Annotated in this window: 106 protein-coding genes, 1 tRNA gene, 2 pseudogenes and 1 riboswitch (2 of these 110 running past the window's edge); of the genes and pseudogenes, 51 read left to right on the top strand and 58 right to left on the bottom strand. The window is 56.6% G+C overall.

Annotated features, from left to right (window positions below):
• Positions 1-13, bottom strand: partial view of a molybdopterin-synthase adenylyltransferase MoeB gene (gene moeB, locus BLU64_RS09260; RefSeq protein WP_026743318.1) — the 5' portion only. The gene continues 758 nt to the left of window position 1, outside the view; 13 of the gene's 771 nt are visible here — the first part of the coding sequence; it begins with the start codon at positions 11-13; its stop codon lies beyond the left edge, outside the window.
• Positions 13-1242: a molybdopterin molybdotransferase MoeA gene (gene moeA, locus BLU64_RS09255; protein ID WP_074728456.1), complete on the bottom strand. Its 1230-nt coding sequence runs from the start codon at positions 1240-1242 to the stop codon at positions 13-15. The genes moeB and moeA overlap by 1 nt, the downstream gene beginning before the upstream one ends.
• 326 nt (positions 1243-1568) lie before the next feature.
• Here moeA and BLU64_RS09250 point away from each other — a divergent pair, with 326 nt between their 5' ends.
• From BLU64_RS09250 to gsiD, 4 genes are all read left to right on the top strand, one after another.
• Positions 1569-3467, top strand: a complete 1899-nt coding sequence (locus tag BLU64_RS09250) for a dipeptide ABC transporter ATP-binding protein (RefSeq protein ID WP_074728488.1) — start codon at positions 1569-1571, stop codon at positions 3465-3467.
• Positions 3468-3493: 26 nt separating this feature from the next.
• Positions 3494-5035 carry a glutathione ABC transporter substrate-binding protein GsiB gene (gene gsiB / locus BLU64_RS09245; RefSeq protein ID WP_074728454.1) on the top strand — a complete coding sequence of 514 codons (1542 nt, stop codon included), beginning with the start codon at positions 3494-3496 and terminating at the stop codon, positions 5033-5035.
• 87 nt (positions 5036-5122) lie between these two features.
• On the top strand, positions 5123-6043 hold the full coding sequence (gene gsiC / locus BLU64_RS09240) for a glutathione ABC transporter permease GsiC (protein ID WP_026743322.1): 921 nt from the start codon (positions 5123-5125) through the stop codon (positions 6041-6043).
• 8 nt (positions 6044-6051) lie between these two features.
• On the top strand, positions 6052-6957 hold the full coding sequence (gene gsiD / locus BLU64_RS09235) for a glutathione ABC transporter permease GsiD (protein WP_026743323.1): 906 nt from the start codon (positions 6052-6054) through the stop codon (positions 6955-6957).
• A gap of 119 nt (positions 6958-7076) precedes the next feature.
• Here the strand turns inward: gsiD and BLU64_RS09230 are convergent, their stop codons facing one another.
• The 5 genes from BLU64_RS09230 to bioA all read right to left on the bottom strand — a co-directional run bounded on the left by BLU64_RS09230 (position 7077) and on the right by bioA (position 12546).
• Positions 7077-8774 (bottom strand): NAD-dependent malic enzyme, encoded by a 1698-nt coding sequence (locus tag BLU64_RS09230; RefSeq protein ID WP_026743324.1) that lies wholly within the window; start codon positions 8772-8774, stop codon positions 7077-7079.
• Positions 8775-8960: 186 nt separating this feature from the next.
• Positions 8961-9848 (bottom strand): cytidine deaminase, encoded by an 888-nt coding sequence (gene cdd, locus BLU64_RS09225; protein WP_026743325.1) that lies wholly within the window; start codon positions 9846-9848, stop codon positions 8961-8963.
• Between the two features lie 177 nt (positions 9849-10025).
• The gene (locus BLU64_RS09220; protein ID WP_026743326.1) at positions 10026-10721 is read right to left on the bottom strand and encodes a CidB/LrgB family autolysis modulator; all 696 of its coding nucleotides are present in this window, start codon (positions 10719-10721) and stop codon (positions 10026-10028) included.
• Positions 10715-11134 carry a CidA/LrgA family protein gene (locus tag BLU64_RS09215; RefSeq protein ID WP_026743327.1) on the bottom strand — a complete coding sequence of 140 codons (420 nt, stop codon included), beginning with the start codon at positions 11132-11134 and terminating at the stop codon, positions 10715-10717. The genes BLU64_RS09220 and BLU64_RS09215 overlap by 7 nt, the downstream gene beginning before the upstream one ends.
• A gap of 110 nt (positions 11135-11244) precedes the next feature.
• Positions 11245-12546, bottom strand: a complete 1302-nt coding sequence (gene bioA / locus BLU64_RS09210) for an adenosylmethionine--8-amino-7-oxononanoate transaminase (RefSeq protein WP_074728452.1) — start codon at positions 12544-12546, stop codon at positions 11245-11247.
• Between the two features lie 89 nt (positions 12547-12635).
• On the opposite strand from bioA, the gene bioB reads away from it, so the two are divergent.
• The 5 genes from bioB (at position 12636) to uvrB (ending at position 18912) form a co-directional block, all read left to right on the top strand.
• Positions 12636-13673 (top strand): biotin synthase BioB, encoded by a 1038-nt coding sequence (gene bioB, locus BLU64_RS09205; RefSeq protein WP_026743329.1) that lies wholly within the window; start codon positions 12636-12638, stop codon positions 13671-13673.
• Complete coding sequence (bioF, locus tag BLU64_RS09200; protein WP_026743330.1) at positions 13674-14822, top strand: 8-amino-7-oxononanoate synthase; 1149 nt, start codon at positions 13674-13676, stop codon at positions 14820-14822.
• Positions 14809-15573: a malonyl-ACP O-methyltransferase BioC gene (gene bioC, locus BLU64_RS09195; RefSeq protein WP_026743331.1), complete on the top strand. Its 765-nt coding sequence runs from the start codon at positions 14809-14811 to the stop codon at positions 15571-15573. Before bioF ends, bioC begins: the two co-directional genes overlap by 14 nt.
• Positions 15566-16249, top strand: a complete 684-nt coding sequence (gene bioD, locus BLU64_RS09190; protein WP_026743332.1) for a dethiobiotin synthase — start codon at positions 15566-15568, stop codon at positions 16247-16249. The genes bioC and bioD overlap by 8 nt, the downstream gene beginning before the upstream one ends.
• A gap of 650 nt (positions 16250-16899) precedes the next feature.
• Positions 16900-18912, top strand: coding sequence for an excinuclease ABC subunit UvrB (gene uvrB / locus BLU64_RS09185; protein ID WP_074728450.1), 2013 nt, complete (start codon positions 16900-16902; stop codon positions 18910-18912).
• A gap of 218 nt (positions 18913-19130) precedes the next feature.
• Here uvrB and BLU64_RS09180 read toward each other — a convergent pair whose 3' ends face one another.
• The 9 genes from BLU64_RS09180 to BLU64_RS09140 all read right to left on the bottom strand — a co-directional run bounded on the left by BLU64_RS09180 (position 19131) and on the right by BLU64_RS09140 (position 27443).
• Positions 19131-20633 (bottom strand): class I adenylate-forming enzyme family protein, encoded by a 1503-nt coding sequence (locus BLU64_RS09180; protein ID WP_026743334.1) that lies wholly within the window; start codon positions 20631-20633, stop codon positions 19131-19133.
• Entirely contained in the window at positions 20630-21421 is a 792-nt protein-coding gene (locus BLU64_RS09175) for a VOC family protein (RefSeq protein WP_074728448.1), read from the bottom strand. Before BLU64_RS09175 ends, BLU64_RS09180 begins: the two co-directional genes overlap by 4 nt.
• A gap of 7 nt (positions 21422-21428) precedes the next feature.
• Entirely contained in the window at positions 21429-21848 is a 420-nt protein-coding gene (locus tag BLU64_RS09170) for a PaaI family thioesterase (RefSeq protein WP_026743336.1), read from the bottom strand.
• A 35-nt stretch (positions 21849-21883) separates the two neighbouring features.
• Positions 21884-22900 carry a quinone oxidoreductase family protein gene (locus tag BLU64_RS09165; protein ID WP_074728446.1) on the bottom strand — a complete coding sequence of 339 codons (1017 nt, stop codon included), beginning with the start codon at positions 22898-22900 and terminating at the stop codon, positions 21884-21886.
• Between the two features lie 20 nt (positions 22901-22920).
• Entirely contained in the window at positions 22921-23913 is a 993-nt protein-coding gene (locus BLU64_RS09160; protein ID WP_026743338.1) for an ABC transporter substrate-binding protein, read from the bottom strand.
• 4 nt (positions 23914-23917) lie between these two features.
• Positions 23918-24691 carry an ABC transporter permease gene (locus BLU64_RS09155; RefSeq protein ID WP_074728444.1) on the bottom strand — a complete coding sequence of 258 codons (774 nt, stop codon included), beginning with the start codon at positions 24689-24691 and terminating at the stop codon, positions 23918-23920.
• Between the two features lies 1 nt (position 24692).
• Positions 24693-25454, bottom strand: a complete 762-nt coding sequence (locus BLU64_RS09150; protein WP_026743340.1) for an ABC transporter ATP-binding protein — start codon at positions 25452-25454, stop codon at positions 24693-24695.
• A complete protein-coding gene (locus BLU64_RS09145) occupies positions 25454-26170 on the bottom strand; it encodes a GntR family transcriptional regulator (protein ID WP_074728442.1) in 717 nt (238 codons plus the stop codon). Before BLU64_RS09145 ends, BLU64_RS09150 begins: the two co-directional genes overlap by 1 nt.
• A 340-nt stretch (positions 26171-26510) precedes the next feature.
• A complete protein-coding gene (locus tag BLU64_RS09140; protein ID WP_026743342.1) occupies positions 26511-27443 on the bottom strand; it encodes a gluconeogenesis factor YvcK family protein in 933 nt (310 codons plus the stop codon).
• A gap of 324 nt (positions 27444-27767) precedes the next feature.
• Positions 27768-27910, top strand: a riboswitch (molybdenum cofactor riboswitch).
• On the opposite strand from BLU64_RS09140, the gene moaA reads away from it, so the two are divergent.
• The 6 genes from moaA (at position 27898) to BLU64_RS09110 (ending at position 31451) form a co-directional block, all read left to right on the top strand.
• Positions 27898-28887, top strand: a complete 990-nt coding sequence (gene moaA / locus BLU64_RS09135) for a GTP 3',8-cyclase MoaA (RefSeq protein WP_026743343.1) — start codon at positions 27898-27900, stop codon at positions 28885-28887. (Overlaps the previous riboswitch by 13 nt.)
• Before the next feature lie 32 nt (positions 28888-28919).
• The gene (gene moaB / locus BLU64_RS09130) at positions 28920-29432 is read left to right on the top strand and encodes a molybdenum cofactor biosynthesis protein B (RefSeq protein ID WP_026743344.1); all 513 of its coding nucleotides are present in this window, start codon (positions 28920-28922) and stop codon (positions 29430-29432) included.
• 8 nt (positions 29433-29440) lie between these two features.
• Positions 29441-29923, top strand: coding sequence for a cyclic pyranopterin monophosphate synthase MoaC (gene moaC, locus BLU64_RS09125; RefSeq protein ID WP_074728440.1), 483 nt, complete (start codon positions 29441-29443; stop codon positions 29921-29923).
• Positions 29920-30165, top strand: coding sequence for a molybdopterin synthase sulfur carrier subunit (moaD, locus tag BLU64_RS09120; RefSeq protein WP_026743346.1), 246 nt, complete (start codon positions 29920-29922; stop codon positions 30163-30165). The genes moaC and moaD overlap by 4 nt, the downstream gene beginning before the upstream one ends.
• Positions 30166-30167: 2 nt before the next feature.
• Positions 30168-30626, top strand: a complete 459-nt coding sequence (moaE, locus tag BLU64_RS09115; RefSeq protein WP_026743347.1) for a molybdopterin synthase catalytic subunit MoaE — start codon at positions 30168-30170, stop codon at positions 30624-30626.
• Between the two features lie 114 nt (positions 30627-30740).
• Positions 30741-31451 (top strand): Bax inhibitor-1/YccA family protein, encoded by a 711-nt coding sequence (locus tag BLU64_RS09110; protein ID WP_026743348.1) that lies wholly within the window; start codon positions 30741-30743, stop codon positions 31449-31451.
• A gap of 82 nt (positions 31452-31533) precedes the next feature.
• Here BLU64_RS09110 and BLU64_RS09105 read toward each other — a convergent pair whose 3' ends face one another.
• Positions 31534-32517 (bottom strand): lysylphosphatidylglycerol synthase domain-containing protein, encoded by a 984-nt coding sequence (locus BLU64_RS09105; protein ID WP_026743349.1) that lies wholly within the window; start codon positions 32515-32517, stop codon positions 31534-31536.
• A complete protein-coding gene (gene clsB, locus BLU64_RS09100; RefSeq protein WP_026743350.1) occupies positions 32514-33761 on the bottom strand; it encodes a cardiolipin synthase ClsB in 1248 nt (415 codons plus the stop codon). Before clsB ends, BLU64_RS09105 begins: the two co-directional genes overlap by 4 nt.
• 487 nt (positions 33762-34248) lie before the next feature.
• Between clsB and rhlE the strand changes: the two genes are divergently transcribed.
• Positions 34249-35607: an ATP-dependent RNA helicase RhlE gene (gene rhlE, locus BLU64_RS09095; RefSeq protein ID WP_026743351.1), complete on the top strand. Its 1359-nt coding sequence runs from the start codon at positions 34249-34251 to the stop codon at positions 35605-35607.
• A 49-nt stretch (positions 35608-35656) separates the two neighbouring features.
• Here the strand turns inward: rhlE and BLU64_RS09090 are convergent.
• Positions 35657-36014: pseudogene (locus BLU64_RS09090) on the bottom strand (EamA family transporter); the annotation flags it as partial.
• Here BLU64_RS09090 and BLU64_RS17625 point away from each other — a divergent pair.
• The 3 genes and pseudogenes from BLU64_RS17625 to cyaB all read left to right on the top strand — a co-directional run.
• Positions 36013-36182: pseudogene (locus BLU64_RS17625) on the top strand (helix-turn-helix domain-containing protein); the annotation flags it as partial. The pseudogenes BLU64_RS09090 and BLU64_RS17625 sit on opposite strands and share 2 nt — an antisense overlap.
• Before the next feature lie 150 nt (positions 36183-36332).
• Complete coding sequence (gene dusC / locus BLU64_RS09085) at positions 36333-37268, top strand: tRNA dihydrouridine(16) synthase DusC (protein ID WP_026743353.1); 936 nt, start codon at positions 36333-36335, stop codon at positions 37266-37268.
• A 385-nt stretch (positions 37269-37653) separates the two neighbouring features.
• Complete coding sequence (cyaB, locus tag BLU64_RS09080; RefSeq protein WP_026743354.1) at positions 37654-38193, top strand: class IV adenylate cyclase; 540 nt, start codon at positions 37654-37656, stop codon at positions 38191-38193.
• 99 nt (positions 38194-38292) lie between these two features.
• Here the strand turns inward: cyaB and BLU64_RS09075 are convergent, their stop codons facing one another.
• Positions 38293-38970, bottom strand: coding sequence for an epoxyqueuosine reductase QueH (locus tag BLU64_RS09075; RefSeq protein ID WP_026743355.1), 678 nt, complete (start codon positions 38968-38970; stop codon positions 38293-38295).
• Between the two features lie 331 nt (positions 38971-39301).
• Here BLU64_RS09075 and pbpG point away from each other — a divergent pair, with 331 nt between their 5' ends.
• Positions 39302-40267, top strand: a complete 966-nt coding sequence (gene pbpG / locus BLU64_RS09070) for a D-alanyl-D-alanine endopeptidase (RefSeq protein ID WP_026743356.1) — start codon at positions 39302-39304, stop codon at positions 40265-40267.
• A 26-nt stretch (positions 40268-40293) separates the two neighbouring features.
• Here the strand turns inward: pbpG and BLU64_RS09065 are convergent, their stop codons facing one another.
• The gene (locus BLU64_RS09065; protein ID WP_026743357.1) at positions 40294-40980 is read right to left on the bottom strand and encodes a glutathione S-transferase family protein; all 687 of its coding nucleotides are present in this window, start codon (positions 40978-40980) and stop codon (positions 40294-40296) included.
• 110 nt (positions 40981-41090) lie between these two features.
• Positions 41091-41867 (bottom strand): DeoR/GlpR family DNA-binding transcription regulator, encoded by a 777-nt coding sequence (locus BLU64_RS09060; protein WP_074728438.1) that lies wholly within the window; start codon positions 41865-41867, stop codon positions 41091-41093.
• Positions 41868-42421: 554 nt separating this feature from the next.
• Here BLU64_RS09060 and BLU64_RS09055 point away from each other — a divergent pair.
• Entirely contained in the window at positions 42422-43762 is a 1341-nt protein-coding gene (locus BLU64_RS09055; protein WP_074728436.1) for an aspartate aminotransferase family protein, read from the top strand.
• Between the two features lie 323 nt (positions 43763-44085).
• The gene (gene bglX, locus BLU64_RS09050) at positions 44086-46392 is read left to right on the top strand and encodes a beta-glucosidase BglX (RefSeq protein ID WP_074728434.1); all 2307 of its coding nucleotides are present in this window, start codon (positions 44086-44088) and stop codon (positions 46390-46392) included.
• A gap of 117 nt (positions 46393-46509) precedes the next feature.
• Here bglX and BLU64_RS17620 read toward each other — a convergent pair whose 3' ends face one another.
• The 3 genes from BLU64_RS17620 to BLU64_RS09045 all read right to left on the bottom strand — a co-directional run bounded on the left by BLU64_RS17620 (position 46510) and on the right by BLU64_RS09045 (position 47413).
• Positions 46510-46617, bottom strand: coding sequence for a membrane protein (locus tag BLU64_RS17620; protein WP_026743361.1), 108 nt, complete (start codon positions 46615-46617; stop codon positions 46510-46512).
• 130 nt (positions 46618-46747) lie between these two features.
• Entirely contained in the window at positions 46748-46897 is a 150-nt protein-coding gene (locus BLU64_RS17425) for a hypothetical protein (RefSeq protein WP_157755383.1), read from the bottom strand.
• Between the two features lie 126 nt (positions 46898-47023).
• Positions 47024-47413, bottom strand: a complete 390-nt coding sequence (locus tag BLU64_RS09045) for an AraC family ligand binding domain-containing protein (RefSeq protein WP_071999791.1) — start codon at positions 47411-47413, stop codon at positions 47024-47026.
• Positions 47414-47557: 144 nt separating this feature from the next.
• Between BLU64_RS09045 and dinG the strand changes: the two genes are divergently transcribed.
• From dinG to BLU64_RS09025, 4 genes are all read left to right on the top strand, one after another.
• Positions 47558-49663: an ATP-dependent DNA helicase DinG gene (gene dinG, locus BLU64_RS09040; RefSeq protein ID WP_074728433.1), complete on the top strand. Its 2106-nt coding sequence runs from the start codon at positions 47558-47560 to the stop codon at positions 49661-49663.
• Positions 49664-49791: 128 nt separating this feature from the next.
• Positions 49792-50763 carry a DNA-binding protein YbiB gene (gene ybiB / locus BLU64_RS09035; RefSeq protein WP_074728431.1) on the top strand — a complete coding sequence of 324 codons (972 nt, stop codon included), beginning with the start codon at positions 49792-49794 and terminating at the stop codon, positions 50761-50763.
• Positions 50764-50934: 171 nt separating this feature from the next.
• The gene (locus BLU64_RS09030; protein WP_074728429.1) at positions 50935-52800 is read left to right on the top strand and encodes a M3 family metallopeptidase; all 1866 of its coding nucleotides are present in this window, start codon (positions 50935-50937) and stop codon (positions 52798-52800) included.
• Positions 52801-53067: 267 nt separating this feature from the next.
• Positions 53068-54342 carry an acid phosphatase gene (locus BLU64_RS09025; protein WP_026743366.1) on the top strand — a complete coding sequence of 425 codons (1275 nt, stop codon included), beginning with the start codon at positions 53068-53070 and terminating at the stop codon, positions 54340-54342.
• Positions 54343-54428: 86 nt separating this feature from the next.
• Here BLU64_RS09025 and glnQ read toward each other — a convergent pair whose 3' ends face one another.
• The 4 genes from glnQ to dps form a co-directional block, all read right to left on the bottom strand.
• A complete protein-coding gene (glnQ, locus tag BLU64_RS09020) occupies positions 54429-55151 on the bottom strand; it encodes a glutamine ABC transporter ATP-binding protein GlnQ (protein ID WP_026740541.1) in 723 nt (240 codons plus the stop codon).
• On the bottom strand, positions 55148-55807 hold the full coding sequence (gene glnP / locus BLU64_RS09015) for a glutamine ABC transporter permease GlnP (protein ID WP_026740540.1): 660 nt from the start codon (positions 55805-55807) through the stop codon (positions 55148-55150). The genes glnQ and glnP overlap by 4 nt, the downstream gene beginning before the upstream one ends.
• Positions 55808-55833: 26 nt before the next feature.
• Complete coding sequence (gene glnH, locus BLU64_RS09010; protein WP_074728428.1) at positions 55834-56577, bottom strand: glutamine ABC transporter substrate-binding protein GlnH; 744 nt, start codon at positions 56575-56577, stop codon at positions 55834-55836.
• A gap of 351 nt (positions 56578-56928) precedes the next feature.
• Positions 56929-57432, bottom strand: a complete 504-nt coding sequence (gene dps, locus BLU64_RS09005; protein ID WP_026743368.1) for a DNA starvation/stationary phase protection protein Dps — start codon at positions 57430-57432, stop codon at positions 56929-56931.
• A 1087-nt stretch (positions 57433-58519) separates the two neighbouring features.
• Here dps and ompX point away from each other — a divergent pair.
• The 4 genes from ompX to cspE all read left to right on the top strand — a co-directional run bounded on the left by ompX (position 58520) and on the right by cspE (position 61133).
• On the top strand, positions 58520-59035 hold the full coding sequence (gene ompX / locus BLU64_RS09000) for an outer membrane protein OmpX (RefSeq protein WP_026743369.1): 516 nt from the start codon (positions 58520-58522) through the stop codon (positions 59033-59035).
• 282 nt (positions 59036-59317) lie between these two features.
• Positions 59318-59848 carry a rhodanese family protein gene (locus tag BLU64_RS08995; protein WP_026743370.1) on the top strand — a complete coding sequence of 177 codons (531 nt, stop codon included), beginning with the start codon at positions 59318-59320 and terminating at the stop codon, positions 59846-59848.
• Between the two features lie 124 nt (positions 59849-59972).
• Entirely contained in the window at positions 59973-60314 is a 342-nt protein-coding gene (locus BLU64_RS08990) for a GlpM family protein (RefSeq protein WP_026743371.1), read from the top strand.
• 606 nt (positions 60315-60920) lie between these two features.
• On the top strand, positions 60921-61133 hold the full coding sequence (cspE, locus tag BLU64_RS08985; RefSeq protein WP_026740534.1) for a transcription antiterminator/RNA stability regulator CspE: 213 nt from the start codon (positions 60921-60923) through the stop codon (positions 61131-61133).
• 239 nt (positions 61134-61372) lie between these two features.
• Here cspE and yniD read toward each other — a convergent pair whose 3' ends face one another.
• The 3 genes from yniD to BLU64_RS08975 all read right to left on the bottom strand — a co-directional run bounded on the left by yniD (position 61373) and on the right by BLU64_RS08975 (position 63557).
• On the bottom strand, positions 61373-61477 hold the full coding sequence (gene yniD / locus BLU64_RS17785) for a small membrane protein YniD (RefSeq protein ID WP_099049267.1): 105 nt from the start codon (positions 61475-61477) through the stop codon (positions 61373-61375).
• Between the two features lie 636 nt (positions 61478-62113).
• Positions 62114-62653, bottom strand: coding sequence for a DUF2058 domain-containing protein (locus tag BLU64_RS08980; RefSeq protein ID WP_026743372.1), 540 nt, complete (start codon positions 62651-62653; stop codon positions 62114-62116).
• A gap of 421 nt (positions 62654-63074) precedes the next feature.
• Positions 63075-63557, bottom strand: coding sequence for a cold-shock protein (locus BLU64_RS08975; protein ID WP_026743373.1), 483 nt, complete (start codon positions 63555-63557; stop codon positions 63075-63077).
• 549 nt (positions 63558-64106) lie between these two features.
• Between BLU64_RS08975 and BLU64_RS08965 the strand changes: the two genes are divergently transcribed.
• Positions 64107-64457, top strand: a complete 351-nt coding sequence (locus BLU64_RS08965; protein WP_026743375.1) for a hypothetical protein — start codon at positions 64107-64109, stop codon at positions 64455-64457.
• A gap of 236 nt (positions 64458-64693) precedes the next feature.
• Here BLU64_RS08965 and BLU64_RS17875 read toward each other — a convergent pair whose 3' ends face one another.
• Entirely contained in the window at positions 64694-64873 is a 180-nt protein-coding gene (locus BLU64_RS17875) for an ankyrin repeat domain-containing protein (protein WP_410409544.1), read from the bottom strand.
• Positions 64874-65438: 565 nt separating this feature from the next.
• Between BLU64_RS17875 and BLU64_RS08955 the strand changes: the two genes are divergently transcribed.
• Together BLU64_RS08955 and BLU64_RS17420 are read left to right on the top strand one after the other, a co-directional pair.
• Positions 65439-66245: a class I SAM-dependent methyltransferase gene (locus tag BLU64_RS08955; RefSeq protein ID WP_074728426.1), complete on the top strand. Its 807-nt coding sequence runs from the start codon at positions 65439-65441 to the stop codon at positions 66243-66245.
• Between the two features lie 798 nt (positions 66246-67043).
• Complete coding sequence (locus BLU64_RS17420; RefSeq protein WP_175527805.1) at positions 67044-67244, top strand: hypothetical protein; 201 nt, start codon at positions 67044-67046, stop codon at positions 67242-67244.
• On the opposite strand, the gene BLU64_RS17415 is transcribed toward BLU64_RS17420, so the two are convergent.
• The 4 genes from BLU64_RS17415 to BLU64_RS08930 form a co-directional block, all read right to left on the bottom strand.
• The gene (locus BLU64_RS17415) at positions 67245-67397 is read right to left on the bottom strand and encodes an integrase arm-type DNA-binding domain-containing protein (RefSeq protein WP_394296484.1); all 153 of its coding nucleotides are present in this window, start codon (positions 67395-67397) and stop codon (positions 67245-67247) included.
• 258 nt (positions 67398-67655) lie between these two features.
• A tRNA-Pro gene (locus BLU64_RS08940) sits at positions 67656-67732 on the bottom strand.
• Positions 67733-67810: 78 nt separating this feature from the next.
• Positions 67811-69565, bottom strand: a complete 1755-nt coding sequence (gene yejM, locus BLU64_RS08935; RefSeq protein WP_026743378.1) for an LPS biosynthesis-modulating metalloenzyme YejM — start codon at positions 69563-69565, stop codon at positions 67811-67813.
• Positions 69566-69578: 13 nt separating this feature from the next.
• The gene (locus tag BLU64_RS08930) at positions 69579-69806 is read right to left on the bottom strand and encodes a YejL family protein (RefSeq protein WP_026740527.1); all 228 of its coding nucleotides are present in this window, start codon (positions 69804-69806) and stop codon (positions 69579-69581) included.
• 177 nt (positions 69807-69983) lie between these two features.
• Here BLU64_RS08930 and yejK point away from each other — a divergent pair, with 177 nt between their 5' ends.
• From yejK to BLU64_RS08910, 4 genes are all read left to right on the top strand, one after another.
• Positions 69984-70994, top strand: coding sequence for a nucleoid-associated protein YejK (gene yejK / locus BLU64_RS08925; RefSeq protein ID WP_074728422.1), 1011 nt, complete (start codon positions 69984-69986; stop codon positions 70992-70994).
• Between the two features lie 191 nt (positions 70995-71185).
• Positions 71186-72886 carry a sensor histidine kinase gene (locus BLU64_RS08920; protein ID WP_074728486.1) on the top strand — a complete coding sequence of 567 codons (1701 nt, stop codon included), beginning with the start codon at positions 71186-71188 and terminating at the stop codon, positions 72884-72886.
• Positions 72887-72909: 23 nt separating this feature from the next.
• Positions 72910-73644 carry a LytR/AlgR family response regulator transcription factor gene (locus BLU64_RS08915; protein ID WP_026743381.1) on the top strand — a complete coding sequence of 245 codons (735 nt, stop codon included), beginning with the start codon at positions 72910-72912 and terminating at the stop codon, positions 73642-73644.
• Positions 73645-73780: 136 nt separating this feature from the next.
• Entirely contained in the window at positions 73781-75001 is a 1221-nt protein-coding gene (locus BLU64_RS08910; RefSeq protein WP_026740523.1) for an L-lactate MFS transporter, read from the top strand.
• Positions 75002-75296: 295 nt separating this feature from the next.
• On the opposite strand, the gene rplY is transcribed toward BLU64_RS08910, so the two are convergent.
• The 3 genes from rplY to BLU64_RS17410 form a co-directional block, all read right to left on the bottom strand.
• On the bottom strand, positions 75297-75587 hold the full coding sequence (rplY, locus tag BLU64_RS08905; protein ID WP_026743383.1) for a 50S ribosomal protein L25: 291 nt from the start codon (positions 75585-75587) through the stop codon (positions 75297-75299).
• 138 nt (positions 75588-75725) lie between these two features.
• A complete protein-coding gene (gene radD / locus BLU64_RS08900; protein ID WP_074728484.1) occupies positions 75726-77486 on the bottom strand; it encodes a DNA repair helicase RadD in 1761 nt (586 codons plus the stop codon).
• 2 nt (positions 77487-77488) lie between these two features.
• The gene (locus tag BLU64_RS17410) at positions 77489-77665 is read right to left on the bottom strand and encodes a hypothetical protein (protein WP_157755384.1); all 177 of its coding nucleotides are present in this window, start codon (positions 77663-77665) and stop codon (positions 77489-77491) included.
• Between the two features lie 240 nt (positions 77666-77905).
• Between BLU64_RS17410 and rsuA the strand changes: the two genes are divergently transcribed.
• The 3 genes from rsuA to BLU64_RS08885 all read left to right on the top strand — a co-directional run bounded on the left by rsuA (position 77906) and on the right by BLU64_RS08885 (position 80611).
• Positions 77906-78604 carry a 16S rRNA pseudouridine(516) synthase RsuA gene (gene rsuA, locus BLU64_RS08895; RefSeq protein WP_026743385.1) on the top strand — a complete coding sequence of 233 codons (699 nt, stop codon included), beginning with the start codon at positions 77906-77908 and terminating at the stop codon, positions 78602-78604.
• Between the two features lie 148 nt (positions 78605-78752).
• Positions 78753-79943, top strand: coding sequence for a Bcr/CflA family multidrug efflux MFS transporter (locus BLU64_RS08890; RefSeq protein WP_026743386.1), 1191 nt, complete (start codon positions 78753-78755; stop codon positions 79941-79943).
• Positions 79944-80266: 323 nt separating this feature from the next.
• A complete protein-coding gene (locus BLU64_RS08885) occupies positions 80267-80611 on the top strand; it encodes a YejG family protein (protein ID WP_026743387.1) in 345 nt (114 codons plus the stop codon).
• Positions 80612-80626: 15 nt separating this feature from the next.
• Here the strand turns inward: BLU64_RS08885 and yejF are convergent, their stop codons facing one another.
• From yejF to yeiP, 8 genes are all read right to left on the bottom strand, one after another.
• On the bottom strand, positions 80627-82219 hold the full coding sequence (yejF, locus tag BLU64_RS08880; RefSeq protein WP_026743388.1) for a microcin C ABC transporter ATP-binding protein YejF: 1593 nt from the start codon (positions 82217-82219) through the stop codon (positions 80627-80629).
• Between the two features lies 1 nt (position 82220).
• Positions 82221-83246, bottom strand: coding sequence for an ABC transporter permease (locus BLU64_RS08875; RefSeq protein ID WP_026743389.1), 1026 nt, complete (start codon positions 83244-83246; stop codon positions 82221-82223).
• Positions 83243-84322 carry a microcin C ABC transporter permease YejB gene (locus BLU64_RS08870; protein ID WP_026743390.1) on the bottom strand — a complete coding sequence of 360 codons (1080 nt, stop codon included), beginning with the start codon at positions 84320-84322 and terminating at the stop codon, positions 83243-83245. Before BLU64_RS08870 ends, BLU64_RS08875 begins: the two co-directional genes overlap by 4 nt.
• 9 nt (positions 84323-84331) lie before the next feature.
• Positions 84332-86140 (bottom strand): extracellular solute-binding protein, encoded by a 1809-nt coding sequence (locus tag BLU64_RS08865; protein ID WP_074728420.1) that lies wholly within the window; start codon positions 86138-86140, stop codon positions 84332-84334.
• A 223-nt stretch (positions 86141-86363) separates the two neighbouring features.
• On the bottom strand, positions 86364-86942 hold the full coding sequence (gene mepS, locus BLU64_RS08860; protein ID WP_026743392.1) for a bifunctional murein DD-endopeptidase/murein LD-carboxypeptidase: 579 nt from the start codon (positions 86940-86942) through the stop codon (positions 86364-86366).
• A 407-nt stretch (positions 86943-87349) separates the two neighbouring features.
• Positions 87350-88054 carry a phosphatase PAP2 family protein gene (locus BLU64_RS08855; protein WP_026743393.1) on the bottom strand — a complete coding sequence of 235 codons (705 nt, stop codon included), beginning with the start codon at positions 88052-88054 and terminating at the stop codon, positions 87350-87352.
• 33 nt (positions 88055-88087) lie between these two features.
• Positions 88088-89077, bottom strand: a complete 990-nt coding sequence (locus tag BLU64_RS08850; RefSeq protein WP_074728419.1) for a CobW family GTP-binding protein — start codon at positions 89075-89077, stop codon at positions 88088-88090.
• A gap of 67 nt (positions 89078-89144) precedes the next feature.
• Positions 89145-89717 (bottom strand): elongation factor P-like protein YeiP, encoded by a 573-nt coding sequence (gene yeiP, locus BLU64_RS08845; protein WP_026743395.1) that lies wholly within the window; start codon positions 89715-89717, stop codon positions 89145-89147.
• Between the two features lie 188 nt (positions 89718-89905).
• On the opposite strand from yeiP, the gene BLU64_RS08840 reads away from it, so the two are divergent.
• A complete protein-coding gene (locus BLU64_RS08840) occupies positions 89906-90160 on the top strand; it encodes a YkgJ family cysteine cluster protein (protein ID WP_071999792.1) in 255 nt (84 codons plus the stop codon).
• Between the two features lie 14 nt (positions 90161-90174).
• On the opposite strand, the gene BLU64_RS08835 is transcribed toward BLU64_RS08840, so the two are convergent.
• Positions 90175-91356: a sugar efflux transporter gene (locus tag BLU64_RS08835; RefSeq protein WP_026743396.1), complete on the bottom strand. Its 1182-nt coding sequence runs from the start codon at positions 91354-91356 to the stop codon at positions 90175-90177.
• A gap of 325 nt (positions 91357-91681) precedes the next feature.
• Here BLU64_RS08835 and fruB point away from each other — a divergent pair, with 325 nt between their 5' ends.
• Genes fruB through fruA form a run of 3 tightly spaced genes read left to right on the top strand, consistent with a single transcriptional unit; the run spans position 91682 to position 95476 of the window.
• Entirely contained in the window at positions 91682-92812 is a 1131-nt protein-coding gene (gene fruB, locus BLU64_RS08830; RefSeq protein ID WP_026743397.1) for a fused PTS fructose transporter subunit IIA/HPr protein, read from the top strand.
• Positions 92809-93747 (top strand): 1-phosphofructokinase, encoded by a 939-nt coding sequence (fruK, locus tag BLU64_RS08825; protein WP_026743398.1) that lies wholly within the window; start codon positions 92809-92811, stop codon positions 93745-93747. The genes fruB and fruK overlap by 4 nt, the downstream gene beginning before the upstream one ends.
• A 16-nt stretch (positions 93748-93763) precedes the next feature.
• Positions 93764-95476, top strand: coding sequence for a PTS fructose transporter subunit IIBC (gene fruA / locus BLU64_RS08820; protein WP_051625557.1), 1713 nt, complete (start codon positions 93764-93766; stop codon positions 95474-95476).
• A 158-nt stretch (positions 95477-95634) separates the two neighbouring features.
• Here fruA and nfo read toward each other — a convergent pair whose 3' ends face one another.
• A complete protein-coding gene (nfo, locus tag BLU64_RS08815; RefSeq protein ID WP_074728417.1) occupies positions 95635-96486 on the bottom strand; it encodes a deoxyribonuclease IV in 852 nt (283 codons plus the stop codon).
• A gap of 113 nt (positions 96487-96599) precedes the next feature.
• Positions 96600-97679, bottom strand: a complete 1080-nt coding sequence (locus BLU64_RS08810) for a YeiH family protein (RefSeq protein ID WP_051625558.1) — start codon at positions 97677-97679, stop codon at positions 96600-96602.
• Between the two features lie 112 nt (positions 97680-97791).
• On the opposite strand from BLU64_RS08810, the gene yieE reads away from it, so the two are divergent.
• Positions 97792-98676: a DNA-binding transcriptional regulator YeiE gene (yieE, locus tag BLU64_RS08805; protein WP_026743401.1), complete on the top strand. Its 885-nt coding sequence runs from the start codon at positions 97792-97794 to the stop codon at positions 98674-98676.
• Positions 98677-98856: 180 nt separating this feature from the next.
• On the top strand, positions 98857-100329 hold the full coding sequence (locus tag BLU64_RS08800; protein ID WP_026743402.1) for an amino acid permease: 1473 nt from the start codon (positions 98857-98859) through the stop codon (positions 100327-100329).
• 203 nt (positions 100330-100532) lie between these two features.
• On the opposite strand, the gene BLU64_RS08795 is transcribed toward BLU64_RS08800, so the two are convergent.
• From BLU64_RS08795 to BLU64_RS08785, 3 genes are all read right to left on the bottom strand, one after another.
• Positions 100533-101723, bottom strand: coding sequence for a sugar transporter (locus BLU64_RS08795; RefSeq protein ID WP_074728415.1), 1191 nt, complete (start codon positions 101721-101723; stop codon positions 100533-100535).
• A gap of 201 nt (positions 101724-101924) precedes the next feature.
• Complete coding sequence (locus BLU64_RS08790; protein WP_235195113.1) at positions 101925-102845, bottom strand: ABC transporter permease; 921 nt, start codon at positions 102843-102845, stop codon at positions 101925-101927.
• A gap of 71 nt (positions 102846-102916) precedes the next feature.
• Positions 102917-104428 (bottom strand): sugar ABC transporter ATP-binding protein, encoded by a 1512-nt coding sequence (locus BLU64_RS08785; RefSeq protein ID WP_026743405.1) that lies wholly within the window; start codon positions 104426-104428, stop codon positions 102917-102919.
• A 266-nt stretch (positions 104429-104694) separates the two neighbouring features.
• Here BLU64_RS08785 and BLU64_RS08780 point away from each other — a divergent pair, with 266 nt between their 5' ends.
• Positions 104695-105783 (top strand): oxidoreductase, encoded by a 1089-nt coding sequence (locus tag BLU64_RS08780; RefSeq protein ID WP_026743406.1) that lies wholly within the window; start codon positions 104695-104697, stop codon positions 105781-105783.
• Positions 105784-105820: 37 nt separating this feature from the next.
• Here the strand turns inward: BLU64_RS08780 and BLU64_RS08775 are convergent, their stop codons facing one another.
• The 4 genes from BLU64_RS08775 to BLU64_RS08760 form a co-directional block, all read right to left on the bottom strand.
• Positions 105821-106033, bottom strand: a complete 213-nt coding sequence (locus BLU64_RS08775; protein ID WP_026743407.1) for a KTSC domain-containing protein — start codon at positions 106031-106033, stop codon at positions 105821-105823.
• A 203-nt stretch (positions 106034-106236) separates the two neighbouring features.
• Entirely contained in the window at positions 106237-107079 is an 843-nt protein-coding gene (gene fghA, locus BLU64_RS08770; RefSeq protein WP_026743408.1) for an S-formylglutathione hydrolase, read from the bottom strand.
• Positions 107080-107096: 17 nt separating this feature from the next.
• A complete protein-coding gene (locus BLU64_RS08765) occupies positions 107097-108218 on the bottom strand; it encodes an S-(hydroxymethyl)glutathione dehydrogenase/class III alcohol dehydrogenase (RefSeq protein WP_026743409.1) in 1122 nt (373 codons plus the stop codon).
• 90 nt (positions 108219-108308) lie between these two features.
• A complete protein-coding gene (locus tag BLU64_RS08760) occupies positions 108309-109172 on the bottom strand; it encodes a LysR family transcriptional regulator (RefSeq protein ID WP_026743410.1) in 864 nt (287 codons plus the stop codon).
• Positions 109173-109387: 215 nt separating this feature from the next.
• Between BLU64_RS08760 and BLU64_RS08755 the strand changes: the two genes are divergently transcribed.
• The 4 genes from BLU64_RS08755 to BLU64_RS08740 form a co-directional block, all read left to right on the top strand.
• Positions 109388-110506, top strand: coding sequence for an alkene reductase (locus BLU64_RS08755; RefSeq protein WP_026743411.1), 1119 nt, complete (start codon positions 109388-109390; stop codon positions 110504-110506).
• Between the two features lie 63 nt (positions 110507-110569).
• On the top strand, positions 110570-110908 hold the full coding sequence (locus BLU64_RS08750; protein ID WP_026743412.1) for an ArsR/SmtB family transcription factor: 339 nt from the start codon (positions 110570-110572) through the stop codon (positions 110906-110908).
• A 675-nt stretch (positions 110909-111583) separates the two neighbouring features.
• A complete protein-coding gene (locus tag BLU64_RS08745; RefSeq protein ID WP_074728413.1) occupies positions 111584-113272 on the top strand; it encodes a methyl-accepting chemotaxis protein in 1689 nt (562 codons plus the stop codon).
• Positions 113273-113697: 425 nt separating this feature from the next.
• Positions 113698-115343, top strand: partial view of a methyl-accepting chemotaxis protein gene (locus BLU64_RS08740; protein WP_074728412.1) — the 5' portion only. The gene runs 22 nt beyond the window's last position; 1646 of the gene's 1668 nt are visible here — the first part of the coding sequence; the start codon lies at positions 113698-113700; its stop codon lies off the right edge, out of view.

Below are 115343 nucleotides of genomic sequence, written 5' to 3'. Positions count from 1 at the left end.
TCAGCGTCGCCATTACACGTCTCCCAACAGGCGGCTGAACGGCTCGATCTCCACCCACTCGCCGGCGGCGACAGGGCCGCGCTCGGCGTCGAGCACGATAAAGCAGTTGCCCTGACTAAACGAGCTGAACACATGCGATCCCTGATGACCGGTGCTGCGCACCTCAATATCGCCGTCCGCGTTACGCGAGAAGATGCCGCGCTGGAAATCGAGGCGTCCCGGCGTTTTTTTCAGCGGAGTCGCGGTTTTGACCCGCATACGGGCCGGCAATCGCCACTGCGAATAGCCGGACAGCTTCGCCAGTAGCGGTTGCACCAGTTGATAAAACGTCACGGCGGCGGAAACGGGATTCCCCGGCAGACCGCAAAACCAGGCGTGGGGGAGCTTGCCGAAGGCAAAGGGTTTACCCGGCTTGATCGCCAGCTTCCAGAAATGGATGTCGCCCAGCTCATCGAGCATCGACTTGGTGTAGTCAGCCTCCCCGACGGAGACGCCGCCGCTGCTGACGACGACGTCCGCGCAGGCATCGGCGTCGGTAAAAGCCTGACGCAGCGCCGCCGGATCGTCCGGGATAATGCCGAGGTCGACCACGTCATAACCCAACTGTTCCAGCATCAATCGCACCGCGAAGCGGTTGGTATCGTAAATCTGCCCCGGCTGCAACGGCTGCCCCACGGGCTGTAGCTCGTCGCCGGTCGAAAACACGGCGACGCGCAGTCGGCGATAGGCGTTCACTTCCGCGATGCCGAGGGAAGCCAGCAGCGGCAGTTCGGCCGTGCCGAGCCGCGTACCTGCGCTCAGAACCGGCTCATTTTCACGAATGTCTTCCCCAGCGCGGCGAATATTTTGCCCCGGCGCTATCGGATGCATAAATCGTACGCCAGTGTCGGACACCTCCGTGTGTTCCTGCATCACGACGGCGGTGGCGCCCGAGGGAAGGGGGGCGCCGGTCATAATCCGAATACAGCTGCCTGCGGGCCAGTCGCCCTCAAACGGCGCGCCCGCGAAGGCTTTTCCCGCCAATGGCAGCGGGTAGCGGAAGTCTTCATCGCCGCGCACGGCGTAGCCGTCCATGGCTGAGTTGTCGAAATGGGGCACGTTGATCGGGGAGGTCAGCGGCGTTGCCGCGATGCGACCGTCGGCCTGATAAATCGATACCGTCTCGGTATCCGCGATCGGCGTCATGTGCGCCAGCATGCGCTGTAGCGCCTGGTCGAGGGAAATAAGGCCGGATGTGTTCATGAATACTCCACAAAGGGTTGCGCCGCAGGCTGGAGCGCAGGCGAAAACAGGGTTCCTATGCCATCATTATGTCAGAGAACGCCTGAGGGGAGAACGCAGTGGATGAGTGCGCGCTACGCCGCAGGTTGAAAATGTGAATGAGAGGGCTTCTTTGGCCTTATAGCGCGTAATTATGTGTAGTAACTTTTTGTTATAAAAGATCTTTTTATCATCCAGCCGATTGATTTGTGCTTTACATTGACGCCAGCGCTAAATATAGTCGAAAACCGATGAGGATCCCGTAACGACAGCGGCGGGAAGCGAGTTTTATGGGAGATTCAGCGTACATGACACTGTCGTCTCAGATAGATCGATCACCTACCTCCGAGGCAGGTAGCGCAGGGACGCTGCCCCCACAGCGCGTACTCGACGTTCACGGGTTGGGCGTGAATTTTATGCATCATCAAAGCCGGATAGATGCGGTTCGAGACTTATCTTTCACCGTCGATCGCGGCGAGACGCTGGCGATCGTCGGTGAGTCCGGCTCCGGCAAGTCGGTCACTTCACTGGCGCTGATGCGCCTGATTGAGCAGGCGGGCGGCGCGTTCTCCGGCGGCGAACTGCTGTTCCGCCGTCGCGACGGCCAGGTCGTCGACCTTCGTCAAATCCCCCAGTCCCAGATGCGGCATATTCGCGGCGCGGATATGGCGATGATTTTTCAGGAACCCATGACGTCCCTGAACCCGGTCTTTCCCGTCGGCGAACAAATCGCCGAGTCGGTGCGTCTGCATCAGGGGCTGGACACAGCCAGCGCCCGACGCGAGGCGCTGCACATGCTGGATCGGGTGCGGATCCCGGAAGCCGCCAACGTTCTGAAGCGCTATCCGCATCAGCTCTCCGGCGGCATGCGCCAGCGCGTGATGATTGCGATGGCGCTCTCTTGCCGGCCGAAGCTATTGATTGCGGATGAGCCGACGACGGCGCTGGATGTGACCATTCAGGCGCAAATTCTCGCGTTGATTCGTTCGCTGCAACGCGAGATGGAGATGGGGGTGATCTTCATCACTCACGATATGGGCGTGGTGGCCGAAATGGCGGACCGCGTGCTGGTCATGCATCGCGGCGTCTGCGTCGAATCCGGCGCTGTCGCTCCTCTGTTCTCCGCGCCGCAGGAGTCTTACACGCAGGCCTTGCTGGCCGCCGTTCCGCGCCTGGGGGCCATGAACGGACATCCTTTCCCACTGCCTTTCGAGTTGCCGGGGCACTCGCAGGAAGTTGCCCCGGTTCCGCAGGACACCATACCTGCCGGCGCGCCACCAGTTCTGCAAGTTGAGAATCTGGTGACGCGATTCCCCCTTCGTTCAGGGATCTTGAACCGCATCACCCGTCAGGTTCATGCCGTGGAACATGTCAGCTTCGAGCTTTATCCGGGCGAAACGCTGGCATTGGTCGGCGAGTCCGGTTGCGGTAAATCCACCACCGGCCGCTCGCTGCTGCGGTTGGTCGACAGTCAGGATGGCGTGATTACCTTTAACGGACGACGTATCAACCAGCTGAAAGGGGCCGCGTTGCAGCATCTGCGCCGAGATATTCAGTTTATCTTTCAGGACCCTTATGCCTCGCTGGACCCGCGCCAGACGGTGGGGTACTCCATCATGGAGCCGCTGTTGGTGCATCAGGTCGCCAGTCGGGGGGAGGCGGAACAGCGCGTTGCCGCGCTGCTGGAGCGAGTGGGTCTGCTGCCGGAGCATGCGCAGCGCTATCCCCACGAGTTTTCCGGCGGTCAGCGGCAGCGTATTTGCATCGCACGGGCGCTGGCGCTCAATCCTAAGGTGGTAATCGCGGACGAGTGCGTTTCGGCGTTGGATGTTTCCATACAGGCACAGATCGTCAATTTGATGATGGATATTCAGCGCGAATTCGGCACCGCATTTTTGTTTATTTCCCACGACATGGCGGTGGTAGAACGCATCAGCCATCGTGTGGCGGTGATGTATATGGGGCAAATTGTCGAGATTGGCACGCGTCAGGATGTTTTCGAAAACCCTCAGCACCCCTATACGCGCAAGCTGATGGCGGCGGTGCCTAGCCCCGATCCTGCCCGACGTCGTCAGGAATCGACGCTACAGATTGATGAAATACCCAGCCCGATCCGGGCATTGGGCGATGAGCCCGCGACGACTCCGCTGGTACAGGTGGGAGAGCGACACTTCGTCGCCCGCCACCGTATCGCCGGCGCCTACTGATAGGGAATACAAGGAGAATGCACAACATGAAAACAGTTAAGACGCATCGCTGGCTGTTGGCGGCGGGCATCGCGGCTTCAATGACCGCCGCGCCGGTATGGGCGGCGAAGGATGCGGTCATCGCCGTCGCCTCCAACTTCACGACGCTCGATCCTTACGACGCTAACGATACGCTGTCCCAGACGGTGGCCAAGTCGTTCTATCAGGGGCTGTTCGGTTTCGATAAGGAGATGAAGCTCACCCACGTTCTGGCGGAGAGCTATCAGGCCAGCCCCGACGGCACCGTATATACCATCAAACTGCGGCCGGGGGTGAAATTCCATGACGGTAGCGACTTCAACGCCGAAGCGGTGAAGGTCAACTTCGATCGCGCCAGCAATCCGGACAACCACCTTAAGCGTTACAACCTGTTCAAGAGTATCGCCAGCACTGAAGTGGTCGACCCGCTGACGGTGAAAATCACGCTGAAAACGCCGTTCTCCGCGTTCGTCAACAATCTGGCGCATCCCGCGGCGGTCATCATCTCGCCCGCGGCGCTGAAGCAGTATGGCAAAGAGATTGGCTTCCACCCGGTCGGAACGGGGCCATATCGCTTTGTGACCTGGAATCAGACCGACTTTGTGAAGGTGGAAAAATTCGCCGGATACTGGCAGTCCGGTCTACCGAAGTTGGACAGCATCACGTGGCGTCCCATCGTTGATAACAATACGCGCGCGGCGCTGTTGCAGACCGGCGAGGCGCAGTTCGCCTATCCGATCCCCTTCGAGCAGGCCAAGCTGCTGGAAAAGGACAAGGCTATCTCGCTGGTGGCGTCGCCGTCGATCCTGCATCGCTACATCAGCTTCAACGTGACGCAAAAGCCGTTCGACAATCCTAAAGTTCGTCAGGCGATCAACTACGCCATCAACAAGGACGCGTTAATCAAGGTCGCGTTTTCGGGCTATGCGGTGCCTTCCGAGGGGCCGCTGCCCGCCGGCATCGACTATGCGGTGCAGTATAAGCCGTGGCCGTACGATCCGGCCAAGGCGCGCGAGCTGCTCAAAGAAGCCGGTTACCCCAACGGTTTCACCACCACGTTGTGGTCGTCGCATAACCACAGCACGGCGCAAAAAGTCTTACAGTTCACCCAGCAGCAGCTGGCGCAGGTGGGCATCAAGGTGCAGGTAACGGCGATGGACGCCGGACAGCGCGCCGCGGAAGTGGAAGGCAAAGGCGTTAAAGAGAGCGGGGTGAGAATGTTCTACACCGGCTGGTCCGCCTCCACCGGCGAAGCCGACTGGGCGCTAAGCCCACTGTTCTCGACCGCCGCCTGGCCCCCCGCGCAGTTCAACACCGCGTTCTACAGCAACCCGGCGGTGGACGCCGATCTCGCCAACGCGTTGAAAACGACGGATCGCGCCGAGAAGCAAAAACTCTATGCCGACGCGCAGGACAAAATCTGGGCCGATGCGCCCTGGGCGTTCCTGGTGACGGAAAAACTGGTGTCAGCCAATAGCAAGAAACTGACCGGCTTCTACATGATGCCGGACACTTCGTTCAGTTTTGATAACGCCGACCTGACTGAATAATCAACCTGCGCCGCCGGCTTCAGACCGGCGGCTTTTCCGACCGGCGTATCGGCCGGGCGGCGAAACACCGTATGTGGAAAGGCGTCAATGCTGAATTATTTTCTCAAACGTTTACTGGGACTCATCCCAACCTTATTCATCGTCATGGTGCTGGTGTTTCTGTTTGTTCACCTGCTGCCGGGCGATCCCGCGCGTCTGGTGGCCGGACAGGATGCGGATGCCGAAGTGGTGCAGATGGTGCGCCAGGAACTGGGGTTGGATCGACCGCTGCCGCAGCAGTTTTTGCATTTTCTGGCTAATGTGCTGCAGGGAGACTTCGGCCACTCGATGGTGTCCAAACGGCCGGTCACGGAAGAGATCGCCACCCGCTTCATGCCGACGTTTTGGCTGACGGTATGCAGCATGGCCTGGGCGACGCTGTTTGGCATGAGCATGGGGATGGTCTCCGCCGTGTGGCGCAACCGCTGGCCGGATCGGGTTGGCATGACGCTGGCGGTGTCGGGACTCTCTTTCCCGGCTTTCGCGCTGGGCATGCTGTTGATGCAGGTCTTCTCTGTGAAATTGGGCTGGCTGCCGACCGTCGGGGCCGACAGCTGGCGGCACTATATCCTGCCGTCCATCACGCTGGGCGCGGCCGTGGCGGCGGTGATGGCCCGTTTTACCCGCGCGTCCTTCGTCGAGGTGATGCAGGAAGACTATATGCGCACCGCCCGCGCCAAAGGGGTGCGGGAGTCGCTGGTCATCGTCAAACACGGATTGCGCAATGCGCTGATCCCCGTTGTGACGATGATGGGGCTACAGTTCGGCTTTCTGCTGGGCGGCTCCATCGTGGTTGAGAAGGTCTTCAACTGGCCGGGATTGGGCCGATTATTGGTGGACGCCGTGGAGATGCGCGACTACCCCGTGATCCAGGCGGAAGTGCTGCTGTTTTCGCTGGAGTTTATTCTTATCAACCTATTGGTGGATATGCTGTATGCGGCCATCAATCCGGCTATTCGTTATCAGTGAGGGATAGAATGAAAAACTGGCGACGCAACGCCGCGATATCAGCCATGCCGACGGCGACGGCGGAGAAAAACCGGACGCCGCTGCGGGAATTCTGGCGGCGCTTCTGTCAACAGCGGGTGGCGCTGGTCGCCGGCCTGTTTGTCGTGCTGCTGGTGCTGGTGGCGGTGTTCGCCCCTTATCTGGCGCCGTTCGACGCGGAAAATTACTTTGACTATGACCGGTTGAACGAAGGGCCGTCGGCGCTGCACTGGCTGGGCGTGGATTCGCTGGGGCGGGATATTTTCAGCCGGATTCTACTGGGCGCGCGGATTTCTCTGGTGTCCGGGGTGTGTTCCGTGCTGGTTGGTATGGTGATCGGCTCGGCGCTGGGGTTGCTGGCGGGGTACTACGAAGGGGTGTGGGATCGCGTCATCATGCGCATCTGCGATGTGTTGTTCGCTTTCCCAGGGATCCTGCTGGCGATTGCCGTCGTGGCGATAATGGGCAGCGGCATGGCGAACGTGGTGGCGGCGGTCGCGATTTTCAGCATTCCGGCCTTTGCCCGACTGGTACGCAGCAACACGCTGGTGTTGAAGCATCAGACGTTTATTGAGTCGGCGCGCAGCATCGGAGCGTCCGATTGGACTATCGTACTGCGCCATATTCTGCCCGGCACCGTGTCGTCCATCGTCGTGTATTTCACCATGCGCATCGGGATGTCGATCATCGCCGCCGCGAGCCTGTCGTTTTTGGGATTGGGCGCGCAGCCGCCGATGCCGGAGTGGGGGGCGATGCTTAACGAGGCGCGGTCGGATATGGTGCTGGCGCCTCACGTGGCGATTTTCCCCAGCCTGGCGATCTTTCTGACGGTGCTGGCATTCAACCTGCTGGGCGACGGTTTGCGTGATGCGTTGGATCCTAAGCTGAAGTCGTAGCCACGTCTTTCAACGGTTTGCATCGGACTTTTAAGATGAAAAAAAGACGCCGCGTCGAACATGACGCGGCGTCTTTGTGTCTGGCGTCCGCGCGGGAATGCGGCGCGGACAAGGTGAGATTAGAACGAGGTACGTTTGTACGTGCGGTACTGCGGGTGCCAGAAGTTGTGCTCGATCGCCTTGATCAGCGCTTCTTCGGAGGTCACTTCCGCGACGCCGTCTTCTTGCGCCATTTTGGCGACTTCCAGCGCAATGTGATGCGACACTTCCTGAATTTTCTCGATCTCTGGCAGCAGCCCGCCTTTGCCGTCGTTCGCCAACGGTGAACAGTCGGCCAGCGCGCGACTGGCCGCCATCAGCATACCGTCGGTGATGCGACGCGCGCCGCTTGCCAGCACGCCGAGACCGATGCCGGGGAAGATATAGGAGTTGTTGCACTGGGCGATCGGGTAGATTTCGCCTTTATGCGTGACGGGCGCGAACGGGCTGCCGGTCGCGACCAGCGCGGTACCGTCGGTCCAGTTGAAGATATCTTCCGGACGCGCTTCCACGCGTGAGGTCGGGTTGGACAGCGGCATGACGATAGGACGCGCGCAGTTGCTGTTCATCTCACGGATGATCTCTTCCGTGAACAGCCCCGGCTGGCCGGAAACGCCGATCAGCACGGTCGGCTTGGCGTTTTGCATCACTTCCAGCAGAGAAATCGCGTCGCTGCTGACATCCCAATGCGCGATTTTCTCGCTCTTTTGCACCAGCGGGCTTTGGAAGTTGAGCAAGTTCGGCAGTTTGTCGGTCAGCAGGCCGAAACGGTCGACCATGAAGACGCGTGAGCGGGCTTCTTCATCGGTCAGGCCTTCGGCCACCATCTGTGCGATGATCTGTTCGGCGATGCCGCACCCGGCGGAACCGGCCCCGAGGAAGGCGACGGTCTGGTCGCGCAGCTGGCTGCCGGCGGCGCGGCTGGCGGCAATCAGGCTGCCCAGCGCCACGGCGGCGGTGCCCTGAATATCATCGTTGAAGCTACAGATTTCATCCCGGTAGCGGTTCAGCAGCGGCATGGCATTGCCCTGCGCGAAGTCTTCGAATTGCAGCAGAACGTTCGGCCAGCGGCGTTTTACCGCCTGAATGAATTCGTCCACAAAGGCGTAGTATTCATCGCCGGAAATACGCGGGTGACGCCAGCCCATGTAGAGCGGGTCGTTCAGCAACTGTTGGTTATTGGTACCGGCATCCAGCACCACCGGCAGGGTGTAGGCCGGGCTGATGCCGCCGCAGGCGGTGTACAGCGACAGCTTACCGATAGGAATGCCCATGCCGCCGATACCCTGATCGCCCAGACCCAGAATACGCTCGCCGTCGGTCACCACGATGACCTTGACGTTCTGTTTGGTGGCGTTTTGGAGCATATCGTCGATGTGTTCACGGTTCGGATAGGAGATAAACAGACCGCGCGCACGGCGATAGATATCGGAAAAATGTTCGCAGGCTTCGCCGACGGTCGGGGTGTAGATGATCGGCATCATCTCACTCAGGTGACCCTGCAGCAGTCGGTAAAACAGCGTCTCGTTAGTATCCTGAATGTTACGCAGATAGACATGCTTTTCGATGTCGGTTTTAAAGCCTTCGTATTGACGCCAGGCGCGTTCGGCCTGTTCTTCAATGGTTTCGACCGCTTCCGGCAGCAGGCCGGTCAGATTGAAATGAGATCGTTCTTCTTCGGTAAAAGCGCTGCCTTTGTTCAGTAGCGGAAATTCGAGGAGGATGGGACCAGCATAAGGTATATAGAGGGGGCGTTTACTTTCGTATTCTAATTCCATGACTTTTAGCTCTTTTTTTTAGGGGTAACAGAAATGGGTTCAGGTGCAGCAACGAAATGAAGTGTCTTTAAAATCTTAAAGAACCCACTGAATATGTACAGGCAATGTTAATTAAAATAATTACATATGACTTGCATTCAACTAAAAAGTGAGCAAGGTCACACCCTGTTTGGCCTTGGGCAACAATCACGCAATAACAACGTACCGTAAATCAACATCTCCCAAGGCCCCCAACATGGCCTGAGTGGCGCTTCGCTGACTGGTGGCGGCCTGTTGACGTTCCACTAACACAGCATGACGTAAATCCCCGAATTTTTCCCCGGACAGATTCATCAGGTTCAGCGCCGCCTGTAGCGGCGGCAAGCTAGGGTTGAAGGCCGCATTTTCAGCGTAACAGCCGATGTAGATCGTTCCCGAATAGGTCTGCAAAGCGATGCCGCTGTAGGCCTCCGTGTACGGCGCATGACTACGATTGGCCGCCGCCAGCGCGGCTTGCACTAACGTGTCTTCGCTATACAAACTCAATCCGTGATGAACCGGGTCCATCAGCAACGTAGCGACATTCAGATCGCGCGGGCCGAAGGCGTCGGGCAGATAGTGAGAAAGGGGCCGAGGCGTGCGTTCGGGCAGGCTGATGCTCAGTGTCGACGCGGAGTTCAATTCGTTGATGAACTGACGGCAGTGGCCGCAGGGCGAATAGTTGACGGTCAACGTGCGCAGTGCCCGCTCATGACGGAGCCAGGCATGGGTGATGGCGCTTTGCTCCGCATGGACGCTTTGTTGCAGCGGCATGCCGGGAAATTCCATATTGGCGCCAAAATAGAGATTGCCACTGGCACCCTGGGTGACCGCGCCGACCTGAAAACGCGAGATCGGCGCGTGGGCGCAGGCCGCCGCCAGCGGAAGCAGCATCAGCGCAAGCTGTGCTTCATCAACCTGACCGGCGAGGCAGAGACGCCCAACGTCCGCGGCGGACAGCCACGCGGCGAAATCTCCCCGGTTGAGCATCGGCGTGATCACCGCCTGCATCGCGTCGGGCAACTGGCTGAGTGCGGCGTGAAACCGTGGTTGCATGTACGTCCCCCTTTTCATTGTTCTTTTTTCAAGCATAGCGGACAGCCGAAGTTGAATCGCAAAATTGTGATCATTAGCACAATGGCATGAAATAGAATGAAAAAATGAGCGACAATATTCATCAAGATATGACTCTCGTGGGCGCTCACCCGCAACGGTTGGTCAGCGCGCCTGACCTTAGTGCGCCATCAGCAACAGCAGCGGGAAGACGAACGGGGCGAGCAGCGACGTCATAATGCCGCAGATCACCAATGCCAGAGAACTGAACGCGCCTTCCTGAAAGTCGACTTCCGCGCAGCGGGCGGTGCCCAGGGCGTGGGACGCTGTGCCCATCGAGAGTCCGCGCGCCGACTTCACCGTAATCTTGAGCCGATTGAGCAGGCTGTGTCCCATCACCGCGCCGAGGATCCCGACGAAAATCACGCAGACGGCGCTAATGGCGGGAATGCCGCCTATCGAGCTGGCCACCGCCATCGCGATGGGAGTGGTGACGGACTTCGGCAGGACCGACGCGGCGATTTCCGGCGTTGCGCCCAGCCACAGGGCGACCAGCGTGCCGCTGACGATCGCGGTCAGACTGCCGACAAAACAGACGGTAATAATGGATTTCCACCGGGCGCGAATTTGATGAATCTGCTCATAAAGTGGGAATGCCAGCGCGACCACGGCGGGCTGCAACAGGTTGTTCAGCACTTCGCTGCCTTTGAAATAGTGTTCGTAAGGAATACGTAGCAGCAGCAGGACGGGAATAATGATGAGCATGGACACCAGCAGCGGATTGAGCAGCGGCATGTTCAGTTTAATCGCCACCTGGCGCGCGCCGAAGAACACCAGCAGCGTCAGCGGCAAGGACCACCATAAATAGGTCAGCATTGCTCTTTTTCCTTAGCTGCCTGCGGGGTTCGGGTTCCCGGCAGCGTCCTCTCTCTGTGCATGATTTGGGTGCAGTAACCGACAACCACCATCACAATCAGCGTGCTGATCAGGCAGGAGACGACGATGGGTCCAAACTGGCTGCGCAACAGATCGAAATAGCTCATCACGCCGACGCCGATAGGGACGAACAGCAATGCCATATAGCGGATCAGCACGTGACAACCGGGTCGCACCCAGTCGGCGGGAAGGATTTGCGAAGAGAGCAGGGCGAAAAGGATCAGCATGCCAATGATGCTGCCGGGGATAGTGATAGGCAGTAACGCGGATATCGTATTGCCTGCGTAAAGGCACAGGTAAATCAATACGAAAGCGCGTAAATACTGCCAGCAGAGTGTGATCGTATTACGCATGGAAGGATTCCTGATTATCTGGGGGGATTTATGATAGCGCTAACCGAAAGCCGGTGCTACGGGTTGCGCAGCACCGGTTCCCCCGTTTGGAATCCCAGGCGTTTTCGTCGCTAAACCGCGGTTGAGTCGAACAATTCATCCTGCGACAAGGCTTCGGCGATCGCATTCGTGAGTCGTGATAAGGATTCTGCTGAAATAATATACGGAGGCATGAGGTAGATCAGTTTGCCAAACGGCCGTATCCAGACACCTTTGTTAACAAAAAAGCGTTGCAGCCGCGCCATATTCACCGGCGCGACGGTCTCCACCACGCCGATGGCGCCCAGAACACGGACATCAGCAACGCGCGGAGAAGCGGCCAGAGGCAATAACTCAGCGCGCAGCTGCGCTTCAATCGCCGCGACCTGAGACGACCAATGTCCCTCTTCCAACAGCGCCAGGCTGGCGTTGGCGGCCGCGCAGGCCAGCGGGTTCCCCATAAAGGTCGGTCCGTGCATAAAGCAGCCCGCCTCGCCGTCGCTGATGGTGTTGGCGATGTGTCGGGTGGCGAGCGTCGCGGACAGCGTCATATAGCCGCCGGTGAGGGCTTTACCGAGGCACAGAATGTCCGGCGTGATGCCCGCATGTTCGCAGGCGAACAGTTTGCCGGTGCGGCCGAAGCCGGTCGCAATCTCATCGGCGATCAGCGGAATACCGTACTGGTCGCATAGCTGGCGCACCCGACGCAGATACTGGGGATGATAGAAGCGCATGCCGCCAGCGCCCTGTACGATCGGCTCCAGGATCACGGCCGCGATGCGCTCCGCGTGCTGTTCGACGATCGCCGTCAGCGAATCGCCGTCCTCCTCCCGCCACTCTTCATTAAAGCGACACTGCGGCGCATCCGCGAACAGGTGCGGCGGCAGATATCCCTGATAAAGGCTGTGCATCGAATTTTGCGGATCGCACACCGACATCGCGCCCAGCGTATCGCCATGATAGCCGTGACGCAGCGTCACAAACTGGCGACGCGACTGTCCCTGCGCCTGCCAATACTGCAACGCCATCTTCATGGCGACCTCGACCGCTACCGAGCCGGAATCCGCCAGAAAGACGCACTCCAGCGCATCCGGCGTCATCGCCACCAGCCGACGACACAGCGCGATGGCGGGCGCATGGGTGATGCCGCCGAACATGACGTGGGACATCTGGCCCAGCTGTTCCGTGACGGCCTGATTGATGCGGGGATGGTGATAGCCGTGGATCGCGGCCCACCAGGAGGACATGCCGTCCACCAGCTTACGGCCGTCTTCCAACTGTAGCTCCACGCCGTGTGCGGCGCTGACCGGATAGCAGGGCAGGGGCTGGGTCATGGACGTATACGGATGCCAGATATGGCGTTGGTCAAACTGGAGATCGTCTGGAGTGATCATAACTTGTCAACTAAATCTAATTCAATTTGGTTGACAGTATATCCCCATAAATTACACTGACGAAATCTTTTTCACCCGGAGTTGTAGTGATGTCAGAACGAGTTCAATGGACGTTGGAACAGGCACAAGACCTGTTTAATAAGCCCTTTCTGGAGCTGATGTATGAGGCGCAGACCGTTCACCGGCAGCATTTCGATCCGCGCCAGGTGCAGGTCAGCACGCTGCTGTCTATCAAGACCGGGGCCTGCCCAGAAGACTGCAAATATTGCCCCCAGAGTTCCCGTTATCGTACCGGCATCGAAACCGAGCGTTTGATGCAGGTGGAGCAGGTGATGACTTCCGCCCGTCAGGCCAAGGCCGCAGGCTCGACCCGTTTCTGTATGGGCGCCGCCTGGAAAAACCCGCATGAGCGCGACATGCCCTATTTGGAAGAAATGGTGCGCGGCGTGAAAGCGCTGGGAATGGAAACCTGCATGACGTTGGGGACGTTACAAGGCGATCAGGCGGAGCGACTGGCGGAAGCGGGGCTGGATTTCTACAACCATAACCTCGATACCTCGCCGGAATTCTACGGCAGCATCATCACCACCCGAACCTATCAGGAACGTCTGGATACGCTCGGCAAAGTGCGCGAGGCGGGGATCAAAGTCTGTTCCGGCGGGATCATCGGTCTGGGCGAAACGGTGCGCGACCGCGCCGGTCTGCTGGTGCAGCTGGCCAATCTGCCGACGCCGCCGGAGAGCGTGCCGATCAACATGCTGGTCAAGGTCAAAGGCACGCCACTGGCCGAAAACGAGGACGTCGATCCGTTCGATTTCGTGCGTACCATCGCCATCGCTCGCATCATGATGCCGACGTCGCACGTCCGTCTGTCCGCCGGGCGCGAGCAGATGAGCGAGCAGACGCAGGCCATGTGTTTTATGGCCGGGGCGAACTCGATTTTCTACGGCTGCAAGCTGTTGACGACGCCGAACCCGAAGGAAGACAAAGACCTGCAGCTGTTCCGCAAGCTGGGACTCAACCCGCAGCAGACCAGCACCGAGTATGGCGACAACCAGCAGCAGCAACATCTGACCGAGCAGCTGATGAACGCCGACACCGAGCAGTTCTACAACGCGGCGGTCTAAATGGGCTGGCAGCAACGTATCGAACGGGCGCTGGCGCAGCGTCGCGAGGAGGGCGCCTACCGTCAGCGTCAGGTGAATGAAGGTGGCGGCGGGCGCTGGCTGGAGACCCACGGCCGCGGCTATCTGAATTTTTCCAGCAACGACTATCTTGGCATCAGCCGGCATCCCAGCATGGTGCGCGCATGGCAGCAGGGCGCCGAGCGTTTCGGCGTGGGCAGCGGCGGTTCGGGACATGTCACCGGCTACAGCGTCGCACACGAAGCGCTGGAGCGGCAGCTGGCAGACTGGCTCGGCTACGATCGCGCGCTGCTGTTCGTCTCCGGCTATGCCGCCAATCAGGCGGTGATCGCCGCGCTGGCGGACGCGGGAGATCGCATTCTGGCCGACAAACTCAGCCATGCATCGCTCTTGGAGGCGTCCACGTTGTCCCCGGCCACGCTGCGCCGCTTCCCGCACAATCAGCCGGAAGGGCTGGAACGCCTGTTGCGCGCGCCGTGCGACGGGCAGACGCTCGCGGTGACGGAAGGAATCTTCAGCATGGATGGCGATGCGGCGCCGCTGCCTGAACTTCAGGCGGCGAGTCGTCGGCACGGCGCCTGGCTGATGGTCGACGACGCTCACGGCATCGGCGTGCTGGGCGAACAAGGGCGCGGCAGCTGCTGGACTCAAGGCGTACAGCCTGAGCTGCTGATCGTCACCTTTGGCAAAGCGTTCGGCGCCAGCGGGGCGGCGGTTCTCTGTCGCCACGACGTCGCGGAGTATCTGACTCAGTTTGCTCGCCATCTTATCTACAGCACTTCTATGCCGCCTGCGCAGGCCTGCGCATTGAGCGCGGCGCTGGAGGTGGTGCGCAAAGGTGATGATCTGCGACAAAAACTGGCGGACAACATCGCCCGTTTTCGTCGCGGCGCCGCCGGGCTGGCTTATCAGTTGCAACCGTCCCAAAGCGCGATTCAACCGCTGATCGTCGGCGACAATCGTCAGACGCTGGCGTTGTCTCAGACGCTGCGGGAGCAGGGATTATGGGTCGGCGCGATGCGACCGCCGACGGTGCCGCCGGGCACCTCTCGCCTGCGTATCACCTTGACGGCGAGTCATACGCCGCAGGATATCGACCGGCTGCTGGAGGTGTTGCATGACGCCGGCTGAGTCTCCCCATAAGCAGGCGATTGCGCGAGCGTTTGGCCGCGCCGCCACGCGCTACGATCGTTTTGCCGAACTACAGCGTGATAGCGGGGAGCGCCTGATGTCGCTGCTGGGTGATTATGCCGGGGGGGAATTGCTGGACGCAGGCTGTGGGACGGGTTATTTCAGCCGCCGCTGGCAGGCCCAGGGCAAACGCGTGACCGCGCTGGATCTGTCGTCGCAGATGCTGGCGGCAGCGCGGCAGCGGGCGTCGGCATCACACTATGTGCTGGGCGATATCGAACATCTGCCGTTGCCGACGGCCAGTGTGGATCTGAGCTTCAGCAATCTGGCGATCCAGTGGTGCGACGATCTGTCTCGCGGACTGGGCGAGCTATACCGCGTGACGCGGCCCGGCGGCGCAGTCGCTTTCTGTACGCTGGCTCAAGGCACGCTGGCGGAGCTGGAGGACGCATGGCTGCGTCTGGATGGCTCGCGCCGGGTCAATCGTTTCTTGACGGCGCCGGAGATCGAGGCGGCCTGTCAGCCCTATCGCTATCGGTTGGTCAGCGCGCCGCTGACCTGCTATTTCCCCGATGTGCTGAGCCTGATGCGTTCGCTGAAAGGCGTGGGCGCGACCTGGTTGCACGAGGGGAGACCTTCCCGCGCGATCAATCGGGAACGACTGCGGGCGCTGGCGGAGGTCTATCCCCGAGAGCCGCAGGGCTACCCTCTAACGTATCAACGAATTCTGGGAGTGATAGAACATGACTAAGCGCTGGTTCGTGACCGGTACGGACACCGACGTAGGCAAAACCGTCGCCAGCGCCGCGCTATTACAGGCGGCAGGACGCCTAGGTTATCTCACCGCGGGCTATAAGCCGGTGGCCTCCGGCTGCGAGATGACGCCGGAAGGGTTACGTAACCGGGATGCGCTGTGGTTGCAGGCCAACAGCCGTCTGGCGTTGGCCTATGACGAAGTCAACCCGTTGGCTTTCGCCGAGCCGACGTCGCCTCATATCATCAGCGCGGAAGAGGGGCGCCCGATCGCGTTCAACGCGCTCAGCGCAGGTTTGCGCGCGCTGACGGCCCGTGCGGAGTGGGTGCTGGTGGAAGGAGCTGGCGGGTGGTTCACGCCGCTTTCCGGACGGCAGACCTTTGCAGACTGGGTGGGGGAAGAACAACTGCCGGTCATTCTTGTCGTCGGCGTCAAGCTGGGTTGCATTAATCACGCCATGCTGACCGCGCAGGCGGTGCAGCAGGCCGGGCTGACGCTGGCGGGGTGGATCGCCAATGACGTCGCCCCTCCGGGGAAACGTCATCAGGAGTATCTGCAGGCGCTTCAGCAGCTCATTTCCGCGCCGATGCTGGGAGAAATCCCGCATTTGACTCATCCAGACCCTCTGCAGAATCTGGGGCAATATCTGGACCCTTCAGTACTTTGCGCCTAATCGGCAACCGAAAGACCAAAGGCGCTAAAAGATTGATAGGGAAAATCATCTTGAAAAAAATATTTTCACGGTGAGCTTGGGTGTTTTTTTTGACGTTAATCAACACTCAAGCGCCTTTTTTTCTCATGCCAGATCACCATCACGCGGCAAAATAAACTTAAAAAAAATGATTGCGTCTTCATACAGTGAGTCTGGGTCGTTATCTCCAACTCAGTACCGCCGGGCTGTTGTGGGAGTTATCCACCATTTCTGTGGATAACTGTGTGCATGAGGATTAGAAAAGCTCATTCAGCCGAGAGCTGGCGCGGGTTTTACTCGGGTTGACGGTATTCTCGGCTTTTTATCAAAAACCATATAAATCAATAAATTAACTAAAATCAAGCGTCATTTAACAGGCCATTGAAGAGTTGTGTATATTCCGTTCAACGTTCAAGACATTTTGATGTCATTGCGATGACAGCTGGGGATAAAATGCGACTGCGCGCTGGCTAAGGGCATCTCAGTATGCTAAAGCGGCACACGGGACTTGAGGCTGTTGTTATATCCAGTATCATGCGGCTGGCATTCATCCCGATCGCTTTCCATACTGAGAATGTCGACATTGTGACCGACCGTCTTTTTTTCATCTCTCCAATCAGGTAGCCCTGCTCATGAGTAAAGAATTTAAACTGCATTCCGCCTACCAACCCGCAGGCGACCAACCGGAAGCGATTCGCAAACTGAAAGAGGGGTTGGAAGACGGCCTGGCACACCAGACATTGCTCGGCGTGACCGGGTCTGGCAAGACCTTCACTGTGGCTAACGTCATCGCCGACCTTAACCGGCCGACGATGGTGCTGGCGCCCAACAAAACCCTGGCGGCGCAGCTGTATGGCGAAATGAAGGAGTTCTTCCCTGAGAACGCGGTGGAGTACTTCGTCTCTTACTATGACTACTATCAGCCGGAAGCCTACGTGCCGAGTTCGGATACGTTCATCGAGAAAGATGCGTCGGTGAACGAACATATCGAGCAGATGCGTCTCTCCGCCACCAAAGCGTTGCTGGAGCGGCGCGATGTCGTGGTGGTGGCTTCCGTCTCGGCTATCTATGGTCTGGGCGATAAGGCGCTGTATCTGAAAATGATATTGCACCTGTCGCAAGGCATGCTGATCGGTCAGCGAGATATTTTGCGTCGATTGGCTGAATTGCAGTATGCCCGTAACGATCAGGCTTTCCAGCGCGGCACCTTCCGGGTGCGTGGCGATGTCATCGACATCTATCCGGCGGAGTCGGACGACGTAGCGCTGCGTGTCGAGCTGTTCGACGACGAAGTGGAGCGGCTGTCGTTGTTTGATTCGCTGACCGGTCAGATCATCAGTAACGTGCCGCGTTTTACCATTTATCCCAAGACGCACTACGTCACGCCGCGCGAGCGCATCCTCCAGGCGATGGAAGAGATCAAGGCAGAGTTGGCCGACCGCCGCAAGGTGATGCTCGCCAACAACAAACTGCTGGAAGAACAGCGTCTGATGCAGCGCACCACGTTCGACCTGGAAATGATGAACGAGTTGGGTTACTGCTCCGGCATCGAGAACTACTCCCGCTACCTGTCCGGCCGCGGTCCCGGCGAGCCGCCGCCGACGTTGTTCGACTATTTGCCGGCGGACGGCCTGCTGGTGATCGACGAATCTCACGTCACTATCCCGCAGTTGGGCGGGATGTATCGCGGCGACCGGGCGCGCAAGGAAACGCTGGTAGAGTACGGTTTCCGTCTACCGTCGGCGTTAGACAACCGGCCGATGAAGTTTGAAGAGTTTGAGGCCCTCGCGCCGCAGAGCATCTATGTTTCGGCGACGCCGGGCAAGTATGAACTGGAGAAGTCCGGCGGCGAAGTCATCGATCAGGTCGTGCGTCCTACGGGTCTGCTGGACCCCATTATCGAAGTGCGGCCGGTGGCCACGCAGGTGGACGACCTGCTGTCGGAAATCCGCAAGCGCGTCGCCATCAACGAGCGCGTATTGGTGACGACGCTGACGAAACGGATGGCGGAGGACCTGACGGAGTATCTGGAAGAGCACGGCGAGCGCGTGCGCTACCTGCACTCGGATATCGACACGGTAGAGCGGGTGGAGATCATCCGCGACCTGCGGCTTGGCGAGTTCGACGTGCTGGTCGGGATCAACCTGCTGCGAGAAGGGCTGGATATGCCGGAGGTCTCGCTGGTGGCGATACTGGATGCGGACAAAGAAGGCTTCCTGCGTTCCGAACGATCGCTGATCCAGACCATCGGCCGCGCGGCGCGTAACCTGAACGGTAAAGCCATTCTTTACGGCGACAGGATCACTCCGTCGATGGAAAGGGCGATCTCGGAGACGCAGCGGCGCAGAGAAAAACAGCAAGAGTACAACGAGCAACACGGCATTGTGCCGCAGAAGCTCAACAAGAAAATCGGCGATATCCTACAGATCGGGCAGTCGCCCAATAATAAGGGCAAGGGCCGAAGCCGTCAGGCCGCCGAGCCGGATGCCCGCTACGCGCTGCTGACGCCAAAGGCGCTGGAGCAGAAAATCGTCGAGCTGGAGGCGCAAATGCTTAAGCACGCGCAGAATCTGGAGTTCGAGGACGCCGCCAGCCTGCGAGACGAGGTTCAGGCGCTGCGGGCGCAGTTTATCGCGGTCTCGTGATAGCGGGGCATGACACCCGCACGGTTAACAGGACCCGCGATGGATAAGATAACGTCAGGTACGGATGCGCTGTTTATCGCAGGCTTTAATCCGATCACGACGTCGGCGACGAACGCTGGCCTGATCAGTACTCGATTCTCCAGAGCTGGCTGCCGTTCAAGGTGAAGGACTTCGCTGTGGCTGCGTCAGCCTGACGATACCGAAGGTTAACGCTCCCCCTACCGCTCATTGGTTTGCATGCGTCGGGCGGCCTCCGCTTTCAGCGCGCTGCGGTCGATTTTGTTGGTGCCCGCCAGTGGAAAGCGGTCGAGCAGCCAGATACGGCGGGGATGCAGATAGGCCGCGCCGTGGGTCAACGCAAAGGCCTTGAGCGACGCCTCGTCACACTGTCGGCCCTGACGTAAAATGACCCAGGCGACGGGTTTGGCTCCTTTAATCTTATCGTCCACCGGCACCACGCAGGCCTGTTGCACGTCCGGGTGACGCTCCAGCAACTGCTCCACCTCGCTCGGATAGATATTTTCCCCTCCGCAGACAAACATATCGTCATGACGACCGACAAAGGTGTAAAAACCTGTTTCGTCGCGCCGGAATACGTCGCCGGTGCGGTAGTAGCCGTCCGAGGTGAACGGTGGGGTGATGTCCGGTCGCTGGTGGTAACCCTGCATCAGCGCGGGACTGTTAATCTCCAGCACGCCGTAGTCGGACAGCGCGCCATCCGCCGCCCTTAATCGCACTTTCACCCGTGGATGCGGATAACCGTTCGCCAGCGGGGGCGGCTCCAGCCCCTCGGGATGCGGGCCGAAAACCACCGGGCCGCCCTCCGTCGTCCCATAGGCGTTGATGATGCGGGCGGCGGGCAGCAAACGGCGAATTTGCGCAAGCAGGCTGGCGCTGACCGGCGCCGATCCCATCCGCACCACCCGCACGCAGGTCAAATCGCTGTTCGCCAATAGCGCTTTTTCGCGCAGCATCATGGCGATCATCGGCGGCACGGCGGTCAGCCAGCTACAGCGGAAGTCGTGAATGGCGCGGATGTAGGCCGGGGCGGTGAACTGCGGCAGGATCACCGCGCTGACGCCGCTGGCCAGAGACGACAAGATCAATGCCAGCGCATTCATATGGTAGAACGGCGCGGCGATCAGTAGCCGTTCATTTTGCAGTTCGCCCGCGTCACGGCGGGTCTGGACGACCCACAAATGACTGTCGTGCGTCAGACGCACGCCTTTGGGCATGCCGCTGGAGCCGGAGGTGTACAGCAGCAGCGCCAGATCCTGCGGTCGCGCCTGATAGGGCGTTAAGGGTCCGGGGTCGGCAAATGCGCGCAGCGCATCATCGCTAAGAGCGATACGCGGCAGCGCGGGCGGAAGGCGGCCTCGCTGCGCGTCGTCACCGAACGCCAGCACGGCGCCGCTGTCTTGCAGAATGGCGTGCAAGGTGTCGGCCGGCAGTTTGATGTTAACCGGAACCGCCACCAGCCCGGCGCGCAGAATGCCAAGCAGCGCAGCGACGTAAGGCACGGAGTTCAGCGCCACTATCGCCACCCGGCTGCCGGGCTTAAATCCCCGCGCCAGCAGCGCGCGACCGATCGCGTCGGCCTGTTGATTAAGCTGCGCATAGTTGCAGGCGAGGGCGGGTCCTCCGTCCTGCGGGGCGATGAGCGCCGGGAGCGGGCTGTCGCGCAAGTCTGTGTTCAGTGCGCCGAGGTTGCGAGCGGTCATGGCAGAAACTCGAAGAGGGTGTTGAACATCGGGAGCGAGACGACAAGTTGCTCAGGCCGTTCGCTGAGCGGTAGTCCGAGCGTCCGCGCGCTTGCGGCGATCTGGCGGCGATCGCCGCCGTGAAAGCGGAGCACCGCAAACTGGCTGTCGCGCTGGACGTCGAGGGCGATCAGGGAGGAATAGCCCTGCGCGAAGGTGTCATGACTTAGAAAGGTCAGCGAAAATTTGGGCGTCAACGCGCCCAGCGCTCGGTATTGCTGCGTCAGCGCGTCCGGATCGCGGCCCACGACGGTCAACTGCCCGAGGCGCGAGACGCCGTTCGGATGCCGCAACCAGTCGTCGCGCCAGACCAGCTCCGGCGTATGGTGCTGGCAGAAGTAGAGGCGTCCGGCGCTGAAGCGGCCAGCGGCGAGGTGTACGGTGCTGAAACGCGCGGCCTGTACGCGTCCGTCCAGCGTGACGGGGCGCGAGAAGTGGCTGACCGGCAGGGTGGCGAACCCCGCCTGCTGTAGGCTGGCGGCGCTGGCTTCGATGTCCTGACTGCCAAACACCAGTCCGTCCAGACCGCCCGGCCCGTCCAGCAGTTCCCGTCGTTGAGGCGGTTCATCCGGCGGCAGGCCGAGCACTTCCAGATAGTGTCCGTCGAACATCAGCAGATGGTTGATCGACCCCAGCGAGTGGCGACCGCGCGGTGTGAGCGTGAAGCCTAACTGTTGCAGCAGGAACGCCGCGCGGTCGGTGTCGAACCGGGCGTTGAGCACCACATGGTCGAGGGTGAGCGTCATCATCAGGGCCTCACGCGGTTGCGGTGGAATACAGGCCGCGGCCGCTGGCCACCAGACGACCCTCGCTGTCGAATAGCTCGGCTTCGGCGCAGGAGACCTGTTTGCCGAGCTTGATCACCCGACCCCGTGCGCGCAGGTCGCCGCGCGCCGGACGGTGATAGTCCACGTGCAGGTTTAGCGTGGGTACGCCGCGACCGGTAAAGGCCACCAGCGCCCAGTCGGCGGTGAGGTCGATGAGGGCCGCCAGAATACCGCCGTGGGTGTAGCCGCCCGCCGTATTCACGACCCATTCTTCACGCCAGCGCGCGGTGAGTTCAATCTCGCCATCGCCGACGGCGATGACGCTCAGGCCGAGCCACTGATGGTAGGGGCCGGCCAGCAGACGGGTCTGAACGTTGGCGAGCGTTAAGGAGGGAGAGGACTGCGTCATGGGCATGACCTTTATAGTGAATAAGAAAATGGCCCTCAGGGCGTGACGATAACCTTGCCGAGGACTTCGCGATCGCGGATCAGCCTTAATCCTTCAGCCGCCTGTTCCAGCGGGACGATGCGGTCGATCAGCGGGTCGATGTCGCCGCGGGCGACTTTATCGATGAGGGCGACCAAATCTTCTTTATAAAAACTGTTGGAGCCTTTGATATTCAGCTCGAAGCTCCATACATAGCGTAAATCCTCCTGCGGGTCGTATCCGGCGGTCGCACCGCAGACCAGCAGCAGGCCGCCGCGTTTCAGGCAGCGCAACGACGGCCGCCAGGTCTCTCCGCCGGTAAAGTTGATGACCACGTCCACGCCGCCTTCATAGGTGCGTCGCTGGGGCTTGCCGTAGGTGGCGATCGCCCAGCGGGAGAAGTCCGTTTCCCGATAATTCACAACGTGGTCGGCGCCCAGCGCCCGCAGCGCCTCGCCTTTTTCGTCACTGCCCGCGCAGGCGATAACCTCCGCGCCCAGCTGTTTCGCCAGCACCACGCAGGCGGAGCCGACGCCGCCGCTGGCGCCGAGGATCAGCACGCGGTCGCCCGCCTTGACGGTGCGATGGGTGATCAGCATGCGATGCGCGGTGCCATAGGCGACCGGCAGCGCCGCCGCCTGAGCGAAGCTGACGCGGTCGGGCAGGGCGATCAGCTGCGCGGCGTCGGCCAGCGCATATTCGGCCATGCCGCCGTCGATCATTTCGCCCATCAGTCCGACATTCGGCTTAAGCGGGTTGACCAGCACGCGGTCGCCCACGCGCCAGCCTTCAACGTTGTCTCCGATGTCGCTGATCGTGCCCGCCAGATCCAGACCGGGCACGACCGGCAGGGGTATGGAGATCCCCTGCATGCCCTGTACGGTGAACACATCGTGATAGTTAAACGACGACGCGCCGACGCGCAGCACGACATGGCCGGGTTGCGGCGTCGGCCGCGGATGCGTGTCGACGATCTGTAGCCGGTCGAGGTCGCCGTGCTGTGCCAGCACCAGCGCTTTCATGGTTTTGCTCACGGAGGGTCTCCTGTCGGCGGTTAGTTAGCCTGAGAGGCAAGGGTTTTTGACTGCTGATAAGGACCGGTCACAAACAGGTTGTCCTTCAACGCGCCCTTGATGGCGCCGCTTTCAAGGAACACCTTGTGCTGCAATTTCAGCGTGTCGATATCCGCTGGTTCGAACGACAGTCGGTTCATGCTCTGCCAGCGGCCGACGTAGACCTCGGCGTCTTTACGCGGCAGGTTGGCCTGGGTTTGCAGCAGCTGCGCCACTTGCTGCGGATGGTCCTGACCCCAGCTCAGCGTATCGCGCAGCGAGGCAATCACCCGGGCCACCGCCTCGGGATGCCGTTCGATAAAGTCGCTGCGGACGGCGCCGACGCCGATGTAAGGCACGGCGTCGCTGTGCGTGATTTTTCGCCACTCGTCCGCAAAGCTGCCGAGCGACCGGGTATGCAGGTCGTCCAGTTGTCCAATCGTCACCGAACGAAGCGCGGCGGCATCCACCTGTTTTTGCGACAGGAACTGCGCCAGACGTGATTCGTTGCCCCCGACCAGCGAGAAGTCCGCCGGTTTGATGCCGTAGTTGCGGCTGAGGATGGCGCTGGCGATCACCGCCACCGACGAGCCGGCGGGCGACATGCCGATCTTTTTGCCTTTCAACTGGTCAAGCGAGCTGATGGGGGAGTCCTCAGGGACGACAAATTGCACGTCAGCGGGCTGCGTGGCGGCGAAAATCTTCACCGGCACACCCTCGGCGGCCGTGCTGAAAATCCCGGCCAGCGGCGCGCCGAAGGCCAGATCGATAGAGCCGGAAGCCAAGGCCTTCACCGGCGCGTTCACGTCGGGAAAGTGAATGAACTCGGCGTCGATGCCGTGACGCGCCAGAAAATCGGTTTTTTCCAACACGGCGCCGTACCCAAGGCTAACGCCGCTGGTCCAGTAGCCGATGCGGACTTTCTCCGCCGCCGAGGCGGCCTGGGCGAACAGCGCCCCCGTGACTATCACAGCCGCGGCCACGTTAATTTTCATGTTGTTATTCCCGGGTCAGTTTTTTCCAGCGGAACAAACGGCGTTCCAGCGGTTTAAGAATGCCCCCCTCAAGCAGCAGCATGAGAGAGACCAGCAGTACCGTCCAGGCAAAGACCTGATCGGTTTGCACCAGATCGCCCGCCTGTCGCAGGCGATAGCCGATACCGTTCGACGCCCCCAGCGTCTCGGCCACCAGCGAGACGCGCCAGCCGAAGCCGAAGGCCAGTCGCGCGCCGGAGAAGAAGTAAGGCAGGATCGTCGGCAGATAGATTTTCAGCAGCGTCTGCCAGCGGTTCATACGGAAGCTGCGCGCCAGTTCGAGGTACTGCGACTCCACCGTTTGCGCGCCTTGCCAAACGTTGGTCAGAATCAGCGGCATGGCGGTCATGAACACCACGAACACCGTCGTCGCGTTGGAGATGCCGAACCAGATGATGGCGAAGATCGCCCAGATGGCCGAAGACACGCTGTTGAACACCGACAATAGCGGCTCGAAGAACTGCGCCAGACGTCGACTTGCGCCGAGCGCCAACCCTAACGGCGTGCCGACCAGCGTCGCGAAACCAAAGCCCATCGCCACGCGGGATAGCGTGATGCCGACATCCTCCGGCAGCGTGCCGTTCCGCCACAGTAGGGCGAGCGCCTGCGCGGTTTTTTCCGGACCCGGCAGGATGAAGGCGGGCAGTCGCAGCGCCACTAACCACCACGCCAGCAGAAACATCGCCAGCAGAATGACGCGCTGTACTATCAGCGTGGACAGCGTACGCGTGGGCATCATGTCAGACCTCCATCCGCAGCAGGCGAACCTGTTCGCTGACCGCCTGACTGGTTGGCAGACGCGGACGCGACAGCGCAATGTGCTGAATATGGTGGATGCGGCCGGGGTTGGGTTTGAATACCATGACCCGATTCGCCAGTACCACGGCCTCCTCGACTTCGTGCGTCACCAGCACGATAGCCATCCCGGTCAGGCGTTGGATCCGCAGGATTTCGCCGTGCATGGCGCTGCGTGTTTGCAGGTCCAGCTTGGAGAAGGGTTCGTCCATCAGCAGGATTTCCGGCTGCGTCACCAGACTGCGCGCCAGCGCGACCCGGCTGCGCATGCCGCCGGAGAGCTGATGGGGCCAGTAGCGGGCGAAGGCGGACAACTCCACCAGCGCCAGCGCTTCGGTGACCCGACGACGCCGTTCCTCCGGACGGAGGCGCAGCGTCTCCAGGCCGAAATTCACATTCTGCTGAACGGTGCGCCAGGGCAGCAGGCGATCTTCCTGAAACAGATAGCCGATGCGCTGCCAGTGCCGAAAGCGCGCGGCGGGTTCGCCCTGAATCATCAGCGTGCCGCTGTCGGCATCTTCCAGTCCGGACAGAATGTTCAGCAGGGTGCTTTTCCCACAGCCGGAGGGGCCGAGCAGCGCCAGAATTTCTCCCTGACCGAGTGTCAGCGACACGTCGGACAGCACCGGCAGTTCGCCGAAGGTTTTACAGATGCCGCGCGCCTCAAGCGGAGAGGCGCGCGCGATGTCGTGCCGTCCTGTGTTCATCACAGAAGTTTCCGCTCAAGGAGAGGAAGCACCGCGCCGTCGCGGCTCAGCGTGGCGTAGACTTTTTCCAGCGTCATCGCCTGAAAAGTGTCGATATGGCGGCGGGCGATCAGCTCCACCCGTTTGGCGTCGCCCTGACTCAACGCCTCGATCATCGCGTTATGGTCGTGCTTGATTTCCGGCTTGGTGCCTTGCACGTTGAAACCCAGCGCCACCAGCCGGGCCATTTCGTCCAACAGGATCGATAGCATGGCGATTAAATGATGGTTGCCGGAGGCCTGAGCGATGGTCAGGTGAAAGCGTTTGTTGGCGTTCATAAAGACGTCGATTTGACGGGAGAGCGGCGCGCGGATCTCTTCCCGACACGCGGCCTCCAGACGGCGCAGTTCATCAATATCGACCCGGCCCACCGCCAGCCGGGCGGCCAGTGGCTCCAGTTGAGCGCGAAGGGTGAAAATCTCCTCCACGTCCTGCACGGTGACCGGCGCAATCTGATACCCCTTACGCGGACGGGAGCGGATCAGATTTTCGTGACACAGCCGCGCCAGCGCCACCCGGCAGGTACTCTTGCCGATGTCGTAACGCGCCATCAGCGCCTGTTCGGTGATCATGGCGCCCGGCAGCAATTTGCAGCACAGCACATCGCGTCGGATACGCTCCCACGCGCTATCGGCCTGAGATTGCGGTGCGCCGTCTTTCGCCTGCGATATCGCCATCTGGAGATCCTCAATGGATACTGTGAGCAGCTCACAGCGCGGTGTTGGGACGCTTAATTGAGGGCCAGTCTATGAAGCGGAAAATAGAACCACCACTAAGAAATATGGCGATAGATATGCACATAACGTCTTAACTGAGCAGCCCAGATAAAGACCCGTTCGGAATCAACAGGACGTGACCAGCGGCCCGTCCTCCGCAGGACCCGTGACGGTTTTTGCACAAAAAAATAAGGGGTACGCGCTGAAAGCGAGAGAAGCACGGGGCGATAAGACCGTCGCCGTCGGGATAACGGCGACCTTTATTCGGAGAGGGGGGGCGCGAAGACGGGAGGAACGACCGTCAAGCGGTTTGGCGATGCAGATTCAAGGCCAGCTGTCGCTGCGTTTGAGCGATAGCCTCGCGCAGCAATTGTCGGTCATGGTGATGTGGAACGTCAGCCGCCGCCAGCGGTTGCTGCACCACCAGGCGATCCGTCAGGGACGTGGTGTTCATCTGCGGAGCCAGGATGACGGCGTCGATCATCCGGCGGCCGACTTTGCTCTCAATCATCTCAATTTGATGCGATACCGTGAGCTGCGAGGCCGCCGGACTGAGTTCTTGATCCAGATTGGCGATATACACCATCGGCGCGTTGCTGTGGTGAAGCGCGGCGGTCAGATCCTCCAGCAGCAGCAAAGGCATCAGGCTGGTCAGGAAACTGCCGGGGCCGATGAGCAGCAAATCGGCGTTGGCGATGGCGTCCACCGCTTCACGCGTGGTGGTGACGGCGGGAAACAGGCGCAGGTCCTGCGGCAACGTCGCCAACTGGTCGACGGCGACCTCGCCGTACACCGGCAGCCCTTGCGCGTCCGTCGCCAGCAGGTCGGCCGACTGTTCGGACATCGGGATGAGTTCGGCGTCAATCTGGAGCAGGTTGCGGATGAGATTGATCGCCTCCAGCGGCCGAACGCTGAGATTATCCAGCGCCTTAAGCATCAGATTACCCAGGTTGTGGCCAGCCAGTTCGCCGCTGCCGCCGAAGCGGTATTCGAACATCGCGGAGGCCGTGCTGGGCGTGGTGATGAGCTGATTGAGACAGTTGCGGGTATCGCCCCAGGCGATACCGCCTTCGGAGCGGCGGATGCGTCCGGTCGAGCCGCCGTTATCGGTGGTGGTGACAATGCCGGTCAGGCGCGAGCCGAGAAAAGAGAGCGATGACATGACGCGTCCCAGACCGTGCCCCCCTCCCAAAGCCACCACGCGCTGGAGGTCGGTCAACGTGAGATTACGCATAGATGCCTCACCCAATTAAATTAAATAAAAAACGTAGCGGATATATATCACACTGCCCGTCAGTCGCGCATCACACACGAGGAAAATGGGGCAGAAAAAGGCAAGCGGGCGGCGTTACGCATGCGTCGCCGCCCGACATCGGCAGCAAGTCGGGCAAGCAACGAGGGGGAGATTCCGACCGGTCAGGCCACATCGTCGAAATCGGGTGAAATCCCGCTATATACAAATATATACATCGCATTTTCAGTGACTATTCGCCAATAGTAGCGATAGACTCTATGCTGAAATCACGGTTTTTCTGACGCCTCACTCATAGCGGCAGCGAAACCCAAACTCCTAGCCTGAATGCCTACGTTATGCTCGGTCGCGTAATAGGGCGTTCAGGCCGTGGCCCGCTCGGCCACCAGGGTGCGCGGTAGAAATGCCCGCATCTCCCGTATTTGGAAAGGTGTTTATGGTGAATCAACTGACCGACGCATTTGCGCGCAAGTTCTATTACCTGCGCCTGTCGATTACGGACGTCTGCAATTTTCGTTGCACCTACTGCCTGCCCGATGGATACCGCCCCCAGGGCGCGCCGCCGCCTCGCTTTCTGTCGCTGGATGAAATCCGCCGCGTCAGTCGGGCGTTCGCCGCAATGGGGACGGAAAAGGTGCGGCTGACGGGGGGCGAACCTTCGCTACGCCGTGATTTTATCGACATCATCGCGGCGGTGCGGGAAAACCCGTCGATCCGAACGCTCGCCATGACCACCAACGGCTATCGGCTCGCGCGTGAGGCGGCGCGTTGGCGCGAAGCCGGTCTGAGCCACATCAACGTCAGCGTAGATAGCCTCGACGCACGACAATTTCACGCCATTACCGGACAGGATAAGTTCCGCGAGGTCATGGCGGGCATCGACGCCGCGTTTGCCGCAGGCTTCCCCAAGGTCAAAATCAACACGGTGCTGATGCGGGACGTCAACGACGGCAGCCTGAACACCTTTCTGAATTGGATTAAGCCCCGCCCGATACAACTGCGTTTCATCGAGCTGATGGAAACCGGTGAAGGGCGTGACCTGTTCCGCCGTCACCACGTCTCCGGCCAGACGATCCGCGATCGCCTCTTGCAACAAGGCTGGCAGCCGCAGGCGCGTCAGCGCAGCGACGGGCCTGCCCAGACGTTCGCCCACCCTGACTATCAGGGGGAAGTGGGACTGATCATGCCGTATGAGAAAAACTTTTGTCAGAGTTGCAACCGGCTGCGCGTATCGGCGATAGGCAACCTTCATCTGTGCCTGTTTGGCGAACAGGGGATCCCGCTGCGGGATTTACTGACGGACGACAGCCAGCTGGCGGCGCTGCAAGACCGCATTTCGGGCGGCCTGAGGCTGAAAAAAGAGACGCATTTTCTGCATGAAGGCGACAGCGGCATCACGCCCAATTTATCTTTTATCGGCGGATGAGACCGTGTTGAACCAAGAAGTAAGGAGTGAGTATGAGTAAGCCCAGTCAAGAATTTATCCCGCTGCAAATTGCGGTGATGACCGTGTCTTCGCGTCGGACCGAAGCCGACGATACCTCCGGCGACTATTTGCGCGAAGCCGCACTGGAAGCGGGGCACCACATCGTCGCCAGCGCCATCGTGCCGGAAAATCTGTATCAGGTCCGCGCCCGGGTTGCTGACTGGATCGCCAGCGAGAACGTGCAGGTGGTGCTGATTAACGGCGGCACCGGGTTTACCGAGGGCGATAAAGTGCCGGAGGCCATCAGCGTACTGTTTGACCGCGAAATGGCCGGGTTCGGCGAGCTGTTCCGCATGGTGTCGTATGAAGACATCGGAACCGCGACGGTGCAGTCGCGCGCGCTGGCGGGGCTGGCTAACGGCACCGTGATTTTTGCGATGCCCGGATCTACTCGCGCCTGCCGCACCGCTTGGGAACGCGTGATTCAGGAGCAGTTGGATGCGCGCCAGAAGCCCTGCAATGTCCACCCACATCTGAAAAAATAGCTATCATCATGACGCAACTGACGCACATAAATGCCGCGGGCGAAGCGGCAATGGTGGATGTCTCCGCCAAGGCAGACACGGTGCGCGAAGCGCGCGCTGAAGCTTTTGTAGAAATGGCTCCTGAAACGCTGGCCATGATTATCGAAGGCCGCCATCACAAGGGCGATGTGTTCGCTACGGCGCGCATCGCCGGTATTCAGGCGGCGAAACGGACCTGGGACCTGATCCCGCTGTGTCACCCTCTGCTGCTGACCAACGTGGCGGTAGAGCTGGAAGCGCAGCCGGCGCACCATCGCGTGCGCATCGCGTCGCTGTGCCGTCTTACTGGCAAGACCGGCGTGGAGATGGAAGCCCTGACGGCCGCCTCCGTGGCGGCGCTCACCATTTACGATATGTGTAAGGCGGTGCAGAAAGACATGGTTATCGGCCCCGTCCGGCTGCTGGCGAAAAGCGGCGGTAAATCCGGCGACTTTCGGGCGGAGGACGCATGATCACGGTCCTGTTTTTCGCTCAGGTACGGGAGCAGGTGGGGAGGGAGCGCGAGACGCTGCCAGCGACCTTCCCAACGGTTTCCGCGCTGCGGCAGGCGTTGTGCGCACGCGGTGACCGCTGGGCGTTGGCGCTGGAAGACGGCAAGCTGCTGGCGGCGGTGAATCAGACGCTGGTGGCGATGGACCATCCGTTGCGTGACGGCGACGAGGTCGCTTTTTTCCCGCCGGTGACAGGGGGATGAAAATGGAAGCTACCCGCATTCGGGTCGGAGAAGCGGCATTCAGCGTGGGCGACGAGTATGCTTGGCTGGCCGCCTGTGATGAGGACGGCGCGGTCGTCACTTTCACCGGCAAGGTGCGCAACCATAATCTGGGCGAGAACGTGAGCGCCCTGACCCTGGAACATTACCCCGGCATGACTGAAAAAGCGCTGGCGGAGATCGTCGAGGAAGCGCGTGAACGCTGGCCGCTGCAACGCATCAGCGTCGTTCATCGCATCGGCGCGCTCTATCCCGGCGATGAAATCGTGTTCGTGGGCGTGACGGGCGCGCACCGGGGGGCGGCATTCGACGCCGCTGAGTTCATCATGGACCTGCTGAAAACCCGTGCGCCGTTCTGGAAGCGTGAGTCAACGGACGAGGGCGAGCGGTGGGTAGCCTCGCGGGACAGCGATCGTCTGGCCGCCAAGCGCTGGATGCGGTGACAAGCCCTCATCGGCGATAGGAGACTGGGCGGTTGCGCGCCGATTTTGTGGTAAACTTTAGGTCGGAGGGCAATTATTTGCCTGGGATCGTTTACTCAACACAAAGGAAGCTTCATGGATCGATATCCGCGTTCCAATGACTCGATTGTTCAGCGTGCCGGCACCGGCATGCAGACCTATATGGCGCAGGTTTATGGTTGGATGACCTGCGGCCTGCTGCTGACGGCGTTTGTCGCCTGGTATGCGGCGAATACGCCCGCCGTGCTGAATCTGGTTTTCTCCAGTCAGATCACTTTTTACGGACTGATTATCGCGCAGCTGGGTCTGGTCTTCGTGATTTCCGGCATGGTGAACCGTCTTAGCGGAACGGTGGCGACGGGTCTGTTCATGCTCTACTCGGCGCTGACCGGATTAACGCTATCCAGCATCTTTATCGTCTACAGCGGCGGCTCTATCGCCAGCACCTTCGTCATCAGCGCGGGAATGTTCGGTGCGATGAGTCTCTACGGCTATGTGACCAAACGTGACCTGAGCGGTCTCGGCAGCATTCTGTTCATGGGGCTTATCGGCATCCTGCTGGCAACGTTGGTCAACTTCTGGCTGAAAAGCGATGCGCTGACGCGCGCTGTCACTTACATCGGCGTGATCGTGTTCGTCGGGCTGACTGCCTACGACACGCAGAAGCTGAAAAATATCGGCGAGCAGCTGTCCCCTGATGACAAAGACGGCTTCCGTAAATACTCGATTGTCGGCGCGCTGACGCTGTATCTGGACTTCATTAACCTGTTCCTGATGATGCTGCGTCTGCTGGGCAACCGCCGCTAATCGCACGGCACGGCGAATGAAACGAAAACAGGGAGCTTAAGCTCCCTGTTTTTTGTGCTGAAGCTTGAGGTCGCGTTACCGCTTAGCGCGTTTCTTCCGGCAGCGTCGCCAGCGCTTGCAGGTTCTTCGTCCGCAGTTTTCTGGCGCGGCCTTCCAACCACAGGTAAGGGCCGAGCGCGACGATCAGCGGGGCAATGTAGTAGAGCGCCCGATAGGCCAGCAGCGCGGCGATAATCTCCCCGTGAGTGAACGGCCTGCCCGCCAACAGCGCCAGAAATATCGCTTCCAGCACGCCAATGCCCGCGGGGACATTGGCGACCAGACAGGCAATGCTGGCGATCAGCAGGACGCCGAAAACCATAATAAAATCGGCTTTTTGCCCCAGCAGCAGCCAGATAATCCCGCCCATAATCAGCCAGTTCAGCGACGAAACCAGCAGTTGCAGGAAGGCCATTTTCAGCGACGGCAGCGAGAACTTCATGCCGCGAAACGACAGACGACGACGGTGAGAAAAGGCGCATGACCACAGATAGCCTACGATCACGAGCAGCAGCGTGTAGCCGATCAGACGGAGGGCGACGTCGCCAATCACCCAGTTCCCCGGCATATGCAACGGGCCGAAGGCGAATACGCCGCCCGCGAGCAGGATATAACCCAGCCAGTTGGTGGCGATGCTGAGGGAAAACATTTTCGTGATAGTGCTGCTCTTCAGCCCCAGCCGGGAATAGAGCCGGAAGCGCATTCCTACGCCGCCGACCCACGCGCCAAGCGTGAAATTGAACGCATAGCAAATCATGGATACCAGCAGCACCTGCAGGCGGGGAAGCGGGTGGCGGCAGTAGGCGCGCCCAAGCAGGTCGTAAACGCCGTACAGCAGGTAGCTTATTGCCACCAGACCAGTGATGAGATAGACCACCTGACGGTTGTAGGCCAGGATCGCATGCAGCACCTCTGTCCAATCCACGTTCTGCGCAAAGCTGACCAGCAGCACGACTACCGCAATGAGAAACAGCGCGGCGATACTCTTCTTGAGTAGCGTTTTCTTTTTGCGGCGACTGACCTTCATGATCGCGTGATCTCCTGTTGGGTGGGTAATTCCTTTGTCGTCGCCTCGGTCGGCGACGTCTCTTCCGGGCTGAGCAATTTGAGTCGCGGCGTATGCGCAGGCAACCAGCCTATCCATGCCGGAAAGTGGCGCAAAAAGTGGAACACCAGCACGTTCTGTATCAGGCGCCAGTAAGACCGTTTAGGCAACTGGTCTGCCTCGATGCGCAGGGAGTCGTGCGTCATCAGCTCTTGCAGGTGTTCTCGCAGCTGTCGGTTAAAGGCCCGATCATGAATTATCAGATTGGCCTCCAGATTCAAGGCCAAACTCAGTGGATCCAGATTGCTGGAGCCGACGGTGGTCCACTTATCGTCCTGCAACGCGATTTTGCCGTGTAACGGACGGCGGCGATATTCGTAGATCTCCACGCCGGCGCGCAACAGGTAGTGGTATAGCATGCGAGCGCCGACCAGGACGATCGGCATATCGGGCTGTCCCTGCACGATGAGGCGCACGCGCACGCCGCGGCGTGCGGCTTTACGCATCGATCGCAGCAGACGATAGCCGGGAAAAAAGTAGGCGTTGGCGATCACGACCTCACGTTTGGCCTGACGCAGCATCGAGAGATAGTGTTTTTCGATGTCATCGCGGTGGGAGGCGTTGTCGCGATAGACGAACAGCGCCTGCGCGTCGCCCGGATTGCGGTTGCGGACGGGGCGTCGGAAGCGGTTTCGCCACCAGCGTTTCGGCGGCTCTTCATGCACCAAAACATCCATTACATAGCGATAGATGTCTTGCACCACCGGTCCGCGGACTTTGACGGCGTAGTCCTGCTTGGCTTCCGGACCGGCATAGGTCATGTGGTCCTCGGCGAAATTGATGCCGCCGACCCAGGCAGCCGCGCCATCGACCACAACGATTTTACGGTGCAGGCGACGAAATACATTGGTGCGCATGCCGAGCAGTCGCGGACGAGGGTCGTAGAAGCGGACTTGGACGCCCGCCGCAATCATCGGCGCCAGAAAGTCGGCGGACAGATCGTGCGAGCCAAATCCGTCCGCCAGAACATCCACGCTGACGCCCCGCTGCGCGGCCTCGGCCAGCACGTCGCGCAGCTCGGTGCCGATCTCATCCTCGAACCAGATGAAGGTTTCCAATATCACGTGGCGCTGGGCCTGGCGAATAGCGGAAAAAACGCTGGGGTAGAAAGCGTCGCCGTTGATCAGCAGCTCGAACTGATTGTCATCACGCCATGTCGCTTTCATCCATTTATCTCCTGGTAGAGCTGGAAGGCAAACCGTCGAGAGCGGGAGCTTGCCCGTGACAAAGTATAGACTTTGGCATAGACGACGTGCCCAGATCCATCCTAAATTCAGTAGGATCGGACGGTTTCCGGCGTGTCGTCAGGTGTCGGGAAGGCGGCGATAATCCAACCGTCCGACGCGGGGGAGGTCCGGTGCGGCAAACAGGGAAAATGGCGCTGAGAGCGCGGGTGGAGATAGCGTTAATGAACAAAAAACACGGCGGGCGGCCGGTTTTCCTCCTCAAAGTGTGATGCAGGTAGAAAAATCCCTTATAGTCATCATTTCCTGATACAATCATTGGCAGTTATGCACCGTAGTTTGTGCCCATTCATCTGGGTTAGCGCATCGCGTACGCACACCGAACGTCGCGCCGAAACCCATCTTGTTATCGCCCTGGAAACTACGCCGACGTTTGTCCGGTCAGGGTCGATCTGGAGTTGTTCTCAATATGTCTTTTGAATCTCTCGGCCTGAGCGCCGATATTTTACGTGCCGTGGAAGAGCAGGGTTATCGTGAGCCGACGCCGGTACAGAGTCAGGCAATCCCGTTGGTATTAGCCGGCCGCGACCTGATGGCCAGCGCTCAGACCGGTACGGGCAAGACGGCAGGCTTTACGTTGCCGCTGCTGCAGATGCTCAGCACGAAACCCACGTCGAAAGGACGTCGCCCGGTTCGTGCGCTGATTTTGACGCCGACCCGTGAACTGGCGGCGCAGATTGGCGAAAACGTCCAGTCTTATAGCAAGTACCTGAGCCTACGTTCGCTGGTCGTGTTCGGCGGTGTCAGCATCAACCCGCAAATGATGAAACTGCGCGGCGGCGTGGACATTCTGGTGGCGACCCCGGGTCGACTGCTGGATCTGGAACACCAGAATGCGGTAGACCTGTCTCAGGTCGAGGTTCTGGTGCTGGACGAAGCCGACCGTATGCTGGATATGGGCTTCATCCACGACATTCGTCGCGTGCTGTCGAAATTGCCGACCCGACGTCAGAACCTGATGTTCTCCGCCACCTTCTCTGATGACATCAAGGGGTTGGCCAACTCCCTGCTGAACAACCCGGCCTCTGTGGAGGTGGTGCGTCGCAACACGCCGTCAGAACTGGTGACGCAGCATGTGCATATGGTCGACAAAAAACGCAAACGCGAACTGTTGTCTCAGTTGATTGGTCAGAACGACTGGCGTCAGGTGCTGGTCTTCACCCGCACCAAACACGGGGCCAACCATCTGGCTGAACAGCTGGAAAAAGACGGCATCACCGCAGCGGCGATCCACGGTAATAAGAGCCAGGGCGCACGCACCCGTGCGCTGGCTAACTTCAAAGACGGTTCCATTCGTGTGCTGGTCGCGACCGATATCGCGGCGCGTGGTCTGGATATCGACCATCTGCCGCACGTCGTCAACTATGAGCTGCCGAACGTGCCGGAAGATTACGTTCACCGTATCGGTCGTACCGGGCGTGCCGCCTCTACCGGTGAAGCGCTGTCGCTGGTCTGCGTGGACGAACACAAACTGCTGCGCGATATCGAACGCCTGCTGAAGCGTGAGATCCCGCGTATGGCTGTTCCGGGCTATGAGCCGGACCCGACTATCAAGGCCGATCCGATTCAGAATGGTCGTCAGGGCGGCCGGGGCGGTCGTCCGTCGTCGGCTCCGCGTGGCGGCGGCGGTGCTCGTCAGGGGAACCACCGCGGCGGCGCAGGTGAGGGCGGACGCCCTGCTCGTCAGGGCGCGCCTCGCTCCGGCGGCGCGCGTGACGGTCAGGCTCGTCGCGCTCGTCCGAGTCACAAACCGGCGTCCAAGGCCTAGTTTGTGTGACAGGCGGCCCTCCGGGTCGCCTGTACGTTCGCGCGTCTGTTCAATGCGCCGGGCGGGACGTCAGCGTCGTTTTACGGCGTGGACGATAAAATATCACCGCATCACCCGCCAGAATCAATACCAGACCGATCGCTGCATTCACTCGCCACTCATACCCGTCGAATATCGTCGAAAGCGATAGCGCCACCAGCGGGAACAACAGCGTGGCATACGCCCTGACTCGCGCCGATACGCCCCACCAGCAGGAAATAGGCCCCGAAGCCGATGACCGAGCCGACGACGGCCAGATAGCCCAGCGATCCCAGATAGCGCGCTGTCGATTCTGGCGTGAAGTCGTAGCCCATTATCCCGCCGACTATCCCCACGGCTAACGCGCCGTAGCACGTGCCCCAGCCGTTAGCCGCCGAAGCCGGGCTGGGCGAGTTTCACTTTGCGCGCATGTTTCGTCACGGCGAGGGAATGGCGCCGCATCAGTTTGTGATGCGGAGCGTCTCGAGCGTGCGCAGCGTCTGGTTCGCGATACCGCGCTGGCGTGCGGGTTCAGTTCCCCCAGCCGCTTCAGCTAATGCTTCGGGGCCGCGTACGGCGTCACACCTTCCGTGATGCAGCAATGAGGCTGAGGGTGATAGCGGGTGAGGGACTGCGTTTTCCGTTGCGTTGTCTTGTCCGCTGACAGTACCATTGCGGGCCGAATTGATCTGAGCTGAATGATATCTATGCGCGTGCTGCTGGCCCCGATGGAAGGGGTGTTGGACTCTCTGGTCCGCGAACTCCTGACTGAAGTGAATGACTACGACCTGTGTATTACGGAATTCCTGCGCGTGGTCGATCAACGGCTGCCGGTTAAATCCTTTTATCGCCTGTGTCCTGAACTGCAACATGCCAGCCGCACGCCGTCAGGTACGCGGGTGCGCGTTCAGCTACTGGGGCAGTATCCGCAGTGGCTGGCCGAAAATGCGGCTCGTGCGGTGGAGCTAGGCTCCTACGGCGTCGATCTGAATTGCGGCTGTCCGTCGAAGCTGGTGAACGGCAGCGGCGGCGGAGCCACGTTGCTCAAAGATCCGGAACTGATTTATCAGGGCGTCAAAGCGATGCGCGCCGCGGTGCCGGAGACGATGCCGGTGACGGCGAAAGTCCGGCTGGGCTGGGCGTCGGATAGCCACCGCTTCGAAATCGCCGATGCGGTGCAGCAGGCGGGGGCCACTGAACTGGCGGTGCACGGGCGCACCAAAGAGGACGGCTATCGGGCGGAACGCATCAACTGGGACGCGATTGGCGAAATCCGCCAGCGGCTGTCCATCCCGGTGATCGCCAACGGCGAAATCTGGGATTATGCCAGCGCGCAGGCCTGCATGCAGGCAACGGGATGCGACGCGGTGATGCTGGGCCGCGGAGCATTGAACGTACCGAACCTGAGTCGGGTGATCAAATATAACGAACCCCGCATGCCGTGGCCGGACGTGGTTCGGCTCCTGCAAAAATACGTGCGACTGGAGAAGCAGGGCGATACCGGCATGTATCATGTCGCGCGGATTAAACAGTGGCTTGGCTACCTGCGCAAAGAGTACGACGAAGCCGCCGGACTGTTTGCCGAAGTCCGCGCGCTGACGTCCTCCGTCGCCATCGCTCGCGTTATCGATGCCGCACACTAATCTTTTCTAACCTGTCAGCGAGTCTTTTCAACCCCGTTGTAAGGTGTTTCCCCAAAGATGACCTAAATTCGCTTTTTCTCGTGATAGGCGTTCTACCTAGATCGTTATATCCAGACGTCATTAGCGCAAAGTCAGACTTTTGTTGATAATAGCCGCGATATTCATAGCGCGTACAAATGCGCCATCACAGCAGCCTGTCTCCATGCCTTATTCGGCGCGGAGGTCAGCGCCGCTTTTTTTCGTCGATGTTTAGCTTGCAATAAGGCGTTTGAGGTTAAATACCGCTGTTATTCATGGCAATGCCGCAATGAACAAATTAACTAAAAAACACGTTTCTTTCTGGGAATGATTTTCTAGCCAGGATTGCCTGTAACGGAGGAAGCCAGTGATTGAACATTTCAGAGGAAAATATGAGGTTGCGTTAAAGTTCAGTATTCAGGATATTGCCGCGTTTCGAGAACGGTTATTTAGCCACCATCCTGAGTCTTTCGTGTTTGAAAATAAAGAAAGCGATATCTATTACGATACGGCGGAACAATCATTAAGTCGTAGAAATATCAGCATGTTATTACGAAGTATGGTGCCGTCGGGCATCAAGCTGTGGATTGTCAGGGGGCCGCGTACCGGCTGCAGCGAGACGGTTAACGTAGAGTCGTTTGAACGCACGGACAGTATGCTGAAAACACTGGGATTTCAGCAGGTATTCGAAGTGAATAAAACACGGAGTATTTATTTTTTAGATACTTTTCAAATCACGTTGGATTATATCGAGTCGCTGGGGCATTACGTCGGAATATCCTGCATGACGGAGAACGAATTGGATTTAGATCGTCTGGGCGAGAAATGTCAGGATTGTGCGCTAAGGTTGGGATTGCAGTTGGATAATATTGAATATCGCTCTTATCGCCAATTATTGGGGCATTAGTTCATCAAAGTGAAAGCGCGCTGCTCTCATTCGAGCAGCGCGAAGTCTTTTGCCCCTCTGTCCACATGTCTGCCAGCATAAAGAGAAGTACCAGACGTATCAGGAAGTGGGTTCGTCGCCGTAATACAGTTTTCCGATGCGGATAATATCCCGGCCCTGTGATTTACGGTGTTTATTGGCATCGCGCAGCGAATAAATGCAGCCGCAATACTCCTGCTGGTAAAAGCGCTCCTGCTTACTGATTTCGACCATGCGCGCCGAACCGCCCTGTTTGCGCCAGTTGTAATCCCAGTACACCACGTCAGGGTATTTCTGCGCTGCGTTGATGCCGCACTGGTTGACCTGTTGCATGTTTTTCCAGCGGGAGATGCCGAGTGAGCTGCTGATGGCGCGGAAGCCGTTTTCATGCGCGTACAGCGCCGCGCGTTCAAAGCGCATATCAAAACACATCGTGCAGCGTTCGCCGCGTTCCGGTTCCCACTCCATGCCTTTCGCACGTTCAAACCAGTTATCCGCATCGTAGTCGGCGTCAACGAAGGGCACGCCGTGTTTTTCGGCGAAGCGGATGTTTTCCTCTTTGCGGATCAGGTACTCCCGCTGAGGATGAATGTTCGGGTTGTAGAAAAAGATGGTGTAATCAATGCCGGAAGCGCTCAATGCCTCCATCACTTCGCCGGAGCAGGGGGCGCAGCAGGAGTGAAGCAGTAGCTTATCCGCCTCATTGGGCAGCTCCAGTTTCGGGCGTTGAAAGGTTTTGACGGGGTGCGCATTGGACATAAAGCAATCCACTAATAATGAGAAGAAATTAACCTTATTGAGATAAATTATTAACTATCGCAATAACAATTACAATCGATCGTCAGCGACGATCTCGGGCGAAAAATGAAGATGTCGCCGGGGCGACGTTTAGCCGGGCATGATGTTATCGGGATGCGTCCGGGCATGCCAGCGTAATCTGCCTCTGAATACGGCGAACTGCCGCGCGCGGCCTGTCAAACTTTGTCACAAAGCTTTTACCGCTGTCCGGATGCGCAGGGTGAGGGCCGACACTATAATGCCCGGGTCGTCCCAACCTTTTCCGCCAAGTCAATTTATAAGCTACTGAATAATGAATAAAAAAATACAGCTTTCACTGTTAAGTCTGGTGCTGATGTCCGCATCGGTCTGGGTCGCCTCGCCGGTGGCGGCCAAAACGGTCGTCGCGTCATCGGCCGCTTCGCATCAGGAGATCGCCTCCGGCAGCGCGATGGTGGTCGATTTACTGAATAACAAGGTGTTGTATTCGAGCAACCCGGACGTCGTCGTGCCCATCGCGTCCGTCAGCAAACTCATGACGGCGCTGGTGGTGCTGGACGCCAATCAGCCGCTCGACGAAATGCTGACGGTGGATATCAGTCAAACGAAAGAGATGCAGGGGGTCTATTCCCGCGTGCGTCTCGGCAGCAAAGCGAGCCGTCATGACCTGCTGCTGTTGGCGCTGATGTCTTCCGAAAACCGGGCGGCCGCCACGCTAGCCCATCATTACCGCGGCGGTTATCAGGCGTTCATTACCGCAATGAATGCTAAAGCCCGCTCGCTGGGTATGATGCATACCTACTATGTAGAACCCACCGGGCTGTCTACGGAAAATGTGTCTACGGCGCGAGATCTGACCAAGCTGTTGGTAGCCAGCCGACAGTATCCGATGCTCAGTCAACTGAGCATCACGCATGAGAAAATGGTGCCCTTCGCCAACCCGGCCTACACGCTGCCGTTCCGTAATACCAACCATCTGGTCTTCCGTCGGGACTGGAACATCCAACTGACCAAAACCGGTTTTACGGATGAGGCGGGTCACTGTCTGGTGATGAGGACGGTCATCAATCAACGGCCTGTCGCGCTGGTGGTACTGGATGCTTACGGCAAATATACCCACTTCGCCGATGCCAACCGGCTGCGCAACTGGCTGGAGAGCGGCAAGATCAGTCCTGTGCCGCCCGCCGCGTTGAGCTATAAGAAACAGAAGGCGATTGCACAAAATTCGTCACAGCGTTCCTCAACGAACATCGCGCTGACGTCGGCGAAGAAGGAGTAGTCGTCGTCGCCTCATGGTCGTCGTACTCAGTCGGCCTTGCGCTCGTCCTGCTCTAGCTTGCCGTATTCCGCCCATGTCGATTCGTGCTGCGGCTCCCGCCACGGTTCCAGCCGGGCCTGTTCCTGCCACTCCTGCAGGGCTGGCAGACTTAACAGGGTCGCGTAGTACTGCTTTGCCAGCGGCGTTAGCGGCAGGCCATAGGTCTGGACGCGAAAGATCACCGGCGCGTAAAACGCATCGACGGCGCTGAACTGCGCTCCGGCCAGGAACGGTCCTTTGAACCGGGTCAATCCCTCTTCCCACAACTGATTCAATCGCTCAATGTCGCGTTGCAGCGCTGGCGTGAACTCATGCAGTTTGACGCGAATGCCGCAGTTCATCCCGCACACTTCGCGCAGGGTGGAAAATCCTGAATGCATTTCCGCCGAGGCGCACCGCGCCCATGCCCGAGCGGCGGCGTCTTCTGGCCATACGCCTTCATGCCGTTCCGCCAAATATTCCACGATCGCCAGAGAATCCCAAACGGTCGGCGCGCCATCGACGAGACAGGGCACTTTGCCCGATGGAGAAAAGGTCTTGAAAGCGGGCTGAGTGATGCCGGGGGAGAAAGGCACCAGCGTTTCCTCAAACGGAATATCCAGCGCTTGCAACAGCACCCAAGGGCGTAGCGACCATGACGAGTAGTTTTTATTGGCGATATACAGCTGATACATGACGGAACCTCACTAGCAGATAGCATTCGGGTATAGGGTGTCACGGGTGGAAAATCACTATGCCTTACGACCGCTGACAACACAACGCGCCAATTTTGCTGTGCGCGGTATCAGGCCAGTATCACCTGTTGGCAGCTCGCCTGCAGGGCGGAAAAGTCCCGGTTGAACTCGGCCGCGGCATCAGTCACCACCTTATCGATTTGCGACATCGGCGCATAGACCACACGGCTGACGACTCCGATTTTGGTGTGATCGGCCAGCAGGATGGAGGTCTTGGCATAGTCGATCATCGCGCTGGCGATGGCCGCCTCGGTGTGGGAGAAGCTGCTGGCGCCGGCGGCGCTGGAAATGCCGACGGGCGACATCAGGGCGACGTCTGCCCGGTAGCGACGCAGCTCGTTGGCCGTTTGCGCCCCGTTGGTGGCTTGAATGGCGGACTCTACGTGGCCGCCAAGTAGAATCACGTCGTGCAGCAGACGGTCCTCGGCTTCCTGCGCGGTCAGCTTGAGCGCGACGTTCAGGCTGTTGGTGATGATAGTCATCCCCGGCATGGACAGCAGTTCGTCCGCGAGCAGCGTGGTGGTGCTTCCCGCATCGACAAAAATGGTTTGTCCCGGTTGAAGTTGCTGCACCGCGGCGCGGGCTATCGCCTGTTTCTCTTTCTCTTGTACCGTGCGGCGTATCGATAACGGCGGTTCCGGCTCGGGACCGGTGGCGACGATCCCTCCGTGTACGCGTCGCAGCATTCCCCGGGCTTCGAGTTTAAGAATGTCCCGCCGTACCGTTTCGCGCGAAACGCCGAGATGTTGAATAATTTGCTCTGTACTGACCTGGTTTAACGTCGACAGTAATGCACGGATACGGTGCAACCGCGTTTCTTCTAACATGAGATTCTTTTCCTGAGAGTAATGCACCTACTGATGGTGTTGACAATGGGCGGAGAGCTTCCGCCATTGCGCCGGATAAACCGTACTGAACCTCGGAATGAAGCGCGGACCCGGCGGCCGCACAATATCACTCAAGGCGCGTTTTGCACTCCCTTATGACAGGGGCCTTGCGGCCTTCTGCGGGCTTTCAAAGGCGCAATGAGGAGTTTATCAAATTGGGTTGTGCATTTTTGTGCATATTTATGGATTTCGTACGACGGATACGCGGCGTAACGCCCCTGTGTATCAATCATATAGCCATAGATAATTCTATATGTTGATCCTGACTTAGGAAAAAGCACAAATCAAGCGTAGTTTTCCTCTGCCAAGAAGGCATAAATGCAAGACGCGGTAAGTTGCCGCTGTGAATTCGAGGGCACCAGAATAGTGCATATTTTTGCATTTGTGTAATTTATTGCTTTTGGTATACAGTGGTCTCTACCGGATCGTTCAGTGCGGCTCTCCTGCGGGCGGCGTAGACCTGATCCACAGCTCATTTCTCAGGGGGAGTCTTTATGGCGACACGTTCAACCATCATGGATACCAACAGCTTTCGAGCGGAACACGCCGACGCGCTGAGTCAGGATATCCGCCAACTTACCGATAAACGCAGCAAAGTGCTCGGTGAATCCTACCGCCTGTTCTACCGCAATCCGGTGCATCTGGTGCGCGGCGAGGGCCAGTACCTATGGGACGCGAGCGGCAAACAGTATCTGGATGTCTACAACAACGTCGCCAGCATCGGTCATTGTCATCCCGCCGTGATCGACGCGGTGCAACAGCAGATGAGCCAGCTCAATACCCATACCCGCTATCTGCACGAACGCATTCTGGATTACACCGAAGATCTGCTGACCACCTTGCCGCCTGAGATCACCAAAGCCATGTACATGTGTACCGGCTCCGAGGCCAACGATCTGGCGATCCGCGTGGCGCGCGCTTACAGCGGCGGCACCGGCATCATTGTCAGTCAGGAGGCGTACCACGGCACCAGCGACCTGACCTCGGGCGCGTCTCCCGCGCTCGGCAGCGGACAGCCCCTGGCAGCCACCACGCGCCTTGTGCCTGCGCCGGACAGATACCGGGTGGCAGCGCCGGATCTCGGCGTCTGGTTCGCCAACGAGATTCAAAAACAGATCGATGACATGGCCGCGCATGGCATCAAATTTGCGGGCTTTCTGGCCGACTCCATCTTTTCATCGGACGGCGTATTGCCGGACCCGGTCGGTTTCCTTCAGCCGGCCATCGACGTCGTGCATGCCAACAGCGGTATTTTTATCGCGGATGAAGTCCAACCGGGTTTCGCCCGGACCGGCGACACGTTCTGGGGGTTCGCGCGTCACGGCATCGTGCCGGATATTGTGACCATGGGGAAACCGATGGGGAACGGCATTCCTGTCTCGGGGCTGTTTGCGAAGGCTGATGTGCTGGCCGCCTTCAGCGACGAGATCCCGTATTTCAATACCTTCGGGGGCAATCCGGTGTCGATGGCCGCCGCGCAGGCGGTGCTGAAAGTGATTCGCGACGAAGGGTTGCAGGAGCACAGTAGAACCGTCGGCGCGCTTCTCAAGCAGGAGCTGGCTGCCTTGGCGCAGCGTCACGAGTGCGTCGGCGACGTACGCGGCGCGGGGCTGTTCATCGGCTTTGAACTGGTCAGCGATCGGGAGAAGAAAGCGGCGGATAAGCCGCTGGCGCTGGCGGTGATTGAACACCTGCGGGAAGCGCGGGTGCTGACCTCGGTCGCCGGGCCGTACGGCAACGTCCTCAAGCTGCGTCCGCCGCTGGCATTCCAGACGCAGGACATTGACTGGCTGGTGGGGGCGCTGGACCTGGCGCTGACGCGCGCCCGTCGTTAACCTCACGCGATTTTCATTTTCAGCTTGTCGCCCGGCTTTGGTTGGGCGACACACTTTCTTACCTTCTCCCCGTACCTGCTTTCCCGGTTATTACACGTTGTTTTTTCAGGTAAATTTTCCTATTTATCCTACAACCCGATAAAATTTCGTATTGAAATCCACTATCATTAAGCGCGGAAAAACCGCATTGTCCGCAAGGTAGCTAGGTTGGAACATCGCCTCTGGTCGTTCGGGAGGAAAAGCCGATGACTCCTCTGTCCCCAACTGTATCCTGAGTTCTGGCACGCGTGACTGAAACGGGATTGATTAGGTCCGTAAACATAATGAAATGGCTGACTTCACTGACGATTGCAATAGGAATTGCTTGCCATCCCGCCGCCGCACAGACGGCGACGACACCCCCAACGGCGTTAACCGCCTCTTCGCAACAACGTGATGTTTATGTCAATGATCTGCTGAAGAAAATGACGCCGGAGGAGAAAATAGGTCAGCTCCGCTTGATCAGCGTCGGTAGGGATAATCCCAAGGCCGCCATCCGCGAGATGATCCGCAATGGGCAGGTCGGCGGGATCTTCAATACCGTGACTCGCCAGGATATCCGTGCGATGCAGGATCAGGTGATGCAGCTGAGTCGCCTCAAGATCCCGCTCTTTTTCGCCTATGACGTCGTGCACGGTCAGCGCACGATTTTCCCGATCGCATTGGGGCTGGCTTCTACCTGGGACGAGGCCGCCATCGCCACGTCCGCGCGCGTTTCCGCCTATGAAGCGACGGAGGATGGCCTGAACATGACCTGGGCGCCGATGGTGGATATCACCCGCGATCCGCGCTGGGGACGCGTCTCCGAAGGGTTTGGCGAAGACACCTGGCTCACGGCCGACATCGCGCGGATCATGGTCAAAGCGTTTCAGGGCGATGATCTCACGTCGCGCCATTCGCTGATGACCAGCGTCAAACATTTCGCGCTGTACGGCGCGGTGGAGGGCGGACGGGATTACAACACCGTCGACATGAGCCCGCAGCGCATGTTTCAGGACTATATGCCGCCCTACAAAGCGGCGATTGATGCCGGCAGCGGCGGCGTGATGGTCTCCCTGAACAGCATCAACGGCGTACCGGCGACGGCCAACCGCTGGCTGCTGAAAGAGTTACTGCGGGACCAGTGGCACTTTACGGGGATCGCTGTCAGCGACCACGGCGCGATTAAAGAGCTGATCAAACACGGCGTGGCGGCCAACCCGCGCGACGCTTCGCGCATTGCGTTGCAGTCCGGTATCGGCATGAGCATGAGCGATGAGTATTTCATCCGCTATTTGCCCGAACTGGTGAAAACGGGCGCGGTCAGCCAACGGGATATCGATGACGCCTGCCGTCAGGTACTGAACGTCAAATACGATATGGGGTTGTTCCAGGATCCGTACCGTCATCTGGGCGCGGCGGAGTCTGACCCGCCCGACACCAACGCGGAAAGCCGTCTGCATCGGCGGGATGCGCGTGACGTCGCACGGAAAAGTCTGGTGCTGCTGAAAAACCGGCTCAACACGCTGCCGTTGGCGAAGGGCGGCACCATTGCGGTCATCGGGCCGCTGGCCGACAGCAAACGCGACATCATGGGGAGCTGGTCTGCCGCGGGCGTCGCCGCACAGTCGGTCACGGTATATCAGGGAATGCGCAACGTCGTGGGCGACAGGGCGCGCTTGCTGTACGCCAAAGGCGCCAATGTGACGGACCATGCGGGGATCGTCCAGTATCTCAACCAGTATGAAGCGGCGGTGAAAACGGACCCGCGCACTCCGCAGGTCATGCTGGATGAGGCGGTGAAAACCGCAGAGCAGGCCGATGTCGTCGTCGCCGTGGTCGGGGAAGCGCAAGGGATGGCGCATGAAGCCTCCAGCCGCGCCAATATCACGCTGCCGGACAGCCAAAAAATGCTGATCGACGCGTTGAAAAAGACCGGCAAACCGCTGGTGCTGGTGCTGATGAACGGGCGGCCATTGTCGCTGGTGCGCGAGGACCAGCAGGCGGATGCGCTGCTGGAAACCTGGTTCAGCGGCACCGAGGGAGGTAACGCCATCGCCGATGTGCTGTTCGGCGATTACAACCCGTCGGGCAAGCTGCCGATGTCGTTCCCGCGTTCGGTGGGGCAGATCCCGATTTACTACAATCACCTGCCGACGGGACGTCCCTATACCCCGGAAAATCCCGGCAAGTACACGTCCCACTATTATGATGAGGCCAACGGGCCGCTCTATCCCTTCGGCTATGGGCTGAGCTACACCACGTTTGACGTGTCCGACGTGCGGCTGTCTCGTCCGGTGATGCCGCGCAACGGCACCGTAACGGCTTCCGTCAGCGTGAAAAATACCGGTAAGCGCGCGGGGGAGACGGTCGTACAGCTCTATTTGCATGATGTCGTCGCTTCGATAAGCCGTCCGGTGAAGGAGCTGCGGGGCTATCGCAAGGTGATGTTGCAGCCGGGAGAGACGAAGACCGTCAGCTTTACGGTGACGCCGCAGGACCTGATGTTCTACAACATGCAGTTGCGACAGGTCGTCGAGCCGGGCGATGTCGATGTGATGATTGGTTTAGATTCGCAGCGGGTGAAAAGCCAACGCTTTACGCTACTGTAACCTAGAGCGCGGCGGCCGGAAATCGCGGCCGTCAAAACTGCTGCCCTGAATGCCTCTCTGGATTCAGGGCAGCGTCGTGATGGAAGGAGGGGGCGTAAAACGCCATTCGGCTGACCGTCAGGTGCCGGAAGTCAGGACGATATAACCGACCAGCATGACCCCGCCAATCCCTCCCAGCGCACACAGCCCAAATACGCCGATTGCACACAGCTTGCTTAACTTCATCCGCTTATCCTTTTATGTGTCCTCTGCGATTATAGATTTTCAGCCCGGGGATACAAGCTGACGGCTTGTGGGGTCATCACTCGACATTCAAACAGCGACGCGTTTGGCGAGCGTGTTTGAGCGCGCGGTTTTACCTGAGCAGCAGGTACGCGCCCAACCCAAACAGCACGACGCCCGCGCCGCGTTCCAGCCAATGTATCGAGCCCGCGAGACGACGTTGCAGCGATGGACGCGCAATCAGCATGGCGATAGACACATCCCATACCAGTACCCTCAGCACCCTATAACGTTCTGCTCATCGCCTGCGGGCTGAGAGGCGTCGTCATGCTGAGAGAGAACCGCCTGTTTTGTGAATACATCAGCGCGCTTTCAATCCCGGCCAACGGTGACGCGTGAAGACGGCTGATTATCTGCATAATCTGCTGAAAGAGCACTCCAGATGAGTAAGTGACAATGTCACTAATGAGCGATCCGCTGTCATTATCACCTCTTTTGAGCCGATGGTCGCACCATTGTGCGTTGAGGTACACCTATGATAGCGGCGGGTTTTCCCCGGCAGCGGGTTACAGCTATGCGGCAGGCCCGGCGGAATGACGACAACGTCGCCCGCGTTGAGCAAACAAGTCTGTTCTCCCACGCGGCATTGTGTGCTGCCGCGTTCCAGACAGCCGACGGACAGCTGTGCATGGCTATGCACTTTATACGGCTGCCGGCTCTGCCAGGTGGAACGACATTCCAGAAACGGGAATTGGGGAGAAAACCAATAGCGCTGTTGCAGGGTTCGAATGGGGGGCATGGCGGTCGGCAGGGAAAATGAATCGGCTCATCAACCTAATCCGTATTGGCGTTTTTGTCGAGCCGCGTCGCGGCATTACAGGCTGACGTAGGGGGGAGGTCTGTGGGACAATACGGGCCGAATGAAATCAGATGTTGAGCAGGCATGACCCTTTCCCCCGCAATCAAACAGCAGATAGGCCAGTGGTACAAGGCCTTGCAGGAACAGATCCCCGACTTCGTTTCTCGCCCGCCTCAGCGGCAGATGATCGCGGAGGTCGCACGCACGTTGGCGGGCGATTACCCGCGTCATCTGGCGATAGAGGCGCCGACCGGCGTAGGTAAAACGTTGTCGTATCTGATCCCCGGTATTGCGGTGGGAAGAGCGGAGACGAAGACGCTGGTGGTCAGCACCGCCAACGTGGCGTTGCAGGATCAGATTTTCAGCAAAGACCTGCCGTTGCTGCGTAAATTTATCCCCGATCTGACCTTCACCGCGGCTTTCGGCCGGGGCCGCTACGTCTGCCCGCGCAACCTGTCCGTGCTCGCGACCGACGCTGAAGCGCAGGGTGATTTGCTGCTGTTTCTGGATGAAAAACAGGCGCCGTCCAGCCGTGAAGAACGGGAGACCTGCGCGCAGCTGGAGAAAGATCTGCACACCGGCAAGTGGGACGGCCTGCGCGACCACCACCAGAAAACGCTCAGCGATGGGCTGTGGCGTCGGCTCAGCACCGACAAGGCCAACTGCCTGGGACGCAACTGCCACTATTATCGCGATTGTCCTTTCTTTCTGGCCCGACGCGAGATTGAAGACGCGGATGTCGTGGTCACCAACCACGCGCTGGTGATGGCGGCCATGGAGAGCGATTCGGTCCTGCCGAGCGCTAAAAACCTGCTGCTGGTGCTGGATGAGGGCCACCATATTCCAGACGTCGCCCGCGACGCGCTGGAGATGTCGGGCGAAGTGACAATTGGCGCGGTGCAGCACCAGCTGGACCAGTTCATCCAGCAGATGGGCGTTTGCCTGGCGCAGTTTGCTCCCAAATCGCCGCCGCGGCTGAGCCAGCCGGACCGGCTGGCCGAACACTGTGCCGAGATCCGCGAGCTGATCCAGTCTTTTGAGCGTATGAGCACGCTGTTTTTACCGGCTGCTTCGCCGTCGGCGGACTACCGCTTCCCGATGGGCAAGTTGCCGGATGAGATGCGTGAGCTTTGTTCCCGCCTGTTCAAACTGACCGACAGCCTGCGCGGGCTGACGGAGTATATGCTGAACGATCTGGCTGAAAAAACCGGCAAGCATGATGTCGTGCGATTGCATCAGACGATGCTGCGCATGAGTCGGCTGCTGGGATACTTCGAGTCGCAGAGCAAATTGTGGCGGCTTGCCGCGCTGGAACAGGCCTCACAGGCGCCGGTCTCTAAGTGGCTGGTGCGGGAAGTGCGCGACGGCCAGCTTCATCTTTACCTGCACTGCGCGGGCATCCGCGTCTCGGATCAGCTTGACCGCCTGCTGTGGCGCAACTTGTCTCATGTGGTGATCACCTCCGCCACGCTGCGTTCGCTGAACAGTTTCTCCCGGTTGCAAGAACTGACGGGGCTGGGAGAGGAGGACGGCGATACGTTCATCGCGCTGGATTCGCCCTTTAATCATCGTGATCAGGGCAAGCTGGTGATCCCCAAAATGAGCTATGAACCGTTGATGGCGCAGGAAGAGGATCATATTGCCGAAATGGCGCGTTTTTTCCGCGCCGAGCTAAAGCGCGACGCGCATAAAGGGATGCTGATGCTGTTTGCCAGCCAGCGCGCGATGCAGCAGTTTCTGACCCAGGTCGCCGATCTGCGGCTGATGCTGTTGGTGCAGGGCGACAAGCCGCGTTATCGGCTGGTGGAACTCCATCGTCAACGGGTCGAAGAGGGGCACACCAGCGTGTTGATCGGGCTGCAGTCCTTCTCCGAAGGGTTGGACCTGAAAGGCGAGCTGCTCTCGCAGGTGCATATTCACAAAATTGCGTTCCCGCCGATCGACAGCCCGGTGATCCTGACCGAGGGGGAATGGCTGAAAAGTCTAAAGCGGCACCCGTTCGTGGTACAGAGTCTGCCGAGCGCGTCATTCAGCCTGATCCAGCAGGTGGGGCGTCTGATTCGAAGCCATACCTGCTTCGGCGAAATCATCATCTACGATCGCCGCCTGCTGACCAAGGGCTACGGCGCCCAGCTGCTGGCCGCGCTGCCGGTCTTCCCTATCGAACAGCGGGATATGCCCGCGCCCTGATTTTCTCTGTCATCGCCGCCGGTCAGCCGCCGCGCATTCGCTTGTGCGTCGCGCGGCAAACGCTGCTCAACGCGGTCAAAACATGCTATTTTCGCTGCAAACGAGTCGTATTAACGCTGAGAAACGTCATGGATTACACCAAAATCATTAAAGAGGTCGGGCGCGGAAAAAATCATGCCCGCGACCTGGATCAGGAGACGGCGCGCGCGCTCTATGAGGCGATGCTGAACGACGCCGTTCCGGAGCTGGAACTGGGCGGATTGCTGATCGCTTTTCGTATCAAAGGCGAGGCGGAAGCGGAAATGCGCGGTTTCTATCAGGCGATGACGGCACGGACGTTATCACTGACGCCGCCGGTCGGTCGCCCGCTGCCGGTGGTGATCCCCAGCTACAACGGCGCACGGCGACAGGCCAATCTGACCCCGCTGCTGGCGTTGTTGCTGCATAAGCTGGGTCTGCCGGTGGTGGTGCATGGGGTCAAAACCGATCCCACGCGCGTGACGACCTGTTCCATCCTGCACGAGATGGGCTTAGCGCCGGCGGAGTCTCGGGAGGCGGCGCAACGGCAGTTGGATCGCGGCGAGCTGGTTTTCCTGCCTATCGACGTGCTATGTCCGCCGATGGAACAGCAGCTAAATATGCGCTGGCGCATGGGCGTACGTAATAGCGCACATACGCTGGCGAAAGTCGCCACGCCGTTTGCGCCTTCGGCCGCGCTGCGGCTGGCCAGCGTGTCACACCCTGAATATATCGCGCGCGTCGGAACGTTTTTTGAAGATATCGACGGACGCGCGCTGCTGATGCCGGGCACTGAGGGCGAAGTCTATGCCAATCCCCGGCGCTTTCCTGAAACCTATTTTATTCATCGCCAGCAGCGGCACCTGTTGCAAGCCCGCCAGGATATGATCATCGAGCGGTCGGCATTGCCCGCCTCCTCCGATGCCGTCGCGACAGCGCAGTGGACGTCCGCCTGTCTGACGGGCGAGCAACCGGTGCCGCAAGCGATCATCATGCAGCTGGCCTGTTGCCTGGTCGGCTGCGGTGAAATCGATTCACTGGCGCAGGGCGTGGACGAAGTTGTACGGCGGCTGGCGGCGTAACCGTCGGTCGTGAACGACTCGGGTCTTCGCGCCCGTGCCGCCACCGTGTCCTATGCTTGAAAGATTCATTCCGAAGAGAACGACCGTTCAATCACAGTAATTGGATGAGGGCGGCGCGGTAGCGGAAAGCGGCTGCCGCGCCCGAACCTGCATTGACGTTAAGGAGCAGCCATGCAGCAGATAGTGGATTATTTCAACGCGCTGAATAGCGATTACCTCGCCGTCCATCAGGCGAAAGAAGACCTGTTTTGGCAGCTATATATGGGCATTGGCGACGATGAGGTGGCGGCGCGATTTTCCGCCGCAGAAAGCGCCTATAAGCGATTTATCGCCCAACCGCAGAAACTGGCGGAACTGCGTGAACAGATCTCGGCGCTGGAGGCGCTACCTGAATCAGCGCAGCAGCAGGCGCTGCTTCACGGACTGCAAGGGTGGTATCGCTTCTTCGACTGCAACGTGATTGAAGATCCGGAAGCCCAGTCGCTGATGGAGGCGCTGATCGCGGCGGAAAGCGATTTGTACGCGCGTCGTCAGACCTATCAACCTACTCACCTGAACGCCGACGGCGAACGTGTCTCCGCGTCGCTGGGCGAGTTGCTGACCAATCAGGCGACGAATGATAACGAAAGCTATCGCCGCAGCTCGCAGGAGGCGCTGCGCGATCTGGAGCAGTGGCTGCTGAACAATGGGTTCCCTGAACTGGTCCGGCTGCGCAACCGCTTTGCCCGACAGATGGGCTATCGCAACTATTTCGACTACAAGGTGAACAAAACCGAGCGTATGACGCCGGAGCAGCTGTTCACTATTCTCGACCGTTTCGAAGCTGAGACGCGTGACGCCAATCAGCGCAGTTTGGAACAGCTGGCGGCGGAAAAGGGCGCGGAAGCGCTGTCGCCGTGGAACATACGCTACGCCAGCGCAGGCGACGTGACGCGTCAGCTGGATCCCTATTTCCCCTTCGCCGCTTCGCTGGCGCGTTGGGTCGACAGCTTCAAACGGCTGCATATCGGTTTCAACGGTGCGGTGTTGAACCTCGACCTGCTGGTGAGAAAAGGCAAGTATGAGAACGGCTTCATGCATCAGCCTGTGCCGCCGTTCGTGAATCAGGGACAGTGGATCCCGGCGCGTATCAATTTTACCAGCCTGGCGAAACCGGATCAGATCGGCAGCGGGGCGCACGGGATCAATACGCTGTTTCATGAGGGCGGGCACGCCGCGCACTTCGCCAATATCCGTCAAAACGCGCCGTGCTTCGCGCAGGAGTACCCGCCCACGTCTATGGCGTATGCGGAAACTCAGTCCATGTTCTGCGATAGTCTGTTGCAGGATGCCGACTGGCTGAAACGTTATGCTCGCAGCCGCAGCGGTGAGACGATCCCCGACGCGCTGATTCAGGAAGACATCCGCACGCGCCAGCCGATGCGCGCCTTCAACGAGCGTCACATCCTGCTGGTGCCTTACTTCGAGTGGCAGCTTTATCAATGGGAGGATGCGCAGCTGACGCCGGAGGCCATCACCCGGTTGGCGCGGGAAACGGAACAACGCATCATCGGTATTGAAGGCAGTCCGCGTCCGACGATAGCCATTCCGCATCTGCTGTCGATGGAGTCGGCGTGTTCGTATCAGGGCTATTTGCTGGCGCTGATGGCCGTCGAGCAGACGCGGGCCTTTTTCCTGCGTCGCGATGGCTACCTGACGGATAACCCCGCTATCGGCCCGGATCTGGCCCGCCATTACTGGCAGCCGGGCAACAGCGTCAGCCACGATGAGACACTGCGCAGCCTGACGGGCGAGGGATTCAACCCTGACTATCTGGCTCAGGCGTGCAACATGACGGTGGAGCAGGCGTGGCAGGAGGCGCAGGAGATGATGACATCAGCAGCGGCGCGTCCGCAGCCAGCGGCGGATTTCGATTTGCAGGCGCATATCCGCGTCGTCGACGGCGAGCGGGTGCTGGCGGATAATCGCCAGGGCGATGCGACGATGTGTCAGGCATTTGCCGCTGAAATTGAACGCGAGTACCCGGTCGTGAAATAACGGTCCCCCCGCGTGGCTATTGCCATCCTCCCCGGCGTCATTTCCGTCGTGTCGGCCAGCCTTACAACCCGTAAGGCTGGCCTTTTTGTGAGACTTTGTCCAAGCCGCGCCACGCGATGACGGCGTATCGCAGATGGCCGAAATGTCGGCCTTGTCACGGGACGGTCACAATGACGATCTAGGCTGTTTGCCATGTAAATTTTCTGCGTCGTTTTTTCTATGCCGGGAAAGACGGCTGACCTTCTATTTGAAATGCAAGGAAATAACATGCGCTATTCTTCTCTCTTCGTCGCCGTTGGCTGTGCGTTAACGCTCTCTCAGGCGGCGGCCGCCTTACCTGAACCTACGCTGCATGTGGCGAAGATAGAGGTTCAATCCACCACCGCAGCCAACGCCAGCTCGGAATACGTCGCGCTCGAAAAGCGGGTGCAAACGCATTTGCAGGACATGCTGCGCGGCAACGCGCAGGCGCTGACCCGGGCGCAGCTGGAGAGTGCGCAACAGCAGTCACCGCAGGCAGATATGGCGTGGCTGAAAACCGCAGACTATGACTTCCAGAAGAATGCGCGGGAGCAAGACAGTATCAAATTGTTGTCGGCGTTCCACTCGCTGACGCCGACGTTGCTGCGTCAAAATCGCGCTACGGTGGAGCGAATCAATCAGGATGCCTCAGACGCCCTGCGGCAAAAGGCGCTGATCGATGCGGAGAACATCCGCTATTTTTACGCGCTGGCGGAAGCGCTTGGACCGAGGCTAGGCAATGCCTTTATCGACGTTTATCAGCGTGGTGAGATGGGCAAAGCCGCGGCGTTGATCAAGGCCAGCGCCGTCAGCACGTCTCCGGCGAAACAGTTTTACCATTATCCACGTCCGTTTAAACGGCCGGGAAACGCGGTCCATCTGGTGCCGGATACGGCGGTCGTCAATGATTCCGTACCTTACACCGCCTCGGGCGATGCGTTCCCGAGCGGCCACACCAATAGCGGCTACAATGATGCGTTGCTGCTGGCGGAAATGTTGCCTGAGCGCTTCGTTCCGCTGATTGACCGTGCGGCGACCTACGGTTACTCCCGCGTTGTGCTGGGCGTGCATTATCCGCTGGATGTGATGGGCGGCCGTATGACGGCGGAGAATCAGATTGCCACGCTGATGAACGATCCGGAGTACAAGAAGCTGTTCACAGAGGCCAAAGCTCAGATGCGTACCGCGTTGGAACAGGCCTGTGGTATGAGCCTGGCGAAGTGCGCGCAGCCGCAGGGTAAAGACGATCCTTACACTCACCCCGCCATGCGTCAGCTTTATCGCTTCACGATGAGCTATGGACTGCCCGCCTCCAAAGTGGCCGCGCGTCCGGTCAGCGTGCCAAAAGGCGCTGAAGTCCTGTTGGAAGGACCGTTGCCGGAGCTAAGCGCCGAGCAGCGTCGCGCGCTGATGCTGAAAACGGCGGAGGCGGATGGCTATCCGCTGTCGGGCAGCAGCGAGGGTAACTTCTGGCAGCGCGTGAACTTGCACGATGCCGTGCTGGCCAGCAAACAGAGATAAAACAGGGACGCCTGTGGCGCATAGACGTAGGGATAAGTGAGATAAAAACAGAACGTATCCGCGAGGATACGTTCTGTTTTTGGCGATTATGCCACGTGTTGCAGGAACTCTCGCAGACGTTCGCTGGGGGGATGACTGATTAACGCGTCCGGTTCGCCGTCTTCCGCGATGCGGCCTTTATCGATGAAGATCAGGCGCGATGCGACTTTCTGGGCGAAACCGACTTCGTGGGTGACGATGACCATCGTCATACCTTCTTCCGCCAGATCTTTCATGACGGTCAGTACTTCGTGACGCAGCTCCGGGTCAAGCGCCGAGGTAGGCTCATCGAACAGCATCATCTTCGGTTTTACCGCCAGCGCACGTGCAATCGCCACGCGCTGCTGCTGACCGCCCGAGAGTTCGGACGGGTAGTGATGCGCCCGTTCGGACAGCCCCACTTTTTCCAGCAGCGCCATCGCCTGCTTCTCGGCCTCTTCCTTACTGGCGCCCCGGACGCGAATAGGACCGAAAGCCACGTTTTCCAGCGCGGTCATCTGTGGGAATAGATAGAACTGCTGGAAGACCATGCCGGCTTCCTGACGGATGAGGCGTTCGTCCACTTTGGGGTCGTTCACTTTCAGCCCGTCGACCACCAGCTCTCCGCTGGTAATCTCTTCGAGTTTGTTGATGCAGCGCAGCAGGGTGGACTTCCCAGAGCCGGACGGGCCGATAATCACCACGACTTCGCCCTGATTGATTTTCAGGTCGATATCATGGAGAACCTGTGTTTGCCCATAGTGTTTAGAAACGTTTTTAAATTCAATCATATAATTTTAAGTCTTCTTTCCAGACGGCGCAGAAGGAAGCTCAGCACCAGCGTAATAACCAGATAAATCACGGCGACCGCACTCCAGATTTCCAGTGCGCGGAAGTTCCCCGCGATGATCTCCTGCCCCTGACGGGTCAGTTCAGCAACACCGATGACGATAAACAGCGAAGTATCCTTGATGCTGATAATCCATTGGTTGCCCAGCGGCGGCAGCATCCGGCGCAGCGCCAGCGGAGCAACGACATAGCGCAAGGTGTCGCGGCGAGACAGCCCCAGCGCCATGCCAGCTTCAGAGAAGCCTTTATTGATCGACAAGACCGAACCGCGGGTAATCTCCGCGATATACGCGCCTGAGTTAATCATGATGGTGACGACGGCGGCGGCGAAAGGGTCGATGCGAACCGAGGTCAGGATCATCGGCAATGCGAAGTAGATGAACATCACCTGTACGACAATCGGCGTGCCGCGAATGATTTCGATAAACACCAGCGCGATACGGCTGGATATCCAGTTGCCGTAAACGCGCACGAAACCCGCGAATACGCCAATAATGACGCCACCCAGCAGACCCAACACTGAAATTAACAGGGTCATTTTGGCCCCTTCCATCAGAAGGGGCAGGGAAGGCCAAATGGCACTCCAATCAAACTGCATGAAATTTCTCCACAAACTAACGGCGATTATTTAGGTTCAGTACCGAACCATTTCTGATAGATGGCTGCATAGGTGCCGTTTTCACGCAGGGTTTTCAGCGCACCGTTCACCCGTTCGCGTAACTCACTGTTTTTCGGGAAGGCGATGCCGTACTGCTGGGCTTTGATGGAGTCGCCGACGGCTTTGAACTGTCCGTGGCCGGCGGTTTTGATGAAGTAGAGGATGTTGGGCGTGTCATGCAGCACCGCATCGGCGCGATTCGTGGCCAACTCCATATAGGCGTTGTCGATGTTAGGGAACTGACGCAGGCTTTTGGTTTTGATATTGGCCTTCGCGTAGTCTACGGAGCCGGTGCCGCTCTTCACGGCGACAACTTTATCTGTCAAATCCTGCTCGCCTTTGATTGCCTGATTATCGGCTTTCACCATCACCAGCAAACCGCTGTCGTAGTAGCCGTCAGAGAAATCGATCGCCCGTTTGCGCGCATCGGTGATGGTGATGCCGGCTAGCGCGACGTCGATATTGCGGGTCTGCAGCGCCGGAATAATACCGCTGAAATCCATTGGCTTCAGGGAATAGTTCACATTCAACTGTTTGGCGATGGCGTCCCACAAGTCGATATCGAATCCAACGTATTTGTCGCCTTGCTTGAACTCAAAAGGCACAAACGCGGTATCGGTTGCTACGATCAGCGGCTTATCAGCTGAATGACTGCTGAAGCTACAGGCGAGCACAAGTGCGGCTACCGAAGCTTTGAGAAATGACTTCATTGGTTGTTTCCTATAAACACAGTTGTATTTCACTGCTTTTGAGGAGTAATACTGTCGCTGCGAATGGGATCCACACAGCATGTACAGCAGTTTTGGAGCGGTACCGCCTGTGTTTTTGTCACAGACGTTTTATGTGCACACTGCACCAATATGATTAACTTAATTGACTTGGAGTGACAACTGTTGATTCGCCTGTAGGCTAAATATTCGGGCTTTGAGGTTTTTTTTTGTACATCCTGACGAGAAATTCTTCAGGAAGCGAAAAGTCTGCGGGGCGGGGAAAAGGGTGCGACAGAAACAAGCAGACCGCCCATAGGGGCGGTCTGCAACAGCATCATTAATCCTTAAGGATTATTCGATGTTGGATTCGATGAACCACAGGAATTTGTCCAGGTCACGCGAAGCGGCGGTCAGGATGTCTGCCGTATCGTCGTCTTCGGTCGAAACAATACCTTTACGGGTTTCGTTGGCGACGATACCGTAACGTTCCGCCAGCGCTTTCAGGTGGTCCTGAACGTTATGAATATCGGTCGGGTAGCTTTTCAGCGACGTATTTGCGTTAATCGCCTGAGTGGTGCCCAGTGCGACGCCGCCCAGCTGTACGACACGTTCTGCGATGGTATCCAGATGGTCGACGATAGTGGTGCGGAAGGTGTCCAGCATTTCGTGAACACCGATGAAGTTCGCGCCACGCATGTTCCAGTGAGCCTGTTTCGTGATCAGAGATAGGTCAGTAAAATCAACCACCAATTGGTTCAGCAGCTTGATGGTGGAAACTTTAATTTCATCATCCTGATCGTTAAGCGTGTAACGTAGTTCTGAAGAGGTGGATTTTACCAGTTTAGCTGTACGCATAAGTGTTGCCCTCTTAATTCAATAATCATTAGATTTGATGTTCAACGAGGGTAATTATAGCAGCTCCACCGAAAGCAGTTGTATAAATTTGCCTATCGAACAGATAGACACTAACGTTAAAGTTTAATGACATCATAATGTTATCGCAAATTACACACATTATCATTTGCAGTGCGTCTAGCTAAACAGCCTGTTTTTCATTAGCTATTTTCTTTGTTCTTCCTCCACTCACGTTAGAATAAGGACTCAGGGTGAATATAAGGCACGTCATTCCCAAGGCGTGGTTTGTCAGCCGACGGTCCGTTTAAAAGTAACCGCTTCCGTTTCGACAGTATGCTTAGCGGTGGATGTATGCCCCTGAATTAGAGATGACATTTTAACCGGTAGATAATTGAGCTTCCAATCCGACAACGATTTAGGCCGATATCTCGAATAAAATCGCCCTGACGAATTAATTTTTAGAAAATCGTACGGAATGTAACAGCAGGTTTTTGACCGATTGTCGAAGGACTCGAGCCGTGCTAATGATAGCAAAATCTCGTGCTGATTTTTGATAGCATGACTTTTAGCTGTAAGGGAAATATTTTGGCATGCGAAACTTGAGTCAACTTTGTTTAGACACCCGCTAGCATAAATTTAAAAGCTTGCCAGTTTTAAGCCTTATTTTTCTTATAATTCTTTTCATTGGCTATCTTTCTTTGTCAGAAAAGTCACTTTCGGAAAGAAACTGTATAAAGAATGGGCATAAATATTCAAAAAGAAAAACAAAATCATTAATGGATAAATTATTTGCTAATCATTTACCATTGCTGACTTTAATTTACGTATTGTTTGTGTACTAAAGACTAACTTTGTGTGAGAGACATGATTCAGAATTTTCTGCATTTTTAATTCTTTGCACTTTATGTTTTCATGACAAAGTTTCCATTGTTAACTCAATGAAATTTAAGAGGTTACCTTGTTTAAGAAAATCCTTGTTACATGTTTAACCTAATTGAAAAGTATTTGTGGCTCAGCAACAACGCGGATTTGTTGTTATATTTATAGCGCTTTAATATTCTTTCATAAGAGTGATTCGAGGCTGTATATGAAAAAAATTGCGTGTCTTTCAGCTTTGGCTTGTGTTTTAGCCGTAAGTGCCGGTTCTGCGATGGCTGGCGAGAGTACTGTATCTGCAGGTTATGCCCAGGGCGATGCTCAAGGCGTTATGAACAAGCTCCCGGGTTTCAACCTGAAATACCGTTATGAATTCGACAACTCACCGCTGGGTGTGATCGGTTCATTCACCTACCTGCAAGATAGCCAAACCGTAAATAACGTCTATCAGAAAGGGACTTATTACGGCTTCAGCGCTGGTCCTGCTTTCCGCTTCAATGACTGGGCAAGCATCTATGGTGTTGTCGGTATGAGCAGCGGTAAGTACACCCACAACGCTGATAACGGTACTGCCAACGCCAAGAACGATGATGTTGGCGTTGTATACGGTGCCGGTCTGCAGTTCAACCCAATGCAGAATATTGCGCTGGATGTAGGTTACGAACAAAGCCGTATCCGCAGTGTGGATATTGGCAGCTGGAACGTTGGCGTAGGCTACCGTTTCTAATCGTATCGAAGCATTGACCTCTTTTTAGGGTAAATGTATCTGTAAAACCCGCTCTTCGGAGCGGGTTTTTTTATGCTTCAGTATCATAGCTTATGCCGGTTTTTGTCCGCCCATTACAGAAATTGACCCCCTCATCGGCGTTTCGTTCCGTTTATTTTGACTTGTTTTGCCCAACCAATCTCTTTTCTCGTGAGTGGAGAGGGGTTACGTTTTGTACACGTATCGTGCCGTCTGGCTGTTGCCTATACTGGTACTACGGCCTACTTCTTTAAGGAGAGTCTCATGCCTTCGCCTCAATCTGTGACGCCGCAAATTGCGCAACAATTGCTAAAGATGGGCGCGGTGTTGGTGGATATCCGTCTAATCGACGAGTACGCGCGCGAACACATCCCTCATTCGGTGTCTTGCCCGATGGCATCATTGAATGCCGATAAGCTGCGAGAAGTCCTCTCAGGTGCGAACAGCGTGATTTTTTTGTGCCTTTCGGGGATGCGATCTCATCAGCATCGCGCACAGCTGGCCGAGGCGGCGGGAACGGCTCAGACCTATTTGCTTTCCGGCGGATTGCAGGCATGGAAGCGGGCTGGCTTACCCATTGTTAAAGGCGAGCGACCGTCGGTCGATATCATGCGGCAAGTTCAAATCGTTGCGGGCGGCACGGTGTTGGCGGGGGTAATTTTGGGCCAGGTGATGCATCCGGCATTTTATTGGCTGGCGGGGGTCTTCGGGGCTGGACTGCTGTTTGCTGGGATCAGTGGCTATTGCGGTTTGGCGCGTGCTCTCATGCGCATGCCGTGGAATCGCGAACGATAGACTGGGCCAGTGCATGCGGATTGATTAAGGGATGAACTCAGGCGTCATGCCATTGTTTTTGCCTATTTCACGTTGAGTTGTATTCGAGGTAACGTGCTAGAATACAAAGAAAAAGAGAATAATAATGGGGCTCCTTCTAAAAGCTGTACTTGGCGCACTGATTGTTGTGCTGATTGGACTGTTAGCAAAGACACGTAATTATTATATCGCCGGACTCGTGCCGCTTTTCCCTACCTTCGCCCTGATTGCTCACTATATTGTTGGCAGCGAACGCGGGTTAGATGCGCTGCGCTCGACCATCTTGTTTGGCATTTGGTCTGTTATCCCTTACCTGATTTATCTCATTTCGCTCTACTATTTCACGGATTCGATGAAGTTGGCGCAGGCGCTAGCGGCCGCCGTGGTCTGCTGGTGTATTTCCGCAGCAATACTCATCAAGATCTGGAGCTGGTATCACGCTTTGTAGCCCGTCAACAGAGCGAACAAGGGGAGGGGGATTTTTACCACTCCCAGGGAAACCACTCAGAGGTCATCAAATATATGATGACTTCTGCTAAGACGACGAATATCAGTAAAAGAATCAATTTTTTTCTCCACAGCCAGTCGCTCAATGACATGATTGTTTACCTCTCGTTCTTCATCATGATGCGCATCAAAACCGCGCTATGTCATGTATAGCGTATCAGAAGACGTTCTTCTGGGAGGTAGTCAGTCCGCTATTCCTGCTTTAGGTTGGCTAGCTGTTTTTTGATTGTTAAGAAAAGAAAAGCAGTTTGACTGTGTAAAGTAGACACCCCCCAAAAAAAGACTATTTTTCGGTGATGAAATACATGCTGTGAACAATCAATTGAAAATAACCCTTGCTTAACTTTTTGGTACATGCGTTAATGTATTCATCGGTTTGGCATACAGACCTTATGTAAAGCATTTTAGTAAAGCAGTTCTCAGTTCAAGCGTTATCCTACATAGATACCTCTTTTCCGTGAGTCTCCTCCTAAGCGCCTATAAATAAATTCTGCTAACAGACCATGTTTGTCGCTCTAACGCGACCTCGAAAATAAAGGAAGTATTTATGTCTGATAAAATGACTGGTTTAGTAAAATGGTTCAACGCTGATAAAGGCTTTGGTTTCATCACTCCGAGCAATGGTAGCAAAGACGTGTTCGTTCACTTCTCTGCCATCCAGGGTGATAGCTTCAAGACTCTGAACGAAGGCCAGAAAGTTGAATTCTCCGTTGAAAACGGTGCAAAAGGTCCTTCAGCTGTCAACGTTGTTGCTGAATAATCTTTTTAATGTTGATGTTGGTTACGATAGCGAAGAAGGGAATGCCCGGAGCGGTTAATCAGCATCATCTGAAATGATGAATAACGCATAAATATTAATAAAAATATTCCCAGCGTTATTGATTAATTTCACAAAAAACGCCTCATGTCATCATTGTCATGAGGCGTTTTTTTTATGCTTTTTGTATGCTTATGTCGGTGAGCTGATTATATAGCATTTCTCGAATCGAATGACGTCAATTATCCCCAAACGATCGCTGCCCAGCGGAACAACAGCAGAACGATAATAATCAATATTAGTGTAAGAACCATCTTCCAGTGTTTATTGGCGAATAATCGGGACATACATCCTCCTGAGGGTTGATGGCGAAGAAGAGGCTCCATTCGAACTCTTTCGACAGATCTACATGCCATTTTAGTCATAATTTCATATATCGTTAGGTCAAAAGCGAAATCACCCTGCGTGCTCATAGCCCTCGGCGGAGAAGGTATAAGGATTGATGCCAAAAAGCTGAAGATTGAAGGTTGTTAACTTGCCGCTCCTTATATGGGGGCTGGCTTTATGTCATGCGCGATAACGATTAGGTCACCAAACTGGCGCTGCGATCAAAGCAAACTCACTTTTCCCTTCTTATCAGTGCCGACCAAAGTCCTATTCTGGAAATGGCTGCGCCGTTGCGGCATTTTGCTGGCGATGTCACGCGTACACATTGCGCTCATTCATTCTTGAGGAACAGGCGCTGGCGTCAGGTGAAATACTGGCCTTCTTTGTCGTTAAGTCCGTCGTTTTAACTGCAACATGTGCCGGTGAGATTGATGGTGGAGGAGGGGGATTCAATCACTTGTCGATTCGTAAAAATGGGGTAGGCCATACGGGATAGGGTCAACAATGAGGACTTTATTCCCTAAGAACACGGCGTTTGTTGCTGTCTCAATGGATGAATGAAAAGCGCATAGAAGCTTTTCATTCATCGACATCAATTACCACATCAAGTAATCAGGTACTTTGAAGTCGGCGTAAGGATCTTCTTCATCCTGCTCTTCCTGGCTGAGCGCGCTATTCAACACGATGCTGTTCGCATCGCGCTGAGCAATTTTATCGGCCACGCTGGCGGGGATAATGGCATAGTCGCTCTCGCCATTGTTATCTTTGACTAAACGAGCGATGGCAAGACGACCGCTGATCAACTGAGTTTGCGTCAGCTTATCCACCACGATTTTTTTGATTAAATTACCATCTGTGAAATTGAAGCCAATATCGCCTCTTGAGATATTGATTCTGTTCATTTCAATCAGCTGCTTCACTTGAGCTTTATACTCTTTGGATAATGCAGCCTGTTTCTGCTGTTCGTTTAGCTGTTTATCCCGCTCCAGTTGCGCTTTTTTATTTTCTTCTACTGCCGCTCTTGCCTCACGCGCCTGAACTCGTGACTTTTTAGCCGTCCTTTGGACTTTGGCCATTTTTTTGCTGGTCACTAATCCCGCTTTCAGCATCTGTTCTTGTAAGGTCAGTTTGGTCATCTTCGTTTCTAAATCCATTAAATAATATTGTGATTATACCTGTAATTTCGGAGGCTGTATCAGGTTGCAGGACTTCATCCCCCTTGGCTTGAGCTTGGCCGGAACGATGAAGGCTGGCGGTGTCGAATACCCTCTTTCCGATTATTACGCCTTAACGGGGTGAAAATGCAGAATACCAACCTTGCACGGTGTCCTGAAGAGTACCGCAGATTCAGGGGACGCAGGGGGCGAACCTTGAGATGAGTCGCCTCTGTTCAGCATATATTCGAAGAGGAAAGGGTCGCCCAATACGATAAAAGCCTTCCCCTGACTATAAACTATGGGATAGCTGAGTTTGTCACCGTGCCGACGATGATGCCACTCAGGCTGTCATTCATACCGAAATTCTGCCTACGGATGCCGAGGGATTCGGCAAGAGGGTTCAGACCTTAAGCAATTTCACCGTGGCATCTATATCTATCTCATCTTCCGTGAAGATTAACGTTGAACCCTGGAAGGTAGTGATCGCGAGTTTTCTCAACGGACGCATCTCACCCGGTTTAACTTCTGATTTCGGCCTGATACATCCCATCAGCGCACCGACAGACAGCACCGTATTTTCTTTATCGATGCGGGTATCGGCAGGGACTTCTTCACTGTAAACCAGGAAAGACTTGATGGACGCGAGCTTCACTCGCTCGCCGGCGATATAGATATATTTGCTTTCTGGTATGACTTTCACCGCGTAGGCAGACAACCCCTTGTTGTTGGTGGTAGGTTCGAAAGTCACTGCCGCATCTTTTTTGATGAGATCAGGGTTGGCGACTTTGATGACATGAAAATAACGGTTGTCCCCATTTTCATCTTGGATAAATCCAAAGCCTTTATCTTTGAACCAGGTTGTGATTGTTCCATTCATCGCCATTACCGCCTATTTGATCGTTAATCTACGCTATTTTTGCAGCGCGCAGTGTAAAGCACAATGACTACGCAGACTACGCCTTTGGCCCAAGTCTCAATGATATAATTCTAATAGGCAAAGGCATCAGCCACGGGTGATAACTGACGGGGCCACTAAGTTTATCCATAACGGCTGGAATGAAGTCTCAGTGAGGCTAAACAGGTTAGTGGGGCGACTCAAGTCAAAGAGGGGGAAGAGGAGGATGCTTGGAAGTATAACAAGAAAAGCTGCAACCAACGCCTTAATCGTCCGACGGTTTTGCTTTGAAAAGCCCCGAGCATCATTGTCAATCCGGCCTGGGGAGAGGTGCCGGGCAGCTATCTCCATCATAAACTCATAAACAATGCGCTCTTGTGCCCAAGCAATCGTCCGAGCTGACCGTGAATTACATTAATGTTCCTCGAACCAGGCGGTTAAGTCCTGCTGGCGGCAGCGCATTGCTGTGGTTAAACTATGATAGTGCTGTACAGATATCCCTGGGAAAACGAATAATAATGTTAAAAGGAATGAGTAATGATTAAGAAAGTTGTATTCGCCGCGATAGTTATCTTTTCGTCATCTGTTTCGGCGAAAACAATGAAAGACTTCTTTTCTGAACATCCTGCACTTTACGAAAACATATACACGAGGCAGGCCATTAAAGAGCAGGCTGATGGCCTGGCGGCTTTAGACGCAATGGGCGAGGATACGCCAATAACCTCATTAGCTAAAAAACAAAGCCAGCTGATTCGTGATGAAGGTTATAACTATGCTGAGTTGGCATTAAGAGATCTTGTGACTTATTGTGACGACCAAGATTTAGCAACGTTGCATCGTCTGAGAGAAGCGGAATGCGAAATTCTTGCCACTGAATCGGATAAATAAGTCTCACATGCAACGCTCCTGATAAGCCGTGTGTTAATAAGAGAAAAAGGACATAAAGCTCACCTTAGTGGGCTTTATGCATGAATAATCTACCGTCGGCGCATTATCAACAGCTCACCGCTGGTCATATTTTGGATACTCCCCTCATCCTGTCAGAAATATCGACCACCGGCGCATGGAATAAGCCCGCGAAAGCGAGCCTTACTGAAGCATCATGTTTTGAGCCAATTATAGGCCTATCGCTTTAGCGCCTTACCCTCATGTTTATCCAAGATCGCGACTATATCGTGATGGTTATTCGCTTCCGCTCTGACTAAAGGGCTATATTCCTCACGGTCGGTGACATTGACATCAACGCCTTTCTTTAAAAGAAAGACCACGACCTCTTTATTGCCATTCAGGCTGGCTAACTGCAGCGGTCTATAACAAACTCGAATGAGGGTTTGTCATAGCGCTGGTATTGGATGAGATTCTTCTTTTCGAAGTTTAATGACTCTTTTAACCAAGAACGTCATTTTTATAGATGCTCGTTCCAATCATGTCTGTAATTATGAGGGGGACAATTTTCAACTGTACGAATAATGACTCTTAACTAAACACTACCAGCGCTTTGCGTGGTTTAAGACGATTGGTACGATGATGGGGCCGGGGTACCTGTCTCACAGCAGGTGATACTTAGCTGTCAGGACGTCATCTCCACACCTGTGTAATGACGCAATAATTCACACTTAGATTAATTTCGGTGCTCGCAAGTTTTATGAAATATTCATAACAACTAGCCATAAAAAATCGATGATATATAGTAAAGACAAGGGAGTGTGCAATTAGATAATCCTCGATTTTATCTGACAAAATAAAAATCGAGATGGGTATCGTTTCATTTGTTTGAGGTTGATAATGACTAACGCTGTTAATTAATCAGCAATGAATTATTGATTCACTCTGGTCATTGAGCCTTTAAATAAAAAATAGGAGGTATTTATGCCATGCAAAAGCTATGTTCTGGGTTATTCAGAACGAGAAATGCAAAGGATCGCTTTTCAAGCCGGAATGCTTGACCCTATTACCAAACGTATGTTGCAAGCCGCCGAAATAAGGGATGGACAAGATATTTTAGATATTGGTTGTGGTTCAGGGTATGTCAGTCAATTGGCTGCCAAATTGGTTGGCGACGGGGGGGCTGTCATTGGTATAGAACAGAGCGAGGCGGCGCTAAACTTTGCTTGCAGCACCGGCCTGAAGAATGTCTCGTTCGTACAGGGGCGGTTTGAGAAATATGAATTTGAAAAACAGTTCGATATCGTGGTGGGGCGAACGGTTTTACTTTTTCAGGATGACGTCATTTCTTTCCTCAGGAGAGCTGTGAAATGGGTCAAACCAGGGGGGTACCTGGCATTCCATGAAATTGACTGTAGTAGGCAATGTCAATCTAAGCCACCGGTAGCGCTTTGGGACCGAACGATGACAGAGCTTCTACTCCGTTTGAGAAACGGCTGTCCACAGTACGATATAGGACAACGTTTTGTTCAGGCATTCGACGAAGCCGGGCTGCCAACACCGAATGTATCTTATGAGATCCCTGTCGCGGGGGGGCATGCTGAAGATCTCTGTCTTTGGGCTGTTGAAACCTTATGCAGTTTATCCGACCAACCTGAGCGGATTGTGTTTGCAGATGGAGAGGTCATGGACCCTGCGAGGCTATTGGCATCGTTGCAAGAAGATATCTTCAATGCAAGGTCACAAGTGGAGTTTTTAGGTCAGGCTTGCGCCTGGGTCCAAATCAAATAGAAAGGGCTGCCTATGCGCGAGCTGTCTCAATTACGAAGGGATATGGCTGTCGTGGACGGGGCAGCCCACGACAGTTCACCGGAATCATGCGCCCGTGCAGGTACAAGAGCGTTTCGAATAGGGCTATAGACGTAATAACATAAATAAATTTCACATTCCCACCGTTGATAATTTTCTTCGCTATCTCACCACCGAAAGACCCGCTCCATTGGAGAGGAAACCATCATTACTTCATTTGTAAGCGACGGTCTACCTGCAATCACTCAATGTCGATACGCTTGAGTAGGTATTGCTACGCCAATCATAACCCGGAATCCACTCGGACTAACTTATGTAAATCCAGAGGAGGATACCGCGTCGTTGGCGACAAGACTGTTTCAATTGCTGTTGGGGGGATGGCGTGCAGATAAAGACGAATGCTGAGCATTGAGGGCTAAACCGTCAATGAGTTTTTTCGCCGGCAAATTTCAGGCGAAAAAAACCAACCGTCACTGGTTGGTTTTTTTCTGGGATTACACGAGAAAAGTATAATTTGTAGGTTAACTATTTGTTTGTATTGACTTGATTTTGAGTTTGGTTTTTATCATATAACTAAAATGAAAAGTCACTCTGAAAAATGGCAGCCGTGAACACGATTTTTTATCGTTTATTAAGCCCTGACAGAATCAGCCAATTGTTACCTTTGACTGCATGAAGCGTGGGCGTCGTTCCTTCTGTTACAGTGTGACTGATTAAAAGGATATAGCATTTGGTCGTACGTTATCTGAATCTGAGGTGTTGATGTGCATTGTCTACAACATGGAGAACGGCTGGCGTATTGAAGTTAGTTTTGACGATTCACAAAAGCAGGTCGTTGCGGTTGCCAAAAACAACGATCAGCAGATAAGGATTACAGGTGTCGATTTTGATGAACTGATTGCGACATTGAAAGATGCTGGCGTTCCTGGCTATGAAAGTAATTGGCGTGAACTACGTTTAGTATTGTCAAAATATCTTTGACTATGGCGCATGGTTTGCCTTTGCCGCTTCACGCTGTTGTCGGGCTTCTGCCAAAGAAGCCGCAGGGAATGAACCAAAACTGATTGATGCACGTTTCTTCGTATCGGGAGGGTAATAATTAAATCGCCAGATTTTAGAACCGCTCGGTTTCACCAGCAGAGATAACCCATCCCCATCCTGTAGCGTGTATTCCTTCTCGGCAGGTTTGGCGCTTTGATCTCGGTATTGTCAGAGGGGTAGTTGTGCGCTCTTATAGTTATATGGGGCGGTATAACTAAGCGTATAACTAACCTTTCGGCTGTAAACGGGGTATCCCGGTAGATAACAGGCAACAAAAAACCCGCAAACTCAGAGAGAATGCGGGTTTCTGTGGGGTTTCCGTTAATAACTGGTACTAACGGAATATGTATTTGGTCGGCACGAGAGGATTCGAACCTCCGACCCCCGACACCCCATGACGGTGCGCTACCAAGCTGCGCTACGTGCCGACGTTGTGGAGGCACATATTACCGTTTCCAGATCTGATTGCAATAGTAGAACGTCACGACTGCTTTAGATTTAGGCAGTTAGTTGGCTATGAATCGCCTTTCGTCCGTCAGCACTTGCAACAGCAGACCCAGCTGCGGTTTATCCGACGTAAGCTCTCGACCTTCCTGATCGAACGTCCGATAACTGCCGTGCGTCCCCAACAAAATGATCTGCTCCGGCGTTGTAATCGACAGCAAATTGTCGCTGCCGTTGGTCAGCCAGGCGTTTCGTCTTTCTGCCGTGAACAGGTCTTCGCCCTGAGAGAAATCTCTCGCCGGCGTCTGTACGTGCAGTAAACGCTGCATCAGCGTGGTCATGACGTCCTTATGGTCCGTCATTTTACTGATGGTCTGCGCTGGCGTGCCCGGCCAGTGAATCACCAGTGGTACCTGATAAAGCGAACGCGACATCGGTTTCGGCATGTTGTCCATCAGGTTGGCGGGCGTGCTCTGGGCGGCGGTCACGACGACGACGGTGTTATCCAGCAGGTTTTTGTCGCGTAAGCCATCGAGCATCCGCCCAATCTGGCGGTCCAGCGTCGCATTATCCTGACAGTAGCGACGCTGCTGCTCAGAGGCGGATTGATTTGCGCTGACGTTATGATTCAGCTCGACATAGGAGAACCAATGGGCGCCTGACGGGTGTCCGTCCAGCCACTTCAGCCATTGGGTCGCGATGGCGTCGGCACTTTGCGCCGAAGCTACCGGCAACGAGAAGTCGGAGAGCAAGGCTTGTCGGTAAAGCGGGCTGTTGAATCCGGTGGACGAGAACAGGCTGAACTGATAGCCCTGCTGTCCGAGCGCGCTAATGAGCGCGGACGGCTTACTGCTGGCGAGGATGCCGTCCATGTAGGTGCTGGAAATGCCGTAGAACAGGTTGAGCAGCCCGGCATTCGGTTCGCTGCCCGCGCTGAGGTGATGGCTGAAGCGGACGTTCTCTTCTGCGAAGCGCGCCAAATTCGGCATCGCCTGCGGCGTGTTTTCCGGCAAGCTGTCGACCACCACCAATAGCAGGTTGTAACCGCTGCCCGCATCCTGGAAAGTGATGTCGTTGAGTGGATACTCGACGGATAACGCCTCCGGATTACCCTGTTGCGTCAGCCGACGCTGATACTCCTGCGCATCCAGCAGGCCATGTTTTTCCAGAAAACGGCGAGCCGTCATGGGATAGGAAAGCGGCAGATTGGAGCGCTGCATGGTAATCGGGCGATAGAAATTGGCATCCGCCCAGATGTACATCATGTGGGATGCGCAAAAAGCCGTGATGAATACCCCGGCCAGCGGTTTGCCGAAACTGCGCCGATTGAGGCTGCGCAGCTTTTGCCAGCACCAGGTCCCGAACAGCATTTCCACCATAAAAATGATGGGGACGCTGATGAATAACAACTGCCAGTCTCGGGCGGTTTCGCTCTGGTCTGGATTGGTCACCAGCTCCCATACCGTCAGGTTGAGGTGTAGGTGGAAACGCGTAAAGACGGCGGAGTCTACGATCAGCAGAGTCAGTCCCGCCGTCGCCACTGTGGCGGAGATTACCCGAAGCAGTCGCTGCGACATCACGAAGAACGTGAGGGGAAAGAGGATCAGCAGGTATATCGCGAACCCGATAAAACTGAAGTGGCCGAGCCAACTGACCAGCGCGTAGATACGCCCGGTCAGCGAGGCAGGCCAGTCGGCAACCAACAGGTAGCGGCTACCCAGTCCCAGACTGAGGAGAATATTGAAAAGAGCAAACCAGTGTCCCCAACTAATCATCTGGGAGACTTTTTCGCGGTAGCGCGGGCGGTTGGTTACCATAAAGAGATCGACATCAATGTGTGTTGTCAGCTTTCACCGAAGACTGCAGCGCTTCGGCAAAGGAACGCGCCAGAATCTGACGTTGGGCCGGGGCGACGCTGGTATTCAGCAGGTTCGTGACCATATTTCCCAGCACCATCAAAGCAAGATCGGTTGGTGCGCGATGTTTTTCCAGAATATTGACCAAATCTGACAGCAGTTGTTCAACTTGTTCGTCACTATAACGGGATGATTGTGGCATAAAATGGTGATTCTCAGACGGTTAAAGTCGAACATATTACCGTATAGAGGCACCGTTTTCCGCACTTTTATTGCTTTAGGCAATGTCAGTGACGGGACGATGCGACCACGGCGGATAAGGTTGCAGCAACTACGCTGAGGTGCTTGAATACGCACCTTGCTAAAAGGAGAGTCTAACATGAGTCTGGATATCGACCAGATTGCCCTGCATCAGTTAATCAAGCGCGATGAGCAAACGTTGGATTTAGTGCTCCGCGACTCGCTGCTGACCCCCAACGACGCCGTGAACGACATGATGGCCGAATTGCACCGGGTATACAGCGCCAAAAACAAAGCTTACGGTCTGTTTAACGAGCAAAGCGAGCTGGCGGATGCGCTGCGGGCCTGTCGCAAAGGCGATGAGGACTTCCTGGCATTTACCCGTGCGGCCACCGGCCGTTTGCGCGACGAACTGGCGAAGTACCCGTTCGCCGACGGCGGCGTCGTGCTTTTTTGCCAGTATCGCTATCTGGCGGTGGAGTACCTGCTGGTGACTGTCCTGAACAGTTGCAGCAGCCTGCGCGTCAACGAACAACTGGATATCAGCAATACCCACTATCTGGACATCAATCACGCCGACATCGTGGCGCGCATCGATTTGACCGAATGGGACACCAATCCTGAGTCCACGCGCTATCTGACGTTCCTCAAAGGCCGCGTGGGACGAAAAGTCTCCGACTTCTTCATGGATTTTCTCGGCGCGGCGGAAGGGCTGGACACCAAGGCGCAGAACCGTGGTTTGCTGAAGGCGGTCGATGAATATTGTGCTGAAGCGGCGCTGGATAAGAATGAGCGTCAGGAATATCGTCAGCAGGTCTACAGCTACTGCAACGAACAGTTGCAGTCGGGGGAAGAGATCGCACTGTCCTCCCTGTCTCAGGAACTGCCGCCCCTGGGCGACAAGACGCTGGAAGCTTTCACGACAGAGCAGGGGTATGAGCTGGCAGACAGCTTCCCGGCCGATCGTAGTACGCTACGTCAGCTGACCAAGTTCGCCGGTAGCGGCGGCGGTCTTAGCATCAATTTCGATGCGTTGCTCTTAGGCGAACGTATTTTCTGGGATGCAGCGACCGACACGCTGACCATCAAGGGCACGCCACCGAACCTACGTGACCAGCTACAGCGACGACTGAGCGGCGGCGATCGCTAACGGAGCCGAACGGCGGGCGAAGGCTTACCTCGTTCGCTGGCGATATTCGCCTTCGGTACTGAAGGCGTGATTTCCTCTTTGTTCATCGCCTGGCGCGGCGTCGCGCTTGGTCTTTTGATGGTATTTGTCACTCGGATGCAGACTGCCTTATGATGGCGGCTCTGCATCCGTTTTCATTGCGTGAGATTCCCGTGCAATCTAACTTCAATATGCTGCTGGCGGTGTACGATCGTGCCGCGTTGATGCTGATTTGCCTCTTTTTCCTGACCCGAACACGCCATTTCCGGCAGCTGTTGCAGCAGGATGAGCACTCGCCATTCGACCTGTTCGTGGTCACGGCGATTTTTTCCCTGTTCGCGTTGTTCAGCACCTGGTCGGGCATTAATGTCGATGGTTCGCTGGTGAACGTGCGCGTGGTGGCCGTGATGTCCGGGGGGATTCTGTTCGGCCCCTGGGTCGGCATCACCACGGGTATCATCGCTGGGTTACACCGCTACCTTATCGATATTCACGGCATTACGTCGGTGCCCTGTCTGGTGACCAGCATCGTAGCCGGTTTTATGTCCGCCTGGATCCACCAGCGTATTCCCCGCAACAAGCATTGGAGCATCGGTATCGTCGGCGGCATGCTGTGTGAAACGCTGACCATGCTGCTGGTGGTGCTGTGGACGCGGCCGATTGCGCTAGGATTAGATATCGTGGCTCATATCGCGATCCCGATGATTCTTGGCACCGTCAGCATTGGACTGATCGTGCTGCTGGTGCGCAGCGTAGAAGGGGAGAAAGAGGCCATCGCCGCCCGACAGGCCAAGCTGGCGCTGGATATCGCCAATAAAACGCTGCCGCTGTTCCGGCATGTGAATATCGAGTCGCTGCGCAAAGTGTGCGACATCATCCGCACTGACATCAACGCGGACGCGGTGGCGATGACCAACACCCAACAGGTACTGACCTACGTCGGCGTCGGCGAGGAAAAGTATCACAGCGGCGATCGCGACCTGAGCCCGACCACGCTCCATGCGCTGAAGAGTGGAAAAATCATCATTAAAAATAACGATGAGGCGCATCGCACGCCGGAAATCCACTCGATGATCGTCATTCCGCTGCGGGAAAAGGGCAAGGTGACGGGGACGTTAAAGATTTACTATCGCCACGCCTACCGCATCACCTGGTCATTGAAAGAGATGGCGATCGGCTTGTCGCAGATTATCTCCACGCAGTTGGAAGTGTCTCGCGCCGAGCAGCTAAGAGAAATGGCGGACAGGGCGGAGCTGAGAGCCTTACAAAGCAAAATCAACCCGCATTTTCTGTTCAACGCGCTGAATGCCATCTCCACATCCATTCGGTTAAACCCCGATACGGCGCGTCAGCTGATTATCAATTTGTCGCGCTATCTGCGCTACAACCTGGAGCGTAACGACGACGAACTCATCGACATCAAAAGCGAGCTTTATCAGGTCAAAGACTACATTGCCATCGAGCAGGCGCGCTTTGGGGACAAGCTCACGGTCATTTACGACATCGATGAGGACGTCAGCTGTCATATTCCCAGCTTGCTGATTCAGCCGCTGATTGAAAACGCCATCGTGCACGGTGTCCGTCCCTGTAAGGGCAACGGCGTGGTCGTGCTGAGTATCCAGGACGTGGGCGACCGCATTCGCGTTGCGGTGCGCGATACCGGCAGCGGCATCAGCGATGAAGTGATTGAACGGGTCGCCAAGAATGAAATGCCGGGTAATAAAATCGGGCTGCTCAATGTGCATCACCGTATCAAGCTGTTGTATGGCGACGGTCTGCACATCCGGCAGTTGCATCCGGGTACGGAAATCGAGTTCTACATCAGTAAAAACGGGGCGTCGCTGCCGGAAAGCGCGGTAGCCTTCCCTCCCTGAGCAGAGTTAATCAGGATATTTTAGTGAAAGCGATTATTGTTGAAGACGAGTTTCTTGCCCAGCAAGAGCTAAGCTGGCTAATCAAAGAGCATAGTCAGATTGAAGTGGAAGGGGTCTTTGATGACGGCCTCGACGTGCTGAAATACCTTCAGCACCACAAGGTGGATGTTGTCTTCCTCGACATTAATATTCCCTCGCTGGATGGGGTGTTGTTGGCGAAAAATATGAGTCAGTTCGCCCACAAACCGCTGATCGTCTTTATTACCGCCTATAAAAACCATGCGGTCGAAGCCTTTGAGCTGGAAGCGTTCGACTACATCCTGAAGCCCTATCACGAAACGCGCATCGTCAGCATGCTTCAGAAGCTTGAGACGGCGTGGCACCAGCAACAAACCACGACCGCCGTGGGCGGCGCAGGGCGGTCGGCGCCGATGACCATCAATCTGGTGAAAGATAAGCGCATTATCGTGACCAATATTCACGACATCTACTATGCGGAATCGCACGAAAAGCTGACGTTCGTCTACACCAAGCGGGACGAATATGTGATGTCCATGAACATCACCGAGTTCTGTAGCCGACTGCCCGAAGCTTACTTCTTTCGCTGCCATCGCTCTTACTGCGTCAACCTGAGTAAAATCCGCGAAATCGAGCCGTGGTTCAACAATACCTACATCCTTAAGCTCAGCGATTTGGATTTCCAGGTGCCGGTCAGCCGGGGCAAGGTCAAAGAGTTCCGGCAGTTGATGCGCCTTTAACGGCAGTTCATTCCCTCCACGCAGCAGTTCATGCCCTGTCTAAACTCATGGATGAGCCACCTCTTTATAATGGTGTCATTCAGTAGGTGCCTTTACCTGCTCATTTCAACACCAGAAAATTAATGAGGGATCCGGAATGAACGCCAAACCGGTAAATCGTGCAGTGATTGTGGTCGGGACTATCCTGGCGCAAATGGGGTTGGGGACTATTTATACCTGGAGCCTCTACAACCAGCCTTTGGTCGACAAATTTAACTGGTCGCTGGGTTCTGTCGCCACGACCTTCTCCATTACCAGCTTCTTCCTGGCTTTCGCCACCCTGTTTGCCGGCCGCATTCAGGAACGCATCGGCATTCGCAAACTGACGTTGATCTCCGGCCTGGTGCTGGGGCTGGCTCTGATGTGCAGCGCCTACGTCACCTCGCTGACGGCGATCTGGCTGCTGGTCGGGGTCGTGGTCGGCTTCGCCGACGGTACGGCCTACATCACCACGCTGTCGAACCTGATCAAATGGTTCCCCAATCGTAAGGGCGTGATTGCCGGCGTCTCCGTCGGTGCTTACGGTACCGGCAGCCTGCTGTTCAAATACATCAACAGCGCATTGTTGGGGCATGTCGGCATCTCCCAGACGTTCTTCTGGTGGGGCATGATGGCGATGGCGCTAATCGTGACAGGGTCTCTGTTGCTCAAAGAAGCGCAGGTACAGCCTTCCGCGCCCAATGCGACTGGCGCGGGTAACATCAACTTTACCGTCAGCGAGATGCTGGCGGTCAAAGAGTCCTGGATGCTGTTTGTCGTGTTCTTCACTGCCTGCATGAGCGGTCTGTATCTGATTGGTATCGCCAAAGATATTGGCGTACGCATGGTGGGCCTGGATGCGGTCACCGCCGCTAACGCCGTTTCCGCCATCGCGATCTGCAACACGGCGGGGCGTCTGATACTGGGATCGCTGTCCGACAAAGTCGGCCGCCTGCGGGTGATCAATTTTACGCTGCTGGTCACGGCGATCTCTGTCTCCGTCATGGCCTTCCTGCCGATGAACCACTTGACCTTCTTCCTGTGCACTGGCGCGGTCGCCTTCTGCTTCGGTGGTAACATCACGGTCTTCCCGGCTATCGTGGGCGACTTCTTCGGCCTGCGTCACCACAGCAAAAATTACGGGTTGATTTATCAGGGGTTTGGTCTGGGCGCGTTGTCAGGTTCCTTCATCGCCGCGCAGCTGGGAGGATTTCAGAGCACCTTCATCGCTATCACCGTGCTGTCGGTCATCTCTCTGCTGATTACGCTGGTGATCAGACCGCCTAAGTCAACGCCTTCGCAGTCAGCCAAGCTGGTGACGCAGAGCAGCAACGCCTAAGTCGTGTGCTTCGTCTCACACTTCCTCAAAGCCTCCAGCCGGAGGCTTTTTTGTGTCTGCTTACATGCTGCCAACGAGGTTTCTGCCCACCTCATGTCGGCGACGGCGCTTTCGCCGTCGTCAGCACATAACCAAAGCGACGCTCAGGAAGGAGCAATGATGCGAAACGTGGACTGGTTAGCGTGCGCGGTGAGGGGGGAGATAACGGGGGAGGGCGGCTGAGCTGGGGCCATAAAAAAACGCCGCGAGGCGGCGTTTTTTATCCGCTGAGACAGCGGGATGACTCGAGACGTAATTAAACGCGTACGAAGTCGATGTGAGCCAGTTTAGGTTTGTACACGTGGCGCTGAACAGCCTGAACCTTCACTTTAGTTTCTTTGCCATCGATAACCAGAGTCAGAGCTTCGGTGTAGAACGGCTCACCCGTACGCTCTTCCAGGTTTTTAACCGGATCGTGATCCAGTTCGATAGCGATCGGCGCTTCCGTACCACCGTAAACGATAGCGGGGAATTTACCGGCAGTGCGCAGGCGGCGGCTCGCACCCTTACCCTGCTCTTTACGAACTTCTGCGTTGATAGTAATCATTGCTTTCTCTACTTATATAAAAGTGATCCTGCTACAGGCGACCCAGCAACAGGTTGGATGATTCTGCTTATGCCGAAGCAAAAGCGGGCGGAATTCTAGCGGAATCTGGCGCTCCGGGCAAATAAAACCGCCGCGCGCTCAGCCGCGTAGCTCATTGGCGCGTCGGTAGCGGCCCTGATAATCGAACAGTTTTTCACGGATTTGCCAGAATTTTCCCTGTTGGCGGGCGACCACGAAGTCGGGGGCGCGCAGTCGCTCCTGTTGTTGCAGGATGTCGGCACTGGTTTTCCACGCGAAAGGAACGCCAGGGGCGCGTTGATGCACGCGCAGGAATAGATACTCAAAGGCGTTCCGTTGCGCGGGCGTATGCAGCCGGAAGCGTTCGTTGACCTCCGCGCCGTCTTCGTCATGATAGGTGATGCGCAGCCAGTCGCCCTTGCTATCTTGACCAGGCGTCAGGCTCATGCCGCTGCAGCGCAGCACGAAGGCGTCGCGGAGCTTTAACGCGGCTTTGAGCATATCGTCCGGGTCGACCAGCACAGCGTCGCACTGATGGCAGCGACGGGCGGCGATGTCGTTTTCGGCGCCGCAGTGCGGGCAGCTCTTGAAGCGGAAGCGATAATCGCACTGCTCCCGTCGGCCGTCGTCGTCTTCGGTGAATCCCTGACAGCGGCGGCCGAAATGTTCGATCACCGTACCGTCTTCCGTACATTTTCCCCAGAACAGGTTGGCAAAGCCGCACTGTGGACAAAAGACTTGCACCGGCTGACTGTCCGCGTGCGACTTGCTGGCGCCCACTTCCGGTGTGTAGAGGTCGAAGGGATTGCCCGCGTAGTCCAGAATCAGGCAGTCGGTTTTTCCCGGAGAGAGACGCAGGCCGCGCCCGACGATTTGCTGATACAGGCTGACGGATTCGGTGGGGCGCAGAATGGCGATAAGATCGACATGAGGCGCGTCAAAACCCGTGGTCAGCACGGACACGTTAACCAGATAGCGTAACTGCTGCTGTTTGAACGCCGTAATCAAGGTATCGCGCTCACCAGGTGGCGTTTCGCCGCTGATGAGCGCGGCTTCGCCCTCCGGCAACAGGCCGGTGATTTCGGTCGCATGTTCCACCGTGGCGGCGAAGATCATCACGCCCTTGCGGTCGACGCCGTAATCCTGAATTTGACGGATAATTTGCGGGGTGACGCGCTTCTGACGTTTCAGTTCCCGGTTCAGATCGGCCTCGCTGAACAAACCGTGGCTCTGAACTTTCAGTTTGCTGAAGTCGTACTGAATGACCGGCATATCCAGTCGAACAGGCGGCACCAGAAAGCCGTGTTTGATCATATATCGCAGCGGCAGCTCGTAGATACAGTCACGAAACAGGCAGTTCTCGCCTCCTCGCACCATGCCATGGTAGTGGTATTGATAGATCCACCCCTTGCCTAGCCGATAGGGCGTTGCGGTGAGACCCAGCAGACGTAGCCGGGGATTGACGGTTTGCAGATGGCGTAATATCTGGCGGTATTGACTGTCGTCGGCGTCCCCGATGCGGTGGCACTCGTCGACGATCAGCAGCGAAAAAGCCTGATCGAAATCCGCGAGGTGACGTGCGATGGACTGAACGCTACCGAAGACGACTTTGCCCTGGCTTTGACGTTGACGCAGCCCGGCAGAAAAAATATCGGCTTCCAGCCCCAGCGCCCGGTACTTGGCGTGATTTTGCTCCACCAGCTCTTTAACGTGAGCCAATACCAGCACGCGTCCGCGCGCCAGTCGCGCCAGCTCGGCAATCACCAGGCTTTTGCCCGCGCCGGTAGGAAGAACGATCACGGCGGGTGATGCGTGATGACGGAAGTAGTCCAGCGTGGCGTCGACGGCCTCGCGCTGGTAGGGACGTAGGGTAAACGGCATCATTAGCGATAGCGAAAACGAGTTGAATGCTGGCTGGACTTAAGTGCTCCTGCGGGGGTATCAAGACGAACGCGCTGACTGGAAACGGCGGCAAGGGTGGTGAACTCAAGGGTTGTCGCGATGGAGCGCCTGGTTGCAATCAGCATTTGTAGTACTTCATGACGCTGAATTGATGACATAATAAGGCTCCTTTGGAATATGCTCACGGCCGTGTAGAGGGGTTAGGCCGCTTGGACAGGGGCGAAATTGCTTCTATTATGCCTATTACTCAGGAGAGGAGCGAGCAACGGTAGGCGTTGAGTCGGTTGGACTGCAACATTCGCAGTCGACGCGGCGAACACAGCGACACGATGGATCGCTCCTGCACGCAGGGCCAAGCCCTGACCAGCCACATATGCAATATAGGCAGTAAACCGTTAATGCGATTGGACAAATTTTTATCTCAGCAGTTAGGACTCAGCCGTTCTCTGGTGGCGCGCGAACTGCGCGCGCAGCGGGTGACGGTCGATGGCGAAATTGTTAAAACCGGCGCTTTCAAGCTGTTGCCGGACCAGGTCGTCGAGTTTGACGGTCGTCCCCTCGAGCAGCAGCACGGGCCGCGATATTTCATGCTGCATAAGCCGCAGGGCTATGTTTGCTCTACCGACGATCCGGACCACCCGACTATCCTATACTTTATGGATGAGCCGATGGCGCACAAGTTACACGCCGCAGGCCGTCTGGATATCGATACCAGCGGACTGGTGCTGTTGACGGACGATGGGCAGTGGTCTCATCGCATCACCTCGCCCAAACATCACTGCGAGAAAACCTATCTTGTGACGCTGGAACAGCCGCTACAGCCAGAAACGGCCGCGCAGTTCGCCGCTGGGATCCAGTTAAATAATGAAAAAAGTCTGACGTTGCCCGCAAGGCTGGAGCAGGTCGGCGACCAGCAGGTGCGGTTGACCATCAGCGAAGGCCGCTACCATCAGGTGAAACGAATGTTCGCCGCGGTGGGTAACCACGTTGTGGCGCTTCACCGGGAGCGTATTGGCGGCATCGTCCTGGATGACGCGCTGGATGAGGGGGAGTACCGTCCTCTCACGCCGGAAGAAGTGGCCAGCGTCGGGCTTTAGCCGTTTTTGGTCGGGGCGTCGTCGGTATAGGTCCCTCAGACCCGCGTTTCGTCATTCGCCGCGTCTGTCAGCGCGGCGGGTGAGAGGGGGCAGGGCCAGGCGATGCGTCGTCGTGGGAGTATGTTGTCTACCAGGAGAATGATTTTCAGTGCAAGCTCAACTACCTTCCCGCGTTGGCCTGATCGTCATTCTGGGCCTGATCTCCATGCTGATGCCGCTGGCGATCGACATGTATCTTCCTGCGCTCCCGGTCATCGCCAAAGAGTTCGCCGTCGACGCTGGACGCGTGCAGATGACGCTCAGCGCTTATATCTTCGGCTTCGCCATCGGCCAGATTTTCTACGGCCCGATGTCGGACAGCGTTGGACGTCGCCCGGTGATCCTTGGGGGCGTGATCATGTTTACGATTGCAGCCGTCGCCTGCGCGCTGTCGCAAACGGTGGAGCAGCTGGTGGCGATGCGCTTTCTCCACGGCCTGTCCGCCGCGTCCGCCAGCGTTGTCATCAACGCGCTAATGCGGGATCTGTTCTCCAAAGAAGAGTTCTCGCGGATGATGTCGTTTGTCATCTTGGTCATGACCGTCGCTCCACTGCTGGCGCCTATTTTGGGCGGGGCGCTGCTGTTTTGGTTGAATTGGCACGCCATCTTCTGGACCATTGCCGCCGCATCGCTTCTGACCTCGGTGCTGGTCTGGAAATATGTGCGTGAGTCGCTGCCCCCCGAACGCCGACAGCGGTTCAATCTGCAAACGACGCTAAACAATTTCGTGCTGCTGTTCCGCCATCGCCGAGTGATGAGTTATATGCTTGCCAGCGGCCTGTCGTTCGCCGGCATGTTCTCGTTTCTCAGTGCGGGGCCGTTCGTGTACATCGATCTGAACGGCGTATCGCCGCAGAATTTTGGTTACTATTTTGCGCTTAACATCATCTTTTTGTTCCTGATGACATTGTTGAACAGTCGCATTGTGTCGAGAATGGGCGCGTTATTCATGTTCCGACTGGGTATTTTGATTCAGTTTGTCATGGGGATCTTTCTGGTGGCGGTTTGCGCCCTGCATCTGGGATTTCTACCGCTGGTCGTCGGTGTGGCCGTCTACGTCGGCTGCATGGCGACGGTTGCATCGAATGCGCTGGCCGTGGTGCTGGGCGATTTTCCGCATATGGCGGGAACCGCCTCGTCCATTGCAGGTACGCTGCGCTTCGGATTGGGGTCTCTGGTCGGCTTTTCGTTGTCGGTGGCGGCGTTCCATACTGCCTGGCCAATGGTGATTAGTATGGTGGCATGCTCCGCCGGCGCGCTGGCGCTCTATTTCTATGCCAACCGTCCTCGTCGCGCCTGAGCGGATTGCAATGCGCCACAACAAAGAGGCACAAATGTTCCTTAATTGTGAATATTTTGCTCTAAAAAGTGAATAATATGAAAATAACAGTTGAGAAAACGGGGGTAAAAGGTTACATATAACAAAAATTACCCCTCATTCGTGATCGCCTTAACAAAATATAACCGCCAGAATGGGTTATCACGAACAGGTCGCCGGGCGGTTTTACCGCCACGGGCACCCTAGCGGAAGGCGGGTGTTAGGCAGGAAGCCTGCGTCACCGATATTTTTATTATGTTGTTATTTTGTAAGTTTTCATTTTTGCTTAACCGAGGAAAACAGCTGTGAATAGTCTTCAACTTTCGGTGGTTCATCGTTTGCCGCAAAGTTACCGTTGGTTAACCGGTTGCACGGGTATCCGAGTGGAACCGATCCCCCTCAACGGCAGCGAAGATGACGATAACCTCATCGGATTCAAGATGTTAAGTCATGATGAAGAGGATGCCCGCCGTATTATGCCGCAGCTTAAACGATCGCTGGACGAAATTCAGGTGGAGTGCAGCGTGCTGGAATGGGAAGGGGAGACTTGCCTGTTTCTGCACCGTCAAGATGAAAGCACCGCCCTGTGCCGGCTGAAAAATTTGGGTGTGGCTATTGCCGAGCCCATCAGTCCGCAATATCCCTTCTGAACGGCATCCCGTCGCTCACATCGATAATTGCAGTAACTCTTGTGTATAGGGTTGCTGCGGCTGGGTAAAGACGTCCCGGCAGTCTCCCTGCTCCACGACCTTCCCCTGTTGCAACACGATGACCTGATGGCATAGCGTGCGTACCACTTGCAGATCGTGACTGATAAATACATAGGCTAGCCCATGTTTGCGCTGAAGCGCCTGCAACAGCGTCAATATCTGCGCCTGCACGCTACGGTCGAGCGAAGATGTCGGCTCGTCCAAAATCAGTAGTTCGGGTTTCAGGATCAGCGCTCGGGCGATAGCGATGCGCTGGCGCTGGCCGCCGGAGAACTCTGACGGGTAGCGGTGGCGGCTGTCGGGGGCGAGTCCCACCTCCTGAAGCGTGGCAATGACCTTTGCTTCGCGCTCTGCGGGCGTCATTTTGGCATGCACCGTCAGCCCTTCGGCGATAATCTGTTCCACGTTCAGGCGCGGGTTGAGCGAGGAGTTCGGATCCTGAAACACCACCTGTATGCGTCGCCGCATTGGCAGCATCTGACGGCGACCAAACTGATGAAGCGGCTGGCCGTCTAACCAGATTTCCCCCTGAGAGGCCAGTAGCCTTAGCAAGGCTAGCCCTGTCGTACTTTTGCCGGAACCGGATTCGCCGACGATTCCCAGACATTCTCCCCGTCGCAGCGTAAAGCTGATGTCCTGCACCACTTTTTTTTCTGCCTTTTTACGTCTCAGCAACCCGTCTTTGACCGGGAAGCTGACGCTCAGATGCTTCACCGTCAACAGCGGGGCGTGTTCGGTCGTCAGCGCGGGTGGCGAGCCGGTCGGTTCGGCGTCCAGCAGGCAGCGCGTGTAGGGATGCTGAGGAGCGGTCAGCAGCGCGCTGGCCTGATTTTGTTCAACGCATTTGCCGTTTTGCATGACGGCGATGTTGTCCGCCAGACGCCGGACGATATTTAGGTTGTGCGTGATAAAGAGCAGGCTCATCCCGAGTTCTTGCTTCAACTCGGCCAGAAGTGTCAGGATTTGCGCCTGTACGGTGACATCCAAGGCCGTCGTCGGCTCGTCGGCAATCAACAGGTCGGGCTGAGTGAGCAGCGCCATGGCGATCATGATGCGCTGGCGTTCTCCGCCCGAAAGCTGATGCGGGTAGTCAGCCAGGCGGGATTTAGCCTGCCTGATGCCGACGCGTTCCAGACACTCGACGAGCTCGCCGCGTGCGGCTTCTCGACGCATGCCACGGTGTAGCGACAGCACCTCCGCCAGCTGTTTTTCCACGCTTTGCAACGGATTGAGCGAAACCATCGGCTCCTGGAAAATCATGGCGATACGGTTGCCTCGCAGCCGCCTCAGCATTTCTTCCTGCGCATGCAGCAGGGATTGGCCCTCGAACAGGATATCACCCTGAGGATAGCGTGTCGGCGGGGAAGGCAGCAGGCGTAAAATAGATAGCGCCGTTACGCTTTTCCCCGAACCGGACTCGCCGACCAGCGCGAGCGTTTCGCCCGCGTTGATATCGAAAGAGACGCCGTCCACCACGCGCCTCTCCATGTCACCGTGCTGAAAAGCGATGCTAAGATCCTTGATCTGTAACAGGGGAGTCGTGGTCATATCAATACACCTTGCTCGGGTCAAAGGCGTCGCGCACCGCTTCGCCGATAAAGATAAGGAGTGAAAGGGCGATCGCCATCACCATGAAAATGGTGATCCCCAGCCACGGCGCCTGCAGGTTATTCTTGCCCTCAAGCAGCAGTCCTCCCAGAGATGGAGATCCCATCGGCAGGCCGAAGCCCAGAAAGTCCAGCGACGTCAGCGTGATGATAGAGCCGCACAGGATGAAGGGGAGATACGTCAGCGTCGCCACCATCGCGTTAGGCAACATACAGCGGAAAATAATCATGATATCGCTGACGCCCATGGCCTGAGCCGCCCGGATGTAATCGAAGTTGCGGGTGCGCAGGAACTCCGCACGCACCACACCGACCAGCGTCATCCAGCCGAACAGAACGGTGATCGCCAGCAGCCACCAGAACGTGGGCTGCAGCACGCTGGAGAGCAGAATAATCAAAAACAGCGTCGGCATTCCCGACCAGACTTCGATAAAGCGTTGACCCCACAGATCGAGCCGTCCGCCGTAGTAACCCTGCGTCGCGCCCACGACAATGCCGATAAAGGAGGACAGCAGCGTCAGTGATAAGCCGAACAGGAACGATAGACGAAATCCATACAGCACCTGCGCCAAAACGTCCTTGCCCTGACTGTCAGTGCCGAGCAGGTTATCCCAGGACGGCGGAGAAGGGAATGCTGTGGTCGTAGCGTAATTGATGGTGTCGTAGTGGTAACGGATCGGCGGCCAAATCGCCCAGCCGTGATCCTCAAGCCGTTTGACCAGATACGGGTCGCGATAGTCGGCTGTGGTGGCGAACTGGCCGCCAAAGGCGGTTTCGCTGTAGTTTGCCATGAAAGGAACATAAAAATGACCGTCGTAACGCACCAGCAGAGGCGCATCGTTGGCGATCAGCTCCGAAAACAGCGTCACGATGAAGAAGACCAGAAAAATCCATAGTGACCAGTAGCCCCGGCGGTTGTGTCGGAAACGTGCCCAGCGGGCCTGGTTAGGAGGGCTAAGTCGGCTCATCGGCGCTCCTCGAAATCAATACGCGGATCGACCAGCGTATAGGTCATATCGCTGATGATATTCAGCAACAATCCGATAATCGTAAAAATATACAGCGTGCCGAACATAACGGGATAATCGCGTTGCAGAGTCGCGTCATAGCCCAACAGTCCTAGCCCGTTGAGAGAAAACATCACTTCGATGAGCAGAGAACCGGTAAAAAACATGCTGATAAAGGTGGCGGGGAAACCGGCGATGACCAGCAGCATGGCGTTTCGGAACACGTGACGGTACAGAATACTTTTCTCGTTCAATCCCTTGGCGCGAGCCGTAACGACGTACTGCTTGCGGATTTCATCCAGAAAGGCGTTTTTGGTCAGCATCGTCAGCGTAGCGAAGCCCCCGATGACCAGTGCCAGCACGGGCAGAGTGATGTGCCATAGATAGTCGGTTATTTTCCCGTACCAGGGCAGGGTATCGAAGTGGCTGGATACCAGCCCGCGTAGCGGGAACCAATCCAGATAGCTGCCGCCCGCGAATAGCACGATTAGCAGGATGGCGAACAAAAATGCCGGGATGGCGTAGCCCACAACGATGAGGGTGCTGCTCCAGGTATCAAAGGCTGAACCGTCGCGAACCGCTTTTTTGATCCCCAGCGGGATCGAGACCAGATAGATAATTAAGGTGCTCCAGAGTCCCAGCGAGATAGAAACCGGCATACGATCCTTGATGAGGCCGATCACCGACTCGCCGCGAAACAGACTGTCGCCGAAGTCGAAACGCACGTAGTCCCACAGCATCTTGAAATAGCGTTCGTGCAGCGGTTTGTCGAAGCCATAGCGCTGAGTGATTTCCTGTATCACTTCCGGGTCCAATCCTCGACCGCCGCGGTAGGTATTCTCTACCGAGGGTTTACCGCTGGGACCATTGGCATTGCCCGCGCTGCCGTAGCCGCTCAGTTGCCCCATCTCAATCGCGGCGATAGCCTGGTCGACCGGTCCGCCCGGCGCGATTTGCACGATAAAAAAATTGAGGGTGATGATCGCCCACAGCGTTGGGATCACGAAAAGCAGTCGTCGTAACAGGTAAGTTCCCATAAACAGTCCTTATTGCCGTTCGGCCGGGAGGGTGGTGGCTTTTTTGGCGTCGTACCACCAGCTGTCAAATCCCAGCGCGTAGGTTGGGCGCACGGCAGGCATGCCGAACTTGTTCCAGTAGGCGAAGCGGTCGTGATTGCTGAACCACATGGGGATCATGAACTGATGCCAGGTCACTACCCGGTCTAGCGCGCGTCCTAGCGGCAGCAATGCTGACTTATCGCCCTGATGACGAATAATTTCGTCGATCAGATGATCGATCGCGGGATCTTGCACGCCGGGGGAGTTGTAGCTTGAGTCGAGATACTTGCTGCTCCAGCTCATCGCCAGATTGGCGCTGGGATAAGGTTCGGTGACATAGGGCCGCGATAGCATATCGAAATCCCGTTTGCGCAAACGGTTATTGAACTGCGGCGCATCCACCATACGCACCTGCATATCAATGCCAAGCCGCTTCAAGCTATGCTGAAACGGCAGCACGAACTGGGCGTTGCCTGCGTTGGAGATCAGCAGTTCGAAACGGAAGGGACGGCCGGTCTGCGGGTTAATCAGCGTATTGTTTTTCAGCTCCCAGCCGGCCTGCTTCAGCAGGTCGAGCGCCTGTAGCAGATGAGTGCGGTCATAGCCGCTACCGTCGGATTCGGGCGGACGATAGGCGGGGTCGAAAACTTCCGCGGGAATGCGATCTTTCAGCGGCGTTAGCCACTGCAACTCGCTGGCGCTCGGGCTTCCCGTCGCGGCATATTCTGTGTTTTGAAAAAGACTGTTGGCGCGTTGATAGCTGTTATAGAACAGCGCTTTGTTCATCCAGTTGAAATCAAACGCCAGCGTTAGCGCTTGACGCACCCGTCGATCCTGAAACAGCGGTCTTGTGGTGTTGAATACCAGCCATCGCGTCGACTGCGCCGCCGTGTTCAGCTCGTCTTTTTTGACGATATAACCTCTGGAAAAGTTGCCGCCCTGATACAACGTCGTCCACTGTTTGGGCGAGGTTTCGATGCGCATATCGAAAGCGCCGGCTTTAAAGGCTTCCAGAGCCACGCTTTCATCCAGATAGTAGTCGTAGCGAATGGAATCGAAGTTATACAGCCCTTTATTGACCGGCAGGTCGGCGGCCCAATAGTCCTTCACGCGGGAATATACAACGTATTGGCCGATATGATAGTCGGAGATCCGGTAAGCGCCGCCCGCCAGAGGAGGCCGTGTTAGCGGTTCGTTAAACTTGTGATGTCGCCAGAACGCTTCTGGGATAACGGGTAGCGTCAGTAGCCCGATCATCTTGTCTTTATCCGGCGCGCCGAAGTCGAACCGAACTGTGTGAGGGCTGATCGCTCGGGCGGCGGTGCCTTTGTAATACACGCGGAACTGCGGCACGCCTTGCGTCATAAAGGTATTGAAGGTGAAAGCAACGTCTGAGGCGGTGACCGGCGAGCCATCATGAAAGCGGGCGTGGGGATTCAGGTCAACCTCCAGCCAGCGATAGTCGCTGGCGTAGCGGGCGCCGTTGGCAATCAGCGGGTAATAGCTGCCGGACTCATCATCGGAGTTGACGTACAGCGAGTCATAAAGGGCTTCTGTTCTGACCGCAGGCAATCCGCGCGAGGCAAAACGGTTGAAGTTATCGAACGAGCCTAACGCGCTGAGGGTGATGTGCCCCCCTTTCGGGGCGTCGGGATTGGCATAGTCGAAATGGGTGAAGTTTTTATCGTACTTCGGAGCGTCCAACATAGTGAAAGCAAAAGGCTGTTGCAGCGTTTCCGCCAGCCCTGATAGCGGGGACGCGATAAGCAGTAAGGTGAAAGCGACGGATTTAAACATCGGGCAGCTGACTCCTGAATAACGTCGTTCAAGTAATGCTGGCCAACGTGTTGATATGGCGTGTTGCGTTGCCATGTGAAAAGCGATGGCGCTAGGCACAAAGAGGCATTTTAGCGTATTCCTTCCACGTTGGCAGGAGCCGGTGCGCGCCAATAAAAAACGCCGCGATGAACGAGCGGCGTTTCAGATTGCAATTGGTCGGCATCAACAGGGAATAAAAGGATCAGCTGTGCGGACCCTGCTCGAGTACCCGGCGCCCTTCCTGGTAACGGTGCTTCCAGTAGGTTTCGTCCAGATTGGAGATAGTGACGCCGCTGCTGGTCGACGCGTGGACAAACTGCTGGCTGCCGAGATAGATGCCGACATGGCGTCCTGTCGAACCAGCGCGGAACAGCACCAGATCGCCAGGGCGTAATCTATTGCGTTGGATTTTCTGACCGACTTCCTGTTGCTCGTAGCTGGAGCGGGGAAGGTCCATGCCAAATTGTTCGCGGAAGGTGCGCTGAACAAAGGCGGAACAGTCGATGCCTTTCTTGGTCTGACCGCCTAAACGGTAACGAACGCCTTTCCAACTTGCGTACTGGTCAAGCAACTTGGTTTTCACTTCCACGTTCTGGACCATCGTTTCGAATTCAGCCTGAGAGGCTTGTAGTGAAGGATCACCATTAACCACACGACTATCAGTCTGAGAATTTGCTGCTGTATTACTGTGATTGCTGCTACAGGCGGTGAGTACAATTGCCACCGCGACGGCAGGTACTGCCCGCCAGATGTATCTCAGTACCGGTTGAGATTTGACCATTATTGTTATATTCCCTTCGTGTCCTTAGCGAACGAGACGATCGCTATATGCTGTATTTGCCAAACGAAATAAGACTCACGAATCGTTATTTAGGGACAACAACCGGATCGCCAAACCGTGCCGTGCGGCACTTTTTTCTATAGCAACAGGATCTATAGCGTTTCGCGCGTGGCGGACAATCGTTCATAAATAACAGATTTTGTCGAGACTACCGGAATGAAAAAAATATTGCGAGTACTTTCCCCCCTTTTATTTATATGAATTCGTGATGAAATTTTACAAAGAACTCATGTAAATCCCTACGGGAAGGAATAATGATAGCAGAACAAGGTATTTACAGATGAAAACGCGGGGAAAAGAAGGGAGAGCCGCAGCCAAAAAACAGAATATCCGGCTGCGGCGAAGCCTTACTGCGGGCGGTATTGACCGGGAAGCCGACGGTTGAGGGCATTGAGCAACGCGTCGCTGGCGGGCGTCAGCAGCCACCAGCTTAATCCCACCAGCACGACGGACAGTGAGCCGACGGCGATATCGGTAAACCAGTGAGCGCCAATCATCACTCGCGGCAGTGAAAAGACAATGGTAATCAGCACGCCAATGAAAAAGGCTTTAACGCCGAAGTAGCGCAGCATAAAGGCCGCGAAAATCATCAGCATCATACCGTGGTCGCCAGGGAAGCTGTCGCGTGAGGCGTCTTTGGTCGGGATGCCGGTGAGTTCGCCGACGCGGTTGATGTTCTCGAAGAACAGGGACGGACTGGCGTGCTGCACCGGCAGCAGATGACCGAGCTGGTTGAGCACCACGGCGGTGAGCAGCATGACGATCCCCAGGATCAGCAGGCGACGACGCTCGACGGGAGCGGCCTTGAGATAAAAACTCAGATATAGCGCACCCATCGCCAACAGTGAGCAGCCGTCAAACGCGCGGTTGTTTGTCATTGCGACCAGCATCAAAAAGGCGTGGTTGGTCGATAGGTGCTGATTAAAATAAAAGAAAATGGATTCATCTATGGCAAACCAGAAGCCGTGATTGGCTGGTAAATACCAAGAAAGAAATAACGCAATGCCAATCGCGTTGAATAAAAGAATCACAGGAATATTTCGTTTGGACATAAGAACGGCTCAATTAAAAAGAATAAAAAATAATTATCGCATTGTGGTTAAACGAACTTGCAGCAACGTGCGCTGGAGTGAATTCCACTCTGCTTCAGCCTCGTTAATAATCTCAATACGACTATCAGGGGGCGGTGCCGAGCGTGTTTCGATATGAAGATCGTTGCCCTGACGGTTGACCACCAGCGTCCCTTCCGGAATACGCAGCACCCCTTTGACACGGCTCACCGGGGACAAACGCGCCCAGTCCAACAGCTTCGCCGTGTCGAATACGGTTTCAGCGTCGAATATCCAGCCACAGGAATGGTATCCCTGTCCGTGATTAAGCGCACGTCTCCAGGTCGTCTGCCCGTCCAGACTCAGAGCCGCCAGCCCGTTGCGCACCGGTTCGCCAGGATGGTGATGACGGGCGGACGGCAGATCGGCGCCGCGTTCTCCCGGCAGATCCAGCAGTGCAGCATCAATGTTTCCCTGACTCACGGAGAGGAGCCTGCGCGCTTGCCCAACCTTGTCATACCAGCGGCTTAACGCGGCGCGATCGCCATCGTCGTAGGTATCCTGCTTATTGGCGATAATCACATCCGCCGCCGCCAACTGGTCGCGAAAGTTTTCGTTTTCCGTGTAGCGTGGCTCCGCCAATTGTCGCGCATCCAGGACGCACAGCGTGGCCTTCACCGTCAGCCAAGGCTGGTAGGTCGAGGAACGCAGCAACGACAGAATTTGCTTCGGATGCCCGAGCCCGGTGGGCTCGATCAGCAGACGATGCGGTTTCTTCTGCTGAAGCAGCATGTTCAGCCCGACCTGCATCGGCAAGCCGTTAACGCAACACAGGCAACCTCCGGGGATCTCTTTCAGCACGGCACCGCGGTCAGCCAGCAAAGCGCCGTCGATGCCTATTTCGCCGAATTCATTGACCAGCACCGCCCAAATTTCATCAGTCGGTTTCTGAGACAACAGATGGAGCAAGGTGGTGGTTTTGCCGCTGCCGAGGAAGCCGGTAATCACGTTGACTTGGGTTAGCACAGGCGTCTCCCACAGAAATTAGTGAACCAAAACGCCCGGCGGGAACCGGGCGCGGGCACAGTCAGCCTTACTCGGCGCGGCCCATGTAACGGCGCTCCGGGATATGAATACGAATTTTTTCACCGGCGCTGAGGTATTCCGGCACCTGAATCACCAGACCGGTGTTCAGCGTGGCCGGTTTGTTGCGCGCGCTGGCGGAAGCGCCTTTGATGCCAGGTGCAGTGTCGACAATGTCCAGATCGACCGTCTGGGGCAGTTCCAGCGCCAGAATCTGTCCATCCATCGTCAGAACCTGAATACCGGGCATGCCGCCTTCAGGAATAAACAGCAGCTCATCTTCGATTTGCTCTTTTTTGAAGTTGTACGGCGTGTAGTCTTCATCATCCATAAAGACATATTCGTCGCCATCAATATAAGAGAAGGTCACCTGACGGCGGGACAGCGTGATGGTGTCGAGGATATCGTCGCCTTTGAAGCGCTCTTCGACTTTTAGACCGGTACGAACGTCGGAGAAACGCATTTTGTACAGCGTACTGGCGCCGCGGGCGCTCGGACTCTGAATATCAATATCTTTGACCAGCAGCAGTTTACCGTTGTAGTTGACGGCCATACCGCGTTTGATTTCGTTAGCTCTTGCCATGGAAGACATACCTTGTAAAGGGTGAGATAAATTTTTGTGGCGACAAGTTACTCGCGCGGCCGGATTCAGGCAAGCAGGATTTACGTTACGCGGCGTCAACGCCGGGAAAATCGGTAGTCATTACCGTTGAGGGCTGATAAGGTCCGCCTTTGTGCGCCTAGCGCCTCATCACCCACAGGAACATCTTGATGGACTGTCGTCCCGGCTGCGGCGCTTGCTGCATTGCACCCTCAATATCGAGTCCGCTGCCCGGCATGCCTGAGGGAAAGCCCGCCAATACGCCTTGCATTCATCTTGACGAGCGAATGCGCTGTGGCATTTTCCATTCTCCGCTTCGGCCTGCCGTGTGCGCCAGCCTACAGCCCCAGCGGGATATGTGTGGCGAAAACCGGGACGAGGCGCTCCTCTATCTTATCCAGTTAGAAAACGCCACGGCGCCTTGAACGTTGGCGGTGGATCATACATCCTTTATGCGCCACATACAGTAGCCTGCGGCCAGACTCAAGCCGAGCGCGAAGATGAATCCTGCATGATAGCTCCAGATCTCCGCCACCATGCCGCCCAGCGAACCCGAAATGATCCAGCCGACGCGGGACGTGTTCGAAAACAGCGTCGTGGCCGCCCCCGCCTGACCCGGCATTAAATCCTGAAAATAGAGCATGCCGATACCAGCCAAAATGCCGATAAACACGGCGTTCAGCAACTGTAACGCCAGCAGCGCCCACGGCGAATCCAGCAGACACAATCCGAGATAAAATAGCAGGCCGGCGGCAATCGCCAGACGCATTAAATAGCGCTTGCCGAGGCGTCGGGCGAAATAGCCCGAAATCAGCATCGCCGGAATTTCCAGCCCTGCCGCCGTTCCCATCATCACGCCCGCCAGTTTTTCTTCCAATTTGAGCTCATGCACTAAATAAAGCGGCATATTAATAAGGTAGATGCCGTTGCAGGTCCACATGAGGGTACAGGCGACGCAGAGCAGCAGCGTATCGCGACGATAACGGCGGGGCGAATCCAGCGTTTCGGCTGTTTTGACGCGTCCGTGCTTCGGCATGGACGGCAGCAGTAGCGCGACCAGCAGGCTGCACAGCAAAAAAACGCCGGTCGCGGCCATATACATTGCGGGGAAGCCCAGGCCCAACGCCAGCGCGAAGGCAACGGGCGGACCGACAACCCAGGAGAGCGAGATCTGCGCGCGCATCACCGAGCTAAACATCGCGGCTTCACGTCCGGCACGGTCGGAATACTCACGCGCCAGCGCGAACAGCTGTGGGTTGGCCGTTGATCCGAAGCTGGAGAGGAGAACGCCCACCAACAACAGCACCGCATAGTTTCTATTCCAGGCAAATAGCAGGCAGGCCAGCGCGCCGAACAGGCAGCAGGCCACGATCAGCCGTTTGCGATCGCCGCGGTTATCGGAGTAACTGGCCAGGAGTTGGCTGACGATAATGCCGATGATCGCATTGCCAGTGTAAAACAGCCCCACCAGCACTGGACGGGCGTGGACTTCCGTGGAAAGGAACAGGCTGAGGGTGGGGAGCTGTAAGGCGCCGGCGATACCCGAGAGAAACGCAATCAGCAGAAAAGCTGACGCGGTAATGTCGGGCAGTCGTCGCGATGTACCGGCTGATGTATGCATGACGTTCTTGCGGAGTAAAAATGAGACCGAGCGCCGTATTCTACGCCAGCGTGACGTGAAAGGGTAAATCGTTTTTTTCCGTGTCCTTCAGCAAGTTTTCAGCTGGCATCGCGCTCAAACTGAACTATAACCTTGTTGATGCGAAAGTGTGCGTGACCTCTAAGAATCACACTGAGTTTTATGGACAATGCTTGCATAGATATTGGGAAAGACGCAGTATTTTTGAAACGTTTCAGTTGCGTGTTTTATGAAACGATTTTCATCACCAGGCCATTTTTTTCCCTTAAAAGCTGAAACGATTCAAGTTTGGCAGGAGAGAAGAGCTATGTTCCAGTTGTCACAGCAAGATATTCATATAGGGGCGAGCGCCGGCGACAAGCAGGAGGCCATTAAACAAGTGGCTTCCGCGCTGACTGAAGCCGGTTGCGTCAGCGAAGGGTATGTTGAAGGAATGCTACAGCGTGAACTGCAAACCTCTACTTATCTGGGAAACGGTATCGCTATACCGCATGGAACGACGGATACGCGCGACCTGGTTCGCAAAACGGGCGTTCAGGTGTTTCAGTTTCCCAAAGGGATCGCCTGGGGAGACAATCAAACGGCTTACGTTGTGTTGGGGATCGCGGCACGTTCCGACGAACATCTGGCGCTGCTGCGTCAGTTGACGCACGTTTTGAGCGACGACAGCGTGGCAGAACGTCTGGCGACGACCACGTCGACGGAAGAGTTACGCAGTCTGCTGATGGGCGAGCAACAGGCCGCGGAGTTACGCTTCGACGCCTCGCTGATTTCCCTGAACGTGGCGACGGACAATCTGATCACGTTACAGGCGCTAAATGCAGGCAAATTGCAGCAGATCGGCGCCGTCGATGCCCGTTTCGTCAGCGATGTAGTGGCCAGCAAGCCGCTACATCTAGGCGACGGCATCTGGGTCAGCGACAGTCAGGAAGGCAATCTGATCAGCGCGCTGGCGATCAGTCGTCCACTCGAACCGTTCAGCGTCGATGACGAAAAAGTGGCGATGCTGCTGACAATGTCAGCTGTCGACGACCAGGTGAATGCGCCAATTGATTACCTGAGCAAGCTATTGAGCGCTGGCAAGTCCGAAAGCCTGCTCAGCGCCGACGCGCCGACGCTACTGACCCTGTTGTCCAGCGAAGCGACGGAAGAGAGTAACGCGCTGGTGGCCGAATTCGTAATTCGTAACGAGCACGGCCTGCATGCCCGTCCCGGCGCCATGCTGGTTAATGTCATCAAACAGTTTACGAGTGAAATCACCGTCGCCAACCTTGATGGGACGGGCAAACCGGCCAACGGCCGCAGCCTGATGAAAGTGGTGGCTCTGGGCGTGAAGTCCGGCCATCGCTTACGTTTTACGGCCAATGGCAGCGATGCGGAAGCCGCGCTGAAAGCCATTGGTGAAGCTATTGCATCCGGATTAGGAGAGGGAGCATGAGCAGGAGAGTCGCGACCATTACGCTGAATCCGGCTTACGATTTGGTGGGGTACTGCCCGCAGGTCGAACGTGGTGAAGTCAACTTGGTTCAAACCGCAGGTCTGCACGCCGCGGGTAAAGGGATAAATGTCGCCAAGGTTTTAAAGGACCTGGGGATTGATGTCACGGTGGGCGGATTCCTGGGTAAAGATAATCAGGATGGGTTTCAGCAGCTGTTCAGCGAGCTGGGGATCGCCAACCGTTTTCAGGTGGTCAACGGCCGCACGCGCATTAACGTTAAGCTGACGGAGCAGGATGGGGATGTCACCGATCTGAACTTCTCGGGCTTTGAAGTGACGCCACAGGACTGGCAGCGCTTCGTTAACGATTCGCTGAGCTGGCTGGGGCAGTTTGACATGGTGGCGGTCAGCGGAAGTCTGCCGGCGGGCGTCGACCCTGAAGCGTTTACCGACTGGATGACCCGCCTGCGTAGTCAATGTCCGTGCATCATTTTCGACAGCAGTCGCGAAGCATTGGTGGCGGGGCTGAAGGCATCGCCGTGGTTGGTGAAACCCAACCGGCGCGAGCTGGAAATTTGGGCGGGGCGTAAATTGCCGACGCTGGAAGATGTGGTTGATGCCGCGCACGCGCTGCGTGAACAGGGCATTGCGCATGTGGTCATTTCCCTGGGCGCGGAAGGCGCGCTCTGGGTCAATGCTTCCGGCGCCTGGCTGGCCAAGCCGCCCGCTTGCGATGTGATCAGTACCGTCGGTGCTGGCGACTCGATGGTTGGCGGACTGATTTACGGCTTATTGATGCGCGAGTCCAGCGAGCACACGCTGCGTCTGGCGACAGCGGTGGCGGCACTGGCGGTCAGCCAAAGCAACGTTGGCGTGACGGACCGGCCGCAGCTCGCGGCGATGATGGCCCGCGTAGATCTGAAACCTTTCAATTAACAGCAGGAGAAGCACAATGAAAACGCTGCTGATATTCGACAAGTCATTAGGAAGAGTCAAAAGCAGATTGGTGCACAACCAGCTTGGCGCCGCCGTATCGAAAGCGGGACTCACGCTGACGGAACAGCCAACTGAGGCTGAACTGGTCGTCGTGGTTGGCGGTCAACAGGCGGACAGCGCGCTGAACGGGAAAAAGGTGTTTTTCGCGGATGTCGCGCAGGCGCTGAGTCAGCCGGAGGCGTTGCTGGAACAAGCCAAGTCGGAGGCCGCGCCTTATCAGGCGAGCGCCGCGGCAACGACGAAGGCGCCATCCAACGCCGCATCGACCGGCGTGACCCGCGTGGTCGCCGTCACCGCGTGTCCGACCGGCGTCGCTCATACGTTTATGGCGGCGGAAGCCATCGAGACGGAAGCGAAGAAGCGCGGCTGGTGGGTCAAAGTCGAAACGCGCGGATCCGTTGGCGCGGGTAACCCTATTACGCCAGAAGAGGTTGACCAGGCGGACGTGGTGATCGTCGCTGCCGATATTGAAGTCGACCTCAGCAAGTTCGCTGGCAAGAAGATGTATCGCACCTCGACGGGTCTGGCGCTGAAAAAAACCGCACAGGAGTTAGATAAGGCGCTGGCGGAAGCGAGCGTCTATCAGCCGTCTGGACAGTCCGGCGCCCCGGCTGCTGGCGGTAAAAAGGGTGGGACGGGGCCTTACAGCCACTTGCTGACCGGGGTGTCTTACATGCTGCCGATGGTCGTGGCCGGTGGGTTGTGTATTGCCCTGTCCTTCGTGTTCGGCATTGAGGCGTTCAAGCAGGAAGGGACCTTGGCTGCGGCGCTGATGAAGATCGGGGGCGGTTCCGCTTTTGCGCTGATGGTGCCGGTGCTGGCCGGTTATATCGCCTTTTCCATCGCAGACCGACCGGGGTTGACGCCGGGTCTGGTCGGCGGGATGCTGGCCGTGAGCACTGGCGCAGGATTTATCGGTGGGATCATCGCCGGGTTCCTGGCCGGTTATTTGGCTCGTGCGATCAATAATCATGTCAAGCTACCGCAAAGTCTCACGGCACTGAAGCCCATACTGATTATCCCGCTGATAGCGACGCTGATTACCGGCTTGGTCATGGTTTATGTGGTCGGCACCCCGGTCGCTAAAATCCTGACGGGACTGACTTCCTGGTTGCAGTCAATGGGCACGGCGAACGCGGTCATTCTCGGCGCGGTATTGGGCGGCATGATGTGTACGGATATGGGCGGGCCGGTGAACAAGGTAGCTTACGTCTTTGGCACGACGCTGCTGAGTAGCCAGGTTTATGCACCGATGGCGGCCGTGATGGCTGGCGGGATGGTGCCACCGTTGGCGATGGGGCTGGCGACGCTGCTGGCGGGTAAGAAATTTACTCCACCCGAGCGCGAAGGAGGCAAGGCTGCGCTGGTGCTGGGGATGTGTTTCATTTCCGAAGGCGCAATCCCTTACGCTGCGCGAGACCCAATGCGCGTACTGCCATGTTGTATTGTCGGCGGCGCATTGACCGGCGCGCTGTCTATGGCGGTAGGCGCCAAGCTGATGGCCCCGCATGGTGGTCTGTTTGTGCTGTTGATTCCGGGAGCGATTACGCCCGTTATCGGGTATCTGCTCTCTATTATCGCGGGTACGGTGGTCAGCGGCGTGCTGTACGCACTGCTGAAACGGCCAGAACCCACCGCGTCGGTGCCGGCGCAGAGTGAACACGTCTGAGTTAGGCCCAAGAGACAATAAGGATGTTGATGGTAAACGCCAGTCCGTAGACTGGCGTTTTTTTTGGGGGAAACGATGAGTGAGGACGCCATTCGTCGCGCAGGACGGCGGGTTGGCGGAATCATCTTGAGATGCGTCCCCGGTTAAGGGGACGTGGCTCAGCGTTCAGCGCGCTGCTGGGACTTCAGCCATGCAATTTCGTCCGGCCAGATATCGGGATTCACCGTTTCCAGAATCAGGGGAATACCATCGAATCGGGGATCGCGCATGATGTAGCTGAAAACCGGTTTGCCGATGTTACCTTCGCCCAGGCTATGGTGACGGTCGACTCGACTATTGAATTCGCTTTTCGCGTCGTTGAGATGCATCCCTCGGAGATATTGGAAACCAACCACCTTTTCCAGCTCATCGAAAGTGCGCTGGCAATCTTCTTCTGTGCGCAGGTCGTAGCCCGCGGCAAAGGCGTGGCAGGTATCAATGCAAAAACCGACCCGGCTTTTGTCTTCAACCTGATCGATGATTTCGGCCAGATGCTCGAATCGAAAACCGAGGTTGCTGCCTTGTCCCGCCGTATTTTCAATCACGGCGGTGACCCCTTCAGTGACATCCAGCGCCATGTTGATGGACTCGGCGATGCGCGAAAGGCAGCGGCTTTCGTCAATCTGCTGCAGATGGCTGCCGGGGTGAAAGTTCAGCAGCGTCAGCCCCAGTTGCTGACAGCGACTCAGCTCGTCGATAAACGCGGCACGTGACTTTTCTAGCGCCTCTTCAACGGGGTGACCCAGGTTAATCAGATAGCTGTCGTGGGGCAGGATCTGAGCCGGGGTGTAATGATATTGCTCACAGGCAGACTTGAAGCGGTCGATCACGTCCGGGGTTAACGGCGCGGCGCGCCACTGACGCTGGTTTTTAGTAAACAGCGCAAATGCCGTTGCTTCGATCTCGTGTGCGCGGATGACGGCTTGATCAACGCCGCCTGCTGCACTGACGTGAGCACCTACGTATTTCATTCTTCTCTCCTTTATGTCGGAACGCCCCGGCGGGATGGATACCGCAGGGCGTCGCCTGGCGAGCGCATTATGACATTATCGCCACCGGGGACGGCAAGTCCGGCGTGTCCGAATCAGGAAAACAGATGCATCACGCCCAGATTGATCGCGCCGCCCCCGACGATCAGCCAGATAAACAGCAGCAATGCCAACAGCACCGGCTTGATGCCCGCCTGTCTGAGCATCTGGACGCGAGTGGCGATCCCGAGCGCCACCATCGCCATCGTCAGCAGCATTCCGTCGAGCTTGACCAGCGTGTTTACCCAACTGACGGGCAATAGGGATAGCGAGTTAAACCCCGCGACCAAAATAAACACGACGGCAAACCAGGGAAACAGCATGGGTGCGGATTCCTCCGCATCGACACCCGCCAGACGCTGCCGTTTCAGCCACAGGCCAAGTAAAAATAGAAAGGGCGCCAACATCATTACGCGCAGCATTTTAGCGATGACCGCCATGCTTTCTGCCTCGTTATTAATCGCATGGCCCGCAGCGACCACCTGAGCAACTTCATGCAGCGTCGAACCGATATAGACGCCAAACGTCTGCGCCGTAAATGGCACGATATGGCTGAAAGGGAAATGCGCGAAGAACCAAGGGTAAACAAACATGGCCGTCGTGCCGAATATCACCACGGTGGAAACCGCCACGGCGACTTTATCCGCGTTGGCTTTTAGCACGGGCGCGGTCGCCAATACCGCCGCCGCGCCGCAGATGCTGCTGCCTGCGCCGACGAGCAATACCGTCTGCGTGTCCAGTTTGAACCAGCGGCGGCCCAGCCAGCAGGCTAAGAGCAGCGTAGAGGACACGGTGAGGATGTCGATCATCAGCCCGCGAGGCCCGATGGCGGCGATTTGCACGACACTGAGTTTGAATCCATAAAGCACGATCCCCAGACGTAGCAGATGATGCTTCGTCCACTGTACGCCCGCATCGCACGACGCCTGCACCCACGGATAGAGCGTATTGCCCAGCACCATCCCCAGCAGGATCGCCAGCGTCAGGGAGCCAAGCCCCCAACGGCTGATCGCGGGGAGATCCGCCAGCCACAAGACGGCCAGCGAGATCAGACCTATTGCGAGAATGCCAGGCAAGCGCTGTTGCGCGGTAAATGTGGCGGGAACGGCCCGAAGGCGGGCCAGGAATATCTGCATAGCATGTACCTTGTGACGGGATCTCTTGGGGTCACAGCCTATGCGCCGCGTGCTTAAAATAGAAATTGATTATATATTTATAACCTATGAGTATTAACGATAAGAGCGCACTATGCACATCACCTTACGTCAGCTTGAAGTCTTTACCGAGGTTTTGAAGACGGGGTCGACGACGCAGGCTTCCGTCGCGCTGGCGTTGTCGCAATCGGCCGTCAGCGCGGCACTGTCCGATTTGGAAGGGCATCTGGGCGTACAGCTTTTCGACCGGGTCGGTAAGCGGCTGGTGGTCAATGAGCACGGACGATTGCTGTTCCCAAAGGCATTGGCGCTGCTGGAACAGTCTTCGGAGATCGAACAGCTGTTTCGCCGTGACGTCGGCGCCCTACGCATTTACGCCAGTAGTACCATCGGCAACTATCTGATGCCGGCGATCATCGCTCGCTATCGCCGCGATGCGCCTGACACGCCGCTGGAGTTGCAGGTCGGCAACACCCAGGACGTCGTCAATGCGGTGTCGCAGTTCAGCGTGGACCTCGGATTGATCGAAGGGCCGTGCCATCATCCGGACTTGATCACGCAGTCCTGGGTCGAGGATGAGCTGGTCGTGTTCTGTGCCGCCGACAGCCCGCTGGCCAGTCAGGGGCCGGTGACCCTGGAGGCGCTCGCGAATGCGCCATGGATTCTGCGCGAGCAGGGTTCGGGAACGCGTGAAGTGCTGGACCATTTGCTGCTAAACAGACTGCCGCATTTCCAACTGATGATGGAGCTGGGCAATTCGGAGGCGATCAAACACGCGGTGCGCTACGGTATGGGAATCAGCTGCCTGTCCCGTCATGTCATTGCCGATCAGTTGGCGTCGGGCGCATTGGTGGAGCTGGAGGTGCCGCTGCATAACCTCAATCGCACACTCTATATGGTCCACCATCGGCAAAAGCATCTTTCCAATGTGCTGTGCCGTTTTCTGGATTACTGTCGTCAGCCGGTCAGCAAAGCGTAATGGCCGTTATCGCTCATGGACTACTGGGCGGCTAATGATTGTCTCTGTGGAGCATAAATAGCTGTTTCTTATAATCAGAGATGGGTTATTAACCTCTCTTATGATTAGCGATTCCCACTACCCAGCCGGGGGGTATTTGTTACAATTCGGCCTCAATTTTATCGGCCAAGCGGAATCAAGATGGCTCAACACGATACTCAGACCCCATCACAAGGGGGCAGAACGCTACGCCGTGAACTTAAAGCACGGCATCTTACGATGATCGCCATTGGCGGTTCGATCGGGACAGGACTCTTCGTGGCCTCCGGGGCCACGGTCGCGCAGGCCGGACCGGGCGGAGCGCTGTTGTCTTATGTGCTCATTGGTTTGATGGTCTACTTCCTGATGACCAGCCTCGGGGAACTGGCGGCCTTCATGCCGGTCTCCGGCTCTTTCTCGACCTATGGCGCATGCTATGTGGAAGAGGGATTCGGCTTCGCCCTGGGCTGGAACTACTGGTACAACTGGGCGGTGACTATCGCCGTCGATCTGGTTGCAGCGCAGCTGGTGATGGGCTACTGGTATCCCGATGTGCCGGGCTGGATTTGGAGCGCGCTATTCCTGACCGTGATCTTCCTGCTGAACTACATCTCCGTGAAAGGGTTTGGCGAAGCAGAGTATTGGTTCTCCCTCATCAAAGTCGTCACCGTGCTGGTGTTTATCGGCGTGGGCGTGCTGATGATTGTCGGTATCTTGAGAGGGGGAGAGCACGCGGGCCTGCATAACTGGGAAATTGGCGATGCGCCTTTTGCGGGCGGTTTCTCGGCGATGATCGGCGTCGCGATGATCGTGGGCTTCTCCTTCCAGGGAACGGAGCTGATTGGGATTGCCGCCGGTGAATCCAAAGATCCGCAGAAGAATATTCCTCGTGCCATCCGTCAGGTGTTCTGGCGTATCCTGCTGTTTTATGTGTTCGCCATCCTCATCATCAGCCTGATTATTCCTTACACCGACCCGAACCTACTGCGTACCGATGTCAAAGACATCAGCGTCAGTCCGTTCACGCTGGTCTTCCAGAACGCCGGTCTGCTGTCTGCCGCCGCGGTAATGAACGCCGTCATACTGACGGCCGTGCTGTCCGCAGGGAACTCTGGTATGTATGCCTCAACGCGAATGCTGTTCACGCTGGCGCGGGAAGGTAAAGCGCCGGCGATTTTCGGCCAGCTATCCCGTGGGGGCGTGCCGCGCAACGCGCTTTATGCGACGACCGTTGTGGCCGCATTGTGTTTCCTGACGTCCATGTTCGGTAATCAGACAGTCTATCTGTGGTTACTAAACACTTCGGGCATGACCGGTTTTATCGCGTGGCTCGGCATCGCCATCAGCCACTACCGCTTCCGTCGCGGTTACATCAAGCAGGGCGGTGATTTGACGGCATTACCGTATCTGTCCAGCTTCTTCCCGCTGGGGCCGATCTTCGCGTTCGTGCTGTGCCTGATTATCACGTTGGGACAGAACTATCAGGCGTTTCTGGCGGACAACATTGATTGGTACGGCGTGGCGGCAACCTACATTGGCATTCCTTTGTTCCTGTTAATCTGGTTCAGCTACAAGCTGGTAAAACGGACGCGCTTTGTGAAATACGCCGATATGGTCTTTCCGCGCTATAAGTAACCCCGTCAGGGAACATGACTGAAAAAGCCGGTCGCACGCTTCGTGTTGACCGGCTTTTTTATGGGCGTTGAGGGGGCGCTAGGTAGCGATGGCGTCGGCGTGAGAAAGGGAGGGCTGTCTGCGGACAATCAGTACAGGAGGGTTGAAAGAAGGGAGGAGAAACTCCGGCCCGCGGGGAGCCGGAGGAGGATGTTCGTGAGCCGTCAGACGGCGGGATGCCTTTCCGGACGGGTGCGGCGATAGTACGAGTACAGAATCCACGCCAGCGGCAGTAACGCCAGCGGCGCCGCCACATACCCGATCGTACTCATGCCCAAATAGAGACTGACTTTACTGCCGAGCAGGGCGCCGGCGCCGATGCCCAGGTTATACAGGCCCGAGAAGATGGACATTGCCACGTCGCTGGCATCGGGAGCAAGGCTCAGAACGTTGGTCTGCATCGCCAGACCAATCCCCATGACCGCCATGCCCCATACCATACACAAAATAATCATGCCGGATTCGTAGCCGGCGGCAGGCAGCAGCAGCAACAGCGAAAGCACCAGCAGTCCAATCGCGCTGAGCAGAAAACCGGTCGGATGTTTGTCGCTGTAGCGGCTATACAGCACGCTGCCGAGAATGCCCGCAGCCCCGAATAGCAGCAGGATCAGCGTGGTGAAGTTTTCCGACTGACCGGCCACATTCTGGATAAACGGTTCAATATAGCTGTAAGCCGTGAAGTGCGCGGTGACCAGAATGACGATCAGCACATACACCGTCACCAGCTCCGGACGCTTGAACAGCATGGGAACGCTGGCCAGCGAGCCAGAGTGTTCGCTTGGCAGACGCGGCAACAGTCGCGCCAGCAGGATCAGCGAAATCGTGGCGCCGACAGCAATCACCATGAAGGTCACGCGCCAGCCCAGCAGCTGGCCGACAACACGACCCATCGGCAGGCCCAGCACCATCGCCAGCGCCGTACCCGTGGCGAGCATACTCAATGCGGCCGCACGTTTTCCCGGCGGCGCCATGCGGATCGCCAGCGAGGCGGTAATCGACCAGAACACTGAGTGCGCCAGCGCCACTCCGGCGCGGGAAATCACCAGCACGGTGAAGTTCCAGGCCATCGCCGATAGCACATGGCTGGCGATAAACAGACAAAACACGCCGATCAGCAGTTTGCGTCGCTCGATGCCGCTGGTTAGCAGCATGCAGATCAAGGACGCCAGGGTGACAATCCAGGCGTAGATGGTAATCATCAGCCCGACTTCTTCTGTCTTCATGGCAAAACTCTGCGCTATGCCGCTGAGAAGTCCGACTGGGATAAATTCTGTGGTATTAAAAATAAATGCTGCAACAGATAGCGTAATGACACGCATCCAGGCTGTGGAGCGTGATGGAGCGGCGGATTCCATAAATGTTTCTCGAGATTAATAAGGGCGGACGCGCTTATTTTAGACAAAGAGGTAAAAGAATACGATGTAGTTCACAATTTTGTATGAATTTTTTTAAGCGAAATGTGTGCTTTATAACGAGAATTTAACCGGTTTGTGCAATAACAGGCGTGGTTACCGGCGTATCAATCTGAAAAGGCTTTTGATACGCCGGAACGGCGCTTACCGCTTTTGGAAGTAGGTCATCGCCAGTGCGGCGGCGAGCACCAGCCCTTTGATGATGTCCATCGCGTAATAGGGCACGGACAGCATGACCAGACCATTCTGCAACACGCCCAGCAGCACGGCCCCGACCAGCGTGCCTAGTGCGTTCGGTTTGCCGGAACCGGCGAGCGAGAAACCGATATAGGCGGCCGCCACGGCATCCATCAGGTAGCCGCCGCCGGCATTGACCTGAGAAGAACCGATGCGCGATGCCAGCAAGATACCGCCCAGCGCGGCCAACAGTGAGGAGAATACGTAGGCCAACACCCGGTAACGCGCGGTGCGAATACCCGCGAGACGCGCGGCTTCGGGATTACCGCCGATGGCATACATCCGACGCCCGTGTTGGGTCAGTGAGAGGTACAGTTGTACGACGACGGTGACCACCAGCATGATCACGACGATGGTGGGCACCTGCCCGAGGGTGGAGAAAAACGCCGGGATCAGACCTTCCGCCATTTCTCCGCTGGGTAAAACCATGTTTTGGGTGATGGAGCCGCCGTAGCTATAGGTCATCGCGACGCCTTGAATTACAAACAGACTCGCCAGGGTCGCCAGCATGTCCGGAATGCGCAGAATGACGATCAGGAAGGCGTTGAATAATCCCACCAGCATGCACAGCGCCAGCGTCAGCAAAATCGCGCCCGTCGTGCCGAAGCCGTACCAGACGAACAGCGAAACCACCAGCGCGTTAGCCAGCGAGGCCGTTGACCCCACAGACAGGTCGAAGCCGCCGACAGACAGTGACAGCGACACGCCGATCGCGATCACCGTCACAATGGCGATGGAGCGTAGGATGTTGATGATGTTGTACGGGTCGAGGAAATTATCTGATGCCAGTCCAAACAGCACCACCAGCGCGACAACGGTCAGCAGCATGCCCCATTTGTACAGGAAATCGAACAGACGATTAAAGGCAGGGAAATCCCCGTTAGATGAATGTGGCTGACTCACGCAGGAGTTCCTCCGGTTGAATACAATAAAAGCGTTTCTTCGTCCGTCGTCGCGGCGTCCAGTTCCGCTACGATACGGCCGTCCCACAGCACGCAGATGCGATCGCACAGCCCCACCAGTTCGGAAAATTCGCCCGAGGCGTAAATGATGCCTTTCCCCTGACGCGACAGCTCACCTATCAAACTAAACAAATCCTGCTTGGCTTTGATGTCCACGCCTTTGGTCGGTTCGTCGAAAATCAGCACCTGCATATCACTGCGCATCCATTTACCGATGGCGACCTTTTGCTGGTTGCCCCCGGATAATCGACGAATGGTCTGCTGCGGCCCTCGGGTACGAATGTCGAGCTGCCGGATCAATGTTTTCGCCCAGGCGGCGGCCTGACGTCCACTGAACACGCCCCAACGGGAAAAGCTGTCGCTGGCGGCGATACTCAGGTTCATGGACACGGTGTCATCAATGAAAATGCCTTCCTTGCGGCGCTCTTCCGGCACCAGTGCGATCCCGGCAGAGACCGCGTGGGCAGGCGTACGGGGCTTCCAGGGCTTTCCCCGATATTCTCCCGCGTTAATGCGACAGCGGCTCGCCCCAAACAGCGCCTTGCACAGCTCAGTCTTTCCGGCGCCCGCCAGACCGGCAATGCCCAGAATTTCGCCTTTGCGCAGCGTCAAAGAGATATCCTGCAGCAACATGTCGTCATGCAGGCCTTCAACGCGCAACAGCGTCTCGTCATGCGTCAGTGGTGAGCGAGGCGGGAAGATGTCGGTTAACTGATGGCCGAGCATATTTTCAACGATCTGTTCGCCGCTCAGCCCTTGCATCGGCGTACGGCTAACGAATTCGCCGTCGCGCAGAACCGTCAGCGTGTCGCAAATCGCTTTCAGTTCGTGAATGCGGTGGGAGATAAACACGATGCCGATGCCCTCTGCCTGCAGGCGACGCACAACGGCAAAGAGCCGTTCGCTCTCCTCCTGGTCCAGCGGCGCCGTCGGCTCGTCGAGGATCAGAAAACGGCAGTCATGCGATAGCGCGCGCGCCAGCAAGACCTGCTGTTTTTCAGCCAGCGTGCAGCACTCCATGCGGCGACGCACGTTGAGATCTATCCCCAACTGAGTCAACAGCGCGGCGGCTTGACGGCGAATGCGCGCCCAGCTCAGGCCGTGGCCGTTTTGCGCCAGGGTGTCCAGCATGATGTTTTCCGCGACCGAGAGCGTCGGCACTAGCGCCGCGTCGACTTCCTGCTGAACCAGATGAATGCCATACCGCTTCGCATCGCGCGGGGAGTGGATAGAGACGGCTTCGCCGTCCAGCAAAATGTCGCCGGTATAGCGGTCGTGCGACCCCGACAGAATCGCCATCAGGGTGGATTTTCCGGCGCCGTTAGCGCCCGTTAGAGCGTGGATAGAACCGCCCTCCAGGGCAAACTGCACCTGTTTTAACGCCGTGAAACCGGCAAAGGAGATGGAAATGCCGCGCATTTCCAAACGTGAACGGTGAGCTATGGACATAACTACGGCAACTCGTCTCGGCGATAAGGGATAGTGGCGTTAGCTGGCTGAAAATTAACACACTTTTGGGTGATAAAGAATGCAGAATAGCGGGGATCCGCGCCGCCTTTAAAAATGAAAAAGCATAACTTAAGCAAAAAAGTGATTAAGAATAGGACCGGATGATTTTAAGATGTGTTGACGGTCTGACGATAAACCACGCCATCGGAGTGACCGCCCCGCCGTCATAAAAGGCCAACACGCTGTAACGCAAGGAATAACCGATAATGAGCACAACACCTATCCGCGTCCAGGTTGGGCCGGCGAATTATTTTTCCTTTCCAGGGGCTATCGACAAGCTGACTGAATTCTATCCTACGCCGATGCTTGAACGGGCGCTATGGATCCACGGCGAGCGTGCGTTGAACGCCGCAAAGCCATATTTGCCCGCCGAAATTGCGGCGGAGAGCGTGAAACAGGCGCAGTTTGCCGCACATTGCAGTGAAAGCGAGGTCGAGAGATTAGTCACCTTGGCGGGCGACGATCGTACTGTCGTTATCGGCGTCGGCGGCGGGGCGGTGCTGGATACCGCTAAAGTGGTGGCGCGGCGTCTGGGTGTACCGCTGGTGGCGATCCCGACTATCGCGGCGACCTGCGCGGCGTGGACGCCGCTGTCCGTCTGGTATAACGATGAGGGACAGGCGTTACGGTTCGAAATTTTCGAAGACGCCAACCACATGGTCTTGGTGGAGCCGCGTATTATCCTGTCTGCCCCGGTGGACTATCTGCTGGCCGGTATCGGCGATACGCTCGCCAAGTGGTACGAAGCCGTGGTGCTCAGCCCCCGCCCGGAAACGCTGCCGCTGACCGTTCGGCTGGGGTTGCAGACGGCATTGGACATTCGCAACGTGTTGCTGCGACAAAGCGAAGCCGCGCTGAAGGCGGTTGAATCGGGAACGATCAATCAGAACTTTCTGGACGTGGTCGAAGCGATTATCGCCGGCGGCGGGATGGTCGGCGGTTTGGGCGAGCGCTACACGCGCGTGGCGGCGGCGCATGCGGTGCATAATGGTCTGACGGTGTTGCCGCACACGGAGCGTTTTCTTCATGGCACCAAGGTGGCCTACGGCATTCTGGTGCAGTGCGCGCTGTTGGATGATACCGATGCGTTGCTTGAGCTTAGCGCGGCGTTTCGTCTGATGGGGTTGCCCACCACGCTGGCCGATCTGGCGATAGACATTAACGACACGGCGGCGATGAACGCGATTGTCGCTCGTACGCTACAGCCGGGCGAATCCATCTACTATGTACCCGTGGCGCTGGATGAGGCGCGTCTGCTGATGGCGTTCAGGCGGGTGGAGTCCGGGAACGGGTGAGATTAATGAAGGCAGGGCGGTTTCCCGCCCTGAATGATTACTGCAGTTTTTCGTAGGGAAATGAGTTTTTGATGTAGCGAGAGTAATAGCTGCCTTTTGAGTTCGAGGCGAGTAGCTCTTCATAGATCATGCGCGCGACGCCTCGATACTGGTACAGGCTTCCATTAAGAAATTCGATTTCGAGAATGCTGGTCTCAGCATCGTAGCCGACGGCAAACAGATCGGCGGATGAAACACGCTTACGTTGCAAATTGGTCACTCCCTGTTAGCTGCGCAGCATTACCGCCTGGAACCGAGGGCGTTCAGCAATGCTGTGACTGTGTGTGTCTTATTTTATCTACGGAACGGGCCTGCAAGGCAGAGCGCTGGGATCCGGAAAATCGGCCTGACGCCGCCAGACCTCAGAACAGCTAAGCCTGTCTGTGCCCGTGCAGGTATTAAACCCCTCTGACCTTATTGCTGCAAGAATTTCCCGTGGAAACGCAGGTGATCTTCGATGAAGCTGGCGATGAAAAAATAGCTGTGATCATAGCCCGGCTGCATGCGCAGCGTCAGCGGCCACTGTCGCTGGCGGGCGATCGCTTCCAGCGCCTGCGGCTGTAGCTGCTCAGGCAGGAACGGGTCGTCCTCGCCCTGATCGATCAGTATCGGCAGCGGATGCTCGCTGGTGGCCAGCAGGTGGCAACTGTCGTAGTCGCGCCACCGCTTTTCGTCCTGACCCAGATAGGCGCTGAAGGCTTTGCGCCCCCAGGGCACCGCGCTGGGGTTGACGATAGGCGCGAAAGCCGACGCCGAACGATAGCGTCCCGGATGGCGCAGCGCGAGCATCAGCGCGCCGTGGCCGCCCATCGAATGACCGCTGATGGACTGACGGTCGCTGACGTTGACATGCTGCTGAATCAGCGCCGGCAGTTCATCACTGAGGTAGTCGAACATCCGGTAGTGCGATGCCCACGGCGCTTCGGTCGCGTTAACGTAAAAACCTGCGCCCTGACCCAAATCGTACCCGCTGTCGTCGGCGACCGCCTCGCCGCGGGGGCTGGTGTCCGGGATGACCAGCGCCAATCCTAGCTCGGCCGCGACGCGCTGCGCTCCGGATTTGACCGCGAAGTTTTCATCGGTGCAGGTCAATCCAGACAGCCAGTACAGCACCGGCGGTGGCGTATTATCCGCCGTCGGCGGCAGATAAAGGCTAAACGTCATCTCGCACTGCAAAACGGCAGAGGTGTGACGGTAACGCTGTTGCCAGCCGCCGAACAGGCGGTGTTGCTCAAGAAGTTCCAGTGGCGCAGTCATGATGGGGCGACCTCAGCTTAATTAAAGTGAATCACGGTACGAATAGACTTACCTTCATGCATCAAGTCGAAGGCGTCGTTGATGTCTTCCAGCTTCATCGTATGAGTGATGAAGTCGGTCAGCGGGAATTCGCCATTCAGATAGCGCTGCACGATATCCGGCAGCTGGCTGCGGCCTTTTACGCCGCCGAAGGCGGAGCCTCGCCATACTCGACCGGTCACTAACTGGAACGGACGGGTTGAGATCTCTTCGCCCGCCCCGGCGACGCCGATGATCACGGATTCACCCCAGCCTTTATGGCAGCACTCCAGCGCCGAACGCATGACATTTACGTTGCCAATGCACTCGAAGGAGTAATCGACGCCGCCGTCGGTCATCTCGACGATGACGTCCTGAATCGGTTTGTCATACTCTTTCGGGTTCACCAGTTCCGTCGCGCCCAGTTTACGCGCCAGCTCGAACTTGCTGGTGTTGATGTCGATGCCAATGATTCGTCCCGCGCCAGCCATTTTCGCCCCGATAATGGCAGAGAGGCCGATGCCGCCCAGACCGAATACCGCCACGGTGTCACCTGGCTGAACTTTCGCCGTATTGGTGACGGCGCCCATGCCGGTCGTGACACCACAACCCAGCAGGCAGACTTCTTCCAGCGGTGCTTCAGGGCTGATTTTCGCCAGCGAAATTTCCGGAACCACGGTGTGTTCGGCGAAGGTCGACGTTCCCATGTAATGGAAAATGGGCTGGCCGTCTTTCGAGAATCGCGTGGTGCCGTCCGGCATTAGGCCCTTGCCCTGCGTCGTGCGAATTGCCTGGCACAGGTTGGTTTTGCCCGAACGACAGAACTTACATTCTCCGCATTCCGGCGTGTAGAGCGGAATGACATGATCGCCGACGGCGACGCTGGTGACGCCTTCGCCGACGGCTTCGACGATCCCTGCGCCCTCGTGACCAAGGATCGCCGGGAACACGCCTTCGGGATCTTTACCGGACAGGGTATAGGCGTCGGTGTGGCAAACGCCGCTGGCGATGATGCGGACCAGGACTTCGCCTTTTTGCGGCGGCATCAAATCGACTTCTTCAATGGACAATGGCTGGTTGGGGCCCCAGGCGACGGCGGCACGGGTTTTAATGGTTTGCATGGTGAATTCCTGTATCAATGACCCGCGGTAATTTCACGGGGTCGTTATGGGTCACGATGAGGTCGCCCAGCGACCTCGCGAAAAGGCTTACTATGAGAATCGTTTAATCATCAGTTTTTTCAAGGCTTCGACGTTGGGACCAAACGCATCCCGACGCCATACCAGTTCGACGGCGATATCGGCGACCGTCTCAGGAAGCAAATGGACCTGAACCTGGCTGCCGCCGGGGATCGCGTTCAATACAGACTGAGGCAGAAATGCCGCTCCGGTCCCGCCGGCGACGCTCGCCACCAGCGTGCTGAGCGAGTTCACTGTGTTCCACGGGCCTGATAGCGTGCTCTGACCGCGGCTCCAGTCGGTGAGACGAGACCGGTAATCGCTGGCATCGGCGGCTTGCAGGATCACTGCGCCGTCCAAATCTTTGGCCTGATTCACCGCCGGGTGTTGGCGAGAGGTAATGAGTACCAGGCGATCGCTCACTATCCGACAGTGGTGTAGCGCTTCGTTATCGATGGGACAACTGACCAGCGCGGCGGCCAGATCGCCGTGACTGACTTCATCCAACAATTGCGATCCGGCGGCGCATTTCAGCGAGATCGCCACCTGTGGGAATCGAGAGTGAAATTGTGCCAATAGCTCGGGCAACCACAGCAGGGCGGCGGGTTCTTCTGTGCCCAACACTAACTGCCCCCCTGGCGCGCCGCTGTGACTCATCGTTAACGCTTCATCGCTCAACGCGAGAATTTTGCGGGCGTACCCAAGAAAATTGTGTCCGGCTGGCGATAGCCGCAGGCGTTGTTTTTCGCGGATGAACAGATCGGTGCCGAGTTCTAACTCCAACTGACGTAACCGCGTTGTCAGATTAGAAGGAACCCGCTGTAGTTGCTCGGCGGCGCGAGCCATGGAGCCGCTATCGGCAACCAGACAAAACATGCGGAGTTGGGTAAGGTCCATATTCTCTATTCGTGAACAAGTCTATCCAATTGGTTTTGATAAACTGAATAGTATAGATTGATTTACATGGTTGCAATGTTTCTTAACTATTTAGGATACATTGCCAAATTCGAGGCGGGAGGCAAAAGGTGAAAAAGATGGCGTCATATCATTACATTTAAATCTATAAATGTGTTAGGGTGGCGAACTTCTTTCAACGATATTGGAAAAAAATGATGTCTGAACATTCACTGTTTACTCCCCTGAACTTGGGTGATCTCACGCTACGCAACCGTATTGCCCTGCCGCCGCTGACCCGCTCCCGCAGCACCCAGCCCGGCGATATCCCCAACGACCTGATGGCAACCTACTACCGCCAGCGCGCCACCGCCGGCTTTATGGTGACGGAAGGCAGCCAGATTGAACCTCAAGGGCAGGGCTATGCCTGGACGCCCGGTATTTACAATGCGGAGCAGGTGGCGGGCTGGCGTAAGGTGACCGACGCGGTGCATGAAGAGGGCGGCGTGATTTTTTGCCAGCTATGGCACGTGGGCCGCGTTTCCCATACGTCGCTACAGCCGGGTGACGCAGCGCCGGTCGCTCCGTCTGCACTGCGGGCCGAAAATGTCAAAGTCTTTATTGAAACCGGGCCGGGCACCGGCACGCTGGCGGATCCCAGTATGCCCCGCGCCCTGTCGACGGATGAAGTCAAGGCGCTAGTGCAGCAGTATCGCAAAGCAGCTGAAAATGCGCGGGACGCGGGCTTCGACGGCGTCGAACTGCATGCCGCCAATGGTTACCTGATCAATCAGTTCATCTCTCACCATACCAACCAGCGTACCGATGAGTACGGCGGCTCGCTGACCAACCGTTTGCGGTTCCTGAAAGAAGTGACCGAAGCCGTCATCGACGTTTTCGGCGCGTCACGGGTCGGCGTGCGTTTTGCGCCGCTGTTCGAAACCACAGATGAAGAGCGCGTGTATCTGGGGCTGGTGGAAAACGATCCGCACCACACCTATGTGTCAGCGGCGGCCATGCTGCAGTCAATGGGGATCGCCTATCTGTCTATCGCCGAAGCCGATTGGGAGAACAATCCCGAGTTGCCGGAAACGTTCCGTCAGGCGCTGCGCGAAACCTTCTTGGGCGTAATCATGTATGCAGGGAAATACACCCAACAAAAAGCGGAACGTATGTTGGCGAAGGGATACGGCGATCTGTTCGGCTTCGGCCGTACCTTTATCGCCAACCCGGATTTGCCGCACCGTATCCGGCATGGATTGGCATTAAATGCCGTCGATGCAGGCACGCTATATGGTGGAACGGATAAAGGTTATATTGACTATCCGTCGAGCTAAGAGTAATTAAGCGGGCGGCATCTGATGAGATGCCGCTGACTATGACAACAAGGTGAACGAATTATGGGCTTAAATGAGGCGCTCAAGGCTTTTTCTCATCCTACGCGCAGAGCTATTCTGGCCTGGCTGAAAGACCCCGATACCGCATTCGCCGATGAGACGCAGCTCTACGACTATCAGCGATATGGCGTATGCGCGAGTCTGATTCAGAAAAAAGCGGGCTTATCGCAGCCAGCCACCTCGCTATGCCTCAAAAGTTTGCAGGAACTGGGCGTGGTTGAAGCCACCAAGGTCGGCATCTGGACCTACTATAAACGTAACGAAGGTCGTATATCCGACATTATGACGGCGTTGATCGCCGATCTGGGCGTGACCATTGCAGACGACGAGCCTACGCGTTAATCCCCTCTATTCCCCCCTTCGTTTTATTTCCGCCATCATAGGACACGGTCTTTATTTCAATGGCCGTGGGTTAAAGATTAAGTCCATGGGTTGGTTCTGGGCACGTTGCGACTTTATTAATAGGGCGAGAACACTAAACACTCCGAAGCGATAAGCTGTAGCGCGTTAATCTTACGAGGATTGATAAAAATACCAGTAACGTGAGTGATTATCTTTACCTATTTCAGCGAATTCTAACTCCGTGGATTTATCTCGTGCGTAATAAGCGCAATGCATAAAATACCGGTCAAATTAATCTAAAGTGGAAATCTATCCTTTTAATTCACCGGTAGTAAGTATTTGTTTTTTCAATAATGAATAAAAATAGTATCAAGACCCCCGTTTCAGCACGAGAATTCTGCAATTGACCTCCACCTTCATATCCTTTTTCATCATTGATAATACTATCAAAAATAATAACTAACCTAATCGCTAGGTCGATATATACTAGCCGCGTCATTTGTTACTTGTATGGTCCATTTAAGGAAAAATGGAACGGCCAGGCGACCTCGCCAGCAAGCGACAACATACAGCACCTGTCATTCCTTTTAATAAAATAACGTTTTACAGATTAATAGCCCGTGTTGTTTATCAGTACGGTCATGAAATCGTTAGTAAAACATACGGAGTTTATTTATGAGCTTTCTGAAGAATGTCACTATCAGGGCTATGATGTTAATCATACTGGGTATATTCCTTGTCCTTTGGGTCGGTGTATCCTTATTTACCGTTTCAGAATTCAATAAAATGGAGTCTCTGCTTGAGGTCAATCAGTCGCAGAAAAAAAGCTATCTGTTACTGGTGAAAGGGGGCGATCACTATTTTCGTGCCGTGACGCGTATGCTGAGAAGCGCTGATTATGTGCAGCTGGGTGATGCGGCAACCGCGAAAACCCTGCTGGATTCAGCCGGCGCTGCCATAAAAAGCACCCAGGGTGCGCTGGACCAGTTCCGCCAAAGCGATCCGCTTGACGTGGACCCCGCGTTGTTTACTCAGACCGCATCTACCTGGTCTTCGCTTATCGAGTCTGGAATTAACCCTATGTTCGCCGCATTGCAGGCTGGCCGTATCGACGAATTCCGGCAGATTTACCGCGTGACGTATCCTTCCCTGAGCGTCAGCTTTGCGGCTAATTCGGATCACTTTGCCGAGGTGTTGCAGGGCAACCGAGCTATCGACGACGTTCATGCGATGACCTCGATGAACAAACGCATACTGATCGTGACGATGGTGCTGGGCCTGATCATTCTGATTACCAGCGACCGTTATCTGGTCAACTATCTGGTGAAACCGATCAATCAGCTGAAGTCGCACCTTGAACGTTTGAGCGAAGGTCAACTGAGCCACCATTTGACTGAGTTTGGCCGCAACTGCGCCGGTCAGCTGTTCCCGCACGTAACCTTTTTGCAAAACAGCCTGCGGTCAACAGTGAGCACTATCCGCGATAGCGCCTTCTCCATTCATCAAGGCTCCAGCGAGATTCGCATGGGCAACAACGATCTGTCCGCGCGTACCGAACAGCAGGCCGCCGCGTTGCAGGAAACGGCGGCCAGCATGGAAGAGCTTAGTTCGACCGTGAAAATGAACGCCGAAAACGTCCATCAGGCCAGCAAATTGGCGCAAGAAGCGTCTATCGTCGCGCGCAAAGGCGGCGAGATCACGGATGAAGTCGTGGGGACGATGGATGACATTACGACCAGTTCCCGGAAGATTGCGGATATCACCAGCGTCATCAACGGCATCGCGTTCCAGACCAATATTTTGGCGTTGAATGCGGCGGTGGAAGCGGCCAGAGCCGGTGAACAAGGGCGTGGTTTCGCCGTAGTAGCGGGGGAAGTCCGCAATCTGGCGCAGCGTAGCGCTCAGGCGGCCAAAGAGATTGAAAGTCTGATCGCCGAATCCGTATCGCGTATCGATATCGGTTCCAGCCAGGTGAAGAAAGCCGGCGAAGCGATGGGCACCATTATTACCTCGATTACCCACGTCAACGACCTGATTGGGGAAATCGCCTCGGCTTCAGATGAGCAGAGCCGCGGTATCGAGCAGGTCGGCACGGCGGTGACGCAAATGGATGGGGTGACTCAGCAAAATGCCGCGCTGGTGCAGGAAGCCACCGCCGCCGCAGGATCTCTGGAGGAACAGGCGCGTCATCTGACCGATGCCGTGGCGGTCTTCAAACTGGATAACGAAGCGCGTCCGGCCTCGGGTCGCGTCCCAAACGGTCAGGCGCTAAAACGCCCAGCGCTGAGCCAAACGCCGGCATTGGTTGCAATACCCGTCGCCAGCAAGACGCAAAACAATCATGACGACTGGGAGCAGTTTTAATTTTGGTTGTTAATCTGTACCGTTAAGCGCACTGGTTTCACCAGTGCGTTTCTTTATTCCTCTCTATCTTTCCGTGCTCGCCATATAACGCTGACGGCAAAAAACCGTACAGCGAAAAATAGTCGTTTTTCGCAGCTCTCATTATCGCTTTGGATAAAAGCGTGGCGATGAATACCCCTTTTTATATCCATGCCTATACTTAGTGCACTAAAACCCGGCAGGTGTCTGAGACGGTTGTCCCATCGCCGTTCACGCCTGGACGTATTTCTCAGATGGGGGTTAAATCAGATAGTTAAGGCATGCAGCAGGGCGGCGCTTGACGTGTCTTAACCGGGTTAATCATCGCGGTACATTCGTTTAACGAAAAGAAAGAATATTGTTCGCGTCAGGGCGCGGACCTATTAAAGACTCTCATGGGGTGGGATATGCATTTTCTGAAAAACATCAGCATACATGCGATGGTATTAGCCATTGTGGGCACACTGATCGTGATATGGGGTATCGCGTCTGGATTTAGTATTTATTCTCTGAATCAAGCGACGAATTTACTGACGCAGGGCGAGGAGCAGAAAAAAGATTACTCCTTTTTAATTTACGGCAATGACCAATATTTTCGCGCCGTGATCCGTTTGGAACGCGCGATGGATTATATGCAGGATAACGATCAGGTTAACGCTAAAAAAACGATGGATATGGCGCAGGCCGCTATTCAGAATACGAAAACAGCGCTTGAGAACTTCAAAAATTCCCAACACCTCGGGATTGAACCCACCACGTCAAGCGGAGTTTACACCACCTGGGAAAAGGTGATCACGGATGCGGTAGACCCCATGAATGCCGCACTTCAGCGCAACGATATCTCAAGTTTCCGCACGCTGTTCCGCGAAGTGTTTCCGCCGATGGCTTGGACGTTCAGCGATGAGCTGAAAAAATACAGCGACGAGATGTCGGCCTCCAAAATCATTCCTTCCATCAATGAACATAACGTTCGCAACCGCAATACGATTATCATCGTGCTGCTGGCCGGGATCATGGTGCTGATCTTTACCGAATATTATCTGCGCAACTATCTGGTCAAGCCGATTGAGGTGATCAAATCGCATCTGGCGCAGCTGACGGCAGGGCGTCTGGGTTGCGAACTGATTGAGTTCGGACGCAACTGCGCCGGTCGGTTAATCCCGGACATCAAACTTTTGCAATCGCGACTGCGCGATACTGTGACCGCTATTCGCGATACCACCCGTTCCATTGACCATGGAACATCGGAAATCAGAGTGGGTAGCGACGACTTGTCTCGGCGTACAGAACAACAGGCGGCGGCGTTGCAGGAGACGGCGGCCAGCATGGAACAGCTAAGCTCGACCGTAAAACACAATGCGGAGAATGTGCATCAAGCGCGTCTTCTGGCGCAGGACGCCGCAGGCGTGGCCAAGAAAGGGGGCGAAATCAGCAGCAACGTTGCCAAGACGATGGCGAAAATCACCTCCAGCTCCAGTAAAATTTCAGACATTACCAACGTGATTAACGGCATTGCGTTCCAGACCAACATTCTGGCGTTGAATGCGGCGGTGGAAGCCGCGCGCGGCGGCGAGCAGGGACGGGGATTCGCCGTCGTGGCGAGTGAGGTTCGCAGTCTCGCGCAGCGCAGCGCCCAGGCCGCGAAGGAGATCGCGGAGTTAATCGCAGAGTCGGAAGTGAATGTGCAGGTGGGGGACAAGCAGGTGCAGCAGTCTGCCGAGGCGATGCAAACCATCATCACGGCGATTGCCCACGTCAGCGATCTGATCGGCGAAATCAATGCCGCCACCGACGAGCAAACTCAGGGGATTACTCAGGTCGGCCAGGCCGTACATGAACTGGACGGCGTGACGCAACAAAATGCCGCGCTGGTGCAAGAGTCGACCGCGGCCGTCACGCAGTTGGATCAGCAGTCGCACGATCTGGCGAAGGTGGTCGATCTCTTCCAGTTAGAAGATGACGATTGTCCTAATTCGACAACCCGCATCCCGACGGTAAAATCGACACCAACATCAGCGGTGAAACTTCTGACCGCGACGCGAACGAACAGCGA

Source organism: Lonsdalea quercina, from assembly GCF_900107885.1.
Lineage (GTDB): Bacteria > Pseudomonadota > Gammaproteobacteria > Enterobacterales > Enterobacteriaceae > Lonsdalea > Lonsdalea quercina.
Note: the sequence above shows the minus strand (reverse complement) of the source record. Positions and strands in the feature narration are given on the sequence as shown.

Bases quoted from the DNA above. Each gene is read 5' to 3' on its own strand.
- moeA (WP_074728456.1), bottom strand. From the start codon at position 1,242: ATGAACACATCCGGCCTTATTTCCCTCGACCAGGCGCTACAGCGCATG.
- BLU64_RS09250 (WP_074728488.1), top strand. From the start codon at position 1,569: ATGACACTGTCGTCTCAGATAGATCGATCACCTACCTCCGAGGCAGGT.
- gsiB (WP_074728454.1), top strand. From the start codon at position 3,494: ATGAAAACAGTTAAGACGCATCGCTGGCTGTTGGCGGCGGGCATCGCG.
- gsiC (WP_026743322.1), top strand. From the start codon at position 5,123: ATGCTGAATTATTTTCTCAAACGTTTACTGGGACTCATCCCAACCTTA.
- gsiD (WP_026743323.1), top strand. From the start codon at position 6,052: ATGAAAAACTGGCGACGCAACGCCGCGATATCAGCCATGCCGACGGCG.
- BLU64_RS09230 (WP_026743324.1), bottom strand. From the start codon at position 8,774: ATGGAATTAGAATACGAAAGTAAACGCCCCCTCTATATACCTTATGCT.
- cdd (WP_026743325.1), bottom strand. From the start codon at position 9,848: ATGCAACCACGGTTTCACGCCGCACTCAGCCAGTTGCCCGACGCGATG.
- BLU64_RS09220 (WP_026743326.1), bottom strand. From the start codon at position 10,721: ATGCTGACCTATTTATGGTGGTCCTTGCCGCTGACGCTGCTGGTGTTC.
- BLU64_RS09215 (WP_026743327.1), bottom strand. From the start codon at position 11,134: ATGCGTAATACGATCACACTCTGCTGGCAGTATTTACGCGCTTTCGTA.
- bioA (WP_074728452.1), bottom strand. From the start codon at position 12,546: ATGATCACTCCAGACGATCTCCAGTTTGACCAACGCCATATCTGGCAT.
- bioB (WP_026743329.1), top strand. From the start codon at position 12,636: ATGTCAGAACGAGTTCAATGGACGTTGGAACAGGCACAAGACCTGTTT.
- bioF (WP_026743330.1), top strand. From the start codon at position 13,674: ATGGGCTGGCAGCAACGTATCGAACGGGCGCTGGCGCAGCGTCGCGAG.
- bioC (WP_026743331.1), top strand. From the start codon at position 14,809: ATGACGCCGGCTGAGTCTCCCCATAAGCAGGCGATTGCGCGAGCGTTT.
- bioD (WP_026743332.1), top strand. From the start codon at position 15,566: ATGACTAAGCGCTGGTTCGTGACCGGTACGGACACCGACGTAGGCAAA.
- uvrB (WP_074728450.1), top strand. From the start codon at position 16,900: ATGAGTAAAGAATTTAAACTGCATTCCGCCTACCAACCCGCAGGCGAC.
- BLU64_RS09180 (WP_026743334.1), bottom strand. From the start codon at position 20,633: ATGACCGCTCGCAACCTCGGCGCACTGAACACAGACTTGCGCGACAGC.
- BLU64_RS09175 (WP_074728448.1), bottom strand. From the start codon at position 21,421: ATGATGACGCTCACCCTCGACCATGTGGTGCTCAACGCCCGGTTCGAC.
- BLU64_RS09170 (WP_026743336.1), bottom strand. From the start codon at position 21,848: ATGACGCAGTCCTCTCCCTCCTTAACGCTCGCCAACGTTCAGACCCGT.
- BLU64_RS09160 (WP_026743338.1), bottom strand. From the start codon at position 23,913: ATGAAAATTAACGTGGCCGCGGCTGTGATAGTCACGGGGGCGCTGTTC.
- BLU64_RS09155 (WP_074728444.1), bottom strand. From the start codon at position 24,691: ATGATGCCCACGCGTACGCTGTCCACGCTGATAGTACAGCGCGTCATT.
- BLU64_RS09150 (WP_026743340.1), bottom strand. From the start codon at position 25,454: ATGAACACAGGACGGCACGACATCGCGCGCGCCTCTCCGCTTGAGGCG.
- BLU64_RS09145 (WP_074728442.1), bottom strand. From the start codon at position 26,170: ATGGCGATATCGCAGGCGAAAGACGGCGCACCGCAATCTCAGGCCGAT.
- BLU64_RS09140 (WP_026743342.1), bottom strand. From the start codon at position 27,443: ATGCGTAATCTCACGTTGACCGACCTCCAGCGCGTGGTGGCTTTGGGA.
- moaA (WP_026743343.1), top strand. From the start codon at position 27,898: ATGGTGAATCAACTGACCGACGCATTTGCGCGCAAGTTCTATTACCTG.
- moaB (WP_026743344.1), top strand. From the start codon at position 28,920: ATGAGTAAGCCCAGTCAAGAATTTATCCCGCTGCAAATTGCGGTGATG.
- moaC (WP_074728440.1), top strand. From the start codon at position 29,441: ATGACGCAACTGACGCACATAAATGCCGCGGGCGAAGCGGCAATGGTG.
- moaD (WP_026743346.1), top strand. From the start codon at position 29,920: ATGATCACGGTCCTGTTTTTCGCTCAGGTACGGGAGCAGGTGGGGAGG.
- moaE (WP_026743347.1), top strand. From the start codon at position 30,168: ATGGAAGCTACCCGCATTCGGGTCGGAGAAGCGGCATTCAGCGTGGGC.
- BLU64_RS09110 (WP_026743348.1), top strand. From the start codon at position 30,741: ATGGATCGATATCCGCGTTCCAATGACTCGATTGTTCAGCGTGCCGGC.
- BLU64_RS09105 (WP_026743349.1), bottom strand. From the start codon at position 32,517: ATGAAGGTCAGTCGCCGCAAAAAGAAAACGCTACTCAAGAAGAGTATC.
- clsB (WP_026743350.1), bottom strand. From the start codon at position 33,761: ATGAAAGCGACATGGCGTGATGACAATCAGTTCGAGCTGCTGATCAAC.
- rhlE (WP_026743351.1), top strand. From the start codon at position 34,249: ATGTCTTTTGAATCTCTCGGCCTGAGCGCCGATATTTTACGTGCCGTG.
- dusC (WP_026743353.1), top strand. From the start codon at position 36,333: ATGCGCGTGCTGCTGGCCCCGATGGAAGGGGTGTTGGACTCTCTGGTC.
- BLU64_RS09075 (WP_026743355.1), bottom strand. From the start codon at position 38,970: ATGTCCAATGCGCACCCCGTCAAAACCTTTCAACGCCCGAAACTGGAG.
- pbpG (WP_026743356.1), top strand. From the start codon at position 39,302: ATGAATAAAAAAATACAGCTTTCACTGTTAAGTCTGGTGCTGATGTCC.
- BLU64_RS09065 (WP_026743357.1), bottom strand. From the start codon at position 40,980: ATGTATCAGCTGTATATCGCCAATAAAAACTACTCGTCATGGTCGCTA.
- BLU64_RS09060 (WP_074728438.1), bottom strand. From the start codon at position 41,867: ATGTTAGAAGAAACGCGGTTGCACCGTATCCGTGCATTACTGTCGACG.
- BLU64_RS09055 (WP_074728436.1), top strand. From the start codon at position 42,422: ATGGCGACACGTTCAACCATCATGGATACCAACAGCTTTCGAGCGGAA.
- bglX (WP_074728434.1), top strand. From the start codon at position 44,086: ATGAAATGGCTGACTTCACTGACGATTGCAATAGGAATTGCTTGCCAT.
- BLU64_RS17620 (WP_026743361.1), bottom strand. From the start codon at position 46,617: ATGAAGTTAAGCAAGCTGTGTGCAATCGGCGTATTTGGGCTGTGTGCG.
- BLU64_RS09045 (WP_071999791.1), bottom strand. From the start codon at position 47,413: ATGCCCCCCATTCGAACCCTGCAACAGCGCTATTGGTTTTCTCCCCAA.
- dinG (WP_074728433.1), top strand. From the start codon at position 47,558: ATGACCCTTTCCCCCGCAATCAAACAGCAGATAGGCCAGTGGTACAAG.
- ybiB (WP_074728431.1), top strand. From the start codon at position 49,792: ATGGATTACACCAAAATCATTAAAGAGGTCGGGCGCGGAAAAAATCAT.
- BLU64_RS09030 (WP_074728429.1), top strand. From the start codon at position 50,935: ATGCAGCAGATAGTGGATTATTTCAACGCGCTGAATAGCGATTACCTC.
- BLU64_RS09025 (WP_026743366.1), top strand. From the start codon at position 53,068: ATGCGCTATTCTTCTCTCTTCGTCGCCGTTGGCTGTGCGTTAACGCTC.
- glnQ (WP_026740541.1), bottom strand. From the start codon at position 55,151: ATGATTGAATTTAAAAACGTTTCTAAACACTATGGGCAAACACAGGTT.
- glnP (WP_026740540.1), bottom strand. From the start codon at position 55,807: ATGCAGTTTGATTGGAGTGCCATTTGGCCTTCCCTGCCCCTTCTGATG.
- glnH (WP_074728428.1), bottom strand. From the start codon at position 56,577: ATGAAGTCATTTCTCAAAGCTTCGGTAGCCGCACTTGTGCTCGCCTGT.
- dps (WP_026743368.1), bottom strand. From the start codon at position 57,432: ATGCGTACAGCTAAACTGGTAAAATCCACCTCTTCAGAACTACGTTAC.
- ompX (WP_026743369.1), top strand. From the start codon at position 58,520: ATGAAAAAAATTGCGTGTCTTTCAGCTTTGGCTTGTGTTTTAGCCGTA.
- BLU64_RS08995 (WP_026743370.1), top strand. From the start codon at position 59,318: ATGCCTTCGCCTCAATCTGTGACGCCGCAAATTGCGCAACAATTGCTA.
- BLU64_RS08990 (WP_026743371.1), top strand. From the start codon at position 59,973: ATGGGGCTCCTTCTAAAAGCTGTACTTGGCGCACTGATTGTTGTGCTG.
- cspE (WP_026740534.1), top strand. From the start codon at position 60,921: ATGTCTGATAAAATGACTGGTTTAGTAAAATGGTTCAACGCTGATAAA.
- yniD (WP_099049267.1), bottom strand. From the start codon at position 61,477: ATGTCCCGATTATTCGCCAATAAACACTGGAAGATGGTTCTTACACTA.
- BLU64_RS08980 (WP_026743372.1), bottom strand. From the start codon at position 62,653: ATGACCAAACTGACCTTACAAGAACAGATGCTGAAAGCGGGATTAGTG.
- BLU64_RS08975 (WP_026743373.1), bottom strand. From the start codon at position 63,557: ATGGCGATGAATGGAACAATCACAACCTGGTTCAAAGATAAAGGCTTT.
- BLU64_RS08965 (WP_026743375.1), top strand. From the start codon at position 64,107: ATGATTAAGAAAGTTGTATTCGCCGCGATAGTTATCTTTTCGTCATCT.
- BLU64_RS08955 (WP_074728426.1), top strand. From the start codon at position 65,439: ATGCCATGCAAAAGCTATGTTCTGGGTTATTCAGAACGAGAAATGCAA.
- BLU64_RS17420 (WP_175527805.1), top strand. From the start codon at position 67,044: ATGGAGAACGGCTGGCGTATTGAAGTTAGTTTTGACGATTCACAAAAG.
- yejM (WP_026743378.1), bottom strand. From the start codon at position 69,565: ATGGTAACCAACCGCCCGCGCTACCGCGAAAAAGTCTCCCAGATGATT.
- BLU64_RS08930 (WP_026740527.1), bottom strand. From the start codon at position 69,806: ATGCCACAATCATCCCGTTATAGTGACGAACAAGTTGAACAACTGCTG.
- yejK (WP_074728422.1), top strand. From the start codon at position 69,984: ATGAGTCTGGATATCGACCAGATTGCCCTGCATCAGTTAATCAAGCGC.
- BLU64_RS08910 (WP_026740523.1), top strand. From the start codon at position 73,781: ATGAACGCCAAACCGGTAAATCGTGCAGTGATTGTGGTCGGGACTATC.
- rplY (WP_026743383.1), bottom strand. From the start codon at position 75,587: ATGATTACTATCAACGCAGAAGTTCGTAAAGAGCAGGGTAAGGGTGCG.
- radD (WP_074728484.1), bottom strand. From the start codon at position 77,486: ATGCCGTTTACCCTACGTCCCTACCAGCGCGAGGCCGTCGACGCCACG.
- BLU64_RS17410 (WP_157755384.1), bottom strand. From the start codon at position 77,665: ATGTCATCAATTCAGCGTCATGAAGTACTACAAATGCTGATTGCAACC.
- rsuA (WP_026743385.1), top strand. From the start codon at position 77,906: ATGCGATTGGACAAATTTTTATCTCAGCAGTTAGGACTCAGCCGTTCT.
- yejF (WP_026743388.1), bottom strand. From the start codon at position 82,219: ATGACCACGACTCCCCTGTTACAGATCAAGGATCTTAGCATCGCTTTT.
- BLU64_RS08875 (WP_026743389.1), bottom strand. From the start codon at position 83,246: ATGAGCCGACTTAGCCCTCCTAACCAGGCCCGCTGGGCACGTTTCCGA.
- BLU64_RS08870 (WP_026743390.1), bottom strand. From the start codon at position 84,322: ATGGGAACTTACCTGTTACGACGACTGCTTTTCGTGATCCCAACGCTG.
- BLU64_RS08865 (WP_074728420.1), bottom strand. From the start codon at position 86,140: ATGTTTAAATCCGTCGCTTTCACCTTACTGCTTATCGCGTCCCCGCTA.
- mepS (WP_026743392.1), bottom strand. From the start codon at position 86,942: ATGGTCAAATCTCAACCGGTACTGAGATACATCTGGCGGGCAGTACCT.
- BLU64_RS08855 (WP_026743393.1), bottom strand. From the start codon at position 88,054: ATGTCCAAACGAAATATTCCTGTGATTCTTTTATTCAACGCGATTGGC.
- yeiP (WP_026743395.1), bottom strand. From the start codon at position 89,717: ATGGCAAGAGCTAACGAAATCAAACGCGGTATGGCCGTCAACTACAAC.
- BLU64_RS08840 (WP_071999792.1), top strand. From the start codon at position 89,906: ATGGACTGTCGTCCCGGCTGCGGCGCTTGCTGCATTGCACCCTCAATA.
- BLU64_RS08835 (WP_026743396.1), bottom strand. From the start codon at position 91,356: ATGCATACATCAGCCGGTACATCGCGACGACTGCCCGACATTACCGCG.
- fruB (WP_026743397.1), top strand. From the start codon at position 91,682: ATGTTCCAGTTGTCACAGCAAGATATTCATATAGGGGCGAGCGCCGGC.
- fruK (WP_026743398.1), top strand. From the start codon at position 92,809: ATGAGCAGGAGAGTCGCGACCATTACGCTGAATCCGGCTTACGATTTG.
- fruA (WP_051625557.1), top strand. From the start codon at position 93,764: ATGAAAACGCTGCTGATATTCGACAAGTCATTAGGAAGAGTCAAAAGC.
- nfo (WP_074728417.1), bottom strand. From the start codon at position 96,486: ATGAAATACGTAGGTGCTCACGTCAGTGCAGCAGGCGGCGTTGATCAA.
- BLU64_RS08810 (WP_051625558.1), bottom strand. From the start codon at position 97,679: ATGCAGATATTCCTGGCCCGCCTTCGGGCCGTTCCCGCCACATTTACC.
- yieE (WP_026743401.1), top strand. From the start codon at position 97,792: ATGCACATCACCTTACGTCAGCTTGAAGTCTTTACCGAGGTTTTGAAG.
- BLU64_RS08800 (WP_026743402.1), top strand. From the start codon at position 98,857: ATGGCTCAACACGATACTCAGACCCCATCACAAGGGGGCAGAACGCTA.
- BLU64_RS08795 (WP_074728415.1), bottom strand. From the start codon at position 101,723: ATGGAATCCGCCGCTCCATCACGCTCCACAGCCTGGATGCGTGTCATT.
- BLU64_RS08790 (WP_235195113.1), bottom strand. From the start codon at position 102,845: ATGCTGCTGACCGTTGTCGCGCTGGTGGTGCTGTTTGGACTGGCATCA.
- BLU64_RS08785 (WP_026743405.1), bottom strand. From the start codon at position 104,428: ATGTCCATAGCTCACCGTTCACGTTTGGAAATGCGCGGCATTTCCATC.
- BLU64_RS08780 (WP_026743406.1), top strand. From the start codon at position 104,695: ATGAGCACAACACCTATCCGCGTCCAGGTTGGGCCGGCGAATTATTTT.
- fghA (WP_026743408.1), bottom strand. From the start codon at position 107,079: ATGACTGCGCCACTGGAACTTCTTGAGCAACACCGCCTGTTCGGCGGC.
- BLU64_RS08765 (WP_026743409.1), bottom strand. From the start codon at position 108,218: ATGCAAACCATTAAAACCCGTGCCGCCGTCGCCTGGGGCCCCAACCAG.
- BLU64_RS08760 (WP_026743410.1), bottom strand. From the start codon at position 109,172: ATGGACCTTACCCAACTCCGCATGTTTTGTCTGGTTGCCGATAGCGGC.
- BLU64_RS08755 (WP_026743411.1), top strand. From the start codon at position 109,388: ATGTCTGAACATTCACTGTTTACTCCCCTGAACTTGGGTGATCTCACG.
- BLU64_RS08750 (WP_026743412.1), top strand. From the start codon at position 110,570: ATGGGCTTAAATGAGGCGCTCAAGGCTTTTTCTCATCCTACGCGCAGA.
- BLU64_RS08745 (WP_074728413.1), top strand. From the start codon at position 111,584: ATGAGCTTTCTGAAGAATGTCACTATCAGGGCTATGATGTTAATCATA.